Source organism: Gemella haemolysans ATCC 10379, from assembly GCF_000173915.1.
Lineage (GTDB): Bacteria > Bacillota > Bacilli > Staphylococcales > Gemellaceae > Gemella > Gemella haemolysans.
Genome location: NZ_ACDZ02000006.1, coordinates 1 through 115,343, shown reverse-complemented (window position 1 = coordinate 115,343; position 115,343 = coordinate 1). Strand labels below are relative to the sequence as shown.

Annotated in this window: 111 protein-coding genes, 3 pseudogenes and 1 riboswitch (1 of these 115 running past the window's edge); of the genes and pseudogenes, 20 read left to right on the top strand and 94 right to left on the bottom strand. The window is 29.5% G+C overall.

All coding sequences use genetic code 11. From position 1 onward, the window contains the following. Window positions 1–2,739: the 5' portion of a DNA mismatch repair protein MutS gene (gene mutS, locus GEMHA0001_RS02225; RefSeq protein WP_004263867.1), read on the bottom strand. The gene continues 24 nt to the left of window position 1, outside the view; 2,739 of the gene's 2,763 nt are visible here — the first part of the coding sequence; it begins with the start codon at window positions 2,737–2,739; the stop codon falls past the left edge of the window. A 463-nt stretch (window positions 2,740–3,202) separates the two neighbouring features. Here mutS and GEMHA0001_RS02220 point away from each other — a divergent pair, with 463 nt between their 5' ends. After that, complete coding sequence (locus tag GEMHA0001_RS02220; RefSeq protein ID WP_004264128.1) at window positions 3,203–4,486, top strand: FtsW/RodA/SpoVE family cell cycle protein; 1,284 nt, start codon at window positions 3,203–3,205, stop codon at window positions 4,484–4,486. A 38-nt stretch (window positions 4,487–4,524) separates the two neighbouring features. Here GEMHA0001_RS02220 and GEMHA0001_RS02215 read toward each other — a convergent pair whose 3' ends face one another. From GEMHA0001_RS02215 to GEMHA0001_RS02140, 17 genes are all read right to left on the bottom strand, one after another. Next, window positions 4,525–5,586 carry a M42 family metallopeptidase gene (locus GEMHA0001_RS02215; protein ID WP_004264028.1) on the bottom strand — a complete coding sequence of 354 codons (1,062 nt, stop codon included), beginning with the start codon at window positions 5,584–5,586 and terminating at the stop codon, window positions 4,525–4,527. A gap of 4 nt (window positions 5,587–5,590) precedes the next feature. Beyond that, a complete protein-coding gene (locus GEMHA0001_RS02210; RefSeq protein ID WP_004264147.1) occupies window positions 5,591–5,860 on the bottom strand; it encodes a hypothetical protein in 270 nt (89 codons plus the stop codon). A gap of 10 nt (window positions 5,861–5,870) precedes the next feature. Next, complete coding sequence (locus GEMHA0001_RS02205) at window positions 5,871–6,743, bottom strand: 2-oxoacid:ferredoxin oxidoreductase subunit beta (RefSeq protein WP_004263874.1); 873 nt, start codon at window positions 6,741–6,743, stop codon at window positions 5,871–5,873. 1 nt (window position 6,744) lies between these two features. After that, on the bottom strand, window positions 6,745–8,487 hold the full coding sequence (locus GEMHA0001_RS02200) for a 2-oxoacid:acceptor oxidoreductase subunit alpha (RefSeq protein WP_004264195.1): 1,743 nt from the start codon (window positions 8,485–8,487) through the stop codon (window positions 6,745–6,747). A 743-nt stretch (window positions 8,488–9,230) separates the two neighbouring features. Beyond that, window positions 9,231–11,444 (bottom strand): cell surface ecto-5'-nucleotidase Nt5e, encoded by a 2,214-nt coding sequence (gene nt5e / locus GEMHA0001_RS02195; protein ID WP_004264181.1) that lies wholly within the window; start codon window positions 11,442–11,444, stop codon window positions 9,231–9,233. A gap of 194 nt (window positions 11,445–11,638) precedes the next feature. Then, window positions 11,639–12,412: an SDR family NAD(P)-dependent oxidoreductase gene (locus GEMHA0001_RS02190; RefSeq protein WP_004264077.1), complete on the bottom strand. Its 774-nt coding sequence runs from the start codon at window positions 12,410–12,412 to the stop codon at window positions 11,639–11,641. Between the two features lie 15 nt (window positions 12,413–12,427). Beyond that, the gene (locus GEMHA0001_RS02185; protein ID WP_004264105.1) at window positions 12,428–12,862 is read right to left on the bottom strand and encodes a CopY/TcrY family copper transport repressor; all 435 of its coding nucleotides are present in this window, start codon (window positions 12,860–12,862) and stop codon (window positions 12,428–12,430) included. A 107-nt stretch (window positions 12,863–12,969) separates the two neighbouring features. Next, entirely contained in the window at window positions 12,970–13,422 is a 453-nt protein-coding gene (locus GEMHA0001_RS02180) for a GyrI-like domain-containing protein (RefSeq protein ID WP_004264002.1), read from the bottom strand. Between the two features lie 175 nt (window positions 13,423–13,597). Next, complete coding sequence (locus tag GEMHA0001_RS08910; RefSeq protein ID WP_224207458.1) at window positions 13,598–13,756, bottom strand: hypothetical protein; 159 nt, start codon at window positions 13,754–13,756, stop codon at window positions 13,598–13,600. Window position 13,757: 1 nt separating this feature from the next. Beyond that, window positions 13,758–14,477 (bottom strand): class I SAM-dependent DNA methyltransferase, encoded by a 720-nt coding sequence (locus GEMHA0001_RS02175; protein WP_004264150.1) that lies wholly within the window; start codon window positions 14,475–14,477, stop codon window positions 13,758–13,760. Window position 14,478: 1 nt separating this feature from the next. After that, window positions 14,479–14,817, bottom strand: a complete 339-nt coding sequence (rsfS, locus tag GEMHA0001_RS02170; RefSeq protein WP_004264102.1) for a ribosome silencing factor — start codon at window positions 14,815–14,817, stop codon at window positions 14,479–14,481. Between the two features lie 20 nt (window positions 14,818–14,837). After that, the gene (yqeK, locus tag GEMHA0001_RS02165; protein ID WP_004263768.1) at window positions 14,838–15,707 is read right to left on the bottom strand and encodes a bis(5'-nucleosyl)-tetraphosphatase (symmetrical) YqeK; all 870 of its coding nucleotides are present in this window, start codon (window positions 15,705–15,707) and stop codon (window positions 14,838–14,840) included. Next, window positions 15,682–16,290, bottom strand: coding sequence for a nicotinate (nicotinamide) nucleotide adenylyltransferase (nadD, locus tag GEMHA0001_RS02160; protein ID WP_004263959.1), 609 nt, complete (start codon window positions 16,288–16,290; stop codon window positions 15,682–15,684). The genes yqeK and nadD overlap by 26 nt, the downstream gene beginning before the upstream one ends. A gap of 1 nt (window position 16,291) precedes the next feature. Continuing rightward, complete coding sequence (gene yhbY, locus GEMHA0001_RS02155; protein ID WP_004264083.1) at window positions 16,292–16,591, bottom strand: ribosome assembly RNA-binding protein YhbY; 300 nt, start codon at window positions 16,589–16,591, stop codon at window positions 16,292–16,294. Window positions 16,592–16,610: 19 nt separating this feature from the next. Next, the gene (gene yqeH / locus GEMHA0001_RS02150; protein ID WP_004263805.1) at window positions 16,611–17,729 is read right to left on the bottom strand and encodes a ribosome biogenesis GTPase YqeH; all 1,119 of its coding nucleotides are present in this window, start codon (window positions 17,727–17,729) and stop codon (window positions 16,611–16,613) included. Next, the gene (locus GEMHA0001_RS02145; protein ID WP_004263993.1) at window positions 17,722–18,294 is read right to left on the bottom strand and encodes a YqeG family HAD IIIA-type phosphatase; all 573 of its coding nucleotides are present in this window, start codon (window positions 18,292–18,294) and stop codon (window positions 17,722–17,724) included. The genes yqeH and GEMHA0001_RS02145 overlap by 8 nt, the downstream gene beginning before the upstream one ends. Window positions 18,295–18,314: 20 nt before the next feature. Further along, on the bottom strand, window positions 18,315–19,091 hold the full coding sequence (locus GEMHA0001_RS02140; RefSeq protein ID WP_004264159.1) for a phosphatidylserine decarboxylase: 777 nt from the start codon (window positions 19,089–19,091) through the stop codon (window positions 18,315–18,317). A 398-nt stretch (window positions 19,092–19,489) separates the two neighbouring features. Here GEMHA0001_RS02140 and GEMHA0001_RS09365 point away from each other — a divergent pair, with 398 nt between their 5' ends. Further along, complete coding sequence (locus GEMHA0001_RS09365) at window positions 19,490–20,038, top strand: TetR/AcrR family transcriptional regulator (RefSeq protein ID WP_418744621.1); 549 nt, start codon at window positions 19,490–19,492, stop codon at window positions 20,036–20,038. A 44-nt stretch (window positions 20,039–20,082) separates the two neighbouring features. On the opposite strand, the gene GEMHA0001_RS02130 is transcribed toward GEMHA0001_RS09365, so the two are convergent. The 6 genes from GEMHA0001_RS02130 to GEMHA0001_RS02105 all read right to left on the bottom strand — a co-directional run bounded on the left by GEMHA0001_RS02130 (window position 20,083) and on the right by GEMHA0001_RS02105 (window position 25,291). Then, complete coding sequence (locus GEMHA0001_RS02130; RefSeq protein WP_004263967.1) at window positions 20,083–20,442, bottom strand: truncated hemoglobin; 360 nt, start codon at window positions 20,440–20,442, stop codon at window positions 20,083–20,085. Between the two features lie 227 nt (window positions 20,443–20,669). Continuing rightward, the gene (metK, locus tag GEMHA0001_RS02125; RefSeq protein WP_004263958.1) at window positions 20,670–21,851 is read right to left on the bottom strand and encodes a methionine adenosyltransferase; all 1,182 of its coding nucleotides are present in this window, start codon (window positions 21,849–21,851) and stop codon (window positions 20,670–20,672) included. A 116-nt stretch (window positions 21,852–21,967) separates the two neighbouring features. Next, window positions 21,968–22,070, bottom strand: a riboswitch (SAM riboswitch). Between the two features lie 84 nt (window positions 22,071–22,154). Then, on the bottom strand, window positions 22,155–22,646 hold the full coding sequence (locus GEMHA0001_RS02120) for a PH domain-containing protein (RefSeq protein ID WP_004264188.1): 492 nt from the start codon (window positions 22,644–22,646) through the stop codon (window positions 22,155–22,157). Then, complete coding sequence (locus GEMHA0001_RS02115; protein WP_004264122.1) at window positions 22,639–24,150, bottom strand: PH domain-containing protein; 1,512 nt, start codon at window positions 24,148–24,150, stop codon at window positions 22,639–22,641. The genes GEMHA0001_RS02120 and GEMHA0001_RS02115 overlap by 8 nt, the downstream gene beginning before the upstream one ends. Continuing rightward, window positions 24,137–24,640, bottom strand: a complete 504-nt coding sequence (locus tag GEMHA0001_RS02110) for a YdbT family protein (protein WP_004263878.1) — start codon at window positions 24,638–24,640, stop codon at window positions 24,137–24,139. Before GEMHA0001_RS02110 ends, GEMHA0001_RS02115 begins: the two co-directional genes overlap by 14 nt. A 21-nt stretch (window positions 24,641–24,661) precedes the next feature. Then, window positions 24,662–25,291: an MBL fold metallo-hydrolase gene (locus tag GEMHA0001_RS02105; protein WP_004264071.1), complete on the bottom strand. Its 630-nt coding sequence runs from the start codon at window positions 25,289–25,291 to the stop codon at window positions 24,662–24,664. 382 nt (window positions 25,292–25,673) lie between these two features. Between GEMHA0001_RS02105 and GEMHA0001_RS02100 the strand changes: the two genes are divergently transcribed. Then, complete coding sequence (locus GEMHA0001_RS02100) at window positions 25,674–26,822, top strand: MFS transporter (protein WP_004264161.1); 1,149 nt, start codon at window positions 25,674–25,676, stop codon at window positions 26,820–26,822. A gap of 51 nt (window positions 26,823–26,873) precedes the next feature. On the opposite strand, the gene srtB is transcribed toward GEMHA0001_RS02100, so the two are convergent. From srtB to GEMHA0001_RS02030, 15 genes and pseudogenes are all read right to left on the bottom strand, one after another. Further along, on the bottom strand, window positions 26,874–27,596 hold the full coding sequence (gene srtB, locus GEMHA0001_RS02095; RefSeq protein WP_224207489.1) for a class B sortase, LPKTxAVK-specific: 723 nt from the start codon (window positions 27,594–27,596) through the stop codon (window positions 26,874–26,876). A gap of 3 nt (window positions 27,597–27,599) precedes the next feature. Next, complete coding sequence (locus tag GEMHA0001_RS09285) at window positions 27,600–27,734, bottom strand: hypothetical protein (RefSeq protein WP_004263747.1); 135 nt, start codon at window positions 27,732–27,734, stop codon at window positions 27,600–27,602. A gap of 232 nt (window positions 27,735–27,966) precedes the next feature. Further along, the gene (locus GEMHA0001_RS02090; protein WP_004264003.1) at window positions 27,967–29,118 is read right to left on the bottom strand and encodes a pyruvate kinase; all 1,152 of its coding nucleotides are present in this window, start codon (window positions 29,116–29,118) and stop codon (window positions 27,967–27,969) included. 312 nt (window positions 29,119–29,430) lie between these two features. Further along, window positions 29,431–30,438, bottom strand: coding sequence for a tRNA dihydrouridine synthase DusB (dusB, locus tag GEMHA0001_RS02085; protein WP_004263927.1), 1,008 nt, complete (start codon window positions 30,436–30,438; stop codon window positions 29,431–29,433). Window positions 30,439–30,454: 16 nt separating this feature from the next. Then, complete coding sequence (gene folK / locus GEMHA0001_RS02080; RefSeq protein ID WP_004263996.1) at window positions 30,455–30,928, bottom strand: 2-amino-4-hydroxy-6-hydroxymethyldihydropteridine diphosphokinase; 474 nt, start codon at window positions 30,926–30,928, stop codon at window positions 30,455–30,457. Continuing rightward, complete coding sequence (gene folB / locus GEMHA0001_RS02075) at window positions 30,928–31,308, bottom strand: dihydroneopterin aldolase (protein ID WP_004263828.1); 381 nt, start codon at window positions 31,306–31,308, stop codon at window positions 30,928–30,930. The genes folK and folB overlap by 1 nt, the downstream gene beginning before the upstream one ends. Before the next feature lie 227 nt (window positions 31,309–31,535). Continuing rightward, window positions 31,536–34,136, bottom strand: a complete 2,601-nt coding sequence (locus tag GEMHA0001_RS02070; RefSeq protein WP_004263991.1) for an endonuclease/exonuclease/phosphatase family protein — start codon at window positions 34,134–34,136, stop codon at window positions 31,536–31,538. 143 nt (window positions 34,137–34,279) lie between these two features. Continuing rightward, the gene (locus GEMHA0001_RS02065) at window positions 34,280–35,464 is read right to left on the bottom strand and encodes an MFS transporter (protein WP_004263843.1); all 1,185 of its coding nucleotides are present in this window, start codon (window positions 35,462–35,464) and stop codon (window positions 34,280–34,282) included. After that, on the bottom strand, window positions 35,457–35,723 hold the full coding sequence (locus tag GEMHA0001_RS02060; protein WP_004263801.1) for a DUF2087 domain-containing protein: 267 nt from the start codon (window positions 35,721–35,723) through the stop codon (window positions 35,457–35,459). The genes GEMHA0001_RS02065 and GEMHA0001_RS02060 overlap by 8 nt, the downstream gene beginning before the upstream one ends. 138 nt (window positions 35,724–35,861) lie before the next feature. Beyond that, window positions 35,862–36,230 carry a single-stranded DNA-binding protein gene (locus GEMHA0001_RS02055; protein WP_004263834.1) on the bottom strand — a complete coding sequence of 123 codons (369 nt, stop codon included), beginning with the start codon at window positions 36,228–36,230 and terminating at the stop codon, window positions 35,862–35,864. 106 nt (window positions 36,231–36,336) lie between these two features. Further along, window positions 36,337–36,621, bottom strand: coding sequence for a cupin domain-containing protein (locus tag GEMHA0001_RS02050; RefSeq protein ID WP_004264040.1), 285 nt, complete (start codon window positions 36,619–36,621; stop codon window positions 36,337–36,339). 67 nt (window positions 36,622–36,688) lie between these two features. Further along, window positions 36,689–37,444 (bottom strand): class I SAM-dependent methyltransferase, encoded by a 756-nt coding sequence (locus GEMHA0001_RS02045; protein WP_004263724.1) that lies wholly within the window; start codon window positions 37,442–37,444, stop codon window positions 36,689–36,691. Window positions 37,445–37,558: 114 nt separating this feature from the next. Then, window positions 37,559–38,203, bottom strand: coding sequence for an NAD(P)H-binding protein (locus tag GEMHA0001_RS02040; RefSeq protein ID WP_004264017.1), 645 nt, complete (start codon window positions 38,201–38,203; stop codon window positions 37,559–37,561). 14 nt (window positions 38,204–38,217) lie between these two features. After that, window positions 38,218–38,577 (bottom strand): annotated as a pseudogene (locus GEMHA0001_RS02035) (DUF1304 domain-containing protein). Window positions 38,578–38,591: 14 nt separating this feature from the next. Next, window positions 38,592–39,005: a MarR family winged helix-turn-helix transcriptional regulator gene (locus GEMHA0001_RS02030; RefSeq protein ID WP_004263935.1), complete on the bottom strand. Its 414-nt coding sequence runs from the start codon at window positions 39,003–39,005 to the stop codon at window positions 38,592–38,594. Between the two features lie 325 nt (window positions 39,006–39,330). On the opposite strand from GEMHA0001_RS02030, the gene pgtP reads away from it, so the two are divergent. Continuing rightward, window positions 39,331–40,668, top strand: coding sequence for a phosphoglycerate transporter protein PgtP (pgtP, locus tag GEMHA0001_RS02025; protein WP_004264000.1), 1,338 nt, complete (start codon window positions 39,331–39,333; stop codon window positions 40,666–40,668). Window positions 40,669–40,787: 119 nt separating this feature from the next. Here the strand turns inward: pgtP and GEMHA0001_RS02020 are convergent, their stop codons facing one another. The 6 genes from GEMHA0001_RS02020 to lepB form a co-directional block, all read right to left on the bottom strand. Continuing rightward, on the bottom strand, window positions 40,788–41,405 hold the full coding sequence (locus GEMHA0001_RS02020) for a response regulator transcription factor (protein WP_040464266.1): 618 nt from the start codon (window positions 41,403–41,405) through the stop codon (window positions 40,788–40,790). Next, window positions 41,386–42,771: a histidine kinase gene (locus GEMHA0001_RS02015; RefSeq protein ID WP_004264037.1), complete on the bottom strand. Its 1,386-nt coding sequence runs from the start codon at window positions 42,769–42,771 to the stop codon at window positions 41,386–41,388. Before GEMHA0001_RS02015 ends, GEMHA0001_RS02020 begins: the two co-directional genes overlap by 20 nt. Before the next feature lie 3 nt (window positions 42,772–42,774). Then, on the bottom strand, window positions 42,775–43,674 hold the full coding sequence (gene phnD, locus GEMHA0001_RS02010; RefSeq protein WP_004263775.1) for a phosphate/phosphite/phosphonate ABC transporter substrate-binding protein: 900 nt from the start codon (window positions 43,672–43,674) through the stop codon (window positions 42,775–42,777). A 269-nt stretch (window positions 43,675–43,943) separates the two neighbouring features. Beyond that, complete coding sequence (locus GEMHA0001_RS02005) at window positions 43,944–44,600, bottom strand: DNA alkylation repair protein (protein ID WP_004264006.1); 657 nt, start codon at window positions 44,598–44,600, stop codon at window positions 43,944–43,946. Window positions 44,601–44,618: 18 nt separating this feature from the next. Then, on the bottom strand, window positions 44,619–46,220 hold the full coding sequence (gene pyrG / locus GEMHA0001_RS02000) for a CTP synthase (protein ID WP_004264069.1): 1,602 nt from the start codon (window positions 46,218–46,220) through the stop codon (window positions 44,619–44,621). 162 nt (window positions 46,221–46,382) lie between these two features. After that, window positions 46,383–46,934: a signal peptidase I gene (lepB, locus tag GEMHA0001_RS01995; protein ID WP_004264198.1), complete on the bottom strand. Its 552-nt coding sequence runs from the start codon at window positions 46,932–46,934 to the stop codon at window positions 46,383–46,385. Window positions 46,935–47,326: 392 nt separating this feature from the next. Between lepB and GEMHA0001_RS01990 the strand changes: the two genes are divergently transcribed. From GEMHA0001_RS01990 to GEMHA0001_RS01975, 4 genes are read left to right on the top strand one after another with little or no spacing between them, the layout of a single operon-like run. Further along, window positions 47,327–47,611: a thiamine-binding protein gene (locus GEMHA0001_RS01990; protein ID WP_004263982.1), complete on the top strand. Its 285-nt coding sequence runs from the start codon at window positions 47,327–47,329 to the stop codon at window positions 47,609–47,611. Further along, window positions 47,583–48,368: an ABC transporter permease gene (locus tag GEMHA0001_RS01985; protein WP_040464264.1), complete on the top strand. Its 786-nt coding sequence runs from the start codon at window positions 47,583–47,585 to the stop codon at window positions 48,366–48,368. The genes GEMHA0001_RS01990 and GEMHA0001_RS01985 overlap by 29 nt, the downstream gene beginning before the upstream one ends. Next, window positions 48,349–49,344, top strand: a complete 996-nt coding sequence (locus GEMHA0001_RS01980; protein WP_004264163.1) for an ABC transporter substrate-binding protein — start codon at window positions 48,349–48,351, stop codon at window positions 49,342–49,344. The genes GEMHA0001_RS01985 and GEMHA0001_RS01980 overlap by 20 nt, the downstream gene beginning before the upstream one ends. Then, entirely contained in the window at window positions 49,344–50,063 is a 720-nt protein-coding gene (locus GEMHA0001_RS01975; RefSeq protein ID WP_004264142.1) for an ABC transporter ATP-binding protein, read from the top strand. The genes GEMHA0001_RS01980 and GEMHA0001_RS01975 overlap by 1 nt, the downstream gene beginning before the upstream one ends. A gap of 42 nt (window positions 50,064–50,105) precedes the next feature. Here GEMHA0001_RS01975 and GEMHA0001_RS01970 read toward each other — a convergent pair whose 3' ends face one another. After that, the gene (locus GEMHA0001_RS01970) at window positions 50,106–51,263 is read right to left on the bottom strand and encodes a chloride channel protein (protein ID WP_004263920.1); all 1,158 of its coding nucleotides are present in this window, start codon (window positions 51,261–51,263) and stop codon (window positions 50,106–50,108) included. A gap of 150 nt (window positions 51,264–51,413) precedes the next feature. Beyond that, window positions 51,414–52,322, bottom strand: a complete 909-nt coding sequence (locus GEMHA0001_RS01965) for a YitT family protein (protein ID WP_004264149.1) — start codon at window positions 52,320–52,322, stop codon at window positions 51,414–51,416. Window positions 52,323–52,494: 172 nt separating this feature from the next. Here GEMHA0001_RS01965 and pssA point away from each other — a divergent pair, with 172 nt between their 5' ends. Continuing rightward, window positions 52,495–53,013 carry a CDP-diacylglycerol--serine O-phosphatidyltransferase gene (gene pssA / locus GEMHA0001_RS01960; RefSeq protein WP_004263857.1) on the top strand — a complete coding sequence of 173 codons (519 nt, stop codon included), beginning with the start codon at window positions 52,495–52,497 and terminating at the stop codon, window positions 53,011–53,013. Between the two features lie 320 nt (window positions 53,014–53,333). Next, window positions 53,334–54,584 (top strand): peptidoglycan bridge formation glycyltransferase FemA/FemB family protein, encoded by a 1,251-nt coding sequence (locus GEMHA0001_RS01955; RefSeq protein ID WP_004264134.1) that lies wholly within the window; start codon window positions 53,334–53,336, stop codon window positions 54,582–54,584. A gap of 42 nt (window positions 54,585–54,626) precedes the next feature. Here the strand turns inward: GEMHA0001_RS01955 and clpP are convergent, their stop codons facing one another. Continuing rightward, window positions 54,627–55,274: an ATP-dependent Clp endopeptidase proteolytic subunit ClpP gene (gene clpP / locus GEMHA0001_RS01950; protein WP_004264070.1), complete on the bottom strand. Its 648-nt coding sequence runs from the start codon at window positions 55,272–55,274 to the stop codon at window positions 54,627–54,629. A 166-nt stretch (window positions 55,275–55,440) separates the two neighbouring features. Continuing rightward, window positions 55,441–56,319: a YitT family protein gene (locus GEMHA0001_RS01945; RefSeq protein ID WP_004263882.1), complete on the bottom strand. Its 879-nt coding sequence runs from the start codon at window positions 56,317–56,319 to the stop codon at window positions 55,441–55,443. A 249-nt stretch (window positions 56,320–56,568) separates the two neighbouring features. Between GEMHA0001_RS01945 and cysS the strand changes: the two genes are divergently transcribed. The 5 genes from cysS to GEMHA0001_RS01920 are packed head-to-tail and all read left to right on the top strand — an operon-like array spanning window position 56,569 to window position 60,160. Then, window positions 56,569–57,966, top strand: a complete 1,398-nt coding sequence (cysS, locus tag GEMHA0001_RS01940) for a cysteine--tRNA ligase (protein WP_004263846.1) — start codon at window positions 56,569–56,571, stop codon at window positions 57,964–57,966. After that, on the top strand, window positions 57,951–58,382 hold the full coding sequence (locus GEMHA0001_RS01935; protein WP_004264008.1) for a Mini-ribonuclease 3: 432 nt from the start codon (window positions 57,951–57,953) through the stop codon (window positions 58,380–58,382). The genes cysS and GEMHA0001_RS01935 overlap by 16 nt, the downstream gene beginning before the upstream one ends. Then, on the top strand, window positions 58,366–59,181 hold the full coding sequence (gene rlmB, locus GEMHA0001_RS01930; protein WP_004264086.1) for a 23S rRNA (guanosine(2251)-2'-O)-methyltransferase RlmB: 816 nt from the start codon (window positions 58,366–58,368) through the stop codon (window positions 59,179–59,181). The genes GEMHA0001_RS01935 and rlmB overlap by 17 nt, the downstream gene beginning before the upstream one ends. Beyond that, a complete protein-coding gene (locus tag GEMHA0001_RS01925) occupies window positions 59,174–59,614 on the top strand; it encodes a GNAT family N-acetyltransferase (protein WP_004264053.1) in 441 nt (146 codons plus the stop codon). Before rlmB ends, GEMHA0001_RS01925 begins: the two co-directional genes overlap by 8 nt. Window positions 59,615–59,635: 21 nt before the next feature. Continuing rightward, window positions 59,636–60,160 carry an NYN domain-containing protein gene (locus tag GEMHA0001_RS01920; protein ID WP_004263726.1) on the top strand — a complete coding sequence of 175 codons (525 nt, stop codon included), beginning with the start codon at window positions 59,636–59,638 and terminating at the stop codon, window positions 60,158–60,160. 53 nt (window positions 60,161–60,213) lie between these two features. Here GEMHA0001_RS01920 and GEMHA0001_RS01915 read toward each other — a convergent pair whose 3' ends face one another. Both GEMHA0001_RS01915 and gorA read right to left on the bottom strand, forming a co-directional pair. Continuing rightward, window positions 60,214–60,945, bottom strand: coding sequence for a hypothetical protein (locus tag GEMHA0001_RS01915; RefSeq protein ID WP_004263977.1), 732 nt, complete (start codon window positions 60,943–60,945; stop codon window positions 60,214–60,216). Between the two features lie 90 nt (window positions 60,946–61,035). Further along, window positions 61,036–62,388 (bottom strand): glutathione-disulfide reductase, encoded by a 1,353-nt coding sequence (gorA, locus tag GEMHA0001_RS01910; protein WP_004263761.1) that lies wholly within the window; start codon window positions 62,386–62,388, stop codon window positions 61,036–61,038. Window positions 62,389–62,633: 245 nt separating this feature from the next. On the opposite strand from gorA, the gene GEMHA0001_RS01905 reads away from it, so the two are divergent. Continuing rightward, window positions 62,634–62,960, top strand: a complete 327-nt coding sequence (locus tag GEMHA0001_RS01905) for a thioredoxin family protein (protein WP_004264186.1) — start codon at window positions 62,634–62,636, stop codon at window positions 62,958–62,960. 185 nt (window positions 62,961–63,145) lie between these two features. Here GEMHA0001_RS01905 and GEMHA0001_RS01900 read toward each other — a convergent pair whose 3' ends face one another. The 14 genes from GEMHA0001_RS01900 to GEMHA0001_RS01835 all read right to left on the bottom strand — a co-directional run bounded on the left by GEMHA0001_RS01900 (window position 63,146) and on the right by GEMHA0001_RS01835 (window position 76,773). Beyond that, window positions 63,146–65,314 (bottom strand): hypothetical protein, encoded by a 2,169-nt coding sequence (locus GEMHA0001_RS01900; protein WP_004263952.1) that lies wholly within the window; start codon window positions 65,312–65,314, stop codon window positions 63,146–63,148. Between the two features lie 187 nt (window positions 65,315–65,501). Continuing rightward, a complete protein-coding gene (locus GEMHA0001_RS01895) occupies window positions 65,502–65,798 on the bottom strand; it encodes a hypothetical protein (RefSeq protein WP_004263891.1) in 297 nt (98 codons plus the stop codon). 71 nt (window positions 65,799–65,869) lie between these two features. Beyond that, complete coding sequence (locus tag GEMHA0001_RS01890) at window positions 65,870–67,138, bottom strand: competence/damage-inducible protein A (protein ID WP_004264139.1); 1,269 nt, start codon at window positions 67,136–67,138, stop codon at window positions 65,870–65,872. A 144-nt stretch (window positions 67,139–67,282) separates the two neighbouring features. Beyond that, on the bottom strand, window positions 67,283–68,659 hold the full coding sequence (locus GEMHA0001_RS01885; RefSeq protein WP_004263998.1) for a polysaccharide deacetylase family protein: 1,377 nt from the start codon (window positions 68,657–68,659) through the stop codon (window positions 67,283–67,285). Between the two features lie 167 nt (window positions 68,660–68,826). Beyond that, window positions 68,827–70,287: a DEAD/DEAH box helicase gene (locus GEMHA0001_RS01880; protein ID WP_004263912.1), complete on the bottom strand. Its 1,461-nt coding sequence runs from the start codon at window positions 70,285–70,287 to the stop codon at window positions 68,827–68,829. A 241-nt stretch (window positions 70,288–70,528) separates the two neighbouring features. Next, window positions 70,529–71,467 carry a serine hydrolase gene (locus tag GEMHA0001_RS01875; RefSeq protein ID WP_004263734.1) on the bottom strand — a complete coding sequence of 313 codons (939 nt, stop codon included), beginning with the start codon at window positions 71,465–71,467 and terminating at the stop codon, window positions 70,529–70,531. Between the two features lie 219 nt (window positions 71,468–71,686). Next, a complete protein-coding gene (locus GEMHA0001_RS01870; protein WP_004264073.1) occupies window positions 71,687–72,442 on the bottom strand; it encodes a GNAT family N-acetyltransferase in 756 nt (251 codons plus the stop codon). A 38-nt stretch (window positions 72,443–72,480) separates the two neighbouring features. Next, complete coding sequence (locus GEMHA0001_RS01865; RefSeq protein ID WP_004263763.1) at window positions 72,481–73,647, bottom strand: tetratricopeptide repeat protein; 1,167 nt, start codon at window positions 73,645–73,647, stop codon at window positions 72,481–72,483. After that, complete coding sequence (locus GEMHA0001_RS01860) at window positions 73,648–74,595, bottom strand: polyprenyl synthetase family protein (protein ID WP_004263960.1); 948 nt, start codon at window positions 74,593–74,595, stop codon at window positions 73,648–73,650. It lies immediately after the preceding gene. 16 nt (window positions 74,596–74,611) lie between these two features. Beyond that, on the bottom strand, window positions 74,612–74,998 hold the full coding sequence (locus tag GEMHA0001_RS01855; protein WP_004263932.1) for a hypothetical protein: 387 nt from the start codon (window positions 74,996–74,998) through the stop codon (window positions 74,612–74,614). 227 nt (window positions 74,999–75,225) lie between these two features. Then, the gene (locus GEMHA0001_RS01850) at window positions 75,226–75,495 is read right to left on the bottom strand and encodes a hypothetical protein (protein ID WP_004263973.1); all 270 of its coding nucleotides are present in this window, start codon (window positions 75,493–75,495) and stop codon (window positions 75,226–75,228) included. Between the two features lie 23 nt (window positions 75,496–75,518). Continuing rightward, on the bottom strand, window positions 75,519–75,989 hold the full coding sequence (locus GEMHA0001_RS01845) for a DUF4064 domain-containing protein (RefSeq protein ID WP_004263924.1): 471 nt from the start codon (window positions 75,987–75,989) through the stop codon (window positions 75,519–75,521). A gap of 138 nt (window positions 75,990–76,127) precedes the next feature. Next, the gene (locus GEMHA0001_RS01840) at window positions 76,128–76,307 is read right to left on the bottom strand and encodes a hypothetical protein (RefSeq protein WP_004263738.1); all 180 of its coding nucleotides are present in this window, start codon (window positions 76,305–76,307) and stop codon (window positions 76,128–76,130) included. Between the two features lie 64 nt (window positions 76,308–76,371). Then, window positions 76,372–76,773: a hypothetical protein gene (locus GEMHA0001_RS01835; RefSeq protein ID WP_004264045.1), complete on the bottom strand. Its 402-nt coding sequence runs from the start codon at window positions 76,771–76,773 to the stop codon at window positions 76,372–76,374. A gap of 766 nt (window positions 76,774–77,539) precedes the next feature. Here GEMHA0001_RS01835 and GEMHA0001_RS09020 point away from each other — a divergent pair. Both GEMHA0001_RS09020 and GEMHA0001_RS01825 read left to right on the top strand, forming a co-directional pair. After that, window positions 77,540–78,301, top strand: coding sequence for a sensor histidine kinase (locus tag GEMHA0001_RS09020; protein ID WP_162010642.1), 762 nt, complete (start codon window positions 77,540–77,542; stop codon window positions 78,299–78,301). After that, entirely contained in the window at window positions 78,301–79,035 is a 735-nt protein-coding gene (locus GEMHA0001_RS01825; RefSeq protein ID WP_004264046.1) for a LytR/AlgR family response regulator transcription factor, read from the top strand. The genes GEMHA0001_RS09020 and GEMHA0001_RS01825 overlap by 1 nt, the downstream gene beginning before the upstream one ends. 103 nt (window positions 79,036–79,138) lie before the next feature. On the opposite strand, the gene GEMHA0001_RS01820 is transcribed toward GEMHA0001_RS01825, so the two are convergent. The 8 genes from GEMHA0001_RS01820 to GEMHA0001_RS01785 form a co-directional block, all read right to left on the bottom strand. Continuing rightward, window positions 79,139–79,426 carry a hypothetical protein gene (locus GEMHA0001_RS01820; RefSeq protein WP_004263837.1) on the bottom strand — a complete coding sequence of 96 codons (288 nt, stop codon included), beginning with the start codon at window positions 79,424–79,426 and terminating at the stop codon, window positions 79,139–79,141. Between the two features lie 77 nt (window positions 79,427–79,503). Further along, window positions 79,504–80,730: a sensor histidine kinase gene (locus GEMHA0001_RS01815; RefSeq protein ID WP_004263983.1), complete on the bottom strand. Its 1,227-nt coding sequence runs from the start codon at window positions 80,728–80,730 to the stop codon at window positions 79,504–79,506. Continuing rightward, window positions 80,723–81,400 carry a response regulator transcription factor gene (locus GEMHA0001_RS01810; RefSeq protein WP_004263750.1) on the bottom strand — a complete coding sequence of 226 codons (678 nt, stop codon included), beginning with the start codon at window positions 81,398–81,400 and terminating at the stop codon, window positions 80,723–80,725. The genes GEMHA0001_RS01815 and GEMHA0001_RS01810 overlap by 8 nt, the downstream gene beginning before the upstream one ends. Before the next feature lie 366 nt (window positions 81,401–81,766). Beyond that, window positions 81,767–81,910 carry a hypothetical protein gene (locus GEMHA0001_RS01805; RefSeq protein ID WP_004263854.1) on the bottom strand — a complete coding sequence of 48 codons (144 nt, stop codon included), beginning with the start codon at window positions 81,908–81,910 and terminating at the stop codon, window positions 81,767–81,769. A 27-nt stretch (window positions 81,911–81,937) separates the two neighbouring features. After that, on the bottom strand, window positions 81,938–82,519 hold the full coding sequence (locus GEMHA0001_RS01800; protein ID WP_004264089.1) for a methyltransferase domain-containing protein: 582 nt from the start codon (window positions 82,517–82,519) through the stop codon (window positions 81,938–81,940). Window positions 82,520–82,602: 83 nt separating this feature from the next. After that, window positions 82,603–83,550 (bottom strand): hypothetical protein, encoded by a 948-nt coding sequence (locus GEMHA0001_RS01795; protein WP_004263989.1) that lies wholly within the window; start codon window positions 83,548–83,550, stop codon window positions 82,603–82,605. 390 nt (window positions 83,551–83,940) lie between these two features. Further along, window positions 83,941–84,879: a carbohydrate kinase family protein gene (locus GEMHA0001_RS01790; protein WP_004263907.1), complete on the bottom strand. Its 939-nt coding sequence runs from the start codon at window positions 84,877–84,879 to the stop codon at window positions 83,941–83,943. A 1-nt stretch (window position 84,880) separates the two neighbouring features. Continuing rightward, window positions 84,881–86,191: a glycoside hydrolase family 32 protein gene (locus GEMHA0001_RS01785; RefSeq protein ID WP_004264156.1), complete on the bottom strand. Its 1,311-nt coding sequence runs from the start codon at window positions 86,189–86,191 to the stop codon at window positions 84,881–84,883. 212 nt (window positions 86,192–86,403) lie between these two features. Between GEMHA0001_RS01785 and GEMHA0001_RS01780 the strand changes: the two genes are divergently transcribed. After that, window positions 86,404–88,167, top strand: coding sequence for a glycerophosphodiester phosphodiesterase (locus tag GEMHA0001_RS01780; protein WP_004263772.1), 1,764 nt, complete (start codon window positions 86,404–86,406; stop codon window positions 88,165–88,167). Between the two features lie 194 nt (window positions 88,168–88,361). Here the strand turns inward: GEMHA0001_RS01780 and GEMHA0001_RS01775 are convergent, their stop codons facing one another. Further along, entirely contained in the window at window positions 88,362–93,383 is a 5,022-nt protein-coding gene (locus GEMHA0001_RS01775; protein WP_004264074.1) for a DUF1542 domain-containing protein, read from the bottom strand. 475 nt (window positions 93,384–93,858) lie between these two features. Between GEMHA0001_RS01775 and GEMHA0001_RS01770 the strand changes: the two genes are divergently transcribed. Beyond that, on the top strand, window positions 93,859–94,707 hold the full coding sequence (locus GEMHA0001_RS01770; protein ID WP_004263342.1) for a 5'-nucleotidase, lipoprotein e(P4) family: 849 nt from the start codon (window positions 93,859–93,861) through the stop codon (window positions 94,705–94,707). Between the two features lie 172 nt (window positions 94,708–94,879). Here the strand turns inward: GEMHA0001_RS01770 and GEMHA0001_RS08755 are convergent. The 20 genes and pseudogenes from GEMHA0001_RS08755 to GEMHA0001_RS01680 all read right to left on the bottom strand — a co-directional run. Then, window positions 94,880–95,008, bottom strand: a pseudogene (locus tag GEMHA0001_RS08755) (IS200/IS605 family transposase); the annotation flags it as partial. Between the two features lie 43 nt (window positions 95,009–95,051). Continuing rightward, window positions 95,052–95,198, bottom strand: a complete 147-nt coding sequence (locus GEMHA0001_RS08905) for a hypothetical protein (protein ID WP_004264145.1) — start codon at window positions 95,196–95,198, stop codon at window positions 95,052–95,054. Between the two features lie 73 nt (window positions 95,199–95,271). After that, window positions 95,272–95,757: a hypothetical protein gene (locus tag GEMHA0001_RS01765; protein ID WP_004263954.1), complete on the bottom strand. Its 486-nt coding sequence runs from the start codon at window positions 95,755–95,757 to the stop codon at window positions 95,272–95,274. A gap of 201 nt (window positions 95,758–95,958) precedes the next feature. Then, the gene (locus GEMHA0001_RS01760; RefSeq protein ID WP_004263757.1) at window positions 95,959–96,156 is read right to left on the bottom strand and encodes a hypothetical protein; all 198 of its coding nucleotides are present in this window, start codon (window positions 96,154–96,156) and stop codon (window positions 95,959–95,961) included. Beyond that, window positions 96,157–96,450 carry a TIGR04197 family type VII secretion effector gene (locus GEMHA0001_RS01755; protein WP_004263718.1) on the bottom strand — a complete coding sequence of 98 codons (294 nt, stop codon included), beginning with the start codon at window positions 96,448–96,450 and terminating at the stop codon, window positions 96,157–96,159. Between the two features lie 125 nt (window positions 96,451–96,575). Next, window positions 96,576–97,169, bottom strand: coding sequence for a TipC family immunity protein (locus GEMHA0001_RS01750; RefSeq protein WP_004264048.1), 594 nt, complete (start codon window positions 97,167–97,169; stop codon window positions 96,576–96,578). 8 nt (window positions 97,170–97,177) lie between these two features. Continuing rightward, window positions 97,178–98,809: a T7SS effector LXG polymorphic toxin gene (locus GEMHA0001_RS01745; RefSeq protein WP_004264097.1), complete on the bottom strand. Its 1,632-nt coding sequence runs from the start codon at window positions 98,807–98,809 to the stop codon at window positions 97,178–97,180. 15 nt (window positions 98,810–98,824) lie between these two features. Continuing rightward, window positions 98,825–99,130 (bottom strand): hypothetical protein, encoded by a 306-nt coding sequence (locus tag GEMHA0001_RS01740; RefSeq protein WP_004263914.1) that lies wholly within the window; start codon window positions 99,128–99,130, stop codon window positions 98,825–98,827. Further along, window positions 99,131–99,424, bottom strand: coding sequence for a TIGR04197 family type VII secretion effector (locus GEMHA0001_RS01735; protein WP_004263809.1), 294 nt, complete (start codon window positions 99,422–99,424; stop codon window positions 99,131–99,133). Window positions 99,425–99,578: 154 nt separating this feature from the next. After that, window positions 99,579–102,044, bottom strand: a complete 2,466-nt coding sequence (locus GEMHA0001_RS01730; protein ID WP_004263817.1) for an SA1320 family protein — start codon at window positions 102,042–102,044, stop codon at window positions 99,579–99,581. Further along, window positions 102,028–102,441, bottom strand: coding sequence for a DUF1310 family protein (locus tag GEMHA0001_RS01725; RefSeq protein WP_004263813.1), 414 nt, complete (start codon window positions 102,439–102,441; stop codon window positions 102,028–102,030). Before GEMHA0001_RS01725 ends, GEMHA0001_RS01730 begins: the two co-directional genes overlap by 17 nt. A gap of 108 nt (window positions 102,442–102,549) precedes the next feature. Continuing rightward, window positions 102,550–102,999, bottom strand: a complete 450-nt coding sequence (locus GEMHA0001_RS01720; RefSeq protein WP_004263850.1) for a hypothetical protein — start codon at window positions 102,997–102,999, stop codon at window positions 102,550–102,552. A gap of 9 nt (window positions 103,000–103,008) precedes the next feature. Then, complete coding sequence (locus GEMHA0001_RS01715; RefSeq protein WP_004263937.1) at window positions 103,009–103,398, bottom strand: DUF1310 family protein; 390 nt, start codon at window positions 103,396–103,398, stop codon at window positions 103,009–103,011. A gap of 261 nt (window positions 103,399–103,659) precedes the next feature. Next, window positions 103,660–108,051 (bottom strand): type VII secretion protein EssC, encoded by a 4,392-nt coding sequence (essC, locus tag GEMHA0001_RS01710; protein WP_004264010.1) that lies wholly within the window; start codon window positions 108,049–108,051, stop codon window positions 103,660–103,662. Window positions 108,052–108,060: 9 nt separating this feature from the next. Next, window positions 108,061–109,197: a type VII secretion protein EssB gene (gene essB / locus GEMHA0001_RS01705; RefSeq protein ID WP_004263790.1), complete on the bottom strand. Its 1,137-nt coding sequence runs from the start codon at window positions 109,195–109,197 to the stop codon at window positions 108,061–108,063. Between the two features lie 23 nt (window positions 109,198–109,220). Next, the gene (locus GEMHA0001_RS01700; RefSeq protein ID WP_004264044.1) at window positions 109,221–109,475 is read right to left on the bottom strand and encodes a ubiquitin family protein; all 255 of its coding nucleotides are present in this window, start codon (window positions 109,473–109,475) and stop codon (window positions 109,221–109,223) included. Next, the gene (locus tag GEMHA0001_RS01695) at window positions 109,475–109,939 is read right to left on the bottom strand and encodes a hypothetical protein (protein ID WP_004263770.1); all 465 of its coding nucleotides are present in this window, start codon (window positions 109,937–109,939) and stop codon (window positions 109,475–109,477) included. The genes GEMHA0001_RS01700 and GEMHA0001_RS01695 overlap by 1 nt, the downstream gene beginning before the upstream one ends. Window positions 109,940–109,951: 12 nt before the next feature. Beyond that, complete coding sequence (esaA, locus tag GEMHA0001_RS01690) at window positions 109,952–113,074, bottom strand: type VII secretion protein EsaA (RefSeq protein WP_004263950.1); 3,123 nt, start codon at window positions 113,072–113,074, stop codon at window positions 109,952–109,954. A 61-nt stretch (window positions 113,075–113,135) separates the two neighbouring features. Then, window positions 113,136–113,436 (bottom strand): annotated as a pseudogene (locus GEMHA0001_RS01685) (WXG100 family type VII secretion target). A 111-nt stretch (window positions 113,437–113,547) separates the two neighbouring features. Next, window positions 113,548–115,343, bottom strand: a 1,796-nt coding sequence (locus tag GEMHA0001_RS01680) for an SA1320 family protein (RefSeq protein ID WP_040464258.1), incomplete at its 5' end; no start/stop codon positions are given.

The following is a 115,343-nucleotide window of genomic DNA, read 5'->3' as shown; positions in this document are numbered from 1 at the left end:
TCTCTGTAATTCATAAAGAAGATTGAAAGCCTGCATCGGTGTTGTTTCTAAAAAGTTTACACTTTCTAATTGTTTTTTGATTTCATCAAATTTCTCATTATCACCATCAAAATCCAATTGTAATTTCGCATAATTTTTCTTTGATTTCTCTTCAGTTTTTAATTGTTTTCTAATAGTTTTCTCTAACTCTTCTTTAAGTTCTTTTTCTAATTCAGAACGAAGTTGTTGTCTTAAAGACTCCTCATCTACGTTTACAACCTCTTCTTTAACTACTCGACTGCTGTATTCTTGTTCAAGTTCTTGACGTATTTTTTCTCTTAGTTTTTCTTCAGATTCTTGTGATGAAGCATCATTTAATAATACTTTGTTATATCTAGCATTATCAACAAGGTCCTCACTACCTTTATTCCCACTTTCTAATTCTCTTAATATTTTATTAGCACCTACGATAACATCTTCTGGTAGATGAGCAAGTTGAGCTACATGAATACCATAACTCTTCTCGATAGGCCCTTCATTAATTTTATATAAGAAAATTAGTTTTCCATGATCTTCTTTTGCAGAAACGTGAATATTCTTTATTCCCTGGGTAATATTTTCTAACTTTGTAAGCTCATGATAGTGAGTTGAGAATAATGTTTTACATTTGATAGTATTATTAATGTATTCTAATATCGATTGAGCTAAGGCGATACCATCATAAGTCGATGTTCCACGACCTATCTCATCAAAAATTAATAATGAATTTCCAGTAGACTCTACTAAGGCGTTCTTCGCCTCAATCATCTCAACCATAAACGTTGATTTACCACCTGCAAGATCATCACTTGCACCTATTCTCGTAAATATTTTATCGAAAATTGGTAAATTCGCAGAAGTCGCCGGAACGAAAGATCCGATTTGTGCAAGAATCACTATAAGAGCAAGTTGTCTCATATAAGTAGATTTACCAGACATATTAGGTCCTGTAATAAGCAAGATATTATTATCTTTATCTACTTTGCAATCATTACTAATATAACTATCAGCACTCACATTTCTTTCAACAATCGGGTGACGGCCATCAACAATATCAATAATATTATTATCATTGAATTCAGGTTTTACATAACCATATTCTTCCGCTACATCAGATAATGAAACAAACACATCAATATCACTTAAAGTATTAGCAACTCTCTGTAATCTTACAATATAATTATGAATTTTCGTCTTAACTTCTTGGAATAATTGTAATTCTAACTCTTCAATTTTTGTCTTAGAATTCACGATATGTTCTTCAACTTTTTTCAGTTCTTCAGATACGAATCTCTCACAATTAGAAAGTGTTTGTTTCCTATGATAACCTAGTTCTGTTGGATCTATAGTCTTAAGCCCTACTTTAGATACTTCGATAAAGTAACCGAAAATCTTATTGTATCCAACTTTTAGATTTTTAACACCAGTTCTCTCTTTTTCACGTTCTTCAATTTCTAGTAATATTCTATTTCCATTCTTACTAGCATTCTTATAACTATCTAATTCTTCATTAAAGCCTAATTTAATTACATTTCCTTCTTTAACAGTTTGACCAGCTTCTTCATGGATTGTCGCTTCAAGATAGTCATATAAATCCGTTAATTCATCAATATTCTCTGCTATATCTTTTAGTTTATTTGATTCAAATCCTAATAACAATTTCTTAATTTCTGGAATTTGAGCCAATGTTTTCTTTAGATTTAATAATTCCTTAGGACTTACAATATTATAAGAGACTTTTGTAGAAATTCTCTCAAGATCATATACTTCTTTCAAACTAGTTTTTACATCCGCTTTTTCAAAATAATGTTTAGTAAAATCTTCTACGATTTCCTGACGTTTTTTAATTTCTTTAAGATCCAGTAGTGGGTTTTCTAACCATTTTTTAAGTTTTCTTGATCCCGCAGCTGTTGATGTTTTATCTACAATACTAAGAAGAGAACCCTTCTTACCTCCATTAGCCATATTTTGAGTAACTTCTAAGTTTTTTAACGAATAGTTCGTCATATAAACAAACTTATCTTTGAAATATACTTCAAAATCTTTTAAGCTTGAAATATCTTTATTTTGAGTTTTTTCAATATAATCTAAAAGAACATCACATGCAATACGCAGATTGGTGTCAGTAAGATTACTTGTTTTTTCCTTAGTAATATCATTATTCAATTCAACTTCAGTAATATAAGCACTGATATCCAACTCTTGATCTTTTATGCTAATTACTTCTTTAATATTATTTTTTAGTACCTCATCTTGGAGGTCAGCCATAGTTTTTAGTACAGTGCATCGGCTATCCCCTGTCATAATATCACAAAATGCGAAGTAGATATTATTATCCTTTACATATGCACTACCTAGGTAGTTATTTTCATCATAGTTTTTGTAGTTCATATAAGTCCCTGGTGTGATTACTTGAACTACTTTACGCTCCACGATTTTCCCTTGACCAGGTTCTGAAACTTGTTCGCATATAGCTACTTTATAGCCATTATTTACTAAAGTATCAATGTAAGTTGCTGATGAATGAAATGGAACTCCACACATAGGAATTTTTTCAGCTCCTCCATCACGAGCAGTTAAGGTTATTTCTAATATTTTTGATGCTCTAGTCGCATCTTCAAAGAACATCTCATAAAAATCACCAAGACGGTAAAATAAAAACATGTCCTGATAATCTTTTTTTATCTTCAGATATTGTTCTATCATTGGAGTATATTTCATCTCAAAAGTTCCTTTCTCTTTATTTCTTCCATGTATTTATAACATATATAATTTTAGCATAAAAGCTTAGTTTTTAGTAGTGTGACATGTGGTAAAACATATAAAAAATATTATAGCCTATGGAAGAAAGTCATAAATTAAATTCAGAATATATACATTTTTTATGCAATAGTCTTATATTTGAATTTTCCTCTAATTTTAGAAACCTTACTTTTTATCATATAAACAATACCTCTATAAAACTTCTTTAAGCATCAAAATTTCATAAATCTTATTTTCTCTCATATTAACTACAACAATTTACATATATAATTTATACATTAAATTTGGAGTTTTGTTACTATATGTACAATATATATAACAATAGAATTTCAACTTTCTTTAATAGATTTCTCATAGTAGATTTCTCATAAGTTGCTTATATCCTTTCAATATTGTATAATTACAACAAAGGAGTTGACTTATGTTAAATTTCATAAAAAATAAAACAAATTTATCGATATTGATTTTTTATTTTATATTTAGTTTTTCTAGTTTATTATTTATACTACTAGCTGAATATAATAACAATAAAACACCTACATTATTCCTTAAGCAATTTGTTTTCTATTTAATTGGTCTTGGAATAATATATTTACTTCAGAAAATACCAATAGATTATATAGAAAAATTCTCTATAGCATTCTATTTATTCGCACTAGTTCTTTTGGTTGGAATATTCTTAGTACCTAATAATTTTGCTCCTATCGTAAATGGTGCACGTAGTTGGTACAATCTCAGACTATTCACTTTACAACCTTCAGAATTTGGTAAAATAGCCACAGTAGCTATGATTAGTATGTTGATAAAAGAAAAGAGTTTCAAAGATAATACAGATACTGTAAAACTTTTAAAAATATCATTAATAATTTCAATACCCTTCGTATTGGTCGCTAAAGAAAATGACTTAGGTAATGGCTTATTTTTCATCTTTTTATTCTTAGGCTTAGTTTTTTTAGTCTGCAATAAAGGGAAGACATTATTCAGAATTTACTCTGTAGTTATAGCTGGACTAGCAATTATTATTCTTGCTGCCTTATATTTCCCAAGACTTCTTAGTCTAGTTGGATTAAAATCTTATCAGCTTAATCGTATCCTTTCATGGTTAAATCCTGAAGCCTATAAGCTTGATTACTCTTACCAAATCACTCAAGTTCTTAGTGAGATTAAATTAGGTGGACTTACAGGTACATTCGCTAAAAATAAAAACTATATTGATGAACAATTTAATGATTTTATCTTTTCTATAGTTGCTAAAAACTTTGGATTTATCGGTGCTGCAATCTTCTTAACTATATTTTTTATATTTATACTAAGATTATTTAATATAATGAAAAAATGCGAGCAAGGTAACTACAGCTACTACTTTATTTTATTAGCTATTTGTAGTTTTTGCTTCTCATTCTTCATCAATATTTTTTCAACACTTAGTATTATTCCTGTAATTGGTATAAGCATGCCATTTATAAGTTATGGTGGAAGTTCATTAATAGCCAATAGTATTCTCTTCGGAATAATTGTTAAAATTAATGCTACTATACACGAAGAATATATGGAAGATGAATATTATGAAAGATACGAAGAAAAATATGATGAAAATCAATATATTGATGATTCTCATCCTTTTGATCCTGTATACGAGAATAACAACAATAACTATTATGAGGAAGAACCTCAACAATATCGAAGAAGTAAAAGAAAAAGATAAAAAAATGAGGATAGAAATTTTTTTCTATCCTCATTTTTTTATTTTCTTACATCTTCAATGAATTTATCATCAATAGTTTCTAATAATTTTCCTAAAATTGATTTAGCTGCGTAGTAATCACGGATATCGAATACTGCATTGTGAGTGTGAATATAACGTGCACAAATACCGATTACAGTTGTTGGAATACCATTTAATGCTTGGTGAATATTACCAGCATCTGTTCCTCCTGGTGAAGTGAAGTATTGGTATTTAATTCCATTTTCTTCAGCAAGTGCTACGATTTTTTCTCTCATGTTAGCGCGAAGTACCATAGTTCTATCAACTAATCTTACTAAGAATCCTTCTCCAAGGCGACCATTACTTGTTTCTTTTCCGTCCATGTCGTTTGCTGGACTACAGTCTACAACGAAACATACATCAGGTTTAATCATATTTGCTGCCACAGTTGCTCCACGAAGACCTACTTCTTCTTGAACAGTAGCACAAACTACTAGATTGAAGTCTAATTCTTTATCAGCAAATTCTTCTAAGATTTCTGTAATAATTACACATCCGTAACGGTTATCAACAGCTTTACTCATAAATCTGTTTTCAGTAAGTTGTTCGAATGTTGTTTTTGGTGTAACAAATGCACCTTCACGAATTCCCATTTCTAAAGCTTCTTCTCTTGAAGCTGCACCTACATCTATAGTCATATCGCTAATTTTTACATTTTGCGCTACTCCTGCAGTGAAGTGTTTAGGAATTGACCCTATTACTCCAGTGAATTTTTTTCCTTCATATGAAGTTACTGTGTAAGTTTGAGCTAAAAGAACATCTTCCCTAAAACCACCAAGTGTTTCGAATTTAAGCATACCATTTGGTAATACTTTAGTTACGATAAATCCAACTTCATCCATGTGAGCTGAAATCATAACTGTTTTAGCATTTTCTTTTTTAGACTTTTTAATAGCATAGATTCCGCCAAGATTATCGAACTTAATCTCATCAGCATATTTAGATAAATTTTCTTCTAAATATTTTGAAACTTCATTTTCAAACCCTGATGTCCCGTCTAACATTGTTAATTCTCTGAATCTTTCTATTGATTTACTCATTTTCTTATACCTCTTTTATGTACTCTATTGTTTCACTTTCTTTATCATAGCGGACTTCATACTCGATATTATCATTTACAAAATAGAACATTAAATATGAGTTTTCTTTTAAGTTTAGCGTATAGCTATCTATAACATCATAACCTAATGCGATTAATTTGTTTCTACACCTATCTATGTGATCATTATTTAATTCTTGCTCTTCTGTTTTTTGATAAACACGATATCCTGCATATGCAGCAACTAATGGCAATAATATTCTTTTTAATCTCATATTTTACCTCTTATCTAAATTCATCACATAACGAGTTAAATAATTCCTCACTAAATTCTAGGTTTTGATGAGCAATAGGTTCATCTCGTTTATAATTACGTAAAGTGTCTTCGTAATGAGGTTTTTTCTCATTTTTGTAAATTACCCCTGTTACAAGGTCGTTATGTTCTTCCAAGACTCTATACGCTTCTAATTTATTAGTATTATCATAACCTTCGATATCAGAAAGTTTTGTTAAGTGTTCTTTATACCAAGCTGGCGTATTTTTGTAGTTATATGTTTTACATGGGCTGAACACGTTAACTAGTGAGAATCCATCATGATTAACAGCTTCCTCGAAGATTTGCATCATTTCTTTCATATCACCAGTGAATGCTTGCGCTAAGAATGTAACTTCACAAGATAAGGCAATTTTCATAGCTGACAATGGTTTTTCCATTACACCCTCTAAAGTTGTAGTTGTTATCAAACCTTCATCAGACTTAGGCGACATTTGACCTTTTGTTAAGGCATATAGTTGGTTATCCATTACTACGTATGTCATGTTTACGTTACGTTTCATAGCGTGAACAGCATGTCCAATTCCGATAGCATATCCATCACCATCACCACCCATAGCAAAAACTGTTAGGTCTTGGTTAGCTAATTTTATTCCTTGAGCAACTGGTAGTGAACGTCCATGTAATCCTTGAACTCCATATGCTCTTGTATATCCACTAATTTTTCCAGAACATCCAATCCCTGCAGAGATTACGACATTCTCAGGTTTAATCCCCAGATTTACAACAGCTCTATTTATACCCGCAAGTACCGAGAAGTCTCCACAACCGGCACACCAATCGGGCTTAACATCATTTTTATAATCTTTTAATGTTACTTTCAAATTATTTCTCCTCCTCTAGTAATTGTTCAACAAGTTCGTGAGTATAATAGATATCTCCATCATATTTCAGTAAACTACCAATTTTTTCTGAATTATGATATTTACTTGCTATTACAGTACGTAACTGTTTATTGTGGTTGTGCTCGACAATATAAATCTTTCTATATTTATCAAATGTATCACGAATAGGCTGAGCAACTGGGTAAATTTGACGAATATGCATAGTATCAATCTTCATACCTTGTTCTTGTAATTGCTTAGCAGCCTTATTTAGAACTCCATATGTTGAATTTACACCTACTAATAGAATATCTTTTTCATCGTTATATTCATTTAGTTCGAATGGTTTTTCTACTAATGCAGATTCAATCTTATTAGAACGTTTTTCTTTTTGACGTATTGTATTACGTTTAACCTCAGAAGGTAATCCCACAACAGAGTGTTCATAACTGTTCGCGTTGTGGATTCCACCTTTTTGACCTGGGATAGTTCTATTTGAAACTAATACATCAGTCGCATAACGTTTGAAGTAAATAATATCTTCTTCTGTGATTTCTTCTTGTTTTAATAGATTACCACGATCGATTTGAACCTTACTAAAATCAAAGTTAGGTACTGTAGCTTTGTTCATACCTAATTGTAAATCCATTAAGACAATAACAGGTGTTTGGAATTTTTCTGCCATATTGAATGCATCAATCATAGTGTAGAAACAATCTTCTACAGATATTGGAGCTAATACAATACGAGACGCATCTCCTGTTCCACCATAAACTGCGTGGAAAATATCTGATTGTTCAGTTTTTGTCGGAAGTCCTGAAGAAGGTCCTCCCCTTTGAACATCGACTATAACAACTGGCTGTTCTGCCATCGCTGCCATACCTAAGAACTCTGTCATTAATGAGATACCAGGTCCAGAAGTAGCTGTCATAGCACGAACTCCTGCAAAGTTTGCCCCAATAGCAACACCTAACGCTGCAATCTCATCTTCTGTTTGGATATATGCACCATTTACTAGTGGAAGTTTATCAAATAAATATTCCATAATTTCTGTAGCTGGTGTAATTGGATATCCTGCATACATTCTACATCCTGCTGCTAGTGCACCAAGACCCGCTGCATGGTTACCAACTAACCACATATTCTTGTGAGTTGGATTTAATTTTTTTAGATAATACTTATCATTAATATTATTTTCAGCCATAAAATCATTCATGATCTCACGACCTTTATCGAAGGCTTGAATATTAGTATTTACGATTTCTTCACCTTTACTAGAGAATTTTGCTTCAATCATATCATAGAATATTTTTGAATCAATATCTAATAATGCTGAACAAATCCCAAGTGTAATAATGTTTTTAATGATTGGATTTGCAATTTCTTTTGCTAAATCAGTAATTGGGAATACCGCAACTAATCCTTTAATTTCTTCTGAAATTTCTGGTTTAATCTTAGCATCCGCAATAATAATACTGTTTTCATCCAATTCTGGAATATAACTATCTAATGTAGCTTGGTCAAAGGCTATAAGAATATCTGTCTTATAGTCAATAACATTAATTCTTTCTTCTGAAATACAAATTTTACTATTACTGTGTCCACCTTTAATTCTACTTGCAAAATCTCTTGTAGAATACATGTGATAACCTAGTGTATTTATTACCGTAGAGAAGATTTCGGCTGTACTTTCTAGCCCTTCACCTTGTTCTCCACCAATTTTCCATCCTAATTTATTAATCATATAATCTCCTTTAATCTCTTTCATTAGAAATTTAATCGTTGATTTCTCAATACTTTATTTTACCATATTTAAGAAAATTTTTCCATCCAATAATATTTATTATCAGTACTATAACTCTTGAAAAATATTATTATTTCATAATTTTTTCTGACATAGACTATTAAAATATTTTTTTAAAAATTTGTATAATATTTAGGAAGAACTCTAACTTTTAATATTTCTCTTAATAAAGTATAAAGAATTATCATTCCAAATATTACTTAATCTCAATATTTTAAATATTCTATATTCAAATTTACAAAATTTCCTCTAATGTTTATTTTTATATAAAAATAAACTTCTTTATCATTTCTTAAAAAGAAAAAATAACATTACACAAAGAAAAAATCCTTGTAGAAGCAATTAACTTCCACAAGGACGTATCTATAGACGTGTTACCACCTTGATTTATAGTATTTTCACAAATACTATCTCAAAAAGTACTAAAAAATTAAATCTCAATACTCTTAGCTATAACGGGCTACCCGTAGCAGTTTAACTATTCAACTACTAACACGAAAAGACCATCTTCATAGTATCAAATTTGATCTCTTTTCACCCAACGAGACTCTCTAAGCAAATATCAACTATTACTCTTCTTTTCAAAGTGTAATTTTAATTTTGTTATTTAAGTATATCAAGTTAGGAATACCTTGTCAATGTTTTTTGAGAAACTTTAATACTATATATTTATTAAAATCTTATTATCTATTTTTTCTTTTTCTTAATGCTAGTGCAGCTAATAACACAACTACACCTAATGATGCTGTAGCAACTGAGTTAAGACCTGTGTTAGGTAATTTTCTCTCACTGTTAGTAGCATTAGCTTTTTTAGCAACTTTTTCACTTGGTTTAACACTAGTTTTTTCTACTTCATACACATGAGTTATAATTTCTTCTTTTTTAGATGTTGAAACTGTGTTATATCCTTTAAGAACTTTAGGCGTTTTTTCTCCAAGCTCTACTGGTGCAAGTTCATTTCCTGCTGCATCAATATGACGTGTTACTACTAATTCTTCTTTTACTAAAACTGGAGCATCTTGTCCATTTGACGATTGAGGCTTTTCAGTTTCAAATTTATATGTTTTAGAGTCTACAGAAATTGTACGTGAGTTTGGATTTACTACTGCATATTTAGTTAAATCAGCTTTTTCTAAATAATTTTTGAATGCTTCATCCATAGATGGTCCTTCTTCACGTGCTCCACCTAACATTGTATATCCGTCTCCACCTGCTGCTAAGAAGTCATTTGTAGTTAGGTAATATGTTTTATTTAAATCTAATTTATCATATGCACCTGTGTCATGGTTCTTAACTTCTACACGTAATACACGTTTTCCAGAAGGTAAATTTGTATCGTAGTATACTTTAGCTCCTGATACGTGTAAGAAACCTCCACTTGGTTCTAATAATGGTTGTCCATTTTCATCTAAAACAGTTTTACCAGCTTTATCAACTTGTAAAATAGATCCTAGAGATTTTTCAAACATATCTAATACATTTTGACCAGTAACTTTTATTTGAGAAATAGTGTTACCGAATGGAAGAACTGCAATTACACTACCTTTTGTAATAGGTTTATCTTTAGCAATAGTTTCACGTAAACCACCACCATTTGTTACTGCGATGTCTGTTTTATTTTTAAATCCAGTTTGACCATATTCATAAAGTGAGTCAGCTACTACATTTCCTAAGTTAGTTTCACGTACACGAACATTTTCACGAGTACCACTTAACTCAACAGGACTATTTTTCACAACAACAACAGCATTTTCCGCATCGTATTTCGCTTTAATTTCATCAACTAACTTTTTAACTTCAGCATTAGGTTTAACATTAGTAGTTTCTGAAGCTTTAATTAAACTTGGAGTTCCTAATAAACTATTTGGTTTTAACGTAACTTTACCAATGTTATTTAAATAACTTCCTGTTTGGTTATAAGTAACGTTGTCTCCATATGTTTTTGATTCTACTGTGTGAGAGTGACCATCGATTACTACTACACGTTTCCCTTTTAATAAAGGACTTTTAGATAGTTCGTCGGCAAGAGTAGAACCTCTCCATTCGTTAGGTGTTGTTGTATCTACTCCAAGATGAGCTAGAACAACATATGTTTTATAGTCATCACCAGTAGCTTTTGCTTTTGCTTGGATTTCTTTAACTACATTTAGTACCTCTGGAATAGGATCTTTGAATGTTACACCTTGAACATTTTTAGGGTGTGTTTTTGTAGCAGTTTCTGGTGTTGTTACCCCAATAACAACAACCTCATCACCTTTAACACTTTTATCTTTATCAATGATTGTAGAAGCTTCAAATAAACGTACGCCATTAACATAAGTATTTGAGCTTAATAGAGGAAATTTTAAAATTTGTTTATACTTTTTAGCTTCATCTAAACCGAAGTCAAACTCATGATTACCTACTGCCATAGCATCGTAATTAATTTTATTTAAAATTTCTGCACGAGCTTCCCCTTTTGTTGAGTTAGAGATAGGTAAACCTTGGAATGCATCCCCTGCATCTAGAACTACAGTTGTTTGATCTTTTTTAGTACGTTCATTTTCGATTACTGTTGCTAATTTTGCATCACCAACAACTGATGTATTTTTATCACGACCTTTTTCTTCTACGATTCGTCCGTGAACATCATTAGTGTGAACTAATACTATATCTTTTTCAGTTGTTTTTGGTGCAGCTGATGATGATGGTTCTGTTGAATCAGTTGATTGAACTGCTGGTTTTGCGTCTCCTGTCGTCGGAGATACTGGAGCCTCAGACGGCACTGATGATGGTGCAGCTACTGGCGAAGTTGCTGGAGCTGGTGTTGACTCATCTGCGAATGCAGCTCCTCCTGAAGTTGCTATTGCTAACCCTACGATTGTAGCTGACGCTAATGTATATTTTTTTTTCTTCATGATAACTTTTTTTCTCGCTTTCTTATTTGTAATTTAGTATTTACATAATATCACAATAATACGTGTTTTTCAACTGAAATTTGAATATTTTTTTATGATAACGATTTAAAAACGTACTTTTTTCAATATATTTATTTTCTTTTAAAAATTAAAAAAATCGAAATTAGATATAATCCAATCTCGATTCAATATTCTTATTTAAACATTCTTAAAAGTATTCTGTCGCTTAATCTTGGGAATAATTGACTAATTTTAACAGCTAAAACTAGCTTAAATGGTAAATTAACTTCACGTTTTTTCTGTTCAATACCTTTTATTATCTTACTAACAACTAGTTTAGGGGTTAATGTTTTACCACCCATTGCTTTTTGATAACTCTTATCTTCATCAGCTATATTAAAGAAATTTGTAGCTACAGGCCCTGGATTTACAGTCATAACATGAACATTATCTTTTTTTAATTCTAAACGCAAAGAATTAAAGTATCCAATTAAAGCAAATTTTGTAGCAGAGTAAACAGAACTCTTTGGTGTAGCTATTTTTCCTGCTAGAGAAGCTATAGTTACAATAGTTCCAGATTTTCTTTCTCTCATTCTTTTAGCAATTTCAGTTGTTAGTTGAATAGTTCCTATAACATTTGTATCAAACATATTCACAACATCATGATCGCTAAATTCACTAAAATCTTTCATAATCCCATAGCCTGCACCATTGATAAGTATATCAATATCTTTTACAGACGAAAGTAGGTTCTCTACCTGTTCTTGAGAACCTATATCCACACTATATACTCTAGTCTTAACATTTTCAAAAGCTTCACATTTTTTAGCAACTTTTTCTAGAGCCTCTTTTCTGCGAGCTACCAATATCAACTCCACATTCCCTTTTTGTGCATACTGGTGCGCTAACTCACGACCAAGACCACTTGAAGCTCCTGTTATAAGTATCTTTTGTTTACTATTTTCCATACAATAATCCCTCTCTTATCCGTGTTTCGCTGCACAGCTACATTGCCCTTTTAGGCACTTACACGTAATAACCTCAGCTGCTGTTTTTCTTTTTTCTTTAAGCAACTCAATAATTTCATCAATATTACTTTTACTTAAATTATCAGTCTCAATTATATTCTTAACAATAACATGCGTTCTTCTTTCACAAATTCTCTCTAAAAAGTTCTGTGTTAGTATATCTAAACATTCATCTTCTACACAATTCGCCGAATATAAAAATTTATTCCCTTGTTTTCTTGTTTCTAAAAATCCTTTTTCAACTAACCTCGACAGTAAAGTCTTAATAGTTGATGGTGTCCAAGACTTTTCTTCACCTAGAGTATCAATTACAAACTTACTTGTAGTTTCTTTATTACTCCAGACTACTCGCATTACTTCCCATTCCGCTTCCGAAATATTAATTTCCATTTATTATCATCCTTTTTTTCAGTTACATCTGTAACTATAATACTATTTTAATCATATAATGTCAATTCATAAAAAACTTGATTCTAGTAATACTAGAATCAAGTTTACTATTTTTTCCTAATAGGATGTCTAATAACTGTTTTAAGCTTCTCAGGTGCAGTTTTTCTCACATCAGAAATATAAATTTCATGGTGGAATCTCATCTCATTAATGTCTAATTCATAACCTTCAGAAATCATATATTCGTGCATCTTAGTAACAGTTTCTGGCTCTTTATCATAGGGACCAATATGCATACATTGGACACAAGTTCCTTCATAATAGCTAAAAAATTCAACCTTTGAGAAATCTTCTTTTTTCTTTTCCGTTATTTGCTTGATAGCCCACTCAAATACTTCTTTTGTAACAAAATCTGGCATACGTATTAATGAAATAAACTTAAAATTTTGTTTATTACTATAATCAACACCTTCTATTCCTTCTTGCCACCAAAACCCTTCTAACGGCGGAACAACAAAATCAAAGTAATTAGGAATTTTATATTCTCCTTTTTTACTCATCTTTATAGCATACACTACAGGATGGGAGTGACTCAAAAATCGTGATTTCGTAGAAATCGATTTTGTCGAGTCACCCCCGCACAGTTTATTAGATATCTAAAAAGCTTTTCTAAAGCGAAATTAGATATCAATAAACCACTGCGTCTATGAGTTCTCATATGAACTTTGTCAAATTTTAAGACTTTTGGGTCAACCCCTTATACTCGCTATTGTCATCATTCGGGTCCCCACTCCCCCTAACTGCAATATAATTAGCATTCTCTATATTAACAATACTTGGTTTAGTCTTAGGGGCATATAAATGCTTAAGAGTTTTTTTAAAATCAACTACCATACTACTTCTCCAAAATAAAAATTATTCTATCTGATTCAGCATATTTTTTATTGTTTTTATCAAAGTCACAGAAATAATTTTTAACTTTAAATCCAATATTTTGAATTTCAGCAAGGACACTTTCAATTTCATAAGTTCTTTGTGAATGAAACTGTTCAAGTTTTCTATATAAACCATTGTTTTCTTTTATAAAGAACGACAGTTCACTCTCCACCTCTAGAGAATTTTCTGTTTCATATGTGAACCACAGATAACTAATTTCCTCATCTTCATAACCGAAAACTTGTTTTTCTAACATATCCTTAACTTTTTTTGGAGTGTGGATATCAAATACAAATTTCCCACCTTCCTTTAAAGATGAGTGCACTTCTTTTAATCCTAGTTTAAACTCTTCAAAATCCGACAGATAATTAAATACATCAAATGCACTTAATACAAAATCAAATTCTATATTTAGCGATGAGATTTCTAATAAATCCATCGCAAAATAATTACAACCAGGAACTTTTTCACTAGCTATCGCCAGCATTTGTTCACTATTGTCTACTGCGAATACTTCTCCATATTTTTTTAGAGTTGGTAGCATTGCACCACTACCACAACCTAAATCAAGAACTAGAAGATTTTCTCTATCTTCTAATTCTTGACCAATAATATTTTTATAAGCATCGTAGTCGACATCCATTAGTTTATCATAAACAATACTTAAATTTTCGTACATATTATACACCTTTTATAGGATATTTCTCAAATAGCGCATCTAATTCATAGTATTCTCTATCATCACGAGTCATGATGTTTACTACTACATCACCTAAGTCCATAAGAATCCATTTAGCTTCTCTTAGACCTTCTGTACTGTGAATTTCTCCACCATTTTCTAATACTTGTTCTCTTACTTCTTGAGCAATTGCCTCTACTTGTCTATTTGTAGGAGCGTGACAAATTACAGAATAGTCATATAATACTCCTGCTTGAGTTAAATCATAAGCAACGATATCATAACCGTGTTTATCATCACATGCATCTACAACAACTTTTAATAAGTTTTCTACTTCCATTTTCATCCTCTTTCTTTATTTTATTTTTTTATAATATGGAACATTACCACATAAAGTACATCATCTTCTGGGTATCTTTTAGCTAGTTTATCGATTAATTCATCTAGAGTAACACCATAATACTTAGCATAACGTTCTGTTAAAGTATCTCTTGTTACAGGTTTAACTAAATCAACTTCTAATGTAGCAAACACTGTATCAGGATCTTCATAAGTCGTAGCTTCTAATAAATCACCTTTTTTGAAGTGTGCCTCACTCTTATTTCTAATCGTGATTGTTTTTTCATCAGTTAAAATTTTATCTTTATTTTTTTCTTTAAATCCGACACGATAGTTTTTAATATTATAATAGTTATAACAATCTAATAATGATGGATAAATTCTTTCATCATTATCGATTAAATAAACTAACGTATACTTAGCAGCAAGTCTTACCGCTTCATCTAAGTCATACTGAGATACTTCTGTAACCTCTGCTAAGTGTGGGTGTTTCCTTTGTGGATCAGTATAGTCAGATATGAAAATTATTTTCTCTAATAATGTCATGTGCTTTCTACCAAATGTGTGGTTAGCAACAGCAAGTTTAACTTCTTCATCTGCTACACCAAATTCTTCTTCGATAAATGCACTTGCTACAGGTCCGTGAAGAACCTCTACTGGATAGTCTAATAAATTAACATCTAAATTATGTAAAATTACGTATTTCTTCATTAAGACTTCATCCATTGGTTTACAAACATCGTGTACTAAAGCTGCTAATGCGGCTCTTTCTTCATTTGCTCCATGAACTTTTGCTAAATGTTTCGCTACTTCCACAACTCTTAATGTGTGTTCATATCTTTTTTCTGGTAATATTTCTTTCACTCTATTTTGAATTTCTTGATATTCCATATAAACTCAACTCCTCTATATATGACCTACATTCATCAGTAATCATATAATTAATACTTTTCTTGTTTTTTAAATTTTTCCTAATTAAACTAGAACTTATCTCAATTATCGGTGATTTCATTATCTCATAACTAATAGATTTATAAAAAACATCCCCTTCTACTACTTTATATAAATCCTCTTCATCACGAGCAACAAAAATAAAAGTTACAAGTTTTGCTAGTTCTCCTATATTATACCATTTTTTTAAATCTTTGGCTCTATCTGTTCCAATAATAAAATAGATTTTTTCATTTTTATACAATTCACTAAAATACTTAACAGTATTATAACTATAACTTACACCCTCATTTGATATTTCATAGTCACTTACTTCAAACTTTAAGTTGCCTTTAGTACTTAGTTTCGTCATCTCAAACCTATTTTCATCACTAGCTTCAAGTTCTCTACCTTTTAACGGTGTAATATACGAAGGAATAAAAATAACTTTCTCTAAATCATAAGTATCTAGTGCTGTTTCGGCAGTAATTAGATGACCTATATGAATCGGGTCAAAACTACCACCATAAAGCGCAATTGACATCTTATTTCACCAACTCTATTTTTCTATACTTTTCCTTAGAACTTTGTTTGTATAATACAATAGTGTGTCCAATTACTTGAACTAATTCAGATGAAGTACGTTCAGATAGAATTTGAGCAACCTCATCTTTATCTTCTTCACAGTTTTGTAAAATACTTACTTTTAATAATTCACGTTTTTCTAACGCATCTCTAATTCCTTGAATCATATCACTATTTACACCTGATTTCCCTACTTGGAAAATTGGTGATAAATGATGAGCTAATGCTCTTAATTGTCTTTTTTGTTTTCCTTTTAACATCTTATCCTCTTTTCTTTTACTATATTATCGATTCACGTACAAATACTTCGATTTCTTCTGGTACATGAATATCAATTTTGCATCCACTATCGCTATTTACAGTAATCCATCCTAATCCAGAAATTACAATATCCATCTTTCTACTGTCAATAGTGAAACTTTTCTTAACTTGTTTGTTGAATATAGAAATATTATCTTCAAACGGCGGTTTTAATAATGTACCTAAATGCTTTTCAAATAATTGATCTGCATTACCTAGTTTTGTACGATGGATTTCTACTAAATTAGATGCATATAATGTGAAACTTTGACGCTCACCTTCTACAAAATCCATTCTAGCCATACCACCGAAGAATAAACTTTGTTCAGCATTTAACTGGAATACACGCGCCTTAATTTCTTTTTTTGGCATTACTAATTTTAGACTTTGCGCATCAAGATAATGAGCTATATCATAATCCAGAATAATACCTGGTGTATCATAAATACTAGTAGCACGATCTAATGGTATCTCTATCATCCCTAGCGTTGTCCCCGGGAAGTGAGAAGTTGTAATAACATTCTTGTCCCCAGTTGTAAGTTCGATAAGTTTGTTAATAAATGTAGATTTACCGACATTTGTTGCTCCAACTATATAAACATCTTTACCATTTCGTAATTCATCTATACGACTTGCTGCTTCTTCAACACCTTGATTTTTTATCGCACTAATTAAAAGAATATCTTTTACTTTAATGCCCTTAGCTTTCAGCATCTTAAATAACCATTGTTTTACTTTATTTTGCTTAACAGATTTAGGTAATAAATCTAACTTGTTAGCTACAAGTACTATGTCTTTATTATTTCCTACAATATCAACTACATCTTCAATCCAACTTCCAGAAAAGTCAAAAATATCTACTACTTTTACAATTAATGCATCTTTTTTTGATAGTGTTTTGATAAGTTGATAGAAGTCTTCAGCTCCAAGTTGCACATCAGATACCTCATTATAGTTTTTTAATCTAAAACATCTTTTACAAACAAGATTACCATCGATACTTTTCTCTACTACACTCTTTGGTAAATAACCTTGTTTGTTCTGATTTTCACTTTGAATCTCAACACCACAACCTATACAATAAACTTTATTACTCAATATGGCCTCCATTTTCTTTCTTATGTTTTAATCTATACCCTACTCTTTTCATCTTAGGGAATTTTTTTCTTCTTGTTAAGTTTTGGATTATTAACCCTTCAAAAAATCTATTAATTCTAGTTTTGAATGCATCAGTTTTAGATATAGGCTTTACTAATACACTCATAACTCCGAAACTTTTTGCACCTAGCACATCAGTTAAAACTTGATCTCCTAGGATAATCGCTTCTTCAGGTTTTCTATTTAATTTTTGTAAAGCTCTTTTAAATCCAATTGTCAAAGGTTTTTTTGCTCCAGCTACATATTGTAGATTTAATTTTTTACAGAACTCCTCAACACGTTCTTCTGTATTATTAGATACAACAATAATATCGAAACCAGCTTTTTTCATTTTCTTTAGCCATTTATTCAATTCTTTTGTATCTTTTTTACTATCCCATGATATTAAAGTATTATCTAAATCAGAAATAATAACCTTCTTGTTGTGCATATTCATATACTCAACATCAATAAACTCATACTTTTCTATAAAATCATCTGGTGAAAAATATCTTTTTAGTACCATTTTCCTTTATCAATAGCCTATTATAAAATAGTAGCTATTTTCTCTCCCATCTTGATTTCTTTATTCTCTAAGTTTTCCTCTAAGATTACATTATCTTTTTCAAACAGTAATACTACTGTTGAACCAAACTCAAAGTACCCTAACTCTTCTCCTTTTTTCACATAAATACTCTCATACGTCGGAATAATAGAATTAACGTTTTGAGCTCCTACAGGGATTAATGTATAATTTATTTTTCCATTAAGTCTATACACTTGTCTATAGTTATAGCTTAATATATTATCTCCTAATTCTAATCCAAGATTATTAACTGGATATGAATATTTACCTAAACTATATGCATCCTTTACCTGACTATTCATAGGGAAGTGAATACGGTGATAATTCTTTGGACTTAGATATATTATAATATATGTACCATCTTTATATTTACCTGCTAGCTCACTATCGCCGACTAATGTTTGAACATTATACACTTGATTTTTCACAATAAATGTACTATCTTCACTTATAGTTCCCACTTCTGAAATAACTCCATCAGTAGGACTCACTAAAGAATCCTCTTCTTGATTAATTGGTCGAGCATCAGGTCGTAGCTTTCTGATAAAAAATTCATTTAAATTTTTAAAATCATCAATTTCATCTAAGATTTCTTCTGTATTAATATCATATACCTTAGCAAAAGGTTGAATCATTAATCTACTTAAATTAGACTTAGTTAATTTTTTAAGAGCTTTAGAACTCATATTTCCATTAGTTAATTCAACACAAAGTTGAAACATTTTCTTTTTTAACATACCAGTCTCCTTATTGAATATCATGTTATATTTTACTATAAAAGTCGATTAAATACAAATATTGCAAAGGAAAGAACTCAAAATTTGAAACAATTTCCACTTTACATAATCAAAGTTTTATTTTTCAATAATTATTATATTATTTTAGTACACACCTTAAGATAATTCATCACCGTTGAATTCTATAATAAGACGTTACAATTATAAATAATACAGTATTTGTATATCCAAGTATAACAGAAAATTTTTATCATATATTATTGATTTTAGCAACATAAAATTGTATAATATAATTATAATAATAAAGCAAGGGAGTGAATGACATGACGTTAAATAATAAAGTAAAAGAAAATATTATTTTAACAACTGTCCAAAACGTTTGAACTAAGGGCTATTCTCTGACAAGTGTTCAGGATATCATAAAAAAAGCTAAAGCCCCTAAGGGAAGCGTATATTATTATTTTCCTAAAGGAAAGGATGAAATTTATCTAGAAGCACTAGATAAAATCAACTGTAATGTAAAAAAAGAATTTAAAACAATTTCTCCAAAATTAGGGACTTTAGAGGAGTACTTAACAACTGTTTTTGAGCTTTTTATATCAAAAGGTAAAGCATGTAAACGCAGTGGTTTCTCTCTAACATTGTTAGCGATGGAAACTGCAGAATTATCACCAATTATCGCTGAAAAATGTAGTGATATATTGGAAAATTGGCGCTTACTTCTTGCTGATGGATTATTCGATAGAAATCTACCAGAAGATGTTTGTAATCCTGTAAGTGAATGGTTGTTCACTAGCATCCAAGGAGCATTAACTGCAAACAAAATACACAAGGATGAAGCATTCCTTTACAATATAAAATCTTCAATTAGATTTGTTTCTACCGCTTCTCCTGAGACACTAAGAGAAATATTCTCTAGATCGGATGAAGACGAAGTTGTCGCATAAACAAATCCCTCGCTACTGAGTTCAGTAGTGAGGGATTACTTTTTTTAAATTGTATTTATCATTTGCATCGTTAAAGAATTAATTTTTTGACTAAAAAATTTTTTAATTGCAGGATCTATATCTAATCTATCTAATGCTAACTCAAAATCTTCTAACCAATATTTTGCTTCTTTTATAGAAATAGGCAGTTTCATATGCTTTTTTCTCAAATCGGGTGTAGCAAAAATCGAATGACCTGGCTGTCCTAAGAATAATCTGAAAAATCGTTTTTGTTCTATTTTGATTTTATCAAAACCATCATTAAATAAAAGATTAATTCTATCATCATTTGGTATAATATCATCATACATATGCATAACTAGTTCATCAATCTTTTCTTCTCCTATTTGTTCATACAGGTTCATAATTACCTCCACAATTTGTTCATATTTTTTTCACTTTTTGTACTTATTTATATTAAACTACATTAATAAAATTTTTGCAATTAAAATGCTAGAAAAAATGAATAATTTCATAGAATAATAGATCATGATTCTAATTATTTCCATAACACCTAGTAAAATATTCTTCCACTTCTCCAATATTTATAAAGCGCAGAATAAGTTTATAACCTATCCTACGCTTTTTGTTATTATTTTAGTAATTTTTTAAATGCTTCTACTTTGTCAGTTCTTTCCCAAGTGAATTCTACATCTTCACGTCCAAAGTGACCGTAAGCTGCTGTTTTCTTGAAGATTGGTTTTCTTAAATCTAAAGTCTCAATGATTCCATTTGGTGTTAAACGGAATTCTTCTTTAATAGTTTTAACGATATCCCCTTCATCTACTTTTGATGTTCCAAATGTTTCTACAAAAATCGATACTGGGTGTGCTACTCCAATTGCATAAGCTAACTGAACCTCTACTTTATCACAGATACCACTAGCTACGATGTTTTTAGCGATATATCTAGCCATATAAGCTCCCGATCTATCTACTTTAGTAGCATCTTTACCACTGAATGCTCCACCACCGTGGCGAGAGAATCCACCGTATGTATCAACAATAATTTTACGTCCTGTAAGTCCAGCATCTCCAACTGGTCCACCGATTACAAATCTTCCTGTTGGATTGATAAAGTATTTAGTATTTTCATCTAATAAATCTCTATCTAAACATGGCTCAATTACGTATTTTTTAATATCTGCATGGATCTGTTCTTGAGTCACATCTGCATCGTGTTGTGTAGAAACTACGATTGTATCAATTCTATTAACTTTGTGGTTCACATCGTATTCGATTGTTACTTGCACTTTTCCATCAGGACCTAAGTATGTTAGAGTTCCATTTTTTCTAACTTCTGCTAATTGTTTTGAAAGTTTTTGACTTAGGTAAATTGGTAGTGGCATAAATGTTGGTGTTTCATTAGTTGCAAATCCGAACATAAGCCCTTGGTCTCCAGCACCTACTTCATTTTCTTCTTTTTGTTGTTTTGTTTCTAATGAATTATCAACTCCAAGTGCGATATCTGGAGATTGTTTATCTAAACCAACAAGTACTGAAATGTGATCACCTGAGTATCCTTTATTAGGATCGTTGTATCCTATTTCATTAATTGTATCACGTACGATTTGTTGGAAGTCAACATTTGCTGTTGTAGAAACTTCTCCTACAAGCACTGCTAATCCTGTGTTTACACAAGTTTCACAAGCTACACGTCCATATGGATCTTGTTCTAAAATCGCATCTAAAATTGCATCTGATACTTGGTCAGCAATTTTATCTGGGTGTCCTTCTGTAACTGATTCTGATGTAAATAAATATGTTTTGCTCATTTCTTTCTCCTTAAAATATTTTTGTCTGATATTAATACAAATCTTTTCTAGATCCTTAATATCTTATTAATTATAAAATAAAAGACCTTATCTCATAGACAAGGTCTTTTATTATTACCTCATCGCTCAAAGTAAACTTTGCTAAGGAAAGCACCTTAATCAATTGATTAGGTTGCTGGAGTTCACCGGGCCTTATCCCTCACTCACTCTTGATAAGTATTTATATTTCTTTTATCAGCATAATTGATTTTAATATACTTTTTCTAATTTGTCAAACGATAAAGTAAAAATGATATAATAAAATCAATATTCAATATTGTATTTACTTCTTTCTTGGAGAATTTTTTCTTTTAATTTCTCCGCTTCTTCAATGGGCAGATAATCAATCCATAATTTACTATATATTCCTGTTATTTGTATATTAGCCAATTTAAACTTATTTAAAATTGGTCCTGTATGTATCGTAACATCTTGGATAGTATTATAAGGCAAAGTTTTTTTACTCTTAAAAAATACTCCCTCGACTTCCGATACTCCCATATCATCTATCTCATAAGAATAATTTCTAATTACTAAAGGTGGAATAACTAAAGCCGCTAGAGCATATATTATTAATATCACTAATATACCTAGACCAAGAAATTTATAATTTATTTCCGTTTTAAAATAGTCATATACACTTTTACCAATAACTGGTGATAAGAGAACTAGAGCATATATGCCAAAGTGTATTCTTATATATTGTACAGACCTCTGTGGTAAATTACACGATTTTTTTTCAAATATTCTATTCATAACCTACCTCCGAAACTATAAAATCTCTTTCTAATTTTTCTTTGTATCCTCTATCATAATATTTCAACTTAATATCTGAGTTTACCCCAATAGAATTTATTGATATATGAGCAAGATTTCTTTTACTCATAAAATAGTTCGTCCTACTATTAATTGTTCCTACTTTTTTTACTTTAATAAATTCTGTTATTATTGTCAATTGTCTCATAAACGTATTCTTAAAGTAATATCTATCATAAGATAGCTCGTTATATTTCAACATATAGTTTTTCACTAAAATACTATACGAAACCAAGATAAGATAAAGAGCAAGCGAACCCAAAACTTTATACTCTAGCTTCAAATCAATATTAGCAAAATATACTATTGCAAATACTATTATCGGTAGAGGACTGCAATTAAACAAACTCCAACGATACAATGCAATTCTAGCTTTTTGTTGTATTTTTTCACTTTCTAAACTTTCATAGTACTCTAAATCAATACCTAGATTATTTTTCACAAAATTTTGTGCAAAATCATTTTTTACTAGAGGTAGGACATCTATCGTAGATTTTTGCTCACTTAAATCTTCTGATACGTTATTAGTTAGGGTTTCAACAGATAATTTCGCAAGTCCGAAGAAACGATAACGCAAAGGATATATCAATTTTACACTTTGAATCCTGTCAATATCAATAACTAATGATTTTTTATTTAACAATCCATATTTACATAGTAAATTATTATCTTTAGTCGTAAGGATAAAGTTATGATATTTTACAATCGTATGAATAATTGATGCAATTACTACTAAAATCATAAATATCCCAATTATTATAAATATGGCTGTTATGTTGCCTGCGACTGATTTAGCATTTTTTTGAAGAAGTTCGTCAAAATAAGCTTCATTGTCGAAGAGATATTTGAATACATCTCGAATCTTACCATTTAATGCTAATATTAACCCCAAAGCTGCAAAGAATCTAACCCTAAGTAGTCCATAAAACGAAAGGTCTTTCACAGACAATCTTAGTATTTCTTTTTGAGACTCCTGTACGTTTTCTTCTTGATCTGAAGTTATATCTTCTGATTCATCTTGATCTTGTTTTAATTCTCTTAGTATATCAATTAAGTTTAATGCGACTTCCTTCTTCAGAGGTTTTATCCTAATTTTACCTCCAACAAGATTAATATCCACCGAAAGCAGATTAAATACTTGGTACAATACATTAGAACTCATATCAATCGATTGGATATTTTCAAGGTTTATATTTTTTGTTTCTTTATTTATTATTCCTTTTGTGTAAATTAGAGCCCCATCACGTACTTCATAACTTTTTAAGAAATAATCAAATATACCTATTACTATTAGTAGAAGAAATCCTGCTAAAACTAGTAAATAATATTTCAAACTCTGCTCTCTTAATGCCAGCACCATAAAAATACCAAATAATCTAAATCCAGTAATTACAGAATCCATAATAACCATAGGGTGCACTCGACTTTTTTTAATATTCTTCATCTTTATACCTCCTATAATTAAGATTGTTTTCTAGTATAATTAACAATAGGTTTTCTAACTGTTCTACATCTTTTTTAGAAACATAAAAGCTTAATTTTTCTGAACCAGTGTTTATACTAACCTTATAAATATTGAACTTTTTCGATAATATATTTTGCTTTATTGTATAATCTAGTATATTCCTAAGTGGTGCTACTTCCTCAAACTTAAAGAATGTATATATTAATGTTGAAGCTAGTTTAAAATATTCATCTGTAATTTCAAAAAATGTATTATATTCATATTTATCTCTTAACATTACAACTATTACATGATTTAGAAACACTAACCCTAATACAACCCATAGAATTATATAGATATCTACACCGAACACTTCTTCAAAACCGGTAAGTTTAAAAATCACAGAAGCCAGCACGACACATGTTATGCTTATTGCCCAAACATTAAAGAAAAAATAATCAACATATATTCTTCCTATATATTTTCTCATAATATCTCCCCTTATCTGTTATTAACAACCAATAAGATTTAAAGATCTTTCTCTTTCAATCGTAGTCTCATCTCCATGACCTGGATATACTATTTTCGCACCATCAAGCTTAAATAATACATTTCCTAGTGAATTTTTCAAGGCATCATAATCTGATCCATATAAATCATAACGACCAAAACCACTTCTAAATAATGCATCTCCTACAACAATAAACTTACCAAAATCAAACGATACTCCTCCTGGAGAATGCCCTGGTGTTGGTAATACAGTAAAACTTAAACCAGCAATTTCGTATTTTTTGTTTTCTTCAAATTCAAATTCTGCAGGATCAGTCATAGGCGGTCTTCTTAAACGGAACAATGTTGAACCATTAAAATCTGGGTTTTGTAACCAATCACGTTCATATCCTGAAATATATACTGGAACTTCGTAGTGTTTTCTACACTCATCTAATGACATAATGTGATCGAAGTGAGCATGTGTTAATAATATCGCTTCAATTTTTACATTTAATTCTTCCACAGCTTTTTGTATTCTATCGAAACCTTCACCTGGATCCACGATAACCCCACGTCCATCTTTATAAACTACATAGCAGTTTTCATCTACCATATCCATTACTATTCTTCTAATTTCTGCTTTTGCCATTTTCTCAAAACCTTTCCATAATTATTGTTATCTCTATTTTATCTTATATTGTTGTTCTTAACAAGTCTTGATTAGTAGTTTTTTTACTTTGCTTATTTTAATCTCACTTCGCTTGACCTCAATTAAATTTTTTTTTATACTGATATAGTATGGTTTTCATAACAACTTAGTTTTTTTGGGAGTGACTCAAAAATTGTAATTTTGGATAAATCAATTTTTTAGAGTCACCCTCGCACAGGTTATTAGATATCTAAAAAACTTTTATAAAGAAAATTTACATATCAATAAACCATTACGTATATAAATTCTCATATGAATCTTGTTGAATTTTAGGACTTTTGAGACAGCCCCATTAATTATCTAAGAAAAAAGGAGAAACAAAATGAAATTAAATTCATTCGCTAAGTTTTCACTACTTAGTATTTCTATATTATTAATGTCACACCTTGCAATCTCTCCTGTAATTCCAAACCTATATAATTTTTATCATGCAAGTAACTCTAATATAGGTCTGGCTTCTGTTGAGAGTTTAGCTACAATCCCTGCTATGATGATAACAATCTTTGTTCTTCTTAGCAATGGAGTTATTAAGTTTATTGGTAAAAAAAATACAGTTCTTCTAGGACTACTACTAATTTTCATCTTTGGTATTGTACCAGCTTTTACAACAAACTTTAAAGTTGTTTTAATTAGTAGACTTCTCCTTGGAGCTGGTATAGGTTTATTTAATTCTCTTTCTATTAGTATGATTAGTGACTTCTTTGATGAAGAACACCGTGGTACTATGATTGGATTAAGAACAGCATTTCTAAATATAGGAAAAGCATTAACTACATTTATTTCTGGATATTTATTAATCTACGGTATTCAATATACATTTTTAGTTTATGCTCTGGCTCTTCCTATATTCGTAATTTTTCTATTATTTGTACCAAACGCAGAAAATGTAAATAATAAAAAAGTTAGTATTAAATTCCATAAAGAGACTATCTTTTTAACTTTTCTAACATTTTTAGTAGGAATCTCATATATGGGATCAACTATCAAAATTCCTACTCTACTTGCAGAAAAATATCACTATCAACCTGATGTAGCTAGAAATCTATTAACGATTCTTGCCTTAAGTGGTATTCTTTCAGGAGTTATCTTCGGTATTCTTGTTAAGAGATTTAAAAATCTAACTTTACCAATTATGTTAAGTTTCATGACAATTGGAAGTGTATTGTTTGCTTTAACAAATAATATTGTTATATTCTATATCGCAGCTATCTTTATAGGAATCAGCTTTGTTGGAACAATGTCATTTAACTTCTTCTATATTTCTAACAAGTTAGAAAATAAATTCATCAACTTTGCGACAAGTGTAATTTTAGTAGGAGGTAATATTGGTGTAATTCTAACTCCAGTAGTACTCACAAAAATCCCTGAAGCTCTACACCTGGAAAAATATACTACACCATTTTTCATAACTACTACACTAATGTTTATTTCTACACTAGTTAGTTACGCAGTTTTAAGAGACAAAAAATAATATAAACTAAAAAAGCACAACGCAGAATTTTTTACGTTGTGCCTTTTATTATTAACTATTTAATAATTCTTTATTTTTTTCTAAGAATTCTTTTAATTCTTTATCTGGAATCTGTCTAGCTAATACTAATGTTCTTAATGATACATCATCTAAACGACAAGTAGCAAATACTGTCATATTATCCTCTCCAGATATCTTAGTATTCTCTAGCCAATTTCTTGATCCGTTTTTAAATAAACTTATAAATTCATCTTTTTTATCAGCAGTTGTTGGTATCTGATATAGATTAGTATCTTCATGAACCACTTTAACTCCTGTTACTTCATAATAGTATTTTCTTTCCGGAGTTTCCATAACTACAACTCTATGACTATCAAAATAATCTTTTTTAGCAAACCAGTTCATATTGTTGAATACTCTTGTATCCAATGTTATTTTCTTCTCCTCAATTCCCGCACGAGCATGTCCGAATACCCATTTTACATCACTTTGATCTAAACCTGGTTTATTTTCAAAATCCATAAAAACTGCACCAATAAATGGAGCTGGTTTGTTATTAATTCCATACTCTAAATACTTAGAGTTATTTGTTGTTTGTAAAATCGGTTCTTTAAGCGAATCATTACCATCACCAGGAACATACATATATCCAATAACCTCATTATTTATTGCTTTTAAGTCTTTAAACTTATTAGCCAAATAATCTTTCTCAGCTTGTTCAACTACATATTCATCATTTTTCTTAGGTTCTTCCTTGGCTTGTGTAGATTCTATTTTTTACCCAACTCGAACTTGTGGTTCATTAGAATTATTATTCATATAAGAATATATTCCAAATACTCCACCAACTACAAATAAAAGTATTAAGACATACTTTACAATTTTACTTAATAAAGATTTATTATTATTCATAAAAAATACTCCTTTCTAAAAATCTATGTTTACATATCTAAATTCCACATTAAATTATATCATGTTTTTTAAAAATCTCTTTAATAATAAGCCTATATAACATAATAAAATTTATAACGAATACCTAAATTTTTCTACTAAAATATAAAATTCAGAATAGATTATATAAAATAAAAAAAGAAATCGAACTTTTTACTTAGTTCGACCTCTTAATATTATGAAAATATAAATTTTAAACTTGTCTTATATTAACGAAATCCGTTGGAGGAACATTATCTTTTCCAAGATCTGGTTGTCCTGCTGTGATTAAGATATAGTCTCCCTCTTTTGCTAAACCTGATTCCTTAGCAAATTTTGGTGCCAAGTTTAACATTTCTTCCATAGTAAGTGTTCTTTCTTCAATAAATGTAGTAATACCACGTGATAAAGCTAACTTTCTAGCATTTTGTTTTGAAGGTACTACAGCCAAAATTTGAACTTTTGGTTTATATCTTGCGATAAACTTAGCTGTGCTACCAGATTTTGTATAAGTTACAATATTATTTACATCTATAGAATCAAGCAAATATTTAGTCGACAACGAGATCGCGTGCGCAATATCCATCTTGTGGTTTTTATACTCATCTTCATTTCTATCAAATACTCTATCTTGAGTTTCAACATAACTAATAATTTTATCGACAGTTTGTAATGCCTCTTTTGGATAGCTTCCAGTTGCTGTTTCTTCTATCAACATTATTGCATCTACTCCATCAATAACTGCATTCGCTACATCCGAAACCTCTGCACGTGTAGGTCTAGGATTATAAATCATAGAGTGTAACATTTGAGTTGTTAATATTACCTCTACCGTTGCATCATTAGCTTTTCTAATAATTTCTTTTTGAATACTTGGTAAGTTTTGATATGGTAATTCCATACCAAGTTCATCCCTATTTATCATAATAGAATCAGCAAATTGAATAATTTCATCGATGCTTTCATATGCTTCTTTACAGTCAATTTTTACTATTAACCCAATATCCTTTTTCCCTTGAACTTGCAATATGTCTTTTACTTTTCGAATTTCATCTAGGTTACTAACAAATGGACAGGCAACAAAATCAACATCATTTTGACAAGCAAAACGGACATTTTCTTCTTCTATTTTTATTAGTTTATATTTACTTTCTGCATAAATATGATCTAAATCATAAATTATTGCAGTATTTTTATCTAATTCGTCTCTTAATTCTTTTATTTTATTAATTCTTTCGATGCATTCTTCTGTACTTCCATAATATGTATCAATTAATACAGCATCAGCACCTCTAGCAACAATCTCCTCTAACAATCCCTCTGTACTATTTCCCAAAGTTGCTATAATTTTTGCCTTTCTAGTCATATATAACTACCTCACCTTTTAAAACGTTTTCTTTTTTCTTAATTATAACACATTAAATTATTATTTTCTAGATACTTTTTAAAGTTTACCACTCTCTAACATTTATTTGTAGTTTAATTATTTATAAATCCTATATCCATCCTTGTTTAAATAACACCATAGAAACCTCTAATTTCATACATTTATACGACCTTAAAAAATATTTAAATATTTTTTATATTCTTTTTTAACTATAAAAAAGAGGTTATACTATTATGTGTATAACCTCTTTTCAGAATTATTATTATTTATTATAAATAATAATTCAATGCATTAAATGATTATTTCTTTTTTTGGAGCTACAATACCAGACTCAAGATAATCCAGGAATTCTCCGAATAGATTTTCCATCTCAGCATATGAGTTTAAAGTATTTAATTCTTTTTTAACTTTTGCTCCACCTTTAATACCCTTCATGTAGTATGCAGCGTGTTTTCTCATTTCGTGTACGGCTACTCTTTCAGGTTTAATTTCCATAAGTCTTCTTAAGTGAAGTAGACAAACGTCAATTTTTTCTCTTGGACTTGGTTCTTCAGTTAATTCACCAGTTTCTAAGTACTTAACTGTACGATATAGCATCCAAGGATTTCCTAGAGCTGCTCGTCCTATCATTACAGCGTCACAATTAGTATCATCTAACATTTTTTTCGCAAGTTCTGGTGAAGTTACATCCCCATTACCAATTACTGGAATTTTCAATTCTTTTTTCACATCACGAATTACATCCCAGTTAGCTTTACCACTGTACATTTGAACTTTTGTCCTACCGTGGATAGCAATAGCACTAGCACCAGCACGCTCTGCGTTTCTAGCATTATCCATTATGTAAATATGCTCATCATCCCATCCCATACGCATTTTTACTGTTACAGGCTTAGAAACAGAGTCTACTAATCTTGCAATTACTTCATATACCTTATCTGGATCAAGAAGTAATTTACTACCAGCATCGACTTTAGTAATCTTTGGTACCGGACATCCCATATTTAAGTCAATAATATCAGCTTCTGTGTTTTTATCAACATACTTTGCGGCTTCTACTAACGTTTCAATCTCCCCTCCGAAGATTTGTAAACTTAGTGGACGTTCTCTTGGATCGATATATAACATATTCATCGTTTTTTTATTATTAAATAAAATAGCTTTATCACTCACCATCTCAGCACAAACTAATCCCGCTCCGAATTCTTTCGCTGTTAAACGGAATGCGGCATTACACACACCTGCCATAGGTGCTAAAACAACTCTATTTGGAATTTCTACTTCTCTAATTTTAAACATTCTTTATCCTTTCATTTTACAATTTTTCTTTATATATACTTATAGGTTCTGTTATTTTTTCTAATGATTCTTTTATGTTTTTCCCAGCTACCTCTATACTGCCGTACATTTCTACTAAAGGAGCTAAAACAAAGTTTCTATCATGAATAAATTTATGTGGAACAATTAATCTTTCATCATTAAAAGCTAAATCATTAAATGTAATTATATCAATATCTATTGTCCTATTACCCCAGTGTTCCTTACGAACTCGACCTAATTCAAGTTCTATTTTTTGAACCGTATCTAGTAGTTCATATGCTTCTAGTTCAGTTTCTATTTCTATACACATATTTAAAAAATTTTGATCAGCTACGCCACCCCATGCAGGTGTTTCATAAATACTGCTCTCTAAAATAATCTTGAGATTATTATCTTCTATTTTTGCTAAAGCATCTTTTAAATACTGTTCTCTTGGCTCTATATTAGTTCCTAACGCTAGTATAATCATTATAAGTTATAAAACTCCTCACGTGACGTTTTTACTTCTACACCACATTTTTCAAAATGATATTTTATCGGTGCTCCTGGTTTATTAATTTTTAAATTTATATTTTCTATTTGAGAAAATTCAGTAAAAATATTTTTTAAAATTTCTCCAGCTAATCTTTCTAGCAAATTAAATGTATTAGTCGTAGCAGTTTTCACAACAACTTCTGCAATATCAGCATAACTAATACTATCTGTCATTTCATCACTGAACATAGCTTTCTTATAATTAAGTTCACATTCTATGTCAAAAATAAATTTCTGACCTAATTTATTCTCTTCTTCAAATAATCCATGATTAGCAAATACTTCAAGATTATCAATAAATAACACTGTTTTCATGATTAATACCTCTCAATCATTATTTTGCTTAACTATAAAATTTTATCACATTTCGACTTTTTTCTCTAATGATTATACTTGCTTCTCAAAAAAAGACTTGAAAATAATGATTTATAAAATCTTATTCTCAAGTCTCTATAACACACGTTATTAGATATATCTAAAATAATAAATAATACGTATATTTTTTACTTATAAATTATATTCCCTATTCACTTGTTAATTAATTATTTAGAAAGTTTACGTCTAACTGCAAGTCCAACTAAAGCAATCAATCCTAATCCTGCTACTTCTGTACTAGAAGAATTGATACCAGTATTTGGTAATATTTTAGCTTTTTTATCTTCTTTTGCTCTAGGCGCTTCTTTCGGCACTGTGTTTGTAGCATCTGCTTGCGCAGTATTATTTCCAAGAACTAATGATTGAGCTGTAATAACAAATGTACTGAAGTGATTTGTATTAAAAGTAAGTTTTCCATCTTCATATGAAGTATTTTTTATTTCTTCTAACACATTGCCATTAACGTGATATACTTTCAATTGTTGATTTTCATCTTTAACCACTGCTAAAGTAACAACACGATTTTCTCCTGTAGCTTTTAGTTCTTTACCATCTTTATCTTCAAAGTGAAGTTCTAAAGTTCTTACTACATTTAATTCCGAATTAAATTCTTTAACTAATTCTTTTATTTCTTTAGCTCTTTCTCCTGTAATATCTTGAGCAACAAATTTATCAATATTGTTGATTTTTGATTCATTATATTTAACTGAGACTGTTACTCCATCAGCTAATCTAACTGTACGTACAACATCTTTTTCTGTTTGTTCAGAAGTAGCTGAGTTTGTTGAATCTTTTAGACTATCAGGGTTAGCTGGATTTATCGGATTTAACCCAGGTGATTCTGGAGCTGCTGATTTACTAAAGTCGATTTGAACAACTACAGGATCGTGGTCAGATGCACGTCCGTGCTCTTCCATAAATGAAGCATTAATATGCACAGGAGAGAACACTACTTTATCCTTGATATTTTTAGAAATTAAAACATTATCTAAACTTTGGTTACTTCCACGGTAGAAGTATGAGTATCTATCTCCTTGTTCATGTTCAGCCATTAAGTTAACAAGCTCGTTTCCTACAATTGTTTTCACACTATCTGAGAATTCGAAGTCATTGAAGTCTCCTGTAAGAACAAATTTTAAGTTAGGATTTTGACGTAATCCCTCTTTAATGAAGGCATTAAGAATTTTAGCCTCTTCAATACGTTTTGCTTTTGTATTTTCTACTGATGGTTGGTTAGAACCATAGATTGCATCGTCTCCTAATTTTGATTTTAAGTGGTTTGCAATTACTACTATTCTTTCACCTTTAAATTCAAATTCAGCAGCTAATGATTTTCTAACTTTCTCGAAATGAACGCTTGTTGGATCAATTCTCGCTGGGTTTTTCTCAAGGTGACCATTTACAAAGCGTGCAGCTTCCTCGCTTCCACCTTTTTCTTTACCAATTAGAGTTACTCTCTTAGGATTATATAAGTAAGCTACCCTAATGTTAGCACCTGGTTTACCACCATCTTTTCCATCAACTGGAGCTATTTCTGTATATTTATAATCTGGTCCACCAAGACTCTTAATTCTTTGAGCTAATTTTTCTCCACTCTTAACTCCATCAACAGTTCCATCATTAACTCCACCATTATTATCTTGAACTTCGATTAGAGTAATAATATCAGGACTGTGAACTTCTTTGATGAATGAATTAGCAATTTTATCAACTTTTTCCTCTGGTGTTTCATCATGTCCATTATTGTTAGCTGAGAAGTTTTCAATGTTGTATGAAGCGATAGTTAATTTATCTTCAGCTGGATAGATTTTTGAAACTTCACGTTTTAATCCTCCATCTTGTAGTGTTGGTACAGTACTTGGATCAATTTTGTATGTTTTGTTTCTATAAGTAACTACTCCTGAGATATTTTCATTAAAGTAATCTTTTGCTTTTGCTACAAATTTATTCCCAACAGTTACTGGTAATACTTCTGTATTTTGGACACCTGGACGAAGATTCACCCCACCGATGTTATTAAGTTTTTGACCTTTGTAGTCTCCTGGTAATACATAAATATCACCTTTATATTGTGGACCTGTAACTTTTGGTTTAGTTACTTCTACACGCATCCCCTCTAGACTCTCCCAGTAGTCTAGTGCCTCAGTTTCAGGATTATATTTAGTTGGTGTTTGGTCAACTATATCCTTTGGCATTTTTTCAGAAATGTTTAATGCTTTTGGTAATTCTGCTTTACCTAATTTTGTTATAGTTGCGTTGATAATTTGAGTAACTGTTAGGCTACCTGCTGGTTTTTTAAAAGTTTGACCTGGTTTTACAGAGTATTCTTCCATATAACCTTCTTTAACAGTACCCTGAACTTTTAGTAAGTCTCCTGAAGCAACTTTATCCTTTGAAGCAACATAAACTGCATCAGATGTTCTCGGATTGTTATCAGAAACTTTATCTTGAACATAGAAACCTGTTTTATCAGTTTTAGTTACAACAACATTGTTAATTATTACTTCTTTCCCAGCTAAAGGACTCTCGTGACTTTCTCCTTGTACTTCACCTATGTTTTTTACTTCTTTAGGCGCTGTTACTTGAGCTGCTGATGCAGTTGCTCCAGCCGGTGTACCTTCATTTTTATCTGTTGTAGTAGCAGGCGTCACTACTTCTGTTTTTACTTCTGCCGCAGAGACTTCATTCACCTCAGCTGATAAGTAAGTAGCACCTACTCCTCCTAATACTGCACTTGCTAATAATATTGATAATTTGTATTTTTTCAAAATATGAACTCCTTGTATATAAGTTTATACTAATTATTTTACTATTAATCTAATTAATAAGCAATATCAATCGTTTACCTTCACAAAAAAAATCTTTAATATAGATTTTCCTATATTAAAGATTTTTAAAATTAATAATTAAACTATTTAATTCTTCTCTTTTTCAGTTTGACAAACATAAATAATAAAATTATTACTCCTACCAGTGCCATAAATGCTAACCACGTATTTTCTATTCCTATTTTATCAGTTAGCACTCCATTTACAGACAATAATATTGCTACAATGATAGATTCAAGAGTATAGAATATAGAAACTGTTGTCGTCCTATTCTCATCACTTTTTACCAAATATTTATGCATAAATACATTAACCTGTATGCTCATTAAAGTGAAAAATACAATAAATAGCATAAATAGTATAAACTTAGCATATACATTTTGAATAAAAATAAACATTAATAGAATTCCAAGATTTACAATTACAAAGAAATATAAAATACGTAACTTTGATAATTTATTTGATAATTTTTCATATATAACACTTCCGAACATCCCACTAACTGATATACCAATCCAAACATAACCGATAATATCTGCATCTAACTTTTCAAATACAGCTTGCCACTGATTTGATGGTCCAAGATCTAAAATAGAAGGAATAACAAACAGTATCATAAGAAATACACTACTTTTTACATAAAGTGTTTCTTTTAACGAATTTTTCACCGTAACTATTGAACCTTTTAAATTCTCAATAGATATTTTTTGTGTCTGTTCTAATTTTTGCATAAATAAATATGTAAATAAAAACGAAATAATAAAAATTGACATACTCAATATTATCGACAAACTTTTATAATATACATACACGTACTTTGCACTTATAAATCCTATTACCGCTGAGAAAAATAGTGAATATAGTGAACTTCTAGAAAGAACTTTATCTATATCTATTTCTTTATTATTTTTATTGTTCACATTAACAAACCAACTTGTTAAAGTTCCCGATTGAAATGACTCTGCAATGGCAGATAATATAGCAGATATATATAACAATATTAAACTATTGCTAAGCAACAATATTAATCCAACAACCCTAAAAATCACACTTAGAAGAATACTATTTTTTGCTCCGATATTATCGGTGATTGCTCCACATGGAAGCTCAGTCATAAATGAAACCAACCAAAAAATCGATAAATATAACCCAACTTCAGTAAAAGAAAAATCTTTTGACAACAGATAAATATATAAAATCGGATTAAAGAATGATAGTGCTGTTGTAGATAAAATACTATACAAATAATAAAATTTGGTATTATTCATCTTTTTCCCCTACTATCTTATACATTTTTCCATAATTATCTCTTTCTAAAAACTTATAATCAACAAGATATCTCCTAATTAGAGAATAATCTGGATAAATATCCTTTATTGCTTCATTCAATTCCTTTTCAGTAAATTCTAACGATTTTTCCTTTAACATCTGTAAAACTAACTGAAGAACAGGGATCTTATTCTTCTCTTTTTTTGGTATTGTCATCAATTTTCCTTCTTTAAAATATTTCACTTTGATTTCTTCCATAATATCGCTTCCTTTCTATTAATAAATTTTATTTTTTTTATACATTATTATACGAAAAAAAAATGCAACAAAAAAATAAATCTCTAACATAGTTTAACCTATGTTAGAGATTTATGCAATCTAAATTAGTATTTAATTTTATTGACCTAAGACAAATACGTCTTCTGACTCTTTTTCTTCTTTTTTCGTTCCTTTGCTTAAAAAAGAAACTTTATTAGCAATTACAGACATTTGATAGTGTTTTACTCCATTCTTGTCAGTATATACATTATTATTCAAACTTCCTACTATATTAAGTAAACTTCCCTTTTCGCAATATTTAGCGGTATTTTCTGCAGTTTTACCAAAAGTAGTAAACTCGAAAAATTCTGTATCATAATTTCCATCCTTATTTTTAAAATCAGATTGAACAGCTAATGTTGCTTTAATATAGTTTACTTTCTTATCACTTTCTTTTAGTTCAGGCTTTTTAACTAGTCTTCCTATTAATATTACTTGATTTAACATAATATATCCTCCCTTAAAATAATAATTTAGATTGCTATAAAAACAATTGGAAGATTCTAATTTTATACAATTCTATGTGCCAAATATCTCATAATAATTTTAGGAATTATTTATGAATTAAAGTTACAAATACTTCTCCATCTTGTAAAAATTCAGCATTAATATAATTATCTCCATCAAAATGAAGAACTTCCCCTGGTTCAACAATATGTACTTCATCATCATTTAAGTACACCTTAACCTCTCCTTTAACACAAGTAAATACTACCAAGGCTTCTGGATGGTTATGTTTCGCTATTAGTTCACCTTGTTTCCCTACTTTTTTTACTAATTTAAATCTGTCATGTTTTTTTAACAATCCCGCTTCTTCAAAAATTATTCCTACACTCATACTAATTCTCCTTTATTATAATTTTATCTCTATATCTATTTCTTATATAAACGTTTTCATACTCTTATTATAAAACTTTTTTATTAACAAAACAAATAAAATTCATATCTTTTTCTAATTTTTTAAAAGTTGTTCCCATTTTAATAAATTGCTTTCTATTATCTTTTTTAAAACCATTCTTGATTATTCTTAGTGAATTTATTACCCCTTCATCTGCCAATAGTCCCGATGCTGTAAGTAGTGTCAGTTTATCATGCATATAATTGACCGTTTTAAATTCTGCTTCTTCAAATAACGATAACCAGTCCTCTTTAGATAATGGCGATACATTTACATTAATCGCATCAGATAATTGTTTTTTTGTTTTATCGTAATTGTTCAGCAATAAGATATCATGAGTTAATAATAATCCACCTGGTTTCAATACCCTATAATACTCACTTAGTGCCTTATTCTTACTTTTATTACTAAACATAGTTAACATCGCTTCATTAATAATATAATCAAAACTATTTTCCGGAAATTCTAAATGGAAGGCATCAGCTCTAATAAATTCAATATTATTAAGATTATTTTTCATCGCCTCAAGTTGTGCTTCTAATATTGCTACTTTATCCACATCTATTCCAATAAAAGTAGTTTTTGGATATTGTTTAGCTAAGGCAAGAAGATTTACACCCCTATTACAAGCAACTTCTAGAATCCTGTCACCTTTTTTAAATTCTATATGAGCAAATAAAAAATTGGTACCTTTGATTCCTCCAGGTCTCAATCTAGTTTTACCTAAATTTTTTAAAAATTTGTGTCCCATTTCCTTCTTCATAATGTCACTCCTTAATATATGTCATATTTATATTCTACAATAAATAAAAAACAAAATCTAGAAATAAATGATAATTACTATCAATTATTTCTAGATAATTTAGTTTAATTTCTATTAAAAATCATTATAAGTATATGTTCCTTTTCCTTTATTTTCAGTTGCAAAGCGAACTAATACTTTTCCTAATAAACTAGCCTCTATTGGACTATATTTTTTAATCTTCCCTTTTAATACAAATTGAAAAATCGGCGCTACCTTCATAAATATTTCTTCTAAAAACCTATTATCATCGCGTTTACTAATAAGAAGTGATGGTTGGAAAATTCTAAGCGTTCTAAGATTCATCTCTTTTAGTTTATCCTCTAGTTCACCTTTTAGTGAATTATAGAAGTTTTTCGACTTACTATTAGCACCAATTGCTGAAACAACATTAAAGCTTCTTACCTTCCCTTCACAAAGTTTAGCAAAATTCACAGTATAGTCAACGTCAATCTTTCTCTGATTTTCTTTTGAACCTGCAGTTTTTATCGTTGTTCCAAGACTAGCAAAAACATCTGCATTTTCTAATATATCCATATCAAAATCTATATTGTCAAAATCTATGATTATCTTTTCCAACCTACTATCATCAGGTAATTTACTGATAGAACTTCTTCCTAAAATATAAACTCTATTATAATATTCACCACTTAATATCTCATTTACTATTTCTCTACCTACTGCTCCAGTTGCCCCAATAATTACTGCTGTATTTTTCATGCTAATATCCCTCTCTATAAAATTAATGAAATTAAAGCTAAGATTGGTAATCCACCTTGCTTTAGAATAATTTTTTTATCACTAGTTAAACCACCGTAAATAGCTACTAATATAATATAAATTAGTAACATTCCTACAATTTCTTTAGGATTTTTTGATAAGAATGTTCCGTATAGTAAGCCAACCCCGATTAATCCATTATATACACCTTGATTTTTAAATAAAACATTTAAATTAGGTCTCTGTTACTCTTCTTTTTCAATATTAAATACTCTACTTATACTGTCAGAATCTGTAGCAAATGTTTCTAAATACATAATATAGAAAAATAGTAATGCTACTAAAACTGTTAGAATTATTGTTATTATACCCATCTTTATACCTCTTTTTAAATTAAATTATTATTGAATTTATTAAGCAATTTTACCAACTGTTCAAAATCATCATTGGTAAATTCTGGACCAATAAATTCTCTAATGTCAGTTTCTTTAACACACTGATCCACTTTATTTTTGGAATATTGTGTAAGTTCTACAAATACTTCTCTATTATTTTGCTCATTACGACGCTTTGTTATATATTCTCCTTCTTCTAGTATTTTTAAATGTCTTGTTATAGCAGCCGCATCTATTTCTAAGCTTTGTGCTAGTTGCTTAGGTGTAGCGACCTCTACTTCATATAAATATTTTATAATTTGAAATCTTGTTAAACTTATTTCTAATCTTTTTTCGAAAATATTCGCGACTTTTATTTCTAAAATTTTCAAATTGTGTAATAATTTTATATAGTCTTTAACATCCATATTGTTCTCCTCTATCAATTGATAAGTCAATCATTTAAAAACTATTATAATTAATAATAGTTGATTTGTCAATTATTATATTTTGTAAGATTTATTCTTACAAAAAGTGTAAGGTATTTTCTAAAAGAAAAAAACTTTTTCTATTAGCATTTACAAACGTTTTCTAGTCTTATATAATTATTTTATAAGTTAAATAGTTTAAATAAATATGCGATTTAAAAAATATTAAATTGCTATAAAAACTTATTAAATAAAAGGTTTTATACTTTTAAAAAACTATATTAATTTAATATAATATATAATTAAAGTTAAGGAGGAATTCTAAATGTTCTCATTTCTAAAAGCTTCAGCACCTAAACCGAGAATCGACAGTGCTCGTACAGATGCTGAATATAAAAGACTTCGATGGCAAGTATTCTCAGGGGTATTCATTGGATACGCAGCGTACTATCTAATCAGAAAAAACTTCTCACTTGCTATCCCTTATTTAATCGACCAATACGGTTACTCTAAAGCTGACTTAGGGAAAGTTTCACTTGCTCTATCATTAGCTTATGGTTTCAGTAAATTCATCATGGGTAACGTATCAGACAGAAGTAATCCTAAGTACTTTATTACTATTGGTTTAGTTGCTTCTGCTGCAGTCAGCTTAATTTTTGGTCTTGTTCCTGCAGTACTATCTTCATTAACATTAATGATTTTCTTATCAGCACTTAACGGATGGTTTCAAGGTATGGGTTACCCACCTGGTGCTAAAACAATGACTAACTGGTTCTCAGCTTCTGAGCGTGGTGCTTGGTGGAGTTGGTGGAACGTTTCTCACAACCTTGGTGGTGGATTAATCGGACCTCTTGCACTTGTAGGACTTTCTGTTTTTGGTGCTTGGCAATCATTATTCTACTTACCAGCAACTATTGCTATTATTTTAGCAATTATCATGTTCTACCTAATGAAAGATACTCCAGAATCTGAAGGTTTACCACCTGTAGATGAATGGAAAGGTGAAAAAATTGTAGAAAAAGTTGAATCTGCTCACACATTATCAGCAAAAGATATCTTCTTTAAATACATTATTAACAACAAATTCCTATGGGCTATCGCAGTTGCTAACGTATTCGTATACTTCGTTCGTTACGGAATTATCGACTGGGCTCCAACATACTTAAAAGAAGTAAAACACTTCTCTGTTGACAAACAAAGCTGGGCTTACTTCTTATATGAATATGCTGGTATCTTCGGTATGTTAGCTAGTGGTTACTTAAGTGATAAAGTATTCAAAGGACACCGTGCTCCTCCAATGTTATTATTCTTAACTGGAGTACTTGTTGCAGTATTCATTTACTGGAAAAACCCTCCAGGTAACCCACTTATTGACAATATCTGTCTAGTAGCCATCGGATTCTTAATCTATGGACCTGTTATGATGATTGGTCTTCAAGCAGCAGACTTAGTTCCACGTGTTGCTACAGGTACAGCTACTGGTCTAACTGGACTATTCGGTTACCTACTTGGATCAGCGAGTGCTGGTTATGTAATGGGTAAACTTGTTGACGTGTTCGGATGGAACGGAGGTTTCTACGCACTAATCATTTCTTGTGTGTTAGCATTCGTATTCATCTCATTAACACTATTCAAGAAAACATCAAAACAATTAGAAAACTAATGAAAAAACATCTCTATCAAATAAGATCATTGATCCTCCTTAAATTGATAGAGGTGTTTTTTATAAAAAAAACGGATGATTTCTATAATCGTCACCCGTTTTTTTCTTTATGTTTATTACTATAATATTAAGTTTGACTTTAGATATTCTACTAGTTCACTTCTTTTCTTCGTATTAGTTTTTTCCATAAGACGTTTCTTATACGTATCTACAGTTTTAACACTTAAGAACAATTTCTCTCCAATATCAGTTAATGTATAACCCTCAACAATATATCGTCCTACCTCTTTTTCTCTTTCGCTAAGTTCTATTTCCTTATCTTCTTTAAATAATTCATAGAAAATCGTAGCGTATTTTTCATTTAGGTATATATCATTTTTAAACATAACTTTATCTATAGCAAGGAGTATTTCTTCATGAGCAGTACTCTTCGTTACATAACCCGAAGCGCCTAATTTAAATGCTTTTTTTATATAAGATTTATCTTCATGCATACTTAAAATAATTACTTTTGTATTTATTTTCTTCTCTTTTATTACTTTAAGTATATCATAACCAGTTCCATCAGATAATGATATATCGCATATAAATAAGTCATAAGAATCATTGGTTATCTTTTCTAGAAACTCTTTTTTACTTGAACAATCATCTATAACACTAAATTCTTCGTTATCTTCTAAAAGAACTTTGATCCCTATTTTTATCAATTTATGATCATCAATTAATAATATTTTCATCAATTTTCTCCTCTTTTAACATTTCTATTTTAAATTTACACATCAGTATAGTAGAGTATTTATTATTTTTCAATAGTTTAAATTCACCAGAAAAATCAAAAATTCTCTCTTGTATACCATAAATTCCTAATCGTCCTTGTTTCTTTGCTAGTTCCACTCGTTCTTTAGTTAATCCTATTCCATTATCCGCAATAGTTAAAATTATATAATCTGTATTTTCATATAATTTAATTTGTACTTCTGTAGCTCCTGAATGGCGTTTTATATTCGATAATGATTCTTGAATAATACGATAAAGGGTAATATCAAAATTATTATTTTTCCCACCCTCATAGTTTGTATAAAAATCAATATCTATACCGTACAAATTCTTGTAATCTTCAATATATTTACTAATTACTTCTCCTAAGCTAAGTTCAGCACTAGGTGGTCTCAAATTAACAGCTATATTTCTAATATTACTTAAACTATTTTCTATTTCAGACCGAATTAATACTAAGCGATCTTTTTTCTTTCGGTCACTTTCTTTATCTACTAAATTACTTATTAAAAACAAAAGGCTTGCTAGAGATTGACTAACTTCATCATGAAGTTCTCTCGACAACATCTTTTTCTCTTCCTCTTGAATTCTAAATATTTTATTTAATAGATAGTTATTTAATTTTTTATTCTTTTTATTGTTCTCAACCATTTTATTTATAGAGCTGACAAGGACATGGAAATCACGACTATAATTCTCTTTTTCTATCTTTGTCCTATATTCGCCTTCGCGAATTATTTCATCGGTTACAGAAGTTAAATCTTGCACTGGGCGTTCTATTAATTTTGAAACGTAGTATGCAATAACTAATAGCATAACAAATACTGACATATTTAAAATAAGAATTCTTAAAAACTGACTATATGTTTTCATATAAATGTTTTTCGTGTAAAATCCAACTCTAATATAACCGATATTAACATCATCTATGGGAGATATATACTCTAATATTTCCCCTCTTGAACTATCATATTTCTTAAAGTTATTTAACTGTTCATCATTAAACGTTGCAATTTTTTGAGGGATTTCTTTCAATGTTTTTCCTAAGATATTTTTTTCATTATCAAATACAATAATGTATGCAACTTCATTATTTAATGCTGCACTATGTATTTTTTGATGAATTTCATAAGTATTTTCTGTCTTTATATTTTCAGAAATATTTCCTGAAAGTTGATAATAAGTCTGGGTTATTCTATCTTTTAAAGCACTCTCTAGTATATCTTTGTTACTGACGTAAGTAAAAGCCAAAATCACACTTAAATATATAGTATAAATTACTATGAAGAATATAATAATTTTATTTTTTATCTTTAGTTTTGCCATATATTAATCCTCGCTTATTAAATTAGGATAATCACTAGCTTTGGTTTCTTCATATTTTTCAATTTGAAGCTGTGATAGCGTGCCTTTTATTGCACTATCCTTATCAATAGATAGCAAAATCTGTTTAAGCTTATCTTTTTCTTCATAGTTTTTATGAGTTACTACCGGCCCAGTTGCAACCTCTGGAAATGTTTTTATTATTTTTATATTAAGTGCAGTATCTGGAAAATTATTATAAATATACTGTAACGCCCAATCATCGACAATAGCAGCTTTAACAGTTCCATTAGTTACTTGATTTATTGATTCTTCATGACTGTGAGTAAAATAACTATTACTGAAAAACTTATTTGCTGACACACCATTTTTCTTTAAATAATCATTCATTACTAAGTATCCAGAATAACTATAAGTATCTACAAATGCAAAGCTCTGCTTCTTCAAATCTTCTATGTTTTTCAAATTAGAATCTTTTTTAGCTATAACTATAGGATGATAGTATGCTTTTCCCCTATTCGGTCTTGCTAAAAGTTCTAAAGACTCCTTATCTTCATACAATGAGTATGCTCCTGTCGATAAAAATGCAACATCTATCTTATTATTTTTTAACAAAACATTTATATCTCTATAACTTTTTTTCTGTATTAACTTTACTTTCTTATTCAATTTCTCGCCGATATAATTAGCTAATTCTTTTTCTAAAATATAACTCTTATTATCACCAGTTACGGAAATTAATCCAATTCTTAAAGTTTCATCATCCTTCGCACTATTATCAACTGTTTCTGTTACTTCAGAAAAATCTATATACTCTTCTTGTTTATTCTTCAAAACTAAAGGAAGTACAGCGAATAATAATACGGAAAGGAATATTACAAAAAAGCTTATAACTATTCTTTTCATTTTTCTCCAACCTCTATATTATTTTCTCCAATTTCAAAGACTATATCAATAAATTATTATGTTAAATAATAGAATTAATACTACTTATCTTTTATTAATAGTATAACATCTTATTTTTAATGAAAAAAGAGATATCATTATCTTTTTTCTGATAATCGTAATATCTTAATTCATTATATAGGATAATCAGAACAAATATACTATCGATTCCACTAAATATTAATTATTACTTTAAAAAAAAGAAAAGAGCGATTAAAAATCGCTCCTTTCTAGATATACTTGCTAGCTTCTCTTATGCTAAGATTAGCCATATTATCCTTATTCTTTTTAATAAATTCTCTTACCCACTCTGGATTATATTTAGAGTAATCGCGAAGTGCCCACCCTATAGCTTTATTAATGAAAAATTCACTATCACCTAGGTTGCCTACTAAAATTCTTTCTAAAATTTGTTTATCTACTTTTTCTTTAAGTGACAATTGGTACAAAATAGCTACTCGTTTTAACCAAATGTTACTGTCCTTACTCCACTCAAGCATTATTTGATCATAACCTTCGATACGAATAACCAAGCTACCTATAACCTTTGCAAGTAAATCAACTGTATCCCACCATGATTTTGTCACTATTAGATATTTTAACCTTGAAATATCTTCTCTTTTTAAGAATTTCTGCATTGCCTTTAAATAATAAACAACTACATATTGAAATTCTCTCTCTTCTTTATTCCAACAACTCTCAACAAAGTCCCAATCGATGATTTTAGTCTTTCTTGTATCTGGAAAATATTTTTTATAGATTTCCGTTCTAGTTGTACCACGTACACCTAAAAATCTAAACTTATCCTTCATATATTTAGACATTGATTCAGCTAAAAGTTCATTACGATTTTCTTCAAAGTCAGTTATTAAATCTAATAATTTCATAATTTATAATAGAAATTTTTATCTGTTATTTTCTAAACTTGCTTTAATAAATCCAGCGAATAATGGGTGTGCTTTTTCTGGACGTGATTTAAACTCTGGGTGGAATTGACCAGCTACAAACCATGGGTGTTCAGGAATTTCTACGATTTCAACTAATTTACCATCTGGACTAACTCCTGATAATACCATTCCTTTTTGAGTTAAGCGATCACGATAGAAGTTATTAAATTCATATCTGTGACGGTGACGCTCAGTAATATTGATTTCTCCATATTCTTTGTGAGCCACAGATCCTTCTGTTAATGTACATGGATAACTTCCTAAACGTAAAGTTCCTCCCATTTCTACAACATTTTCTTGGTCCGCTAATAAGTTAATAATTGGATATGGTGTATTTGGATCTAATTCTGATGAGTGTGCTCCAGTTAAACCACACACGTTACGTGCAAACTCAACAGCAGCAAGTTGCATACCTAAACAAATACCGAAGAATGGCACTTTGTTTTCACGTGCGTATTTAATAGTAGTAATTTTACCTTCAACTCCACGATCACCAAATCCACCTGGTACAAGGATTCCGTCTGCATCTTTAAGATACTCATGAACATTTTCTTCTGTAATATCTTCAGATTGAATCCAATCAATTTTAACTTTAGCATTGTTTTTATATCCTGCATGTTTTAAAGATTCTACAACAGAAATATAAGCATCGTGAAGTTCTACGTATTTACCTACTAATGCGATTCTTACATCTTCTTTTAAGTTATCTACTCTATCTACTAATGATAACCATTCCGTCATATCAGCTTCAGGTGCAGTTAAACCAAAATGATTTAACACGATATCATCAATTTTTTGAGCTTTAAGATTTACTGGTAATTGATATAGATTACTTACATCACGACTTTCAATAACGTTTTGTTTTGGAATGTCACAGAATAATGAAATCTTAGCACGTAGCTCATCGTTTAAAGCAAGTTCATTTCTAACTACGATAATATCTGGTTGAATACCTAAACCACGTAATTCTTTAACAGATTGTTGTGTTGGCTTAGTTTTCATTTCTCCTGCTGCTTTAATGTACGGTAATAATGTACAGTGAATAAAACATACATTATCACGTCCTAAATCGCTACGTATTTGACGGATTGCTTCTAAGAATGGTAAAGATTCAATATCTCCCGTTGTTCCACCAATTTCTGTAATAACAACATCAGCATCACTAGATTCTCCAGCTAGCAATACTCGTGATTTAATTTCATTTGTTACGTGAGGAATTACTTGAACTGTTCCTCCTAAATAATCTCCACGACGTTCTTTTTCAATAATTGAAGAATAAACACGTCCTGCAGTTACGTTAGAATATTGTCCTAAGTTAACATCGATAAATCTTTCATAGTGACCTAAGTCTAAGTCAGTCTCAGCTCCATCTTCTGTAACAAAAACTTCTCCGTGTTGGTATGGACTCATTGTTCCTGGGTCAACGTTTAAATATGGATCGAATTTTTGTAATGTTACTTTTAATCCTCTATTTTTTAATACACGACCTACTGATGCCGCTACAATACCTTTTCCTAATGATGATACTACTCCACCTGTTACAAAAATATACTTTGTCATTGTGTTCTCCTTCTATAAAAAATAATAAACCCCCTACGAAATTATCGCAGGGGGTGGTTTCTTAAATCACTCATTAAGAGTGCCCGTATATTATTCTAGCATAACGCTAAATTTTTAGCAACTAAAATAATTCGATATATTAAATTTTTCTTTTAGTATTTATTAAAAGAATTTGAATGAACTAAATGGATAGTATCTTAAACTTACTTTCCCAATCATCGCTTCTTTCTTAACAAATCCAAATACACGACTATCAGTACTGTGTTGTCTGTTATCTCCTAATACGAAGTATGTACCTTCTGGCACAGTTTTAGATTTTGTACTACTTAAAAATTCAATATTAAAATCTGGTGTAAATGGTGCCGTTCCAGAAGCATTAGCTTCTTTAATTTTTTGAGCTAAGTATGGCTCTTCAACTTTTTGACCATTCACGTATAGTACATCGTTTCTGTATTCTATAGTATCTCCAGGAACTCCGATTATACGTTTAATATAGTCATCAGTTTCATTTGCATGGAATACAACTTCATCGCCACGCTCATAATTTTTACTGAATTTATTAACGAAAACTTTATCGTTATCAGCAAAAGTATAGTCCATCGAATGTCCTTTTACTGTAAAAGGTGCGATAAGATATGTGCTTATAAGCAGATAAATAGCAATAGAAACTACTACAACTACTACCCATTCCATAATTTCTCTTAAAATTTTCACTGGTATATCCCTCTTTTATTTTATTTATGATTTATAATTCTACCATATATTAATAGAAAAATCAAAAATAATTTATTTATTAATATATTAGAATTGTAGATTTCGAATCAACTCAAATATTTTTATTAGTCTGTTTAGAAATGAAAATGTCAATATTTATGTAAATCATTTTTCATTAATTTTTTATTTTTTCATGAAATACTGTTATTTCTGTAAGCTCTTTTATTGTTTTTTTTGTCTGTATGCTATAATTATTTATACGGGAGTCTGTGAACAGTCTGAGAGGGAATATAAATATTTCGACCGCGCCTGATCTAGATAATGCTAGCGTAGGCACACTTAGCTTAAAGACAAACTTAGACCCCCCTTATATTGTAAGGAGGTTTTTTATTTTGATAAATTGCAGTATTGCATTACAAATTCTTCCTCTTGATAATCATGACGGAAGACTAAAGATAATAGATAAAGTTATCTATTTTCTACAAAATAAGCATTCAAATGTAATTGTTACTCCATTCGAAACAGTAATTGAAGGGGAATTCAACGAACTTATGGATACTCTTAAAGAATGCTTTGTCCTAGCGGGTGAGGACAGTAAGAATATTTTTGCAAATGTGAAAATTAACTATGGAGATGTTTTAACTATAAATGAGAAAATTGACAAATTTAATCAATAAATATGCAGCAACTATTTCTATGTTGTGTTTAGTGGTTATTTGGCAAGGAGCTGGTAATCTCAGTTTACTTCCAAAATATATCATACCTACACCTGTTGAAATAGTTAAAGCTTTTATAAAAAACTACGAACTATTAATATTTCACAGCAAAATCACCCTACTCGAAGCTATTATAGGTCTATTCCTAGGAATAGTCATAGCATGGCTTCTTGCTTTAATTATGGATAGCATACCAATATTTAACAAGTCTATCTATCCACTTCTTGTACTGACTCAAACCATACCAACTATTGCAATAGCACCTATACTTGTGCTTTGGTTGGGTTATGGACTTACACCAAAAATCGTATTAATTGTTTTAACAACGACTTTCCCAATTGTTGTAAGTATTCTAGATGGATTTAGAAACTGTGATAAAGATATGATTACTTTATTACAATTAATGAATGCTAGTAAATTACAAATACTTTGGCATGTGAAAATCCCAACGAGTCTAAGCTACTTCTATGCTGGACTTAGAGTTAGTGTATCTTATGCCTTTATCGCAGCAGTGGTTGCTGAATGGCTAGGTGGCTTTGAAGGACTTGGAGTTTACATGATTAAAGCGAAAAAATTATTTGAATACGATACTATGTTTGCAATCATAATACTAGTATCAGTTATTAGTTTACTAAGTATCGAACTTGTTAAACTAAGTGAGAAAAAATTTATTAAATGGAAATACATAGGAGAAAATCATGAAAAAGATATTAACTAGCGTTTTTGCTTTTATCTTAGCAATCTCATTAACTGCATGTAGTACAGTTAATAAAAACGCAGAGAAAAAAGAACTTAAAAAAGTAGATTTCGTACTTGACTGGGCGATTAACACAAACCATACTGGACTATATGTAGCAAAAGAAAAAGGATACTTCGCTGAAGAAGGTATTGATCTTGACATTAAGCCAGCACCTGAAGATAGTACTTCTGACTTAATTATTAATAATAAAGCACCTTTTGGTATCTACTACCAAGACTCAATGGCTAACAAACTTTCTAAAGGTGCAGGAATCACTGCCGTAGCTGCAATTATCGAACACAATACATCTGGTATTATTTCACTTAAGAAAAACAATATTAAAGAACCTAAAGACCTTGAAGGTAAAAAATACGGGACTTGGAATGATCCAGTAGAATTAGCAATGGTTAAATCACTAATTCAAAAACAAGGTGGAGATGCTAATAAATTAAATCTAGCTCCAAATACGGATACAAACTCTGTTACTCCACTAGAAAATGGTCTTTTCGATGCAGCTTGGATTTACTATGCATGGGATGGTAAATTAGCTGAAAGCATGAAACTAGATATTAACTACTTCTATCTAAAAGATTTCAATAAAGATTTAGACTACTACTCTCCAGTAATTATTGCTAATAATGATTACTTAAAAGAAAATAAAGAAGAAGCTAAAAAAGTTCTTAAAGCTATTAAGAAAGGATATGTCTATGCTATGGAACATCCTGAAGAAGCTGCAGAGATTTTAATTAAAAATGCTCCAGAATTGAAAGATAAAAAAGATTTCGTCGTTGAATCTCAAAAATATCTATCTAAACAATATGCATCAAACAAAGATCACTGGGGTGAATTCGATGCTAACAGATGGAATGCATTCTACCGTTGGATTAACGAAAACAAAATCACAAAACAACCTCTTGCAGAAAACACTGGATTCAGCAATGACTATATAAAATAATGAATATATTATCAATAAAAAACTTATCTTTCAATTATCCTAACAATAAAATACTAAAAGATATAAACATCTATGTCGATAAAGGTGAAGTTGTTTCTATACTTGGTGGAAGTGGAGTTGGTAAAACTACCCTTTTTAACATTATTGCGGGTATAAATCCTCTTCAAAGTGGAGAAATATCTATAAAAGGTAACACAGACTATAAAGGTCGTGTAAGTTATATGCTTCAAAAAGACTTATTATTAGAACATAAAACTATTATTCAAAACATTATACTTCCTCTTTTAATAAGAAAAATCAATAAAAAAGAAGCAGAAGAAGAAGCAATAAAAAATCTTAAATTATTTAATCTTTATGAATATAAAGATAAATATCCTAGTGAATTAAGTGGTGGTATGCGTCAAAGGGTTGCACTTCTACGTACATATATGTTCAAAGAAGAACTATTTTTACTAGACGAACCCTTCAGTGCACTCGATGCAATTACTAAAATATCATTACATTCTTGGTATCTTGAAATCAAGAATAAACTTGATATAACTACTCTACTAATCACTCACGATATAGACGAAGCTATTGACCTAAGCGATAGAATTTATATCATTAAAAATAAACCTGGTGAAATTGTATCTGAAATAAAAATAAATCTTGATGAAAATAATCAAGATGAACAAAAATTAAAATATAAAAAAGAGATACTAAATATACTTGGATTATAATAATACACCCTAGCGTGAATTTTCACACTAGGGTGTATTTAATTATTTATAGATACTATATTTTTTATTGATTAAATAAATTAATATTGCAGGGATTACTACAAATAACATTAATTTATATCCAAATACTTCTAATGCAAGAAATATAGGTGTAATGTATGTCTTAGTTGCCGCTGAAAATACTAAACAGTATCCTAATGCTGCTGTTACTAGAATTGGTAGCCCTAGCCAAATTCCTAGAATTACTCCACAAGTTGCTCCAATCGCAAACAGCGGAGTAACCTCCCCTCCACTAAAGCCTATCCCTGTACAAATAGCTGTTAATATAATTTTCAACATAAAATCATAAACCTGAATCTGTTCAAAATCTGTAAAAGAAAAATCAATTAAATTTGTACCTAATGAAGCATATCTGTAATCGAAAACAATATTAACTAAAATAAAAACAACCAGAAGAATCCAAATGATATTTGTATTCAAAGCTACTAATCCTTTTGTTTTTCTTTGAAGTAGAACAAATAAGATTCCTACAAAAACAAAAACAACCCCAACTAAGAATAATTTAGAAATGAACTCTAAATTTATATTAATTTCACTTACATCTATAGCAACAAAGAACTTTTCCAAACCAAGTTTATGTGATATATACGCACTTATATACGCTGCAGCAATGTATGTTACATACTCAAAAATTTTATTTATTGTAAAGTTAAATTTGTCGCTGACAACCTCTAAAATGAATACTACAGCCGCTAACGGAGTTTGAAATAATCCAGCAAACCCACAAATCATGCCTAATTTCACAAAAAATTGTTTTTTCTCTGTACTGAAATCATCCGGAGCAATATTACCACCAATAGCTCCACCCAATTGCACAGCAACACCTTCACGCCCTACACTAACACCGAAGCTGTGAGCCAATAAAGTATTCAAAGTCAAAAGAAAGGGGAATTCCCACGTAACTTTCTCTTTTTTATCAGTTGCTGCTTCAATAAAATACTTCATACCTATCGCACTGGTGTGTAAGTATCTATTACTAAACTTAGTAAAAACTAATATCAATGGTGTTAAAATCAATAGGTACTTATAATAACTACTAGTTAATTCTATTAATTTCAATAATGTTTGACCAAATAACGAACAACAAATTGATATTAATAATACTGCACTTATTAATCTAAAATAATAATTCCTTAACATATAATTTATATTTTTCTCCTTAGAATATAAATCTGAGATTGACATAAAAGTTCTAAATTTTAAAAAAGTGTATATTATAACTCATAAACCACTGTAGAAAGTGACTCAACAAAATCACGATTTCCGAGTTGATCACTCTCAGATTCTTTACTATTGATTCTTTTTAAAACTTAAACTTGTTTTTTTCGGCTGATCATAACTAAATCCTTCTCCTATAATATCATGAACTTCAGTTATTGTTACGAACGCCCGAGGGTCAATCTTATAAACTAAAGACTTTAGTTTTCCTATTTCATTTCTTGAAACTACACAATAACCTATATTCATATCTTTCTTAGAATAGCTTCCTTGTCCTTTTATATAAGTTAATCCACGATTCATATCTTCTTGGATTTTCTTAGTAATGGCTTCTATCTCAGACGAGACTATCATTACTCCTTTTCCAGGAACACCACCTTCAACGACATAATCTATAACTTTAGTACAGATAAAAATATAAATAAGTGTATATAATATCGCCGGAAAACTTTTAACTACTACGAAAGTTAACGCTATGATTACACCATCAAGAATCTGAATAATTCTTCCAATTGAACTACCTGTATAAAGCTGTACAATTTTTGCGACTATATCTACCCCGCCTGTGGTTCCTCCTGCAAGAAAGACTATTCCAAGGCCTAGTCCCGCTAATAATCCTCCAAATACAGCAGCCAATAGTCTGTCCCCACCGATCTCTATTTCTATATTATACTTCTCAAAAATCCCTATCCAAAAAGTCAACATGATTATACCATACACTGTATAATACATTGTCTTTTTATCTAACATTTTATATCCTATAATTAACAAAGGAATATTTACCAGTATTGTCCCAACAGAAACTGGAAGACCTATTGAATATAATAATAACAGTGATATACCTGTCCCTCCACCTTCTGCCAACTTATTTGGAACATTAAAATGCATAATAGCAAAAGAATAAATAGCACACCCTAAAGAGATAATAAATAATTCTTTTAAAATTTTTGTTAAATTTAAATTTTTGTACTTCTTTTCCATAGTGCACCTCCAAAAGCAATTTTATCCTAATTATAACAGGTTTTAAAGTCATAAACAACCAGAGTAAATAATATTTTTCAACTCTTAATAATTATAAATTTCATATTTTCTTAGACATTATTACAAATTTGTACTATAATTATAATATCAATATTGGAGGTTTACTTTTAAAATGAATAAAAACTTCATACCAAATTATCTTACCCTTTGCAATATTTTTTGTGGGTTTATGTCAATTCTGACTACATCACATGGATATTTTATCTGGGGTACTGTCTTTATTATCTTAGCCATGCTTGCAGACAGATACGATGGTATCGTTGCAAGAAAACTTGGTGTTGTTTCTGAAATTGGTCACGACTTAGATTCATTATGTGACGTAGTAAGTTTTGGAGTAGCACCTGCTATGCTTGTTTTTGAAATCTTTATTACAAATGATAAGCCATCAACTCTATTAATGGTAATTGTCGCTATTCTTTGTGGAATTTACGTATGCTGTGGGGCTTATCGTTTAGCAAGATTTAATGTAACAAAAATGAAAAATGGATATTATCAAGGTGTTCCTATTACAACATGCGGAACAGTCCTTGCAGTACTTGCTCCGATAAAATTACCAAGTATTGCAATACTAATACTATTAGTGTTATGCTCTTATCTAATGGTAAGTAATATAAAAATCAAAAAAATATAGAAAAATTGTTCAGATAGTAATCTGGACATTTTTTATTTTTTAGCAATATAATTTAATATTATTTCTTTATATTAAATCTAAACAGTACACTTCTCCTTTAATCTTCCCTCTCCAATGCTGCATTACGAGAAAGGAAAGCATTATAACGAATCTTATGAAGTTAATTTTTAATGTATATTCTCTTCTAAACATCTAACACCATATAGTTACTTTACTTAATTATATCGTTATAAATTAGTATATTACTTTTTTTTTTAATTTTTGTTATATAATTTTATAAGTAATTTTGAATAGTAACAAACTAAAAAGGAGATTTCAAAATGATATTTACTGAAATTAGTAGTGAAGAACTTCAACAATTTCAAAAAGAAAATAACCACAGATATTATTTCTCGCAATCAGCAGAATATAATATTATGGCCAATAATAACAACTTAAAAACTGAAATTTTAGCCGTAAAAGAAAATAATAAAATACTAGCATACGGTATTTTCATTTATTTCCAATATAAAAAATACTTTTACAAAGTAACTGCTCAATACGGACCAATTATGGACTACTCAAATTCTGAATTAGTTAGTTTTTACTTTGATCAATTAAAAAAACACTATGCAAAAAATCTAAGAGTATTATCTGTACGTGTAAATCCATTTGTAAATGAAAAAATCTATAATGATGTTGAATTTGTAGAAGAAAACGAAGATGCAGTTAGAACAAATAGAATTTTAAATGACTTAAATTATCATGCTATGAATGAAGATTTATTTACTAATCCTACACTAGCTTCTCGTTGTGTTTTCTCTAAACCACTAGACGAAAATATTAATGAAAGTAATTTGTTAAAAAATATTTCACAAATCGCTCGTTATACTATTAACAGAACGATGAAGGAAGGGGTTCAGGTTCGCGAAATAGACATATTCAATGAAGAAGATGCTAAAATCTTCGATAAAATAAATCGTGATACTGAAGATAGAATTGATTTTGAAATCCGAGATAATACTTATTTCAAATCATTAAAAAATAATATAGGAGATAAAGCTCACTACCTTGTTTCATATATTGATTGTGATCAATTCGTTGAAACTACAACTAACACAATTGCAAATCTTGAAAAAGAGCGAGACGATTTAAAAGAAAAATTAGAACAAGGAAAAGTGAATGCTAAAAAAGCAACTAACCGTCTAAAAGAATTTGATGAAAACATTGCAATATGGTATAAAAAAATTGATAAAATAAAAGAACTTAAAGCTGAAAATGGGAATGTTATTAACCTTTCATGTGCTACTTTTATAGAATCTGGTCAAGATTTAATTTACTTCACAAGTGGTGCAATGAGAAAATTCCACCGTTATGAAGGACCATATGCTATCTTATTCCATATGATGAAATACGCAATTAACAATAACTTCAAATATTTCAACTTCTTTGGTACTTCAAAAGATTTCCATTCTGAAGATGCTACTGATTACGGTGTTCTTCAGTTTAAACGTAACTTCAATGGGAATATTGAGTACTTTATGGATAATTACGAAATTAGAAATGCTATTGGTAAAGTTTGGAAAATATAATAAAAAAGGAATTGAGTTTTTAGCTCAATTCCTTTTTCTTATTTATTCTGACTTTTTAGCAGCTTTTTTAGTAGCTTTTTTTGGTTTTTCTTTTTTCTGTGGTTTGTTATTTTCTGGATACATTACTTTATCTACTAATCCATACTCACACGCTTCTTCTGCTGTTAGATAATTATCACGTTCTGTATCACGTTCAATAGTTTTAATAGTTTGACCAGTTCTATCTGCTAAGATTTTGTTTAATTTTTCTCTTGTTCTTAGAATATGTCTAGCTGCTATTTCTATTTCTGTTGCTTGACCTTGTGCACCACCTAATGGTTGGTGAATCATTACTTCTGCATTTGGAAGAGCGTATCGTTTACCGATAGTCCCAGCTGCAAGTAAAAATGCACCCATACTAGCTGCCATACCCATACAAATAGTAACAACATCACATTTAATGTGTTGCATTGTATCATAAATTGCAAAACCAGCTGTTACACTTCCACCTGGTGAATTAATATAGAAATAAATATCTTTTTCACTATCTTGTGCTTCTAAAAATAAAAGTTGACTAGTTATTGAATTTGCTACTTGATCATTTACATCTGAACCAAGAATGATGATTCTGTCTTTTAATAATCTTGAATAAATATCGTATGCTCTTTCCCCTTGAGAAGTTTGCTCTATTACTGTAGGAATTAAATTCATTTTCTTACCTCCTAATTTTCTTTTCACTAGATATTATATATCAAAAATGGTCAATTAGCAACTTTTTTCCCTTTCTAAGTATTCTGCATATCAAGTATAATAACACTCAAATACAAATTAAAAAATCGACTTAAAATAATAATTCTAAGCCGATTTTATATAAATTTTATAGTCTATAAGAATGTTCTTTAAAGTTCCCTACTATCGTATTTACCGCACTTACAGTAATAAATGCTTCAGGACAATTTTTCGCTACTAACTTACGTAATTGATGCATTTCATTCTGCTGAATAACTACAATAATCATTCGTTTTTTCTCGTGTGAATATCCACCTTCTACGTCCATAATTGTTGATCCTCTATGTAAAGTATTATTTATAACTTCAACCATTCTTTCAGGATTACTACAAATAATTGTACATTGAATATAAGCTGAGAAGAATTTCTGAACACCTTTCATCGTCTGATTACGTACAAAACTCATAACCAAAGCATACATTACATATTTTATATCAAAAAATATCCATACTATTATATAAACTGTAATATCCTGTATAAGAAATACAGTTGGTAAATTAAAATCCATTTTTTTAGAAATAAATTTACCTGTAATATCAGTTCCCCCAGTAGAAGCACCCGCAACTAATAGACAACACATCGCAAGACCTGAAATAATCCCACAAAAAATTGCTGCAACAAGAGAATCTCCTAAATCTACTGGTGTTATAACTTTTGGTAAATTATTTATTAAAAAAGATGATATACTTATCACAATTCCCGTAAGAATTACAAACTTACGGCTTATATACCTATATCCTATATAAAACAATGGAACATTTAAAATAAATTGTACAGTACCTATTTTTATCCCTGTAAGTTTATTTATTACCAAACTTAATCCTAATGCCCCACCTGCCCCTATATTATTTACAGGTATTAGTAATCCAGCATAAATAGAGAATAATATCGTTCCAATAATTATTAGAAAGACATTTTTTGATTGTTTATGTTGCTCAGTCTTATATATCGTATCTGATAATTTCATGATTTCCTTATCCTTTATTTTTATCCTGTATATATTTTAATACAAATATAAATTTAAAACAAATAAAAATTGATTATCTTTTATAAAACATCAAGAAATAATTCATTTTATAGGCATTTTGTGTTAAAATTTAAATAATAGACTTTTTTAGTTATTATGATATAGAAGAAATTTGGGAATCATTCATTAGTTAATTTATAAGATAATTAATTTTTAATTTATGAATCTCCCTTTTAAAAGGAGCTATTTATGATTAAACTCTATAATACATTGACAAAACAAAAAGAAATTTTAAAAACAATTGAAGAAAACAAAGTAAGAATGTACGTTTGTGGACCTACTGTATATAACTATATACATATTGGAAATGCACGTCCGATAATAGTTTTTGACGTAGTTCGCAAATATTTAGAACACAGTGGATATGAAGTAGATTTCATCTCTAACTTTACAGACGTTGATGATAAAATTATTAAGGCTAGTAATGAAGAAGGAATTTCTACAAGTGAACTAACTGAAAAATACATCACAGCTTTCTTTAAAGACTATGATGCACTTGGATGTAAGAGAGCAACTAAAAACCCTAGAGTTACTGAATACATGCAAGAAATAATTAACTTCATTGCAAAACTTGTTGAAGAAGGATTTGCATACGAAGCTAAGGGTGATGTTTATTTCAGAACACGTAAAAAAGAAGACTACGGAAAATTAAGTAAACAATCTATCGATGATCTAATTAGTGGTGCTCGTATTGAAGTTGGTGAACATAAAGAAGATCCTCTAGATTTCGCATTATGGAAAAAAGCTAAACCTGGAGAAGTTAAATGGGATAGTCCATTTGGAGAAGGTCGCCCTGGTTGGCATATTGAATGTTCTGTAATGGCAAAAGAAACTCTAGGTGATACAATCGACATCCACGCTGGTGGACAAGACTTAACATTCCCTCACCATGAGAATGAAATAGCACAATCTGAATGTCACAATCATGTACCGTTCAGCAACTATTGGATGCATAATGCATTTATTAATATTGATAATGTTAAAATGAGTAAAAGTTTAGGTAATTTTCGCTTAGTAAAAGATATTATTGCAGAAATAGATCCAATGGTGCTGCGCTTATTCATGCTAACAGTTCACTACAGAACTCCAATTAACTATACATTAGAAAATATTGAACTTGCAAAAACAAACTTTGAAAAAATTAAAACTTCTTATCAAAACTTACAATTCAGATTAAATAATGATATGTCTGATGAAAAACTAGATACAGATGTTGTAGCATTAGTTACAGAAGAGTTAAACAAATTTGAAGAATATATGCAAGATGATTTCAACACAGCAAATGCACTTTCTTCATGGTATGAAATTGTGAGAATATCTAATTCATACACAGCAAAAGAAGCTGTAAACAAAGAAACTCTAGAGCTAATCAACGCTGCATTTGAAACTTATAGTTCTATTCTTGGAATAAGCGTAAAAGAAGATAATACACTTGATAGTGAACACATCGAAAGTTTAATATCTGAACGTGAAGAAGCTCGTAAAAATCGTGATTTCGCCTTAGCTGATAAAATACGTGATGACTTAAAAGAACAAGGAATTATCTTAGAAGATACTAAACAAGGTGTACGATGGAAAAAAATATAATTTTTAAATTTACTGAAAAAAACTTCGCTAACCCTAATCAAATGCAAGCACTAACCCTTGCCTATATCGGAGACAGCATCTATGATATTATGAGTAGAGAATACGTTATGAAAAATCACTTAGGAAAAATAAATGATCTTCATAAAACAGTATCTACAATCGTATCAGCAAGAGCACAAGCAAGTTTTATGGAAAACATACTAAATAATAGTATATTAACAGAACAAGAAGAAAAAATTTATAACCGTGCAAAAAATCAAAAAAACAACTCTAAAGCAAAGAACGCAAGTATTATGGAATATAAACTTGCTACAGGTTTAGAAGCAGTATTCGGTTATTTATATTTAGAAAAAAACTTTGAAAGATTGGAGGAAATGTTTAACTACATAATTAGACTATATGAAGAAAAACAATAAACACTATAAAGAATTAAGACTAAAAAACAAAGAACAAAAACCTCAAGTCCAAACTCCTGAGGTGGATTTAGATAAAGAAGTAATTGCTGGTCGTAACGCTATACTTGAAGCTATTAAATCAGGACGCGAAATTAATAAAATTTTGTTCCAAGAAGGTATTGAAAAAGGAAGATTAAAATCTATTTTTGCTATTGCTAATGAGAAAAAAATCATTTGTCAAGAAGTTCCAAAACGTAAACTAGATAATTCTACTACTGAACGTCACCAAGGGGTTATCGCTTATGTTGCACCATACTCTTACTTTGAACTTGATGAAGTAGTAAATAACCTAGAAATTAATAAGGATACTACCCTACTAATTTTAGATCATATTGAAGATCCACATAATCTTGGAGCGATAATTAGAACTGCTGAGGCTAGTGGTGTTAAAGCTATAATAATCCCTAAACGTCGTGCTGCTGTGGTTAGCCAAACTGCAGTTAAAGCATCTGCAGGAGCGATTGAACATATGCCCGTTATTCGCGTATCAAACCTAACTGATGCTATTAAAAAACTAAAAGAAAAAGGGTTCTGGATTGCTGGAACTACACTAGCAGAACGTTCTGAAGATTATACAAAAATTGCAAAAGATGTACCTTTAGCTATCGTAATCGGTAACGAAGGTGAAGGTATGAGTAAAGTTGTTACTAACGAATGTGATTTCTTATATCACCTACCAATGTTAGGGAAAATCCAAAGCTTAAACGCTTCTGTAGCAGCTGGTATAATAATGTACGAAAGAATTAAGTCTAATGATTAAAATTTTAAAGAATAAAGAAGAATTAGAACTTGGTTTTGCTCTGCGTATTGAAGTATTTGTTAAAGAACAAAATGTTCCTATTGAACTAGAATTAGATGACAAAGATTATAGTGATAATACAGTTCATATTGGATATTTTCATGACGATAATCTTATTGGAGTCGCACGTCTTATCGATATGGATAAAGATGTTATTCACATCGGACGCGTTGTTATTGATAAAGAATATCGTGGAAAAGGTATCGGTCGTAAGCTTATCGTTGGCTGCGAAACTATTGCAAAAAACATTTTAAAAAGAGAAGTAATTATAGAATTGAGTGCTCAAATTCAAGCCGAAAAATTCTATGAATCATTAGGTTACAACCGAGTTAATAATAAAATATATTTAGATGCGGGTATTGAGCATGTTGATATGAGGAAAGTAATTAATTAAACTTACAAAGGAGGCTTTTTTATGAAAAAACAATATTTATTTATTGATGGTTATAATCTACTTTTTCGTATGAAGGAATATAACTTAATAAAAAGCTCTACCTTCCCTACTGAACGTGATATTCTAATCGACATGTTACGTGAATATGCAGGAGGAAATAATTACATCGTCTACTGTGTATTTGATGCCTATCTAACTCGTGCAAAAGAATATATAAAAGAAGAGCCACCTATCAGTATAGTTTATACAAAAACTGGGGAACGTGCTGATCAATGGATAGAAAGAAAAACCCGAGAATTAAGAATCGATCACTTTGTGGATATTATAGTTGTGAGTGATGATAACGATGAGCGTGATACTACTCTTGGGTACGGAGCTATTCTAAGAGATTGTCACATGTTTATAAAAGAGTTAAAAGATAGAAAACAAAATGTCTCTAAAATAACCAGAAAACATAATTCAAGAGAATTAAAAAATAGACATATTCGAATGAGCGATACAGATAGAAGAAAAATAGAAAATTTCATAAAAAATGGGAAATTTTAAAAAAAAGAGATGGACTTATTAAAATCCATCTCTTTTTTTACTATTTTACTATTCTAAATAAAACTAATTTCAACTTTTCCTTTATTTGAAATTGCTGTTATTTGTCTTTCCTTAGCAGCTGTTGTATTCTTGCTGTAATTAATTTGATAATCTTCTTTATTACCTATTATCTTAGCAAATATATCACCAGAATCCGTTACCATATTCATAGAATTCACTTTAGTTTGGTCTACTATAATTTTTGTATTATTTTTAGTTTCAATAATCGCTTTATTTATAGTATCCTTTGTAATCTGTACCTTTTTATTATCAGTAGCGATTTTAAGATTACCTATCTCAGCTTCATCAACTACAACCTCATCATTACTACTAATGATTAAATTTTCTACATTTACAAATATTTTAGAAGTTGCATCTCTGTTTTCCAGACTTATATTTTTATATACTTTATTAGGAAGATATACATTAAGGCTATTATCACCTAATTCCTCTGCGAAAGCAGTAATATTTAACAAATTATTTTCTATAAAATACTTATAATTCCCTTTGTATCTTCCTTGTATTAAAACCGTCTCATTATCATGATAATAAATTTTGACATTATTTTTCGATGTGTTAATTTTAATACTATCTATCCCTTTCTTCCCAATCCATTCACTAAAGACTTTATAAGAAGATTCTTTTGGGGCATTAGTTTCTTTATCCTCTTTACTGAATCTCACACAACCTGTTGCAATCGACACAGTTAATATTCCAATAATTATTGTTTTTAAAATTTTTTTCATTATTATCCCCTCCTAAGTTCAGAATACTCCTATAAAAATAGAATGTCAAGAAAAAAATGATTGACCTAGGTCAATCATTTTTTTATAAAATTATCTCATTGTTACGAATTCTTCAGAACCAGTTGGGTGAATCGCTACTGTGTTATCGAAATCACGTTTTGTTGCTCCCATTTTAATAGCAACAGCAAAACCTTGAATCATTTCATCTACACCATATCCAATTCCGTGTAATCCAATAACTTTCTCGTCTTCTCCAAGAGTAATAAGTTTCATAAAACATGGTTGTCTGTGACTAGTTATTGCTGAATACATTGGAGTAAATGAAGATTTATAAACTTTGATGTTTTCTTCACCAAATTCTTTAATAGCTTGCTCTTCTGTATATCCAATAGAACCAATCGCTGGGTGTGAGAATACTACGGTAGCAACATTAGTATAATCTAAGTGCTCTTCAGGTTTATTATTAAATAATCTTTCTGATAATCTACGTCCTGCCGCAACTGCAACCGGAGTTAACGCTAAGCGTCCTGTTACATCACCTACTGCATAAATTCCTTCTACATTAGTGTTTTGGTATTTGTCTGTTGGAATAAATCCACGTTCATCTACTTCCACACCTGCAGCTTCTAAATTAAGATTTTCAGATAATGGTTTTCTACCGATTGCCCAGATTAAAAGATCAACTGTAGTTTCACGTCCATCTTCAAGTACTAAAGTAACACTGTCATCAGCATTTTTTACAACTTTTTTAGGAACAGCATTTGTGTGAAGAGTTGGTCCTTCTTCATTAATAACTTTTACTAAAGTATCTACTATATCTTTATCAAAAGTTCTTAGCGGACGATCACGACGTACAAATAAGTGAGTATCAACACCTAATCCATTGAATACTCCTGCAAGTTCAACTGCGATATATCCTGCACCAACTACAGCGATACGTTTTGGTAATTGTTTAAGCGCAAATACTTCATTAGAAGTAACACCAAACTCGGCACCTTCAACATTAGGGATAGTTGGTTGTCCACCAGTCGCTATTAAAATGTGATCAGCTGTATATTGTTCACCATTAACTTCAACTGTATTTTTATTTACAAATTTAGCATATCCTCTTACTAGATCTACTTTATTAGTGTTTAATCCACGTTCATAAGAACCATGAATTCTATCAATATATGCAGAACGATTACCTACTAATTTTGAGAAATCAAATTCTACATCTCCAAAATTAAATCCATAATCATTTGCGTATAGTTTTAAACTTTCAGATATTTGTGACGCATGCCACATAACTTTTTTAGGAACACATCCAACGTTTACACATGTTCCTCCTAGTTCATTTCCTTCAATTAACAATCCTTTTACACCGTACATTGCAGCTCGGTTAATTGAAGCTATTCCACCGCTTCCTCCACCAATTGCAATATAATCATAATGTTTTGCCATGTTTTCACCTCTATAATATTTTATAGCTTTTATAAGCTAAAGATTAGTATTTTACTTAGGTTTTCTATGAACTAAAACTAATCTCTATATTTCATATTATGCAACATTTAATAATTAAATTCAACATATATGCTTACATTTGTAATCGAAAATTGAAAATAAATATGAATAGTTTTCACTCAAGCATTGTTAATGCCAAGAATTTTTATTTATGATATAATTTTAACAATAAATGAGGTGATAATATGTTTAACTATATAGAAAAATTAAACTCTATAGAACAATTTAAAGTATTAAAAGAAGAAAATGAAAAAATTGTTTTCGTATTTTCAGCAAGCTGGTGTCCTGATTGCATCATGCTTGATCGTTATTTAGAAGAAACGATGAATAAGTTTCCAGAAATAAAATTCATCTACGTTAACCGTGATGACTACCCCGAAATATCTCAAGCTCTTGATATTTTTGGTATCCCTTCTTTTGTAGGTTATAAAAACAATGTTGAAGTTAGTCGTTTTGTTTCAAGACTTGCTAAAACACAAAAAGAAGTAGAACAATTTTTAGAGAAAATCTAATATAATTATAAAAAAGGGAGTGACTCAAAAATCGTGATTTCTAAAGAAACAAGATTTTATTGAGTCTCCCCTTCAAAGTTTATTAGATATCTAAAAAGCTTTTAGATATCAATAAACCACTGCATCTATGAGTTGCAATATACAATTTTTTTAATTTAGGACTTTTCGGGCATTCCCTTTTTTCACTACCTTAAATAATAAAGTGGTCCTAATATTTTTTTAATATTTTCAGTTGATTCAAATTTTAGATCTAATGCATCATCAACGGTTTTTATCTTATTATTTTCTATCATTTCTTCTAGTGTTGACGGAATTACACTTAATTTAAACACCGGAGTGATTCTTAAATCTGATGTAGGAACGATATTATAAAGATCATTTTCTCCAATTTTTTGACCTGCAAAAATCTCTTTTGTTCCTTTACCCATATTTACTTTTACTGTTTTGTTTGCAATAAAATGAGATAATGAGTAACCTGATTTAGGATCTACTATTATTTTATTATTTTTTGTAGCATCTCCAATATTATTAAATTCATCAACTCTTAAAACATTAGATGTTCCTTTAGAAAGATTAACATTTCCTTCAAAAGTTTTTTCAAATTCTACATTAAATAACTTTCTATATACTGCAGTAAATTCAATATCTTTCCCTTTTTCTGTAACTACAGCACCTAATTCATTCGTTTGCAATAGCTTGTTTTTAGAAACTCTGATATTTTCTGAGTTTTCACCAGCCATTAAATAATCGCTATTTGCCTGCCAACCTAAGAACTCTTGCTCTGTAACTCCAGTAGCCGTTGGTAAATTAATCATACTATCTATTCTAGACCCTACTAGTACCTCTTGACCATCAGATAAGAATTTATCAATACCTCGTCCTACAAACTTAACAGTAACCCACTCACTATCCACTTTTTTAAAGTAAATCTCTAAAACTGTCTCTGCTGTAATATAATCATCATCGCTGATTACTTTCTTATTAGATCTGAATAGTACTTCATATCCAGAATTTGGTTTAATTTTTTTACGAAGTTCTGCTAGTAAATCCCCAATTTTTTTAGTTTCAGGCCACTCTATATCTTTATCTTTTATACTATCATCAACCTTACCAAATCGTTTATTATAATCATCTTGTCGAATTTTAATAGTATTAACATTTTCTTTATAATTTGCTTTTACTATAATACTATTGTCGATACTAACTTCAGATAAATCCTTAATTTCATTAATTTTAGAATTATCTTTTGCATCTAAAATAGTATAGCTATCAACATGATATTTTTCTCTATCAAAGAACTTAGTATCTATTTCACTTAGTTTTTGACCAGTTAGCAACGTCACTTCTTTCTTAGTAATGCCGTTATCCAATAATATTTTTGTATTATATTTTGCTTCAATTTTTATATTATTTCCTAATACTTGAGAATTTAAAACTTCCTTATCATCTAAGTAATAACCAGAAAAATCATAACTTGAATCATTACTAGTTATATCTTTAATTTCATTTTCTTTAATGAAGTTACCAAACGATACTCCTTGCTTGATTAAAAACTCTTTATTATTCTTCTTAAATTCCGAAGGATATTCAAGCTTTACATTATTCCAATATTCTTTATCCTGTGATAATTGTACTTCTATTTTTTTCGATAAATATGGAACTTCTATATTCTCTAAATTTATTTCCTTACCATCTACAAATATTTTAGCTTTTGTATAACTATAGTATTTATCAGGTCGATAATACTGTTCTACTTCATATGGTAAAACCGAGACCTTATCATCCTTAAGAGAATTTCTTAATTCAATCGTTCTATTTACTACCTCTTTTTTACCTTCTTTTACTACTAGATTGATACTTTTTTTAGTAAAATATATCTGACTTGATTTAGAATACTCAAGATTCTCTATATTACCTTTACTATCCTTGTCAAAGCTCATAACATTCATTATTATTCTACTATTTGGAACAAAAAGTTTTAATAGTCTTTTATCAACTATTTTTCCAGTTCCACTTTTTTTTATCTGTACTCTGAACAATTCATTCGGAATATTATTGCTATCAAGGGAGTAGAAAATTAGATAATTATAAGAATTCTTTTTATAACTTAATAATTCTGCACTATACTCCAATTCTTCCATATTACTCTGAATTAGATTATTTTTTATAACAGGAAGAGAGTAACTTCTACTTCTAGAGAATAAATCAAAATTAAAGATATTATCCCTTAGTACTGTATCCATTACAGTTGTATTATAATCTGTAAAATAATCTGCTTTTGTCTCTGAACTTGTAACTGTAATTAAGCTAAAACACAGCAGTCCAGAACTTATAAATCTACAATATTTCAACATTTCTCCTCCTTTCTTATTATTTCTATTATAGCATATTCTATAATAATAATTATATAGAATATCGTTAAAATAAAACTAAATATTACCACATAACTTTAAAATACTTTTCATTGCTATATAGGTTTAAATACCATAAAATTGACCTATAAGTGGATCACTTATAGGTCTATGGTTTATTAATGTTATTTTAAGCTTCACTTATATTTTCTAACATTATTTGATCATTAGATATACTAACTTCATCATATTCGTAATCATCCGCAAAATCGTACGAATACTCCTTATATAGGAACATTTCATTAGAGTAATCTAAAAACTCCTCCTCTGGAGTAGAGAACTCTACTTCATTATAACTTTCATCAGCGTAATCTGATAAAATTTCATCTTCATAGTCTATTTCAGTATTGAAGTCCTGGGAATATTCATCATCTTGCCCGTACCTGGGATCCGGTGACTCCAAACTAGATAAGTTCATTGTATACATAAAAATCTCCTTAAATATCTTTTTTTATTATCATAATTATACATAATAGTTTAACTTTTTTCAAGCAAAAACTATAGTTTTTTCAAAATATTTTTTCTTACCTCATCAAGTGCTTCTATGCTTGCTCTAAAGCGGATTAACTCCCTATCTCCAACGAATGAACACTCTTTTACAGAAACATCTCCTTGAGCATATACAGCTATATAAACTAATCCAACTGGCTTTCCACTTTCATCACTATTTGGTCCGGCTATTCCAGTTGTAGCAATAGCAAAATCACTATTTAGTCTCTTCGCTACTCCTAGGGCCATCTCTCGAGAAACCTCTTCACTAACTGCACCAAATTTTTCTAAAGTTTCTTCTTTTACTCCTAATGTGGTAATCTTAGATTTATTTGAATAACATACAACTCCTTCTAGTAATGAATTTGAAATTCCACTTTTTTCTACTAACATTTCTGTTATCTTTCCTCCAGTAAGTGATTCCGCTATAGAAATTGTGTAATTATTTTTAATAAGAAGATTAGCTACCGCACTATTCAATTCAGTTTGTGAACTAGAGACATCTTCATCTCCAACTAAATAAATATATTCCCCTACACCTTCTCTACTTTCTATTTCTTCCAGTTGACGATTTATCATCTCCTCACATTCATTTTTATCTTTAGCACTCGCAGTAATTCTTAATAGCACCTCTCCCGTTTTCGCATATAATGCTAAAGTAGGATTGGTCTGTCTATCCATTATATCTTTGATTTTTGTTTCTAAAAGTGATTCACCAATACCATAGAATCTCACATATTTTGAAATGAATTGTTTCTTGCTGTATTTTTCTAAATAAGGTTTAACACTTTTCCCAAACATATCTCGCATTTCTCTTGGAGGACCAGGCATTAAGATAATACGTTTATTATTTTCTTCAATTATTATTCCTGGAGCTGTGCCACAAAAGTTTTCTAATACTATAGCACCCTCAGGAATCATAGCTTGTTTTTTATTATTCTCTGTAATTACATTTCTACCAGTTCTTGTCAATCTCTCAAGAATTTTCACCCATGAATATTCATGAAAATAAAAATCCCTTCCAAAAAATTCTGCTGCACATTCTTTAGTTATATCGTCATCAGTAGGTCCCAAGCCACCAGTAATTATAACCGTATCATTTTCTGAAAATGCAATATCTAAAGTTTTAAGTAACCTTTCTCGATTATCCCCTACTGTAGTTTGTCTATAGACCCCTAATCCAAGTGCTGCCAATTCTTTTGATAAATATGCTGTATTAGTATTTACAATATCACCTAATAATAATTCTGTTCCAACAGAAACTATTTCAACTCTCATAAATAAACCTCGCAAAATTCACTAATTTTCTTCTCTTAATTCTATTCTACATCATAACAGCCGAAAAATAAATAATCTAGTTCTAAAGTACTTTCATAAAAAAAAGAAAGCTCAACGAACTTATTCATTGAACTTTCTTTTATCTTATTCTCTATTTGTATATTTTTGATGCAATTCTAATTGATCTCCCATAAGTTCTTCAACTGTTACCAATTCAAATCCTTGGTCTGTTAAGTATTGAAGTACTGTAGGTAATGCATCAATTGATGTTTGATGTATGTCATGCATTAATATTATTGATCCTGGTTGAGTTTTTTGAACTTCCTTCATTATTGAAGCAGTATTACGATTCTTCCAATCAAGTGTGTCTATATCCCATAATATAAATGATTGATCAACAGCTTCTTGAATAGCAGAATTAATTCCACCGTACGGTGGTCTCATTATATGTACATCTTGACCACTTGCCTTTTTCAAAGCTTCAGTAGTATCATTTATCTGACTTTTAGCTTCTTCTAAACTAATCTTAGTTAATAATGGATGACTCCATGAGTGGTTTCCAATTTGATGACCTTCTGCAACAACTTGCTTAATAATATTTTCATTTCCAGCGACAGCATGCCCTACCATGAAGAATGTAGCTTTTGCATTATATTTTTTCAACAATTCTAAAGCAACTGGTGTAGTATTAGGATTTGGACCATCATCAAATGTTAAAGCTACAGCTTTTCTACTTCTCTTTTTAATATACTCATTATATTTTTCTAGATCCTCACCCTTAAGATATGTTTCATTAATATATTTGAATAAATCATTAACCGGTATTTCTACTGAATTAATATCTTCTTTATTTGACTCTATATTAATATTGAACTTAGAGTTATTATAGTTAAATTTCCATGTAGCCATATCTTGATCTCGAAGATTTGTAATATTTTGATTAATAACTTCTTCAGATAACCCCTTTACAGCTAGTTGTTGTTTTATTTTAGATAAGAATTTCTGTTTTGCAATATCTGGTGAACTAAATAAACTAGATAATGTAAATTCCTTACTACTCTTATCTAAATAAATACTTGAAACTATTGATTCACTAGCAGACTCAACTTTTCTTGATTCTACTTTATGTGAGATTTTCTTTACATTTACTTCATTCACGTTAGCAAAATTAGATTCTTTTTCTTCTACTCCATAAAATACTATTTCTTTAATATCCTTATCGAAGTTTAAATTCTCTTCTACTAATCCTTTGGTAGCATCATTTAAACGTTCCTTAATTTCATTAGCTTGTTCTGTGTTTAAGTTTGGTGTATAAACTTTAACATATTTATCTCCTAACCATCCAGCTTTAACACTACTGTTTTTAGCCAACTCAGATTTATCTCCATCTGCAACTACTTTTTTTACCTCAGATTGAAAATTATAGTCTTGCCATTTTTGATATGCTGTATCTCCAAAAAATAATAAAAACGTGCATACCATCATGCATAACGCGGCTAATATAATACCTAATCTCTTCATTCTTTGTTCCCTCCTTAGTATCTTTTCTTCAATTTTTTAGTCAAATCCCATCCATTAATTATTATACATTAAACAAATAAATTACTCCAGTAAAATTTAAATAAATGTATACAACTTTTTTTATAGATAAAAAGATATTAACAATAATGCTAATACCTTTTCTATGTTTATTTATTCTGCATTCTACGACCTTTTTTATCAAAGAATTTTTTATCTGTACCACGACGTTCATTACGATTTTTCTTATCTCTATTATCAGAACGACGACGTCTGTCATTTCCTCTATTTGAACGTCTTCCCTTATCTTGTCTTCTCGGAAGAGGTTTTTCAAATGATAATTCTACATCAACTTCTTTTTTATCATTTATTAATTTACTTAATAATATAGTGATAACTTTCTCTGCATTAGTTTCAGCTAGCAGTTTATTTGCTAGACTATTAAACTCTACATGATTATTATCCATTTCCAAAACAACTTCATCAAACAATCTATTATGGCGTGATTTTTTCACTTCATCTAATGAATATGGACGTAACATTTTCATTCTCTCTCCACGAGAATTTTCAATGTCTTTTAAGTATGGCATTTCTACTGGATTTAAGAATGTTATTGCAACTCCTGATTTACCTGCTCTACCTGTTCTACCAATTCTATGAGTATAACTTTCTACATCTTGAGGAATATCAAAATTATAGACATGGGTAACATCGCTAATATCAATACCTCGCGCTGCTACATCCGTAGCAACAAGAATTTGCAATGAGTTATTTTTAAATTTACGTAAAATTTCTAAACGTTTAGATTGAGTAATGTCTCCGTGTAGTCCTTCTGCTAAGTATCCTTTGGCAATTAAAGCACTCGCTAATTCATCAACACGACGTTTAGTTCTTCCAAACACAATAGCTAAGTTTGGATTTTGAACATCTAAAAATCCAACTAAAGTTTCTAATTTTTCATTCTCTCTAGCAATTGTAGCATACTCTGTAATATCCGGTTTAAGATCTTCATCACTCATCGTTTTAATAAGTTTATAGTCTTTCATAAATTCTTTAGAGAGTTCCATTATTGTTTTCGGCATAGTTGCTGAGAATAATAGTGTTTGATGTCTTGAAGTTATCTTTGATAAAATAAATCTAACATCTTCGATGAATCCCATATTTAGCATTTCATCTGCTTCATCCAATACTAAATGTGTTAATGTTTCTAATTTTATCGTTCTTCTATTAATGTGATCGATTACACGTCCTGGTGTTCCCACTATAATTTGTGGACGTTTTTTCAAATCTTGAATTTGTCTTTCAATACTTGTTCCACCAAATACGATGCTAACTTTTAATCCTTTTGCTCTTGACATAAGTCGAAGTTGTTCTCCTACTTGTTGAGCTAGTTCTCTTGTTGGGGCAAGAATTAATGATTGTAATTGATCATTTCGCCTTACTGTATCTACTAACGGTATTCCAAAAGCACCTGTTTTTCCCGATCCTGTTTGTGCTTGGGCTAATATGTCAACTCCAGATAATACATATGGAATTGTTTCTGTTTGAATACCAGTTGGAGATATGAAATTCATATTGGTTAGTGATTGAACAGTTTCCTGACTAACCCCTAATTCTTCAAATGTTGTCATTTGTTTCTCCTTAATTTATTCAATTTTATATACTGTCTTATTTATATAACCTGTTAATTATAGCATGAAAATTGAAAATAATAAAGAAATAAGGGTAAACTACAGAAAAATCATATTACTTCACTTTAATTTATACATCTCTTTCATATATTTAAAATAAAATAATAGCATAGTAGTTATTTAACCGCTATGCTATCATCATTTCATATATTAACAAATAATTTTCACATTATATATTTTTTTACATATTATTATTCGTGATTTCATCAATTTTCTTAGCTATATTTTTTATACTTTGTCCCGATTTACTTAGATTATTAGTATATATTAATAACATATAATCCTTATCACCAAAAACGATTGCTGTATCATGATAGTTTGTATCTATCGCACCATACTTACTTGCCACTTTTTTATTTGGGATACCATCCTTAATCCATTCTCCTTCTTTAGAATCCTCAAGGTATTTCATTAGTTCAGAATATTTATCGCGTTCTTTATATAACTTCGTCCAAACCAACTCCATCATAGCTGGAGTAATTTTATTATTTTGAGCTTCTTCTTGAGGTAATTTCACACCAAGTTCAGCTAAATATTTTACTACCACATCAGCTGCTGTTGCACTATTACCCATCAGCATATTTGTAGCAGTATTATCAGAATATTGAATCATATTTTGTAGTACATACTCTAATTTATAGCTATCTTTCTTTTGACTATTAGTTATTTGCCCATTACCATCTTCTAGGAATTTTTCATTATAAACTATATCAGCATCTTTAGATATTTCACCATTCCTAATACGATCATATATCTTCATCGCATATATTACTTTTATCGTACTAGCTGCTGTAAAGTAATGCGTATCCTCCTGAGCATAACGATATCCTGTAGAAAAGTTTTTATATACAATACCTATTTCATTATTTCCTTTGTACTGTTCTATTAGATTCTCCATAGCTTCATTCAATTCTATTTCACTAAGCTTTTTATTCTCAACCACTGGTTCTTTTTGTTTATTTTCTTCATTCTGAGCTTCTTGTTGAGCAACTTCCTGCTGTTTAATAGCGTCTTTTTTAGCCTTAATATGTGCACCTGCTGAAAATACACCGTAAATAATTAAAATCACTGCTGTTGATTCAATTATAAACTTTAAAATTCGCTTCCAAGTTCTCTTCACTACCTTACTCACATCCTTTATCTATAATATTCTTATACTAGTTTACTACATAACAACTGTTTTAACAATAATTTCACGAAAATATTCTTAAAAATAAAATTTACATTTTGATTTAAAATTATCTACTCTAACATCCCAGTACTATCCATGTTCTTATTAAAAGGTTAATTCAATTGTTAAAAGAGTAATCCAAAGTTTTTGAATTACCCTTCTATAACTTTACAGATTGCTCTTCAAATAAAAATCTTGCTCAGATATTTTTGAAAATCCCATATTTTCATACATATATTTTGGAGTATCATTGGCATCAACTACCAAAATAACATTTTCTTTTCTTTCATTGTTTATTGCAAAGTTAATGATGTGCTTAGCAATTCCACGATTTCTATATTCTGGTGCTATATATAGATTATCGATTTCAAAGAAATTATTTTTCACAATAATATTAGCAGATCCTACAATCTTTTCACCATCTTTAGCTACAAGCTGTTTAATACTTTCAGATCTAATATTTTCATAAAGTAAAGTCTGATTATGCTCAGCCCACTCTTCATTACTAGCTTCTATATCTATTTTATATTGAAATTTTAAATATCTATTTAAATCAATTTTTTGTAGATATTCTACTTCAAAATCACTTGGCTCTTGTTCTATAAAATTTCTAGTGTTTAAATAATATAAATTAAGATTGATTTCACTAAAACTTTCCTTTTTTAAATATCTCTTTAGTTTTCTCGATAATGTAACATTTTCCATTGCTGCTAAATGAATAAAATTTACACCCTTATCTCTAAAGAAATTTCTACAAGAAGAAATATAGTATTCAAGCTCATCTACAGTAGTAGGCTCTTTTTTCATTAATAAATAATTTCCACTAAAATATAATTTTGATTTTAATGTTTGATAAATTACATAACTATCTGTTTCAACTACCGACTTTGCTCTCGAATAAATATCTTTAAAACTATAATCCATAACTAACACCTCCTATTCTTAATGTATTTTTCATTGTATTAATGATGTCCATGTGGCCCATGGTGATGTTCAAAATGATTTATTATTTCAAGAACTCTAGAACTTCCAGTTAAATCATAAACATTTCTTAGAGTTTCCACATACATTGGATCGTCATGTAGGACATCAAAATATGTAACGACATCTTCTTCAACAAAGTCAATATAATCTTCCTCTTCTGACAGAGCATTTAAAGCAGCACCTAAAAGAATTGGATCATCTTTTATTAATGAGTTTCCATTATATAAATCATAGATTTTCTCATATTCATATAATGATTTAAGTGCATTTATAGCAATAAATAATGTTTCTTCTGAGATACCCTGTGCTGTCAATACTTCTTGCATTAAAGTACGGATATTATCATATTGTTGATCATCCTTATATAATGAAATCAGATGCAGATAAGCACTAATAGCCATTCCTTGTAATTCAATATATTTTTCTAGGTATCTCTTAGCTTCGTCACCTTTTGACATATGTCCTAAGTGTAAGTATGCTTCAGTGAAATCCGGATCGATTGCGATAGTTTTTAATAAGTACATTTTTGATTTTTCTAAATTCTGAATTTGATTATATGCGAATGCTAATGAGAACAGAATTCCTGCATCCTCATACCCTCTTCCATTTTCATTATAGAAATCAATAGCTTCTTCAAATAATCCTAAAGCATATAAATTATCAAATGCTGTTTGGAAATTTTCTAAAGATGGTTCTTCATAGAAAATTCTCTCACTTAAGTTTCTAGCTTTATCTTCTCTTCCTGTTGTTAAATAAATCCCTACTAACTCTTTATCTATTGCACGAATAGCCTCATCAAAATCCGTTCCAGCTCTAGCTGCTAAGAACTTATCTTCAGCTATTTCATATAGTTCATCTTCTAAATATATTAATCCTTCTTGATATAAAATCGAAGGTGTTTTTGGTGAATTGTATAATACTACTAAAGCATAATCTTTCTTATCTAGATATAAAAGATTATGAACATATCCTTCAATTGCAGTATCATCTTCTCTATTTTGTTCATAAATAATTCTAGATAATTCTAAACACTCATCAAATAATCCATTATCTAAAAGTATTGTACGAAACTCCTCTTGCTGCTCTCTATCTAATGCAGAAAAATCTATGTCTTTTAATTCATCTAAAAATTGTTGTATATCCATCTAATTTTCTCTCCTTGCTAACTTATTCATAATAAAAGTCAATTCAGTTTTCACAGTAGAATCAATATTATCGATACTCTCCTGAGCTTTTTCTAAATATCGTCTACTTACAGTTAATGTTTCTGATAAAACTTTATCGTTATTTCTTATATAATTTATTATTTCGTCTTTTTCTTCACTACTCGTGTCTTTTGTAAAATTACAAAATAGCTCTGGGTTTTCTTCCTTAGCTAATAAAGCTGGTAATGTAATATTACCGTTCATTAAGTCCTGTCCGACTTCTTTACCAAGATTTTGTGTTCCTCCCACGAAATCAAGATAGTCATCAATTATCTGGTAACTCATCCCTAAATAATAGCCATATGAAAATGCACTTCTTATATCTTCATCAGAAGCATCCGCAACTATACTCCCTGCCACACAAGCAAAAGCTATTAATATCGCAGTCTTTCTCTTAATTTTTTTAAGATAATCTAATCTTCTGGTTTTTATATCATACAAGCCATCCGCTTGAATAAGCTCGCCTATGCACAGTTCTTTAAGCGTTTCCGCTAAATATAAATGAATTTTCTCATTATCAAACTTAGCTACTTCTTTTAAAACTACAGAGAATAAATAATCCCCTACACGAAGAGCAAACTCATTACTATATTCTTTATTCATCGTAACACTGCCACGTCTAGTATCAGCATTATCAATAATATCATCATGAATTAAACTAGCAGTATGAATTATTTCAACTATACTAGCCATTCTAATAATGTCTTTTTTATTTAGTTCAAAATTTCCTAATTTAGCACACATTAGTAAAAGAAGTACTCTAACCCTTTTACCTCCATTTAGAAAATACTTTTTTACAATCTCATCTAATTGTTCATCATTACTTCTAGTAATTTCGAAAATATCTTCTAATACCTCGTGTACCAACGTATCATACTGTTTTAACATTCTAATCTCCATTAACTTAAACAAAGGTTACCATTTTAATATCAGACTCTTGAAATTTGACATTATAGAAGTCAAACCAAGTTTTTATAACACTTAGATAAAATTCATCCTCACTAATCTCTTTAGCAATTAGTTGTAAGTATCCATTTTGCATAGTTTCTGTGAGGTTAGTCAACTTATCTAAACTACCTACCAATAAACTATAATACTCAAAACTAAAATAATCACCAAGTAAAAGTGATTTTGATTCAATACTATCACCTTCTAATTTGTGGCTATCAATTGAACTAAGTGCACAAAAAATTGCTGTATTATATAATTCATTATCAAAATTATATTTTTCTATAAAAGAAGTAATATTTAATTTTTCTATTAATCTTTCATTATAATTATATTTTCTCATAGTAAGTCCTTCATTATTTATCTTTATAAATTATACCACAATATTGTGATTAATTAAAATTTGATTAACTAAATTTCACATAAAAAATTTTATATATTAAATATACATTAAAATAATAAAAAAGAGTAATCTTAAAATTATAACTCTAAGAAAATCATAATTTTAAAATTACTCTAAAGTATATACTTTTTGTATAATGTTTCTATACGATTAATCAGAATAAATAGCTATATTTTTTCTGCAACTATTTCTGTATCGTTATTTCTTAATATTTTTATAGTATTAAAATCACTTATTAATATTAAAAACATTACTAATGTAAGAATTGCTTTAGTTGAAACATTATCAATATTATTGCTAATCATACCTAGAGATACATAACAAATTATACTATTATACCAATTAGATCTTTTCATATACTCCGAATTTTTAAAGTTTATATAAAAACTATATAAAACTATAAACAATTGACAAAAAGCTAAAATATTACCAACCATAGCAAATCTCCTCAATTTAATACTTACAAATAATTAACTGTTTCTTGATATTCCGCAGGGTTTTCTTTTCTAACGAATAGCATAATTGCTACGATGAAATATAATAAATATACAGGTATTAATACCCCTACTGTTCCAACAGCTACTACTATTGCTAATAATAAGAAAAGTATCCCTGATAAAATACGTTTTTTCATTAAGAATGATGCTAATAATGCTACTACAACTAATACAATTAATAGAACTGAATACATCTTAAGTCCTTGAATCGTATAATCAAGAAGTTGTTCAGCCGATAAATTTACCCCATTTAAATTTGCCCCATTAGGATTTTTAGCAAGCTCTTTTTTAAAAAGATTTAAAAATTCTTGGTTATCTTTTAAAAGTGAAATCTTAAAGAATGATCCATACGCTAAAAATCCTGTTATTACTATTAATATAATATTAGCAATCCACGCTAACACTTTCTCTACTGTTCTTTTGAATGGTTTCATAATAAACCCCTCCTTCTATAAAATCAAAGGTCTTTCCTTTTTACTAATTATAACATAAAACGCTATCATAATAAATAATAAATTACCTGAATTAGCAAATTTTATACCTGAAATGATATTCTTTTAAGTACACTGAAATTAATCCTTTAAATTATCTCTATACTTATTTATAAAATATCCTACTGTTCTTTCTATAGAGATTATACAAGCAACTACTATTATCTGAATACTAGGATACTCTGACCCAGAAATCTTTAGTCCTATAAAAATAATAGTAAATAACCAAGAAACCATTGCAAAATACTTACTTCTAAACATAGTTTATTCCTCCAATTTTAAGATATATCTATCACTTAATATTTTTATTTTACAATCACTTACCTTACCATAATTTAAAGTATCTTGTTTCTCTTAAATAAATTATTATAGTAATCCAAACAACCCAAACAGTACCAACTAATGCAATAATCTCATCAAAATCAGATTTTTTAATTACTAAAACTACAAATAATATAACAGCTATTACTCCTGAAATTAGAGATATAGTATAATAACTTTTTCTATTCCGTGGGATAATATGCCTTTCTATTATTCTTGGTACTATATATCTTCTATGCCCTGAAACAATCACCAAAGTAAAGAAACCACTCATCGCAAAAAAGTATAAAATTCCATACCAAGTCATCTTCCCTGAGAAATACATTAAGATAAACGGTAATAATATAAAATTAGCAATTCCAATTAATACAAAACCTATTCTTTTAATTTTTTCATTATTTATCATTTCCTACTACTCCTATTTAATTTTAATAACATTCATTTTTCTTATAACCATTATACATTATACTGTTTATACTTTATAAATTTTTCCTGAATAGTCACTTATATTCCTATAAAGATATTTTTCTTAATTTACCAATCTAGTTTCATACACTAAATTCAGTTGATATTCCTATTATTAAATGTTAAAATTTAATTAACACTTATTTTGGGAGCATATTATGAAAGATTATTTTGAAATTATATACTATCATATTCCAATAATGGTTTTATTATTTATTTCTATATGTAATATTATAAAACAAATTTATCATGTAAAGTTTAACAGGCATGATTTAATAATATTTTCAGGAATTTTTGTGTTGACTTATTATTTTTCTTATTATATCTTTAATTTTTTTATAATACTTTCAATAATTTTCCCTATATTTGCAATATTAAAAAGAAAAAATGTTAAATTTAATCTCTTCAATTTAACATTTACTATATTATACACAACAGCGTTATTTAAAACATCTGAATTACTAGTAACATCAGTATATACTATTCTAAAGATTACTCTTTGGATTAATATAATGGATAAAATAGTTTTTTCCATACTAACTTTTATTTTTGTAAAACTATTCACAATTAATTTAAATAATTTTACAAAACAACAAAGTAGTGTCATTTACAAGTTGTTACTTTTTATTTCTATATTTATTCTTATTTTTTATAATTTTCTAGGTATAAACTCTGTTATAAAAAGTGATGATATACCCCTTTATTATATGTCTATAAGTGTAATTACTTTCTTCTTTATATTATTCATTTTCATCTCCTCTTCGCTTCTTAAAAATCTTCATATTAAGATAGAAGTGGAAGCTGAAAAGCAAAAATTGGAACAGCAGAAGAAATATATAGAAGCATTAGAAAGAAATAATAATGAGATTAGAAAATTCAAACATGATTTCAATAATATTATCTTAGGTCTTGAGGGGTATATTACTAATAATGAAGTGGATAATATAAAGTTAAGAGACTACTTTTACAACAATATAAAGGACTTTAATACAAAAATTGAGCTTGATAATATCGTGCTTTCTCATTTGAACAATATTAAAGTTCTATCTATTAAGAATTTACTTACAAATAAAATCATCAGTGCTCAGAATAATGATTTTAAAGTTAATATTTGTATTGAAGATGAAATTGATGATTTTTATGTTAATGAAATGCAGCTAAGTCGGGTACTGGGGATTTTCTTGGATAATTCTTTAGAGGCTGGTTTAGAATTAGACAATAATAGATTTTTAGAATTATTAATTTTAAAAGCTAATAAAACAATTGTTATTCAAATAACAAATTCATTTAAAAACAATGATTTAGATGTAGACAAGATTAATGAAAGTGGATATTCTACAAAAGGAGAAAATAGAGGAATAGGATTAAGTTCTGCTAACAACATTATCAGTAAGCATAATATGATATTAAATACTAGAATTGAAGATAATCTATTTAAACAAATACTTACAATTGAGGGAGATTTATAATGAAAATTTTTATTTGTGAAGACAATAATGAAGTATTAAAAAGAATAGAACAAGTCATAAAAAACTATATTATGATAAATGATTTATCTATAGAAATCATAACGTCATCTACTAATCCTCTAAATATTTTGGAAGAAGCGTCTAAGCACGGTATTGCTAACAGTTATTTCTTGGATATTGATCTAGGTGAAAATGCTATGACTGGTATAGACTTAGGAAAGAAAATCCGTGATATCGATCCTTTTGCAAAACTTATCTATATTACAAATTTTGATAATATGCAGGTGAGAATTTTGAATGAAATGATAGCACCCTTAGCCTATATTACTAAAAACAGTGATGATATGGATGAAAATATACAAAAAGCTCTTACAAAAGCATATGAACGATATATTAAAAGTACAAAACTAAATTCTAATATAGGAAAAGTTCCAATTAAAGTTGGACTTAAACAAGAGTTTTATGATATTTCTGAAGTACTGTATTTTGAAGCATTAGAAGGGCATAAAATAAGATTAAATTTAGTGAATAATAAAGAGATAACTTTTTTCGGAAAAATTTCTAATCTTGAAATTTTACATCCATCAATATATATCTGTCATAGAACCTACGCGATAAATCTAGAAAATATCGATAAATTAGATAGTGAAACTGTAATTTTTAAAGATGGGACTTCTATATACCTTTCTTCAAAAACTATACGTAGAATAAAAAAAGAGATTAAAAATAGATAGATAAAAAACTCCAAAATAACTTAAATACAAGTTAATTTTGAAGTTTTTATTTTTATACAGTTGTCTTTAAATAGTTATTTCTTTTTATAATCACCGGTAAAATTTAATTCATTTCTCGATTTTCTATCTTCACCTTTATTTTTCTATAAAAATACTGATGTACTAAAAACACAATCAATAATGTAGCAAAAAATACAAAAGGCACAAGAGAATCTATGTCCTTAGCTATTTCAACCGTTAAATAAAATATAATAATTAATTCTATCACAAATAATAAACATTGAATAATTTTTTCAAAAAATGTCATTTCATTAAATATTTCTATATATTTCCTCCAGTTAGCTTTAATATATCCGAACAATCTAAAATAAAATTCTATTAAACTTTCCATAAATATTCCTCCTACAGAAATTTCTTTAAAAAATAATCTTCCAAACCAAAACGGTTTAGAGGATTACCTTTTATTTATTATCTATCAACTAATGTAAATCGCACTTCAATCTTGAAGACTCCATCTTCTGGTGCATATGCTTGAATTGTTTCTTTGTGTTTTTCTGCTATAAGCTGTGCCATAGATAATCCTATACCATAACCTTTTATCGCACTATTTCTAGATTCATCTAATCTATAGAAACGATCAAAAACTTTGCTTAAATCACCTTTTTCTACATTAGCTTTATTAGAAACTTTTAAAGTAGCATATTTTCTATTTTTATTAAGTTTAACCAATATATCACTATCTTCTGGAGCATATTTAATTGCATTTTCTAACAGTATATCCATTAATTGAATTATAGAATCTTTTTCTCCATAATAATTCAAATTTTCATCAATATCTGTCACAATATATTTTTTCTGGAAGTTAGCTAACTCATCAAAGTCCTCAATTCTCGACTTCAAAGTTTCAGTTAGATCAAAACTAGTTCGCTCTACAGTATCTTTTTCTTCCATTCGACTAAATACAACCAAACTATTTACCAAGCTAGTCAATCGATCAACCTGATTATGAATATTGGTAGTCCATTTTGAATCTCCATTCATCATCTCTAATACATCAGCATTAGAACTAATGATAGCTAATGGTGTTTTTAACTCATGACTAGCTCCTGTTATGAATTGTTTTTGTTTTAAATATGTCTCCTGTATTGGTGCTATTACCTTTTTTGATATTAGAATAATTAAAACAAGTACTGATAGTATTACTCCTATTGAAATTAAAACACTATTTTTCACAAAAGATTCATAAGAATCAAGTTCACGTTGGCAATTTAAAAATAGTATTAAGTTTCCTACATTTGTTTCTACTTTTAAGAATCTATAACTACCTATAAATCCACTTGTTTTTCCTTTTTCTAATGCTTCTATCACTTTGCTTTGCAAAGTATCTTGATCCTCTATTAAACTATCATCTCGGTAAGCTTTAATTATTCTACCATTATTATCGACTTTTGCAATTGAAAAACCATTATATTCTGTAGCACTTGATGAATTTTTAGTAATTACCAAATCATCACCATCTTCTGCAAAAATTTTTATCAATGCTTGTGACCTAGAAGCATCTAATAAAGTTGTATCTATTCTTTCTTCTAGTTTATTAAAGTTAATGAAGTTCAATGCTATTGCAAGTATCGCTATTACTACCGCGACACTACCAACAGCAGTGGCTATAAATTTTTTCCTAAGACTCTTAAACATCCAGCATCTCCAATGTATATCCTACATTTCTTGTTGCTTTAATGTGGATATTAGCATCTAATGCTTTTAGTTTTTTTCTTAAATAAGAAATATTAACCCATACAACATTAATTTCAGAATCACTGTCATAACCCCAGATTCTTTCTAAAAATTGTTCCGTTTGAATTACATTACCAGGATTCCTCATAAGCATTTCCATCATTTGATATTCTTTATTTGATAATCTTACTTTATCTTTTTCTGTAGATAATTCAAATGTATATTTACTTAAACTAACATTACCTAATTCTAGTACGTTACTAGTAAATGTAGCTTGTCTCCTCGTCATAGAACGTACCCTTGCTAATAATTCTCTCGTAACAAATGGTTTTGTTAAATAGTCATCTGCACCACTATCTAATCCATATACTTTATCTTCGATTTCTGACTTAGCTGTTAGTAATAATACTGGTGTGCTTTTTTTATTCTCTCTAAGTTTTTTTACTACTGTTACTCCATCCATTTGTGGCATCATAACATCAAGAATAGCTCCATCATAATCATCTAACATTAGATAGTCTAATGCATCTTGTCCGTTGTTTACTACATCGACTGAGTAATTGTTGTGTTTCAGCATTGCTTCTAGAGCATCTGCCAAGTCTCTTTCGTCTTCGGCTAATAATAACCTCATAGTCTCCCACTCCTAACTATATTTTTATGTTTTAGATATTTCAAATCAAATACATTATATAAAAATTAACTAAAATTAAGTTTAAACGATTATTTAAGTTACAATATATATATTATTTTTCGTACATAATTCCAACTAAAATATATTCTACGACATATACACTATAAAAATTCTCAATAAAACTTAATTCCTAAAATCCTATACATAAACTATTATATCAAAAATTTCAATTTTTTTCGCTTCTTACATATAATAAAATAATAATTAAAAATATTATTTTGTGTTTATTTATCTACATTTTACTTTATTTTGTCTATACATGTCAAAACAAATGGATAACGTTTTCTTAAACATCAGCCAAAATAATTATTTTCTTCCAATAAGTAATCCACTTTGGATATAATCTTTCATCACTTTGCCATAGCCCCATTTTTCTGCATATTCATCTGTTACATCAGAATTAATTATCTGAAACTTAGTAAACCCTGCCTTTCTGATAATATGAGTCATCTCTTCTTCCAGAAGAGCTCCTGCAACTCAAGTGCAATGCATTCTACTAGAATTTTTCCATTCTAGTGGCAAATCTTTTTTCAAAATAATATCAGATATTACAAACATACCATCTTCTTTTAGAATACGATAAATTTCGTCGTATACTTTTTGTTTATCTGGTTCTAGATTAATAACACAGTTACTAATAACTCTATCAACTGACCCATCTACTAAAGGAATATTTATTAATTCTCCCTTAATAAATTCAATATTATCAAATTTCTTATTATCTCTAACCTTCTTCGCTTTTTCTAACATTGAATCCAATCTATCCAAACCATAAAGCATTCCTACTTTAGGATTTTTCATCTTAGTAATAAAAATATCCATGCCTGCTCCACACCCTAAATCAATTAAAGATTGTCCTTCTTTAATTTTTAAGTGATTAATTGGATTACCACAAGAAAGCCCCATATTTATCTCATCTGGAAATTCATTGATAATATTTTCATCATACCCTAGCGATTTACTCAGTAGCTTCGGATCAATTTTTATCTTCTGTTTATTTTTAGAAATATTATCATAAAAGTTATCAACCGATAATCTTATTTTCATATTATTTTGCATAATTTTGTTCACCTTTGACATCTTAACTTGTTTCTAATATTCTATATTATGATTTTGATAAATTTTCTTGCTATATCAACACATTATTCATCATTTTTAATAACTGATATATATGCATCCGTTATATTAAAATCAGATAAATTATAAACCTTCTCTTCTAGTGTTTTTTTATCATAAATATACAGTTTATCATAGAATAAGAAGTAATAATTCATTTTATCTTGATTGAAAAACGGGGGGTTATCTTCATTTTTAGGTCTATCATTAAAATAAATAATTTTTTGTATATTATTTTTTGTATCTAAAATAGTCCATGTATAATTAGGAACATATAAACTATAATGCTCTACTATTAGATTATCCCCATCTGGATAAATATTTAGAGGATAAGCATAGTTTAAAGTTATCAACTCATTATTTTTTGTATTCAAATCATATTTTAATAATTTATTACTACCTTTTGGTTCATTTTTACCTGTTAAGCCTTGAGAGTTTTGAGTTAAATAAATAACATCATCTTTTATATAAAATCTCATGTATGCTCCTTGGCTATAATTTAAATCTATTTCTTCCATAAGTTTGTAACTCATATCAAACTTCCATATCAAATTTCTTAATTGATTATTTTTATCTATATTTCCGCCAAGAATATATATATTATCTTTGTAAACTTGAATATCATTTATAACATTAACCCCCTCTTTTTTAATCTCCTTTTTATTTATCTCTTTAAAATTTTCATCATATTCTATTATATTAAAACTATTAGCAAATAAAGTTGTAGCATATATTTTATTTTTATAGTGTGTGAATGTATACGGCTCAGAATTATCTTCTTTTAAAAAGCCATAATCTTCACTTCTTTTTATCTCTTTATGTAACTTTATAGAATCATTTTCCAGTTTAAAAAGTGATACTTTATTCTTTGATATTATTGAAATATCATAATCTTCTTTAGTATTTTTCTCACTACACCCAGCCATTACTATAACAGCAATAACAATATACAGTATTCTCATAAAATTTTTCATAACAAACTCTCCCTTTATTGATATGACAACATGTAAAACCTTTACTCTTACTCAATATTATCACTTGTAGTATAACAAAAATTTTTTTCAATATCAACTGCAATTAAATAATAATATAATAACAAATTATTCTGTTATTATTAAAAAAATCTATATTACAATTTAATCTTATTAAGTAGAGCTTACTTTAAAATAAAAAAGATTACAAAAATAAAGGAGTGACTCAAAACTCATGATTTCAGAGAAATCAATTTTGTTGAGTCACTCCCTCAAAGTTTATTAGATACCTAAATAGCTTTTATAAAACGAATTTAGTTATCAACAAACCACTTCATCTTTAAGCTTTTATACAAACTTTTTTAAAGAACTTTCAGGTAAATCCCTTTATAATTATATTAAACTATTATATTCTTCTTCTGTTAAGTAACTTGAAATTGCACCTATTTTTGTAGTTGTTAAACTAGCATAGTTTGTCGCAAAAGTTGCCATTTGAGCTAATTCTTCTTCTGTAATATTATTAATGTCTTTTTGATTTAATAATTTAGATAAGAATGAACCAGCGAAAGCATCCCCTGCCCCTGTTGTATCAACAGCTTTTATATCAGGTATTTCAGTTACTACTTTATGATTTTGATAGTAAACTTCTGCCCCATGTTCCCCTTTAGTATAAAGAACAACTTTCATGTGGCTGAAATCTTTTTTTAATGCTTCTTCGATATTAGTAGTTCCTGTTATGAATTCTAATTCATTATCAGCAACTTTTATTACATCAACATAAGGTAAGAATTCTTTAATAGTTTCAAGGTATACTTTGTGATCATCCCAAAGATTGAATCGTAAGTTAACATCAAAAGAAATTAACACTCCTAATTCTTTAGCTTTTTTCAGTAATAAATGATGGCTGGCTTTTGATTCTTCTTGAATTGCGATACTTGCAAAGTGAATTGCTTCAATTTCTGATAAATCTACTTTCTCAACATCTTCTTTACTAATACTTAATGTTGAAGAACCTTTAAAGTAAAAACTAAATGAACGGTCTCCAGTTTCATCTAAAGAAACAAATGCTAATGGTGTGAAACTGTCAGCTTTACGGCTTACATATTTACAGTCTACATTTTCATTTTTTAACGTATTTTCTAGGAAATCACCAAAACCATCTTGTCCTAATGATGTCAATAAATAACTCTTATGACCTAGTTTTTGCGCTACACACGCAACATTGGCTACACAGCCTCCAGCCTCTTTTTTAAATGATTTTACTTTATCGATAGTTCCTACTCCTTCTCCGATAAAGTCAATTAGCATTTCTCCTATGCATAAAACTGCCATTTTAGTTCTCCTCTCTAATTTCGATTGCTCCAAGTTCTTTTGCTACATAATTAGTAGCTAATATTTTTACATCGTGATTTTCTGGATAGAATCTTGTCGAAATTGTAAATGACCCACCATTAGCGAATAATTCGATTGATGAACTATCAAATACTATTTCTACATCTTCTAAATCCAATTTATATTTTCTATCATTTCTTCCGTAACCACTAATACCAAAAGAAATCTTTAATTCTTTATTTTCATAGCTAACTTTAAAATCAGCTACACTGATCTTAAAACTTTCTCCATGTTCTTGTTTATAATACCATGTATTCTTATTAAAGTGATTAGTTTTAATATCCTTACCTAATAAATCTTTTACCGATTTATGTAATGTTTGTCTAACTTTACCGTCCTTGAAATTTACTACACGAGGTACAGTTAAACAGTTTTGATATCCAAACTTTGTAGTCGGATTTGTATAACTACTATCCGGCACATACATCCAACCGATTAGTACACGATTATTATCCTCATCTAGAAATGTTTGTGATGCATAAAAATCATGTCCATAATCTAATAGTGTGAAGTTATCTAGTTTATCAACATTCTCAATTCCATCTTCAACTACAGAATATCCAATTTGATACATATTTTCATAATATGGGTACATTCTTGTAATACCTTGAGGTGAGAACATAAATATTTCTTTTCCATCTACTTCAAAATAATCAGGACATTCCCACATAAAGCCTAGATTTTTTTGTGAATAAATAGTTTTATACGGTTTAAGAGTATCTTTAACGTATACTAATAAACATCCATAATCATTACTATCTCTAGCACCTAGCACTAGATATTTTTTTCCATTTTTTTCAAATATCTTTGGGTCCCTAACATGATTTGACATATTAGGATAATCATCTGTTGTTAATAGACATTTTTTCTCAGTAAAATTAATTCCATCTTCCGTTTCAAAAGATATGGTATTATGACCGCGACCAGCATGAACGTAGTCATAATCTCCTTGATATTTCACATTTCCTGTGTAATAGAAGACTAATTTTCCATCTTCTATATTGGCACTTCCTGAATACACACCATGAGTTTCTTCTTCAATAGTTGGTGTTAAGAAAACGCCACGATCTTCATAATTTTTTAAATCACTACTAGTATAGTAGTACCATAATTTTAGCCCACCATTAACTTCAAATGAATATTGGTGAAAAATATGATACTTACCATTAAAATAAGCTAATCCGTTAGGATCATTTAGCCATCCTTTAATAGGTTCTAAATGAAGATTTTGTTTCCAATTATTAGCTAGCATTTACAAGCTCCTTCTTCGTTTATATAATGACATTTAACAATTACCAAACAAGAATAGTAACGTTACTTTTTATTCTACACCTCTTACCATATAAATGTCAAGAAGAAAAGTAACGTTACCATATCTATTTTTTAACACTTCTATTTCTTGCTTGAAAATAGTAATTTTGATATAATCAAATAGCATAAAATACTATATAAAGTGAGGCCGTCATGGATTTTAAGATTTATAATTTATTTTCCAATGTACTAAAAAATATAAATCGTTATAAATTTACATATATATCTATTGCCGCAATTATTCAACTAATGCTTATTTGTGGTTTATGGATTATTTCTAGAATTTTTCAACTTGCTCTTACACTTGCAGGTGAAGAACATTTAGATAAAAACAATATTCTACATATCCTTACTAATCCCTATAGTTTTGTGATTTTGAACTTACTAGTTCTAATTGTAGCATTTTTTATGTTTATTGAGTTTTCTATATTGACCTTTACCATTTACGGTCAATTAACAGAAAAGCAATACTCTTTTCGAAGTATATTAGATAATGCGTGGAATAAGACAAAGAATCTTGCAGGGTTTCAAACCTTATTTTTTATATTCTACTTTTTAATAACCATACCTACGATAAATCTTGGGGTAAAATCTGTTCTTGCAAAGAATTTATTTATACCAAAATTTATAAGTAGTGAGATTATGAAGACTAACAGTGGGCTTATTATATGGGGCTTAATTATGATAGTTTTTGCTTATCTGAATCTTAGACTAATCTTCACCCTTCCACTAACTGCTGTTGGAGATGAAAATATACTAGATAGTATTAAAAGAAGTTGGGAACTTACAAAAACTGGCAAAAGAAAACTTGTCTTCACTATACTATTATTTGAAATAATATATTTATTAATTGCCGCAGTTTTAACTGGTGTAATTACATACATTTGTATCTATTTTGATAATGACGGTAATAATCCAATTATACAGACACTATTTTTCTCTTCGGTAAGTGGAATTATCTTCTTTTTAGGTGTAATTTCTAAAATAACGGTTATAACTTCATTAATAACTGTTCTAATAGATCATAATGAAATATCCGAAAAACTTGTTAATAATCTTAATGAAAATAAGAAAAAATCAAGGCTGGTAGTAACATTTACCACAGTAATTATAGTTGTTGCGGTTCTTATAAATGGTTTTAATATATATGGAAATGGAGTTAATAAAAATATTAAGACTATTGCTCACCGTGGATATGTTGCTAAAGGTGTAGAGAATTCAATTGAAGCACTTGAAGGGGCAGCTGAAGTTGGTGCCGATTACGTTGAATTTGATATTATTCTAACAAAAGACAATAAATTTGTAGTAATGCATGATTTCAATTTGAAAAGACTTGTAGGATTGAATAAACGTGTTCAAGATATGAATTTTGATGAAGTAGTAGGTTTAACAATTAAACAAGGTGATTTTTCTAGTAAAATTCCATCGTTAGAAGAATTTGTAAATAAAGCGAAAGAATTAAATATGAATCTTGTAATCGAACTTAAACCTCATGGAGCAGAACCACCTAATTATATCGACATATTAATTGATGAAGTTAAGAGATTAAAACTTGAAAATTATAAGTTTATGTCACTAAACTCTAAAGTTATGGAAGAACTAGAAACAAAAGTACCAAACTTGGAAACAGGTTATGTTATTCCTCTTCAATTCGGAAATTTTCATCATAGTAACGTTGACTTTTTTGTAATAGAAGACTTCTCTTATAGAGATCATCTAGTGGAGCAAGCTAGAAAAGAAAATAAACACGTTTTTGTATGGACTATAAACAATCCAGCTTTAATCACTAAATATTTACAGAGTCCCGCAGATGGTATTATTACCGATGAACCTGAACTTGTTAAAGAAGAGAAAGACATTTTAGAAAATCATTATTCATATTTTGATAAAATATTAAGGCTTGTTAATTTTAGATAAAAAATAATCGACTAAAACAATCTTGTTTTAGTCGATATTTTTTTATTTTTATCAGATCTAATATTTCCTAAAAGTCTCTCAAACTTATATTATTCACTTAGACATAACGTTCTTAAAAATAATCCTCACTTACAAAGCTACATAAAAAAAGAAACTCTAGGTTATTGATACCTAGAATTTCTAATATTGATATTTTATTTTTCTTTACGACGTTTTGTTGCAGCAAGTAACGCTCCTAAGATTCCTAATCCTAATCCTGCTAATCCAGTATTAGTTTCAGTTGTCCCTGTATTTGGTAGCATATTTTTAGAAGCTTTTAATCCTTCTTTATTAGTTTGCTCTGTATTTTTATTTACTAGAACTCTTCCTTCTGAATATCTATTGTTATTTGTTTCATCAGTATTAGTTGTATTTTCAACTACTTCTATTGGTACTTCAATAGTAAATAAATTACCATCGTTTCCTCTAAATGTAACTTTCGCAACTTTTTTACCTAAAGTATTAGTATTTGGATACTCGATTTCAACTATATCCACTCCATCAGGTAAGTTTAACTTAGATCTAATGTCTTTTTCTGTCAAATCTTGTCCTTTTTTAACAACAACAATTCCTTTAACTAATAGTTTTGATAAATCAAACTCTTCAACTTCATTAATCGTTGGATTAATTTTGTAAGTTTCTACTCCATTTAATGCTGCTCTCGCTTCTTCTAACGCTTTTAATGCTGCATCTACTTCCGCTTGCGTTGCATTTGCTTTTGCTAGTACTTTCTTAGCTTCTTCTAATGCTTTATCGTATGCTGCTTTCTTAGCTTCTTCTGCATTGTAGTATGCTGGACTTCCTTTTGTTGCCTCTGCTTCTGTTGTTGTAGCTTTTGTTAAGGCATCTTTATTTGTTGGTTGTCCATTTAATGCTGCTTTCGCTTCTTCTAACGCTTTTAATGCTGCATCTACTTCTGCTTGTGTTGCATTTGCTTTTGCTAGTACTTTCTTAGCTTCTTCTAATGCTTTATCATATGTTGCTTTCTTAGTTTCATCTGCATTGTAGTATGCTGGACTTCCTTTTATTGCCTCTGCTTCTGTTGTTGTAGCTTTTGTTAAGGCATCTTTATTTGTTGGTTGTCCATTTAATGCTTTTCCAATTGGATTTACTGCTTTAATAGCTGTTTCTCCTTTTGCTTGAGCTGCATCTACTGCATCTTGTGTTTCTGCTTTTTGGATTGCTTCTACTGCTTCAGTAGCTGCTTTTGCTACTTCTGCTTTTGCTTTAGCTTTTTCTTCTGCTGATAATTTATCATTCTTATCGATTTCTGCAATTTTTTCTTCTGTTGCTTTTTGAATCGCATCCAATGCTTTTGCTTTTCCTACTGGAGTTACTGCTTTAATTGCTTTTACTCCTGTCTCTTCTGCTGTATTCACCGTTGCTTGGTCTTTTGCTTCTTGAATTGCAGTCACTGCTTTGATTGCTGCTTTGGCTACTTCTGCTTTTGCTTCAGCTTTTTCTTCTGCTGATAATTTGTCATTCTTATCAATTTCTACAATTTTTTCTTCTGCTGCTTTTTGAACCGCGTCTAGTGCTTTTTCTTTTCCTATCGGATTTACTGCCTTAATAGCTGCCTCTCCTTTTGTTTTGGCTGCTTCTACTACATCTTTAGTATCTGCTTTTGTAATAGCTTCTACTGCTTCAGTAGCTGCTTTGGCTACCTCTGCTTTTGCTGCAGCTTTTTCTTCATCAGATAACTTAGTATTATTATCGATTTCTTGCTCTTTCGCTGCTTTTTCTGCTTTGATTGCTGTTATTGCTGCTTCTTTTTCGATAGCTAGTTTTCCATTTTCTTTTGCAGAGTTTATACCCTCTTCAGTGGTTGCTTTATCGATAGCATCTATTGCATCTTTTGCTTCTTTAGCTACTTTCGCTTTTTCTTCCGTCTTTTGTTCTGGAGTTAAGCTTGTGCTAGATTCAATAGCATCCGTCGCTTTTTTAGCAGCAGCTTCTATTTCTTTTTTAGCAGCATCTCTGTCAAGATCTTTCAATGATTCTGCTGCTTTATCTAAAGCTGTTTTCGCTGCATCTACTTTTGCTTGAGCTGCTTGAACTTCTGCTTTTGTTGCATTATTACCTTTTGCTAATACTGCGGCAGCTTCTGTTTTGGCAGCTTCTAATTGTGCTTTTAATTTTTCAAATTCTGATTCATATGCTTTAATACTATCTGCTGTTTTTCCAGTTGTATCTACTTTTACTAATGAATCTGCATCTGATTTTAATTTATTTTTTTCTTCTGTAGTAGCAGCTTCTACAAGAAGATTTTTAGCATTTTCTAATTCCGTTTTCACTGCATCTACTTTCGCTTGAGCAGCTTTAACTTCCTCTTTTGTTGCATTGTTTCCTTTTGCTAGTACTGCGGCAGCTTCTGTTTTGGCAGCTTCTAATTGTGCTTTTAATTCTTCATATTTTCTTTCATATGCTGCGATACTATCTGGTGTTTTGCCTGTTTCATCAGCTTTTGTTAATAAATCAGCATCTGCTTTTAATTTAGCTTTTTCTTCTGCTGTCGCTGCTGCTACTAATGCTTGTTTTGCTACTTCCAATGCTGATTTTTTCTCATTAACTTTATTTAAAGCTTCTGTTACTTGTTCTGGTGTTGCATTTTCATCATTAATAACTGTTTCTGCTTGTTTAATTGCTTCTTGCGCAGCTGTTTTCGCATCATTATATACTTTTGCACTATCTGCAGTTTTTCCTGTTGTTGGATCTGTTTCGGTTACTAAAGTGTTTAACGCTTCTTTTGCGTTTGTTAATTCTGTTTTGTCAGCTTTATTGACTAATAATTCTGCGGCTTTTGTTAACTCTGCTTTTGCAGCATCTACTTTTGTTTGAGCTGCTTGTACTTCTGCTTTAGATGCATTATTTTCTTTTGCTAATACTGCGGCAGCTTCTGTTTTGGCAGCTTCTAATTGTGCCTTTATCGCTTCATATTTTGTATTATAAGCTTCAATACTGTTTGGAGTTTTTCCAGTTGTATCAGCTTTTACTAATGAATCTGCATCTGATTTTAATTTAGCTTTTTCTTCTGCTGTTGCTGCTACAATTAAACCATCTTTAGCTTGTTGTAAAGCTGTTTTTTGGGCATTTACTTTCTCTAAAGCTGCAGATACTTGTTCTGGTGTTGCGTTTTCGTCATTAATCACTGTCAAAGCTGCTGCTATTTCAGTTTTTGCTGCTTCTTTTGCAACATTATATGCTTTTGCAGTATCAGTTGTTTTCCCAGGTGTTGGATCTTCATTCACTAAGGCATCTAATTCAGCTTTTGAATTCGTTAAACCTGTTTTATCAGTTTTCAAACCTAATTGTTTAGCTAATAAATCTTGTAAAGCTTGCTTGAAATTAGGAGTTCTAGCAGCAGGATTTGCTAATAGTGTTTTAACTTTTTCTAGTTCTGCTTCATAATCTTGAATTGTTTGAGAAGTTTTACCATTTTTATCTGCTGATTCTGTAGCTTTTAATTTATCATAAATTCTTTGTAAAAGATTTCTTGCTACATTACTAGTATCTTGTGCAATTGAGAAGTCATCTCCTGTAACAGGCACTGAATATTTGTCATCCCAAGCTTGATAACTCATACCGGTACGATTTTGATCTGCTAAACTAATTCTAACCTTGTAATGGTCTGCACCTTGAGGTAATGCAATAGGCTTACTCGTAAATGTCCCAGCCGTTCCATTTGGTTTGTTCCCAGGTTGTGCCATTAATTTTTCAGCTTCTCTTTTACCGATGAAATTTGGACGTTCAGTATTATCTACTCCGGTATTAGGGTCAAATCTCACGCCTCCTTTTCCTGCATCAGAAATTTTAATTTTTGCTTTATTCGTTCCATCTTTAGCTGCTGTTACAATCTGTTTACCGTCATTTATATTTCGCGAAGGATCAAAAGTCGTTTCATAGACTAAACTCTCTTGGTTACCTGTTATACTATAAACTTGAACTTTATAGTTTGCTTTAGAACCTTCGCTATCTCCAACATAACCAGGTTTAAACTTAACAATTACATCTGAACCTTCTTTAGTTGAATATGCTGTAAATGTTTTTTCAATCCCTTTATATCTTACAAGATTTTTTGTAATTCCTCCACCTTCACCAGTCGGTTTATAAGTACTATTATCATAAACAACTTCATTTCTATTACTTCTAGTTCTACTCTTTGATAATAGTAAAGTATACTCAGTATCTCTATCGAAAGCTTGTTCTTGTAACCAAACAGTATCATCTAGTGTTGAATTGATAGTCTCAAGAGGGTATACACCTTCTTCGGTTCTTCTAGCAATAGCGAACACTCCTCCATCTACTGCTGTCCATCCACCAAACTCAGTAATTTCCTTTACAGTACCTTTTGCAACTTCCTTACTATCACCTAAGCTATCCATATTTTGTGAAAGTCTTGTATTATTTTCAACTGTAGGATCTAATGCTAATAGTGTTTTAACTAAAGTATTTAAATCTGCATCAGCCGCAGGTGCTGTGTAAGTTTGATTCGCAGCTGGATCTATATCCGTAGTAGCCGCATCTGTACGGAATGGGTTATTTGTATTCAACGCTTTTCCATTACGTTCATCTTTAGAACCAGAGTTTGCAATCGAGTTAGATTCTGTAGATTTTTCTGTATTTGTAGCTTTTTTACCAACTGTTGGTTGTCCATTCGTTGTATCTACTGCTGGTGCTTCTTTTTTCTCTTCTGGTTTTGTTTTCAACTGTGTAGTTGCTGTAACAAGTTTATTGTATGCTCTAGCTAACTCTTCTTGTGTTTTCGCACTTTCTAATATTGTTTTAACTGTTCCTAACTCAACTTTTAATTTAGAAACACTATCTTCAGTTTTAGAGTCATATGCTCCCGAAACAATTTTTGACTCGATTTCGGCAATTAAAGAACTTAGCTTTGTTTTATCCAAAGTATTTGTTTCGGATTTGACAACTGTTTCTTTAGAAGTTTTTTCTTCAGTATTCTCAGTACTATTATTTTTATTTTCATCTATCGAAGTAATTTGGTTTACTTGATCCTGAATATTAGTATCTGAAGCTGCTGCTGTTCCTTGCCCTAAATACATAAAAAATGCAGCAACCGCTACTGAAGTTGCTCCGAAACTTGCTTTTCTAATTGAATAACGAGTGATTTTCTCTGGATTATAAGTATCAACTATATTTTTACTTAATTTATTTTTCATAATTTTTATCTCCTTTTTTGTATAAAAACACACTTTATAATTTTATCTATGTTATTGTAGTAAATTATATTCTATCTAGTTTAAATCTAATTTAAATTTATAATATTAATCGTTTAATTTTATTATAATATATTAACTTGTATATTCAATGAAAATCAGATTATTTCACATTATTGTTAAGTATTTGAAATGTTTTTGTAATATTCTAGACTACATAATTTTATTACTATTTTTCTCCAAAACTCACATCTTATTTCAACTTGAATTGGCATTTTTTACATATTTTAACAAATAAAAAAATAAATATTATTAATTTTATTTTCTTATCATTTCATAAACCGCTTTCTTAAAGAATATTAGAATACTTTATTAAAATATTCACATTCTAAATTTTTAAATAATAATTTCATATTGAATTTTAGGTAGATATATTTTATACTAAGTATTATAGATAACAAAAGGAGCTATAAATATTATGAAAAATAAAAAACTTGTTATGTCTATTTCTTCAGTATTAGCTACAGTTGTTCTTGCAACTGGATGCGCACAAAAAACTGAAGAAAAAAAAGAAGAAAATAAGAGTGGAGATAATAAAATAACTCTTACTTATGATCAACTTAGATCAAGAGAAAATACAATGGGATCATTGTGGTACCAAAATGCTGCTGAAGTAGATGCATTATACCAACAAGGTTATAACGTTGCTACTAATAAATTAAAAGAATTATTAAAACAGCCTACTGATAAACCTTATTCTATCGTATTAGATATTGATGAAACAGTATTAAGCAACATTCCATTCCAAGTAAAAATGATTAAAGATGGAACTGCATTTAATCCTAAATTATGGGATGAATGGGTTCAAAAAGCAGAAGCAACACCTGTAGCTGGAGCTAAAGAATTCTTACAATTTGCAGATAAAAACAAAGTTCAAATCTACTACATCTCAGATAGAACAGATGCTCAAGTGGATGCAACTATTAAAAACCTTGAAGCACAAGGACTACCTGTTCAAGGTCGCGATCACCTAATGTTCAAAAAAGAAGGCGATAAATCTAAAGAAGGACGTCGTCAAGAAGTTTTAAAACACACTAACCTTGTTATGTTATTTGGGGATAACTTAGTCGACTTCGCTGAATTCTCAACTAAATCAGAAGAGGACAGAGATAAAATGTTCGAACAATTAAAAGCTGAATTTGGTGATAAATTCATCATCTTCCCTAACCCTATGTACGGATCATGGGAATCTGCAGTATACAAAGGTGAGAAAAAAGACGGTAAAGGACAATCTGAAGCTCGTATGAACGCCTTAAAAGGATACTAATTTAAGAACAATAACAAATTAATTTTAAAAAAATAATGACCACCCCTGAAAAGGGGTGGTTTTCTCTTCGGGTATAACCCTTTGTTACTAACACGCACCTCAAGGCGCTGGCTTTCACATTCGTTCAAGCCCTATTGTATTTTAACGCCCGCTACCCGTTAAACGGGTTTATCTATTTTTTCTTATTTCCAAATGGATTTGTATATTCCTTTGTTGTCAGTTTATCTATTGCAATGTCATGCGATTCTTGTTCTCTGATATATTTTCTTATTGTACTTTCATTTAATCCTACAGTACTTATCCTTTAGCATCTTTAGATATGGTTTTTATCTGTAGCATATTATCTATAGATTTAATTGATAATATATTGTAATATTATGCATCTCTTCAAATGCATTTCTATTATTTATTTTATAATATCCATATATATTACCTATTAAAACTACCGTTGTTATTATAAATATTTTCAAGCCCTTACCTAGTTTTTTCATTAAAACATCTACTTTTCACTGTAATAATCTTGAATATCATTTTGATTATTCTTATATGAATATAAGGTTAACATTATTTTTCTCCAGCTTTATAAACATCATCCAATAGTTTGTTTATTTCTTGTTTTATCTCTTTTTCATACTTATTCTTTTCTTCTTCTGTTAACTTTCTACTAGGTTTATCTTTCCCCTGATTTATTACACTTCCCGTAATAGTCATATCTTTATTAAAAATTATTAAATCATGATTTTCATCAGTAAATATATGTATAGTTTTATCTGTAGGGGACTCTATACTTAATTTATTTTTCCCTAACGTTTTTAATTCTGGAATCCTATCCATCATTTTTAAATCATAATCATCTACTTGATAGCCTGCCTTTCTTATTTGTTCAGCGTATTTTGTTGTATTCATCAACCTGTCTAATTGTTCAAATTCATTACCTTTGTTGTTTTCTCTAGTTAAGACTTTTGGAGCTTCTAATACATCATACAAAACGACTATTACTGGAGCTACCATAAATAGTAATAATATTAATTTGAAAAATCTACTCAACATTCTTAAATTTACCTCTCTCTAAATAATCAAAAAAGTCTTCTTGGTGTTTTTTCTTTTGTGCTTTTGTATATTCTGAAGACATGTATCTTTTAGCTATTGTATCAGTGTTTACTATTCTTTCTACCGCTATTTTCCCTTGGTCATAATTACCATATCCGTGTATTTTATAAAACTCACTAACTCTATTTATTGTGTTATTTTTTATCCCAAAATTATTAGGTGGGTATTGTATTGTCCTGTAAATATTTTGTGTACTGTTTCTTGTAGATATCTACCATGAATTTTAATGTCTTGATATGTATTTTCTATTTCTTCTAACTTGGCTTGTTTCTTTTTGTTGTCTTTTAGTTGTTCTTCTAATAATATTCTTTTTTGATAGTTGTCTTGATCTTTTGTCATCTAGAATCCTCTCAAGCTTTTTACACCTTCTAGTTGTGTTCCTAATGTATTGTCCATTGCCTGGAATTCTTCAGCTACACTATGAATGTTATTAGACATGCTTTGAATAACTTTTGACATTTTACTCGCTGTTTGGTTAGATACTTCTATACTATTTTGTGCGTTAGTGTTGCCGGCTACTGTTGTTTGCGTATCTTTTGTTACTGTTATTTCTTGGGAAATATTATTACTTGCAGTTTTCAAAGATGTTGCAGATGAGGCAGCTTGTTCTTTACTACTTTGTAATATGTTCATACGCTGTTCCTTTCTATAAAACAAAAAATAATTTATTTTTTTATATTATACTATATTTTTATCCTTCTAGGTAGTAATATGTAAAATAGTCATAACCTTAACTTAAAGGTTATGACTATAGTATATTATCTCAAAAACTCATCTTTTTCTATTGTTAGTCTTCCCATATTACTCCTTGAATATGAACTTCCGCTATACCTTTGCCAATCTGTTAAAACTGTATCTAACAGTTCATCTGATTTCTTCTGTAGATATTCTTTTGAAATATTGTGTTTTTGTAAGAGTTCTCTTCTCTGTTTTGGCTTATCTTCAGTTAATGGGACGTTTTCCCCACGGAAAGTTACATTATTTATCAATTTATGGGTATCAATATCATATAAATAGTTTATATCTAAATATACTCCTTCGGCAATAAACGTTGAACTAATCACAAACATTGCCCTTTCATCATCAAAGTTTATTAAAGAAAATTCTATATTACTTCCATTAACTTGTTCTTTATAATATAGTTTTACAATATCTTGCCCCTCTTGATCTTTAGGTATAGGTTTTATCTGCCCCATTCTATGCACCGAACCGAGTAGTGAGAAATTATAATATGAATTATACATCTCTTCAAATGCATTTCTATTATTTATTTTATAATATCCATATATACTACTCATTAATACTACCGTTGTTATTATAAATATTTTCCAACTCTTACTTAATTTTTTCATTTAAACACCTACTTTTCACCGTAATAATCCTGAATATTATTTTGATTATTCTCAACACTTTTTATAAAGTTATATGTTTGCGGATATTTTTCTTTTATATAGTTTATATTACTTGGCAATCTTACTATTCTTCCTTTTTCGAGTATATACGATTCACTAAGTTGATTATAAATTTTATTTTTTACTTTATTAAAATCTATATTCTTTTTAAATTCTTCTGCACGATTATACACATTGTTTTCTAACTTATCATAGTAGTTGTTACTCGCTGTAATAAAGTTACTATTATTTTTTTTCATCGAGCTTACTATATTAACTGCATCTAAATCTGCCTTATAATCATCATTTCCTATACTTGGCTTAACACCGGCTACATCTGTTGTATCTCCAAACCATCCTGACATGTCATTTGTATTTTTATGACCATCTTTAAGATCGGCAAGACGTGGTTTTCCATATAGATGTGTTGCCATTGTGATATACTGATGGGCGAAATCTGTTTTTCCTTTAAATGCATCTATTTGACTATCCCATAGTTTTTCGAATTCATCCTCTGTTATTTTACGCCCTAACGCCGTTTCCATAGTTCTTTTATACCGTGGTCGAGCCCCTTCATCAATACTATTATAGTAACCATAACCTCCATGTTGTATTCTAACCTTATATTTTAAGTACTCATATTCTTTATCTTTTAGTATACCATATTCTTTTAATTGTGTATCTATCATCATTATGACATCTCCAATAATTACTCCAGCCCCTGCCGTATTTTGCCACGCAAGTTGTTCTCCAAATCCCTTTACCCCAGAATTCAAATCATAATATAATCCACCTAACAATCTAGTAAATACATAATCTTTTTCATTATCTGGTATTCTAGAATCGTTATATATATTTTTTCTTGCTTTTATTATTATCCTAGCTGTTTTGTCATCAAATCCATATTGTAATTTTAATGTTTTCTTATACTCTATCTCTTCTTGGGTATAGTCTTTTTCTAACCATTTCCCATCTATAGCTTCTATCCATCCCATATCACTTCTACTTGGTAAGTTGAATGTTTTTGATGTTGGTGACCAACTCTTTTCTGCTTGTGCTAATCCTTGGTCAACTGATGATTTTAATACCTCTACTTCACTAAATATACTTGGTGATTTCGCATTAAACGCTAATAGCTTTCTTAACTTTTCTTCTAACTCATTCTTTAATTTTCTGTATGTCTCTTTATTTTCTTCTGCCATACTTATTTGAGAATAGCTTATTGGGTCTTCTTGATATAATAGGTTTAATATGTGTTCTACTCTTCTTATCTGTCCTTCTGCTTCTCGAATTAGTCTTTCTAGTTCTTGTTGTTTTAGACTAACAGTATCTACTTCTGACTTGTAGGTATTTATATAGTTTTCGTTTGCTCGGCTGATCTCTTCATTTAGTAGTATACATCCTCTTACTAATGGTTCTATTACTACTGCACAGTATTTTTTGGCTGAATCGTATGTTACTCCTTTTAGTTTATCTGTTTGGAGTATGAATTCTGCCAAGCTTTTTTGTAATTCTGTGTAGGCTTCATTTTGTTTTGTTACTAGATTTTTTATACCTTGTGTTTGGCTTTCTGTCATATCTAGTATCATGTCTATACTCATTTCTTTCCTCTTTCCTTATTTCTCTTTTGTTTCTAGTTTTTGCTTTTGAAGTTTTAGGTTTATCTCTTCTTCTAGTAGCGTATATTTTCTTTTGTCTAGATATTTCTTATTTTGTTTTTCAAAATAGTGTAGTTGTTCTAGGTGGGTATTGTATTGTCCTGTAAATATTTTGTGTACTGTTTCTTTTAGATATCTACCATGAATTTCAATGTCTTGATATGTATTTTCTATTTCTTCCAACTTGACTTGTTTCTTTTTGTTGTCTTTTAGTTGTTCTTCTAACAATATTCTTTTTTGATAGTTGTCTTGATCTTTTGTCATCTAGAATCCTCTTAAGCTTTTTACACCTTCTAGTTGTGTTCCTAATGTATTGTCCATTGCCTGGAATTCTACAGCTACACTATGAATGTTATTAGACATGCTTTGAATAACTTTTGACATTTTACTCGCTGTTTGGTTAGATACTTCTATACTATTTTGTGCGTTAGTGTTGCCGGCTACTGTTGTTTGCGTATCTTTTGTTACTGTTATTTCTTGGGAAATATTATTACTTGCAGTTTTCAAAGATGTTGCAGATGAGGCAGCTTGTTCTTTACTACTTTGTAATATGTTCATACGCTGTTCCTTTCTATAAAACAAAAATGATTTATTTTTTTATATTATACTATATTTTTATCCTTCTAGGTAGTGATATGTAAAATAGTCGCAACCTTATTTTAAAGTTGCGACTATCTTTTTATTATTCTAAAAGTTTTATTCTTTAATTTTCCTATTTATTCCCAAAACATGTGCTTATTAACTCTGATACATGAGAAGTCATTACCCCTAACTCTTTCATTCTACTATCTAAAGCCTCTATTGATTTCCCTTTATTTTGATTCACCAATTCAGAAAAACTTATTACCTGAGCATTTATCTTATTCATTACTAACGCTATCATTCTTTGAGCCCTTATGACCTCTGATAATGTTGAATAATTATATATCGCATCTTCTAAGTAATTCCTTAATTCTATTTTTAGCGTAGACAATGATCCTCCTGCTGAATCAATTGTTTGTATAGTGTCTCGATACGACTTTTCCAATTCTGTTATTAATTTTTCTGTCTCTTTTATTGCTGATGCAACTGCTATACTCTCCTCTATTGTGTGATAGTAGTGTATGTCATATTCTCCTTCTTCTTTTTCTTCTTTATAATAAATACCTGTCGGAAAATCTGGTATTAAACTTACCACACTCGCTTGTGTTTCTTTTAAATCTGCATAAGTATTTCTACTTTTATCTTTTGCTACTGTGAGATACGCTGTAAATGAAGTTGCCATTTTAGACGATAGATTATTAGCCTCATCATCTACTTGTTTGTCAAACGCCTTTAGCACCGCCAAATCATCGAATAACCCTGATTTTTCTACAAATGTGTTAAAATCGCTAGGTATTTTCCCTACTTTATAGTTTCCTAATACATCTTGTTTTGTATTCCAATTTTGCTCTATTGTAGTATCATTTGCTTGGTGACTATCCGCTAATGCTATTACACTTTGTCGCATACTTCTTATACATATTTCCATTGCATCCATATTTGTTTTTTCTACTCTTATTACCTCGCCTAATGGTTTAGCTATACCATCATCAAACTTCGATCTTACACCTTGCCCTTTAAATGTCTCGGCTATATTTGATTTAAATGAATTTATTGTGGCTATCCCTTGTCTAGCTATATCCGTCTTAGCAGATACCGTAATTATAGCTTCTCTTTGCGGGCTATATTCATTATAATATGTTTTTTTTACTCCTTCTGCTATCTTTCGAGCAGACACCTTAATCTTATCTAATTTTTTTACTGTTGGACTATAATCCCAAGCACTTCCACTTTGATAACACCAATGTTTAAAACCGCTAAACCCAAACCAATCAAATTGTCTTGAAAATTGATATGTATTATATTCTCCTAATACTTCAAACTTACTTTTGTTATCTTCTAATGTTGAGTAAAATTCATCAAGTTTTTTTATACTTTTTATTAACTCTATTTGCTCCAAGTAACGAACTATTGATTGTTCTAATGTCTCCGTTCTACTTTGTTTTCTGCTTTCTACATCTGTATTAGTTTGTTCAGATATACTAAGCAATTCTTTTATTTGTGCTATCTCATTTAAAAGAGCTTTCAAATTTCCAGCTAGTATTAATAGTGTAGGAAAATTTATTACTATTTCTCCACTTGCTCCAACTGGTATTAGAGGCGTTGCTTTTAAACTATCTACACTAAATTTTGCATCTAGCTTTCCATCTTGATTCACATCAATTGTTAATTCTTTATTTTTTCTCAATAGTTCCAAATACTCTTTACTTCTAGATACTTTTTCTAGCATGGCTGTTTCTTCTGGTTTTTCCCAGGCTTTTACTCTTCTTCCATGCCTATCTATTAGATTACCGTCTGCATCGAAATCATATCCTCCCCAGAGGTGTTGGTCTGCGAATGCCCCATAAGCCAATCCTACCATTGCCCCTAATGGACCTGCTATTTTTTCCCCTACAAGCATAGGTACAGTTTTCTTATCTAGACCAACAAATTTATATACTTGTCCTACTGCTCCCTCTCCTTCTTTATAGCCTAATCCTACTATATCTTCAGAGTCAACATAATTATGTATTTTATCGTATAAGGCACTTACATTCACTTTTTGACTATACGATAACAAACTATATATATTCGGACCATTATAAATATATGCTCCGTTTATCCTGCTGTAATCCGTTATAGAGGATAGTGCGTATTGGGCATCCATTGACCCTAATGAATGTCCATATATATTTATTTTTGCATTAGGATATTTTTCCATTATTTCTTTTAGATAATCTGCTGAGGCTTCTAGTTGTCCCGTCACACCTCTTTGCCCTGTTCCTATTTTTAGTCCTAATACTGTATTATTTAATCCCCAATCTCTTCCTACTTCTCCTGCTTTACCTGTAACTGATTCTAGTGGATTGGTTGAGCCTCTGTATAGCAAGGTAATTTCTTTTACTTTTGCTCTTTCACTTAAGGATGCGTTGGGCAAGGCATTACTTCCATCACTAGCTAAGGCGTATATTTGTTCTCCATTTCCACTTCGGTTATCATTAAAGTCAAGGGTTTTTCCTATTTTGTTGTAGTTATTTGTTTTCGCTTCTTTCCCTACAACATAGCTATTATACTCTGATTCTGCTATTTCTTTATGTACTCTATCTGTCTTGCTCATTTCCCTTTTCCTCGCTTAGTAATCCTTTATCTGGTACTAGTTTTGACAGTTTTTCAGAGGTTATTATCACGCCGTGTTCTAACTTTCCTCTTGAAGGATATTTATTTAATGTTGTTTCAACATCTAATTCTGGATCATCATTGATAATAACTCTAACTATTAGACCACCCATTGGATTGTTATGAGTGTAGTTCTCATCTATTTGATAACTTTTTATTTTTCCCTCTGGTGTCAAGGCTTTTTCATCCATTATTTTCAGCATATTTTCTATTGCTGCTTTCCCTTCTTCTCCATGTATTATAGTTTTCACTCTATATTTATCCATTTGTATCTTCCCTCCTATTAATATCGCTATTATTGCGACTGTACTTAATATTCCTATCAGTATTTTCTTCACTTCTCTTCCTCCTTTTTATTTTACTATATTTTACCATCTAAGTACCTTTTTAGCAATTTTTCTCCAATTTTTGTCATAAAAAATAAGCTATTATCTCATAGATAACGCTCATCCCATCTTTGTATTTATTTTTGCATTAGGATATTTTTCCATTATTTCTTTTAGATAATCTGCTGAGGCTTCTAGTTGTCCCGTCACACCTCTTTGTCCTGTTCCTATTTTTAGCCCTAATACTGTATTATTTAACCCCCAATCTCTTCCTACTTCTCCTGCTTTACCTGTAACTGATTCTAGTGGATTGGTTGAGTCTCTGTATAGCAAGGTAATTTCTTTTACTTTTGCTCTTTCACTTAAGGGGGCTTCTAGTGGCATCGCTCCTCTTCCATTTTCTGTCTTGGTATATGTAAATATTTGTTCTCCATTGTTACTTCTGTTATTATTTATGTCGGATAAAGTGCCTATATATTCTCCACTTTCTGTTCTTAATTTATATCCTACACTATTATCATCATATTCTCGTTTTGCTGTGTAAACATTTTTATAGTCTGTGTTTACCATATTATTTTATTACTCCTTTTCTTTATCCTCAGAATACATTATTTCATCTAACTTTGGTGATATAGACATACCTTCCGTCTTATAGCCCCCATTATATTTATCTTGACTTATAGTAGTATTTAATATCATATCTTTATCATCATTTACTATAATTGAAATGTCTACTCCCCCCATTGGATTTTTCTTTATTTTACCTTCATCTAACCTATAACTTTTAATTTTACCTTCCGACGTAAATGCTTTATCGTCTCTATTTTTAAAAATTCTTTTTATCGCCACTTTCGCCTCTTCACTATGCACTATACTTTTCACTCTATATTTATCCATTTGTATCTTCCCTCCTATTAATATCGCTATTATTGCGACTGTACTTAATATTCCTATCAGTATTTTCTTCACTTCTCTTCCTCCTTTTTATTTTACTATATTTTAACATCTCAATACCTTTTTAGCAATTTTTCTCCAATTTTTGTCATAAAAAAAAATAAGCTATTATCTTATAAATAATGCTTATCTTTTTTAATATTAATTCTTCATTTTACCTTTTTAAAATTTATTATATACGCTTTTTACTCGATTTCTTATTATAATTCTATACAAACTTGATATATTAAATTTGTATAGAATTATTTATTTATTTTTTTGACTTTATAACATTATCTACTCTTCTTCTATAACCTGCACGTTATCATATTTATAAGGTGTTAGAGTGTACCCTTCATTAGCCTTTAAGTAAGCCTCATTAAAGATATATGGATATTTTGTATGATCTTGATCAGATATTCTTACACCCATATAAACCTGTTCTACTAGTGGTTTTATCTGCTTAATTAAGAAATCAAAATTAGATACTAAATCTTGATAATATCCTATAAATAGAACTGTAATACCATATTTGGCTCCTTCTTTTACTAGAAGTTTAAGATTTTGTTCTGATATCCTTGAATCTCGTGAGAATGCCGCTATCTCTGGAATAATTAATAAGTATTTTTGTGAATATTCTTGTGCTTGAGTCATCCTTTTTTCAAGTTCTGTTAAAAGTTCACTAACTATTTCCTCTATTTCTAGTGGAGTTATTATCTTCTCAATGTTTGATAAATAGTTTGTTCTCACTCTATCTACCGAATCAAGTAGATAGGCCTTATATTCATTACTTATTCTGTTTAGATTATAATTGACTACTGTATAATAATTCTCTAGGGCAGCTGGTTTATCTGACGCCATCATCATTGCTCTATCTAGGGTGAATGTTGCTAATTTAGCTGTATCTCTATATAATCCTAATACAAAAGTATTATCCATATCTTTATCAGTAATTATATCATCGATATATCGATATGTAATTTTTTCTGGTAGCATTGGTATTTTTTCTGGTTTTTCACCTTGCCAATATTCTTCCATACTATTTATCTCTTCTTTAATCTCATTTATATATTCTGAATAACTTTGAGTTTTATAAGCTTGAACTACTTGGAAATGCACAATCTCATCGAACTTCACAACTGCTCTTCCTTTTATTTCTTCTAAATTGATATTCGAACGTCCTACTATCGCAGATAGGTCACTCTTATCAAATAAGAATAACGATATTTTTGTTTTGAAATTACCTTGTAACTGCAAACGCATAGCGTTCGTTCTTGATAATGTGGTCACTATATATATACCTAAAGAAGCTCCATCTCTAGCTATTGTGTTTAATACACTGATAAATGCTTCATTGTATTTAGCATCTGCCATTCCATCAAAACTATCTATCAGCATAAAAATCGTTGGTATACTCTCGGTCGATACTTCATTATACTGTGTATAATTAGTTACTTTGGCATTAGCTAATAGTGCTTTTCTATGTTTAACTTCTTCTTCTAAACGTTTTAGAGATTTTGTGATTTTTTCTTCCTCATCTAAGGTGAAGTAATCTGCAACATGCGGAAACTCATTAATAGATATAAGTCCACTTGTTCCGAAGTCATATAAATATATATGGACATCTTCTGGGGTATTTTTTCTCATCAAATCTAGCGCTATACTCTGTAAAAATGTTGTTTTTCCAAAACCTGGACTAGAAATTAACATAATATGTCCCGTTTTTTCCATATCTAGATATAATGGCGATTGTTCTTGTTTTTCTGGAATATCCTGGTAACCAACTAAAATAGTAAGTTTCTCTTTACGCCCCCAATAATCTTTAAAGTTATTATTTTGGACATCATCGCTATATATATTGTCTTTTAATGGAGGTAGCCATGGACTTGCAACTTTTGCCAATCCTGTTTTATCAAATAGTTTTTTAGTATATTCTACAATTACATCTAATTGAGTTGGTATAGATTTAATTTCTTTTCTCGCCGATAATCCACTTAGATCTTTATTTATAGGTGAATATTGTCCATTATTTCTGATTTCGTATATTGTTAAATCTCTATTATCACTATCTGATTCGTCTTCTTTATATTCTGCCCCACTCCAAGCACTTTGGAATAGTTCATAGATTTCATTGTTACCTACTTGTAAATATGCTCTACCCGTTTGTGTAATTTGTGCCGCATCCGGTGTTTTAATAATTTCACGCGAGTCTGCTACATCTTGTACTTTCAGAGCTATTTTAAATTTTGAGTTTGACCATATCTGATCGTTTACTACACCACTAGGTTTTTGTGTAGCTAAAATCAAATGAATCCCCAATGAACGTCCAATACGAGCTGTTGATATTAACTCTTGCATAAAATCTGGTTGTTCTTGTTTTAACTCTGCGAACTCATCACTTATTATAAATAAATGCGGTAGTGGTTCTTTTGCTTTCCCTTGTTTATATAATTTTGTATATTGATTAATGTGATTAACATCATGTTCAAAAAATAATTTTTGACGTTTTTTTAATTCAGCTTTTATAGAAATCAGGGCTCTTAGTGCTTGGTTAGCGTCTAAGTTGGTTATTGTCCCCACTAGATGAGGTAAGTTTGCGAATAAATTAGCCATACCTCCACCTTTATAGTCTATTAATAGAAAAGCTACTTCATATGGATGATAATTTACAACTAGTGATAAAATATATGATTGAATTAATTCTGATTTCCCTGATCCTGTTGTTCCTGCTATCAAACCGTGTGGCCCGTGGGCTTTTTCATGAAGATTCAGGTATAATATATCATCTCTTCCTCTTACCCCTAGCGGTACAGCCATAGTTTGATAAGCTTCATTTTGTTGCCAACGCTCTAAGATATTTAATTCAGCAATTGTTTTTGCTCCATACATTTCTAAAAATGTTACAGAATTAGGTATTGCATTGCGAAGGGTTTCTTCATGATTTATACCTGCCAATCCTCTTGCAAAATTTTCTTTATCTAACAATGATATCTGCTCTAATGGAGAAAATTCTTTATTTATATATTCTCCTTTATGCAATATTTGTATTCCTTTTTTATCATTTCTATAATCAATGACTGTTTTAACATGTTCCGGTAATCTCTCTATTACCTCTTCTACAAAAACAAGTGTTACTCCTACAGATGTTAAATCATCATTTATATATTCCATTATATTATGGTCTAATAATAAGCTTAAATCCGTTATAAACAATATATAGTGAGGAGTGTATAACTTTTCTTTTGATTTATCGGTATTTTGATCATAATCAAGTTTTCTATCTTTAATTATTTGATACAAAGAAGTTAACAGTTGATCTCTTGTTTGCTGATTATATATAAAACCTCTGCTATTAAATGCACTTATCTGGATGTGAGGTAACCATCTACTCCAATTCCATAGATTTAATTCATCTTCTCTAAAAATTGGAATAAACTGTACATCATGATAACTGTGAAACACCGCTATTTGCATCATTAGTTGCTGTATTTGTTCTATTGCTATTTTTCTTGTTCCTATATAACCTGTAGGCACGTGAATATCTCCTTTAACAGGAACATTTTGAATATTTCTATAGTGTGATAATAGATTATTAATATCTCCTATTACTTCTTCTCTTACCTTAGAAGTTTCAGATTTGCTATATTCTATAGAAAAACTCGGTTCCACTTCCCCTGTACCTAATCTATAAGTTAGAAAATCAAAATAATATGGTGTTTTTTCATATATTCTTCTATCTACTTCTTTTGGCATCTGCAATATTTTCTTCATATCTGGATAATGATGTTCTAACGATTGCTTTTGCTCTTCTTTACAATTGGCAAATTCTAGTTGTTTTTCTTCAAGATATTCTTTGTAATCTTTAACTTTCTTTTGTTGACGCTCCTTGAATTTTTTCCTATCAGAAACATAACTATGTATCGATGTTATAATAGTAACTGTTGACATACCAAACATCATTATCATCATTGTTCCACTAGAAGAATAGATATACATTAATATTGTAAAGAAAACCATAGCCAAAGGCATCATAAGTAGTCTCAGAAGAGACTGTCTAGATTCCTCTTCTTCCATCGGAGGTGTTCCAACGGTAACTTTATCTGTTGGTTCTCTTAAGATAATACGTGGTGAACGATGAAACTCCTCCGCTCTATTCTCATATCGCTCATCTTCATCATATGTTATCATCTCACTTTTGATTGTAGCATTACTAAATAGGCTTAAAGACCTACTTAATACTTTTATACTTAATCCTTCTAAAAATACAATCTCATCGAATTCTTTTAAAGAAACTTCACCTGTAGTTTTATACCCATTTAAATAGAAAACTCCTTCACTTACGATTTTTGTTTCTTCCTCATAACTTATCAAAACAGGAAACTTAATTTCTTTAAAATAAATATCTGCAAGATCTGTTGAATCTATAAGAACATTTTTTCTATCCAATAAAAAATATTTATTTTTTTCTAAAATCAACAATCTTAACTTTAATCCAATTAATTTCAAAGTATAAATTCCATGACTATATTCATTGTAATTTATAAGTAATCGATCATTTTTTACTTGTATTAAAACCTCATCTATTGCTTCTTCTATATAGATATCACATTCTCTTGTATTTCCCAGACGATACTTTCTATTAGGATAAAGCATATAATTTTTTTCTTTATAAATAATATAAACCTTCATTTCTTCCTCCTATTTTTTATCGTCTTTTTTTATTGCTTCTTCAGATCCTAAATATTTTTTCTTTAGCTCTTCTAGTTTTGATTTATAACTATTTAGTTGCTCTGTTCGTTTTTCTGAAGACAACTCTGGATTACGTTGCAATTCATCTATTTTCTTAGTTATACCATACATTAGCAATTGCGGATCATCTAAAAAGCTTGCAACATCTATTGCTTCATCTATCTTAGCTTGACCTATCAAAATCCAATAGCTTAAGTAGTCAGCATTAGATTGATTATTTATCTTGCTTAATCGCTCTTTTTGTTTTTCTGTCAATGGCTCAGACTGAATAACTGAATAAGCTATAATATATTTATCTTCTTGACTAATAGACTTTCTATTCATTTTCTTACTTTTTTCTATAACATTAGAATAATCTTTATTTATAAATAATAATCTTATATCTGCAATTTTATCTTTTTGAGGAATTGAGTATAATAACATATACCCTATCAAAAGTCCTAATACTAGCGTTGCTATACCCGTCATTAAAAAACTTGTTTTTAAAAACTTGATATTTTTCTTTGTTACACGTGTATAGTTTTCTATATTATCTTGTTTTTCTTTATTATAAAAATCTAATAATATATTAACAACACCTTCTAATGTTGGTTCTTTGGCTATTTCTTCACAAAACAGATTTCCTCTGTAAAATTCTAATGCTCCGGCAGACAACTTATCATAATGTGCCTTTACATCTATTATTGAGATAACTATAGCTTTATATTGATTTAAAAATTCTTCATAAGAAATTCTGTCATATGGATATACTTGGTTTACCACCCCTCTATAAACTAAAAGCGGTATCCCATTTTCTGTAAATACTATTGATTCTTTATCGAAACGATATGTATACTTAGAGTTTTCTAAATCTGTATAAATTTTTGACAGATTAATAAGATAACGTAATTTATCTTTTAAATTTAATAACATTATCTTGTTATAATCATCATATTGCTCAAGAACTTCACTCTTTATTCTGATGTTATCTTCATCAACTTCTATAGTTGTATCTACAAAAAATGGTGATTTTGCCACCAACAAAGCCTGAGCTATTTCCTTATTTCCTTTAATTTCTTCTCTCGTTATCTCCACAACATTTTCCATCAATTCATCTCTCCTTTCATATATTAAATTTTTTCTACAATTAGAAAACTTCCACTTCTAATATCCGAAAAATCTGCTATCCTACTAAAACTAGTTAATAAAACATTTGTTCCTCTCATCCTAACAATAGGATTATCTATTTCTAATTGAAGAGAGTATGCTTCTACTAATGTTTGTAATAATTCTTTTGTTGTAATTTTTTGAGGAATTCTTATATCCATAACCCTATCTAAATACTCTCCAAAGTCTATACTAATATCTATATATTCAACACTCATTATGCTCCTCTTTTCTTATAGAATACCTTAACAATTGACAATGTCATTACAAAAAATGCCCCTATTATTATCAATATGTTCTGCCAGTTAAAAACACTTTTTTTCTCCTTTAAAATAATTTTCGTGTTTTCTGAATTTCCTTTTAGTTGACTTTCCAAAAATATATTCTTTTTATAATTGTCTAGCTCTGTTTCTTTTTTTATCTCTATATCGAAGATAAGAGCCCTATCTTTTTTATAAGATATAGACTCTTTTTCTTTCTGTTCTGAGATATTTTTTACTAAAGCTTCATTAAATAATTTTGTTAATTCTGTTTCTTGTTCAATATAGAAACTTTCCTTTTGATATGCACTTTCCGATATTCTTGTATCTATTTTCAAAGAACCATCTTCGGCATATACGTCTTGTTGAAAGAACACTATACAGCTTAATATTGTCAGGATTAATTTAAAAACTTTACCCATTTCATACCTCTATTAAATATTCTTTATTTTTTTATATTCTGACATATTAAAAACTGAAACTAAAATTGTAAAGATAAATGAAATACCAAAAACAACACCCCAACCATCTTGATTATTTAAAAATGATGTTAATGCATTTTCTATATAATTCAATGGAGATATATATGATAATACTTCATTTGCTTTTGTTCTCTCATCTAGCAGTTGCCCAGCAGTTACTAAATATAGCAATAAAATACTTATACTAATTAATAACCCTGTAGATTTAATTTTATTTAACAACCAATTATTCATTCCTGTAAATAAAACCATTAACAAGAACATTAACACAATTAATCCTAATGTCTTTTCGAGTACATAATCTAATTTACCTCCTACTATTAAGCCTATAATTATAGATAGGACAAAGCTTAATCCCATCATTATAGTCATTGGTAGTGAAGCATTCTTCCACTGAACCCTTGAAACATATCTCTGATTCTGAATTTTTGAGAAATCAGTATTTTGCAATATGTGAGCCAATAAAACACTTATTAAATAAACAACTACGGTCATAACAAACCCTGTTCGTGTATCCTGTTTTAATGCAATATTTTGTGTATTATTTTCTGAAACTAACTTCGTAATATTCCCTGCATTTATTGGATTCGATAGATAATCATAAACAGCCTTGTTTTTACTATTACCATCTTTCGCATTATTTAGTACCTTAGAAAAAGTTTTTAAAAATTCTTCATTATCTCCATAATTAGCATCCATAGAAGACTTTAGATCATTAACTTTTGAAGCTAAGCCTGTTCCATCTCTTTCCAATGTTTTTACACTATTCCCTAAACTTTCAAACCCTTTATTTACCACTTCAGATGTTGATTGATTTGATTTAGTATTATTGAGTAGTGTATTACTTGCCCCCATTAATTTAATTAAATCTTTATTAATTTCTAAACTTACTGTAACTAACTCTGTGTTATCTCTTTTTTCAGTTTCTTTAAGTTCAGGTTTTTCTTCTAAAGTCTTTGAAACCTTTTCTGTTTCTAAAATAGTCGCACTTAAATTATCAGAAAAAACCTTAGTATTTTTTCTTAGTTCCCCTATAACTTTATTTAATTCTTCAGCATTAACTTTTAAAGCTTCTATTTCACTGAATTTTTCTTTTGGAATTGTTAGTTCTGTTTTTAGTTGATTCGTTATAGTTTTTGCAACTATAGAAGTTAGTATTTCATTTAAATTTTTCAATTCAGCCTTTTTCAATAAAGATCCTTCTTTTGGTTCTAATGAATCAAAATTATCTTTATTTAAATCTAAACCATATATTGTTTTCACAACAGAAAATAAATTATTATAGTTTTTTAAATCATTATAAATTGCTTTATTACTCTCTTTTAAATTAAAAGGTAATTCAAATGGGAATATGACTTGAGTTTGTGTAGACCTATTTTCAATATCTTTATCTTCTTTTGAATATAGAAGTTTACTTGTTTTTTTACCATCTTTATCAGTTGTCTCTATTTTTTCTCCCTCTCCGTGTACCATAGATACAGACCTAACTGTATCTATTTCGGCATCAACCACAGCAGGAGACATCATAAGTACTTCACCTTTATACTCTAGTTTATAATTTATATTTAATTCCTTTGTTGGCTGATTCAATGTAATAATAAATTCATTGTCACTTATTTTACTAATTGAACCATAATTAACATTTAAACTATTAAATTTATAAGGTGAATTAACTAAAACACGCACTCTTATATACTTATCTTCATTATTTTTTAGTGAAATTGTACGATTTTTTGCCAATTCGTTTAAAACTACACCTTTTAAATTTAGTAATCTTTCCTGACTAAACGTTGTATTATTTTTAGCTAGAATAATATTATTAGCTTGAGAATACTTTTCTGCAAAACTATTTATATTTTTTAAATATTTTTTATCTTCTTCACCAATTTGTAGGTTTTCTATCATATTCGCATCATAATAAGGTAAATTCCTTACAGCCTCACTAACCCTCTCCAACATAGAACCTTTTAAATCATCAATCATTAATCCTATAGTTTGTTGATTAGCATTATCAACTGCACTTTTCTTCATAGAATCTGATACTGCTTCTTTTATTTTGTCTTGATAAGTATTAGTTATTTCTAATACATTACTATTCATCCCATTAAAAGTAGTTAGAATAGTTTCAATAGCCTTATTTAGATTTTTCACTTTCTGTTCAGATTCTGTATAGGCTACTGGATTTGTTAATTCTTCAGAAAGAAATTTTTGAGTTAATTTTAAATTGGATAATTCTTCTTTAACTGATAGTTTTTTTAATCCTTCATCATATAAATTCAAATTATTTTCTCGAATTTGGAGTGATGACTGCCAGTTTTCTTGTAATAGTTTTATTTTCTCGATTTCTTTATCATATGTTCTATTAGTATCCATAATTGAAGTAAATGCTTCATTTGTATTATTTATACTCTTATGGAAATTACTAAAAGAAGACAACATATTTTCACTACTACTTCCTACACCTTTAAATTGATTTGAATAATCTGTAAGTGGTACCAATAAATTAGATTGATACTTATTTAAAACACTTCTTTCTCGTCCAATTGCTGCTCCCACTTGAGTCTGAGAAGATTGTAAATTTCCTATAATACTTGAGAAATATACATTTATAATATCTTTATTAAAAAATTGTTTTATCTCTGATACTGCTTGTTCTGCCTGTTTAACTATATCCTTTTTATCAGATTTTATTTTGTACTGAAATATAGCTTGCTTGGGATTTCTACTCTCTAATGCTAAAACATCTTGAGAGAATTTACTCGGTAACACTAACATAATATTATAATTACCAGCCTCTAATCCTTTTTCAGCAATAGCTCTACTCACTGTCTCTAATTTATACTCTGTATTCTCTTTTAAAGTATTCAACAGAACACTACTCATTTGTATATTGTCACCATTATACACTACTCCACTATCCTCATTTACAAAAGCAATTTTAATATCATTATTTGTTATTTTTGCTTCTTGATTTCCAGGGATAACTGGATTAGGTTTTATTACACCATAAAATACTATAATTGAAGTTAAGACTATTATTATAGACGACAATATTATTAATCCTTTTTTACTCATCCTACCTCTCCTTTTCTATAAAAAAAAGGTCGATGTAATCCTCAACCTCTTTCTTCTTATTTTAACCGTTTAAACCAAAATTACGTGATAGGTCTTGGTCGTGTTGTTGCATAGCTTGTGCTGTCTTATCTAATTGTACATTGATTTGTTGCATTAACTCTGCAAAATTTTGAACTTTTGGTTTTAATTCATTAAATTGATTATCAAAAACCTTGGAAAGCTTGACCTTCCCATTCTCCTCGTAAAGTATCCTGTAATCTTTGTAAATTACTTAAAATTGTATTAATATCTTCTGATGCTCTCCCGTACTCACGTGCACGGCTTTGTAGTACCTCTGGAGAAACTCTAATTTGTCCTGACATAGTCAATCTCCTTTTCTATATTTTATTCTCTATAGTATAACATATCATAAACATATTTACAACTTATATTATAATACAAAATATCTCTTCAGAATTGCGTATCTATATCACTTATGCTTGATCACCAAAACAATCCCCTATAAACATCTTATAATATTCTAAACTTCTATTTACCTCTTCTAATTTCTGGTTCAGTGCTTTTATCGCCTCACCACTCATACCTTCTGTTCCTATATGTTCTTTTACGTATTTTATTTCACTTTGACTCTTTTCTATTATTCTTTTTACTATTTTTTGAGAGTTTACTATCTCATCTAAATCAAAAGCTTTATAGATTCCCTCTTCTATTATTTTCTTTAAATTTGGTTCTAAGTATCCTAAATTGTTTTGGGTTGTTTTTATTACCTGTATAGTCTGGACTATTCCCGCTTTTTTAGATATTATTTTATCTTGAATATCCGTTATATTGTCTACTACAATTTCTGGGTATAACCGTTTGAACTCCCCCCAGTATCTTATTCTTGTTTTAGTTGTAGTTTTTGTTTCCCCCTCTTCTTGATACTCTTCTGTATATTTTTCTTCCACTTCCACCGTTAGTGGATAGTTACCTTCCACATCCACTATCGCACTTTTTGCATCATCTACAAATCTTAACCAATTTTCCAGACCACTTACAAGTGTAACCAGACTATCTCCTATTATTTCAGCCATTTTCTTCGCATATTCTTTACTTCTTTTTTCTACTTGTTTATCAAACGCTTGAATTACATCTTTTACATCATCAAATATTTCATCACGTTCTAAATAGGCTTTATAGCTTTGCGGCATATTTTTTACTGGATTACTTCCTAGAAAGATTCCTTGTTGTAGTTTTGTACCTATCCATCTATCTTGTTCTTCGAAATTTTCCGCTAATCCTTGCGTTAGCTCTACTGTGTTTTGGAGTTGTTTTTCTAATTCTTCTATATTTTTCCCTGCTACTTCTAGCACTTGTTTTAAAGATTGACTTATTCCGTCTTCTTTTCCTGTCCTTAGACCATCTCCCTCAAATGTCTTATCACTTTCTTCTAATAATCTCTTAATATTATTTTCTATTTCTTGCCATGATTTCAGTATAGTTGGTTTTCCTCTAAAAAGGTTGGATATATCTCTTGTTTCTTCTTTTATACTCTGAGTTAACAGCGGTTCTACTGCGTGTCTCAGTATTCCCAATTGATTATTATATGGTGCTGGATTTAGTTCATATCCTTTCACTATAGGTTTTTCATTTATTGAGAAAAACTCCATTTTTAATTCATGGTAACTTTGTAGATTGCTTAATGAGTCTTTATTTTTTATTATTTCTCCTACTGATTCTCTTAAATTGTCTAGTATTAATGGTATTCCAATATTATTTAATTCTTCTTGTATACTTTCTGTGACTTGTTCTTTTCTTTGGTTAAAGTCCATTCTTACTTTATTATTTTTTTCTATACATAATTTTGTTATGTTTTTTATTATCTCTAGGTCATTTATTACTTTTGTTCCTATGTTACTACTTAGGGTTCTTAATACTTCAGGATTTAGTTGAATTTTCCCTTCACTTACTATACTAGCTTTATCATCCAATAAATTTCTTCTCTTTAAATCTAATTCTCCCAATTTAACATCTATTTTTCCATCTCCATCTATATCTATGTTGGGTTTGATTTTATACAGTTGCCCAGTTATTTTTTCTAATTCTTCCTTTAATTCTTCTGAGTTTAATATGTTTCCCAGTAAATGCCATCCAGAATTTTTTAATATATGTTCTACCCCCAAATATTCTCCTTTTAAATAATCAGAAACATTATTTAATACATCTGCTTCTGACTGTATCCTTATAACTCGTCCTGTAAATATCTCCTTTAAATTTTTTATCTTATCTT

Coding starts and splice junctions, on each gene's coding strand:
- GEMHA0001_RS01765 (WP_004263954.1), bottom strand. CDS start 95,757: ATGTTGAGTAGATTTTTCAAATTAATATTATTACTATTTATGGTAGCT.
- metK (WP_004263958.1), bottom strand. CDS start 21,851: ATGAGCAAAACATATTTATTTACATCAGAATCAGTTACAGAAGGACAC.
- GEMHA0001_RS01935 (WP_004264008.1), top strand. CDS start 57,951: ATGGAAAAAAATATAATTTTTAAATTTACTGAAAAAAACTTCGCTAAC.
- GEMHA0001_RS09020 (WP_162010642.1), top strand. CDS start 77,540: ATGTCTATAAGTGTAATTACTTTCTTCTTTATATTATTCATTTTCATC.
- GEMHA0001_RS01800 (WP_004264089.1), bottom strand. CDS start 82,519: ATGCAAAATAATATGAAAATAAGATTATCGGTTGATAACTTTTATGAT.
- GEMHA0001_RS01970 (WP_004263920.1), bottom strand. CDS start 51,263: ATGTTAAGGAATTATTATTTTAGATTAATAAGTGCAGTATTATTAATA.
- GEMHA0001_RS01780 (WP_004263772.1), top strand. CDS start 86,404: ATGGATTTTAAGATTTATAATTTATTTTCCAATGTACTAAAAAATATA.
- GEMHA0001_RS08905 (WP_004264145.1), bottom strand. CDS start 95,198: ATGAAAAAACTAGGTAAGGGCTTGAAAATATTTATAATAACAACGGTA.
- GEMHA0001_RS02220 (WP_004264128.1), top strand. CDS start 3,203: ATGTTAAATTTCATAAAAAATAAAACAAATTTATCGATATTGATTTTT.
- nadD (WP_004263959.1), bottom strand. CDS start 16,290: ATGTCAATTGCGCTTTATGGTGGTAGTTTTGACCCGATTCATATAGGT.
- GEMHA0001_RS01945 (WP_004263882.1), bottom strand. CDS start 56,319: ATGAAATTATCAGATACGATATATAAGACTGAGCAACATAAACAATCA.
- dusB (WP_004263927.1), bottom strand. CDS start 30,438: ATGTTTAAAATTAGAGAAGTAGAAATTCCAAATAGAGTTGTTTTAGCA.
- GEMHA0001_RS01790 (WP_004263907.1), bottom strand. CDS start 84,879: ATGGCAGTTTTATGCATAGGAGAAATGCTAATTGACTTTATCGGAGAA.
- GEMHA0001_RS02115 (WP_004264122.1), bottom strand. CDS start 24,150: ATGAAGAATATTAAAAAAAGTCGAGTGCACCCTATGGTTATTATGGAT.
- yqeK (WP_004263768.1), bottom strand. CDS start 15,707: ATGGAATATCAAGAAATTCAAAATAGAGTGAAAGAAATATTACCAGAA.
- GEMHA0001_RS01770 (WP_004263342.1), top strand. CDS start 93,859: ATGAAAAATAAAAAACTTGTTATGTCTATTTCTTCAGTATTAGCTACA.
- GEMHA0001_RS02175 (WP_004264150.1), bottom strand. CDS start 14,477: ATGTACGAAAATTTAAGTATTGTTTATGATAAACTAATGGATGTCGAC.
- GEMHA0001_RS01860 (WP_004263960.1), bottom strand. CDS start 74,595: ATGTTAAAACAGTATGATACGTTGGTACACGAGGTATTAGAAGATATT.
- GEMHA0001_RS01805 (WP_004263854.1), bottom strand. CDS start 81,910: ATGACTCATATTATCAGAAAGGCAGGGTTTACTAAGTTTCAGATAATT.
- GEMHA0001_RS01695 (WP_004263770.1), bottom strand. CDS start 109,939: ATGGGTAAAGTTTTTAAATTAATCCTGACAATATTAAGCTGTATAGTG.
- rlmB (WP_004264086.1), top strand. CDS start 58,366: ATGAAGAAAAACAATAAACACTATAAAGAATTAAGACTAAAAAACAAA.
- GEMHA0001_RS01865 (WP_004263763.1), bottom strand. CDS start 73,647: ATGGATATACAACAATTTTTAGATGAATTAAAAGACATAGATTTTTCT.
- GEMHA0001_RS01840 (WP_004263738.1), bottom strand. CDS start 76,307: ATGTTTAGAAGTAAGTATTTTGCAATGGTTTCTTGGTTATTTACTATT.
- essB (WP_004263790.1), bottom strand. CDS start 109,197: ATGGAAAATGTTGTGGAGATAACGAGAGAAGAAATTAAAGGAAATAAG.
- GEMHA0001_RS01870 (WP_004264073.1), bottom strand. CDS start 72,442: ATGGATTATAGTTTTAAAGATATTTATTCGAGAGCAAAGTCGGTAGTT.
- GEMHA0001_RS02020 (WP_040464266.1), bottom strand. CDS start 41,405: ATGAAAATATTATTAATTGATGATCATAAATTGATAAAAATAGGGATC.
- GEMHA0001_RS02120 (WP_004264188.1), bottom strand. CDS start 22,646: ATGAATAGAATATTTGAAAAAAAATCGTGTAATTTACCACAGAGGTCT.
- GEMHA0001_RS02190 (WP_004264077.1), bottom strand. CDS start 12,412: ATGGAAAATAGTAAACAAAAGATACTTATAACAGGAGCTTCAAGTGGT.
- GEMHA0001_RS01795 (WP_004263989.1), bottom strand. CDS start 83,550: ATGAAAAATTTTATGAGAATACTGTATATTGTTATTGCTGTTATAGTA.
- GEMHA0001_RS01730 (WP_004263817.1), bottom strand. CDS start 102,044: ATGAGCAAGACAGATAGAGTACATAAAGAAATAGCAGAATCAGAGTAT.
- GEMHA0001_RS01735 (WP_004263809.1), bottom strand. CDS start 99,424: ATGAACATATTACAAAGTAGTAAAGAACAAGCTGCCTCATCTGCAACA.
- GEMHA0001_RS02105 (WP_004264071.1), bottom strand. CDS start 25,291: ATGGCAAAAGCAGAAATTAGAAGAATAGTAATGGATATGGTAGATGAA.
- pgtP (WP_004264000.1), top strand. CDS start 39,331: ATGTTCTCATTTCTAAAAGCTTCAGCACCTAAACCGAGAATCGACAGT.
- GEMHA0001_RS01845 (WP_004263924.1), bottom strand. CDS start 75,989: ATGAAACCATTCAAAAGAACAGTAGAGAAAGTGTTAGCGTGGATTGCT.
- essC (WP_004264010.1), bottom strand. CDS start 108,051: ATGAAGGTTTATATTATTTATAAAGAAAAAAATTATATGCTTTATCCT.
- GEMHA0001_RS01885 (WP_004263998.1), bottom strand. CDS start 68,659: ATGAAGAGATTAGGTATTATATTAGCCGCGTTATGCATGATGGTATGC.
- GEMHA0001_RS01920 (WP_004263726.1), top strand. CDS start 59,636: ATGAAAAAACAATATTTATTTATTGATGGTTATAATCTACTTTTTCGT.
- GEMHA0001_RS02090 (WP_004264003.1), bottom strand. CDS start 29,118: ATGACTAGAAAGGCAAAAATTATAGCAACTTTGGGAAATAGTACAGAG.
- GEMHA0001_RS02180 (WP_004264002.1), bottom strand. CDS start 13,422: ATGAGTAAAAAAGGAGAATATAAAATTCCTAATTACTTTGATTTTGTT.
- GEMHA0001_RS01760 (WP_004263757.1), bottom strand. CDS start 96,156: ATGACAAAAGATCAAGACAACTATCAAAAAAGAATATTATTAGAAGAA.
- GEMHA0001_RS09285 (WP_004263747.1), bottom strand. CDS start 27,734: ATGAATAATAATAAATCTTTATTAAGTAAAATTGTAAAGTATGTCTTA.
- pssA (WP_004263857.1), top strand. CDS start 52,495: ATGAATAAAAACTTCATACCAAATTATCTTACCCTTTGCAATATTTTT.
- GEMHA0001_RS01785 (WP_004264156.1), bottom strand. CDS start 86,191: ATGCTAGCTAATAATTGGAAACAAAATCTTCATTTAGAACCTATTAAA.
- GEMHA0001_RS01855 (WP_004263932.1), bottom strand. CDS start 74,998: ATGAGAAAATATAATTATAATGAAAGATTAATAGAAAAATTAAATATT.
- GEMHA0001_RS01985 (WP_040464264.1), top strand. CDS start 47,583: ATGAGAAAATTGACAAATTTAATCAATAAATATGCAGCAACTATTTCT.
- GEMHA0001_RS02050 (WP_004264040.1), bottom strand. CDS start 36,621: ATGAGTGTAGGAATAATTTTTGAAGAAGCGGGATTGTTAAAAAAACAT.
- GEMHA0001_RS02015 (WP_004264037.1), bottom strand. CDS start 42,771: ATGGCAAAACTAAAGATAAAAAATAAAATTATTATATTCTTCATAGTA.
- GEMHA0001_RS02030 (WP_004263935.1), bottom strand. CDS start 39,005: ATGGATGTTAAAGACTATATAAAATTATTACACAATTTGAAAATTTTA.
- GEMHA0001_RS01975 (WP_004264142.1), top strand. CDS start 49,344: ATGAATATATTATCAATAAAAAACTTATCTTTCAATTATCCTAACAAT.
- phnD (WP_004263775.1), bottom strand. CDS start 43,674: ATGAAAAGAATAGTTATAAGCTTTTTTGTAATATTCCTTTCCGTATTA.
- GEMHA0001_RS02110 (WP_004263878.1), bottom strand. CDS start 24,640: ATGAGAAAATATATAGGAAGAATATATGTTGATTATTTTTTCTTTAAT.
- GEMHA0001_RS02210 (WP_004264147.1), bottom strand. CDS start 5,860: ATGAGATTAAAAAGAATATTATTGCCATTAGTTGCTGCATATGCAGGA.
- GEMHA0001_RS01905 (WP_004264186.1), top strand. CDS start 62,634: ATGTTTAACTATATAGAAAAATTAAACTCTATAGAACAATTTAAAGTA.
- GEMHA0001_RS02140 (WP_004264159.1), bottom strand. CDS start 19,091: ATGTTAAAAAAGAAAATGTTTCAACTTTGTGTTGAATTAACTAATGGA.
- GEMHA0001_RS02065 (WP_004263843.1), bottom strand. CDS start 35,464: ATGAATAATACCAAATTTTATTATTTGTATAGTATTTTATCTACAACA.
- GEMHA0001_RS02145 (WP_004263993.1), bottom strand. CDS start 18,294: ATGGTACTAAAAAGATATTTTTCACCAGATGATTTTATAGAAAAGTAT.
- GEMHA0001_RS02005 (WP_004264006.1), bottom strand. CDS start 44,600: ATGAAATTATTAGATTTAATAACTGACTTTGAAGAAAATCGTAATGAA.
- nt5e (WP_004264181.1), bottom strand. CDS start 11,444: ATGAAGAAAAAAAAATATACATTAGCGTCAGCTACAATCGTAGGGTTA.
- GEMHA0001_RS01835 (WP_004264045.1), bottom strand. CDS start 76,773: ATGATAAATAATGAAAAAATTAAAAGAATAGGTTTTGTATTAATTGGA.
- GEMHA0001_RS02185 (WP_004264105.1), bottom strand. CDS start 12,862: ATGGAAATTAATATTTCGGAAGCGGAATGGGAAGTAATGCGAGTAGTC.
- gorA (WP_004263761.1), bottom strand. CDS start 62,388: ATGGCAAAACATTATGATTATATTGCAATTGGTGGAGGAAGCGGTGGA.
- GEMHA0001_RS01750 (WP_004264048.1), bottom strand. CDS start 97,169: ATGAAAAAATTAAGTAAGAGTTGGAAAATATTTATAATAACAACGGTA.
- GEMHA0001_RS01700 (WP_004264044.1), bottom strand. CDS start 109,475: ATGAGTGTTGAATATATAGATATTAGTATAGACTTTGGAGAGTATTTA.
- GEMHA0001_RS01740 (WP_004263914.1), bottom strand. CDS start 99,130: ATGACAAAAGATCAAGACAACTATCAAAAAAGAATATTGTTAGAAGAA.
- GEMHA0001_RS02130 (WP_004263967.1), bottom strand. CDS start 20,442: ATGAACCTGTATGAACAAATAGGAGAAGAAAAGATTGATGAACTAGTT.
- pyrG (WP_004264069.1), bottom strand. CDS start 46,220: ATGACAAAGTATATTTTTGTAACAGGTGGAGTAGTATCATCATTAGGA.
- GEMHA0001_RS01745 (WP_004264097.1), bottom strand. CDS start 98,809: ATGAGTATAGACATGATACTAGATATGACAGAAAGCCAAACACAAGGT.
- GEMHA0001_RS02100 (WP_004264161.1), top strand. CDS start 25,674: ATGAAATTAAATTCATTCGCTAAGTTTTCACTACTTAGTATTTCTATA.
- GEMHA0001_RS02060 (WP_004263801.1), bottom strand. CDS start 35,723: ATGGAAGAAATCAAAGTGAAATATTTTAAAGAAGGAAAATTGATGACA.
- GEMHA0001_RS08910 (WP_224207458.1), bottom strand. CDS start 13,756: ATGGTAGTTGATTTTAAAAAAACTCTTAAGCATTTATATGCCCCTAAG.
- GEMHA0001_RS01980 (WP_004264163.1), top strand. CDS start 48,349: ATGAAAAAGATATTAACTAGCGTTTTTGCTTTTATCTTAGCAATCTCA.
- esaA (WP_004263950.1), bottom strand. CDS start 113,074: ATGAGTAAAAAAGGATTAATAATATTGTCGTCTATAATAATAGTCTTA.
- GEMHA0001_RS01915 (WP_004263977.1), bottom strand. CDS start 60,945: ATGAAAAAAATTTTAAAAACAATAATTATTGGAATATTAACTGTGTCG.
- GEMHA0001_RS01900 (WP_004263952.1), bottom strand. CDS start 65,314: ATGTTGAAATATTGTAGATTTATAAGTTCTGGACTGCTGTGTTTTAGC.
- folB (WP_004263828.1), bottom strand. CDS start 31,308: ATGAAAACAGTGTTATTTATTGATAATCTTGAAGTATTTGCTAATCAT.
- GEMHA0001_RS01925 (WP_004264053.1), top strand. CDS start 59,174: ATGATTAAAATTTTAAAGAATAAAGAAGAATTAGAACTTGGTTTTGCT.
- GEMHA0001_RS02215 (WP_004264028.1), bottom strand. CDS start 5,586: ATGAGTAAATCAATAGAAAGATTCAGAGAATTAACAATGTTAGACGGG.
- GEMHA0001_RS01820 (WP_004263837.1), bottom strand. CDS start 79,426: ATGGAAAGTTTAATAGAATTTTATTTTAGATTGTTCGGATATATTAAA.
- GEMHA0001_RS02055 (WP_004263834.1), bottom strand. CDS start 36,230: ATGTTAAATCAAGTAATATTAATAGGAAGACTAGTTAAAAAGCCTGAA.
- GEMHA0001_RS01955 (WP_004264134.1), top strand. CDS start 53,334: ATGATATTTACTGAAATTAGTAGTGAAGAACTTCAACAATTTCAAAAA.
- yhbY (WP_004264083.1), bottom strand. CDS start 16,591: ATGTTAAAAGGAAAACAAAAAAGACAATTAAGAGCATTAGCTCATCAT.
- GEMHA0001_RS02040 (WP_004264017.1), bottom strand. CDS start 38,203: ATGAAAAATACAGCAGTAATTATTGGGGCAACTGGAGCAGTAGGTAGA.
- GEMHA0001_RS01895 (WP_004263891.1), bottom strand. CDS start 65,798: ATGTATACAATGAACTTATCTAGTTTGGAGTCACCGGATCCCAGGTAC.
- GEMHA0001_RS01775 (WP_004264074.1), bottom strand. CDS start 93,383: ATGAAAAATAAATTAAGTAAAAATATAGTTGATACTTATAATCCAGAG.
- GEMHA0001_RS02200 (WP_004264195.1), bottom strand. CDS start 8,487: ATGATTAATAAATTAGGATGGAAAATTGGTGGAGAACAAGGTGAAGGG.
- folK (WP_004263996.1), bottom strand. CDS start 30,928: ATGATTATACTAGCGTTAGGAACTAATATAGAGCCAAGAGAACAGTAT.
- GEMHA0001_RS01850 (WP_004263973.1), bottom strand. CDS start 75,495: ATGGTTGGTAATATTTTAGCTTTTTGTCAATTGTTTATAGTTTTATAT.
- GEMHA0001_RS01825 (WP_004264046.1), top strand. CDS start 78,301: ATGAAAATTTTTATTTGTGAAGACAATAATGAAGTATTAAAAAGAATA.
- clpP (WP_004264070.1), bottom strand. CDS start 55,274: ATGAATTTAATTCCTACAGTAATAGAGCAAACTTCTCAAGGGGAAAGA.
- GEMHA0001_RS02045 (WP_004263724.1), bottom strand. CDS start 37,444: ATGAAGAAGGAAATGGGACACAAATTTTTAAAAAATTTAGGTAAAACT.
- GEMHA0001_RS01965 (WP_004264149.1), bottom strand. CDS start 52,322: ATGGAAAAGAAGTACAAAAATTTAAATTTAACAAAAATTTTAAAAGAA.
- GEMHA0001_RS01815 (WP_004263983.1), bottom strand. CDS start 80,730: ATGTTTAAGAGTCTTAGGAAAAAATTTATAGCCACTGCTGTTGGTAGT.
- GEMHA0001_RS01890 (WP_004264139.1), bottom strand. CDS start 67,138: ATGAGAGTTGAAATAGTTTCTGTTGGAACAGAATTATTATTAGGTGAT.
- GEMHA0001_RS01880 (WP_004263912.1), bottom strand. CDS start 70,287: ATGACAACATTTGAAGAATTAGGGGTTAGTCAGGAAACTGTTCAATCA.
- cysS (WP_004263846.1), top strand. CDS start 56,569: ATGATTAAACTCTATAATACATTGACAAAACAAAAAGAAATTTTAAAA.
- rsfS (WP_004264102.1), bottom strand. CDS start 14,817: ATGGAAGTAGAAAACTTATTAAAAGTTGTTGTAGATGCATGTGATGAT.
- GEMHA0001_RS01720 (WP_004263850.1), bottom strand. CDS start 102,999: ATGGTAAACACAGACTATAAAAATGTTTACACAGCAAAACGAGAATAT.
- GEMHA0001_RS01810 (WP_004263750.1), bottom strand. CDS start 81,400: ATGAGGTTATTATTAGCCGAAGACGAAAGAGACTTGGCAGATGCTCTA.
- GEMHA0001_RS01755 (WP_004263718.1), bottom strand. CDS start 96,450: ATGAACATATTACAAAGTAGTAAAGAACAAGCTGCCTCATCTGCAACA.